This is a genomic window from Streptococcus pluranimalium, from assembly GCF_002953735.1.
Classification (GTDB): Bacteria; Bacillota; Bacilli; order Lactobacillales; family Streptococcaceae; genus Streptococcus; species Streptococcus pluranimalium.
Genome location: NZ_CP025536.1, coordinates 1,917,816 through 2,033,158 on the forward strand (window position 1 = coordinate 1,917,816; position 115,343 = coordinate 2,033,158).

General features: G+C 39.7%; 114 protein-coding genes, 1 tRNA gene, 1 other RNA gene and 1 pseudogene (2 of these 117 cut by a window edge). 48 read left to right on the top strand and 69 right to left on the bottom strand.

Annotation, left to right across the window (positions count from 1 at the left end; translation table 11 throughout):
- From C0J00_RS09685 to udp, 7 genes are all read right to left on the bottom strand, one after another.
- Positions 1-214 carry the beginning of a PTS ascorbate transporter subunit IIC gene (locus C0J00_RS09685; RefSeq protein WP_104968657.1) on the bottom strand. Its footprint begins 1,133 nt before the window's first position, so only the first 214 of its 1,347 coding nucleotides appear in the window; the start codon lies at positions 212-214; its stop codon lies beyond the left edge, outside the window.
- Between the two features lie 22 nt (positions 215-236).
- The gene (locus C0J00_RS09690; protein WP_104968658.1) at positions 237-521 is read right to left on the bottom strand and encodes a PTS sugar transporter subunit IIB; all 285 of its coding nucleotides are present in this window, start codon (positions 519-521) and stop codon (positions 237-239) included.
- A 2-nt stretch (positions 522-523) separates the two neighbouring features.
- A complete protein-coding gene (locus tag C0J00_RS09695) occupies positions 524-2,563 on the bottom strand; it encodes a BglG family transcription antiterminator (protein WP_104968659.1) in 2,040 nt (679 codons plus the stop codon).
- A gap of 204 nt (positions 2,564-2,767) precedes the next feature.
- On the bottom strand, positions 2,768-3,979 hold the full coding sequence (locus C0J00_RS09700) for a phosphopentomutase (RefSeq protein ID WP_104968660.1): 1,212 nt from the start codon (positions 3,977-3,979) through the stop codon (positions 2,768-2,770).
- Between the two features lie 67 nt (positions 3,980-4,046).
- Positions 4,047-4,718, bottom strand: a complete 672-nt coding sequence (gene deoC, locus C0J00_RS09705; RefSeq protein ID WP_104968661.1) for a deoxyribose-phosphate aldolase — start codon at positions 4,716-4,718, stop codon at positions 4,047-4,049.
- Positions 4,719-4,748: 30 nt separating this feature from the next.
- On the bottom strand, positions 4,749-5,951 hold the full coding sequence (locus tag C0J00_RS09710) for a NupC/NupG family nucleoside CNT transporter (protein WP_104968662.1): 1,203 nt from the start codon (positions 5,949-5,951) through the stop codon (positions 4,749-4,751).
- Between the two features lie 18 nt (positions 5,952-5,969).
- On the bottom strand, positions 5,970-6,749 hold the full coding sequence (udp, locus tag C0J00_RS09715; protein ID WP_104968663.1) for a uridine phosphorylase: 780 nt from the start codon (positions 6,747-6,749) through the stop codon (positions 5,970-5,972).
- A gap of 158 nt (positions 6,750-6,907) precedes the next feature.
- On the opposite strand from udp, the gene C0J00_RS09720 reads away from it, so the two are divergent.
- The gene (locus C0J00_RS09720; protein ID WP_104968664.1) at positions 6,908-7,645 is read left to right on the top strand and encodes a GntR family transcriptional regulator; all 738 of its coding nucleotides are present in this window, start codon (positions 6,908-6,910) and stop codon (positions 7,643-7,645) included.
- 178 nt (positions 7,646-7,823) lie between these two features.
- Here the strand turns inward: C0J00_RS09720 and treC are convergent, their stop codons facing one another.
- Entirely contained in the window at positions 7,824-9,449 is a 1,626-nt protein-coding gene (treC, locus tag C0J00_RS09725; RefSeq protein ID WP_104968665.1) for an alpha,alpha-phosphotrehalase, read from the bottom strand.
- A 146-nt stretch (positions 9,450-9,595) separates the two neighbouring features.
- Positions 9,596-11,581, bottom strand: coding sequence for a PTS system trehalose-specific EIIBC component (gene treP / locus C0J00_RS09730; RefSeq protein WP_104968666.1), 1,986 nt, complete (start codon positions 11,579-11,581; stop codon positions 9,596-9,598).
- 200 nt (positions 11,582-11,781) lie between these two features.
- On the opposite strand from treP, the gene treR reads away from it, so the two are divergent.
- Positions 11,782-12,498: a trehalose operon repressor gene (gene treR / locus C0J00_RS09735; RefSeq protein ID WP_104968880.1), complete on the top strand. Its 717-nt coding sequence runs from the start codon at positions 11,782-11,784 to the stop codon at positions 12,496-12,498.
- 34 nt (positions 12,499-12,532) lie between these two features.
- Here the strand turns inward: treR and C0J00_RS09740 are convergent, their stop codons facing one another.
- Positions 12,533-13,690: a glycerate kinase gene (locus C0J00_RS09740; protein ID WP_104968667.1), complete on the bottom strand. Its 1,158-nt coding sequence runs from the start codon at positions 13,688-13,690 to the stop codon at positions 12,533-12,535.
- Positions 13,691-13,869: 179 nt separating this feature from the next.
- Between C0J00_RS09740 and C0J00_RS09745 the strand changes: the two genes are divergently transcribed.
- Positions 13,870-15,510 carry a phosphoenolpyruvate carboxykinase (ATP) gene (locus C0J00_RS09745; protein WP_104968668.1) on the top strand — a complete coding sequence of 547 codons (1,641 nt, stop codon included), beginning with the start codon at positions 13,870-13,872 and terminating at the stop codon, positions 15,508-15,510.
- Between the two features lie 127 nt (positions 15,511-15,637).
- On the opposite strand, the gene C0J00_RS09750 is transcribed toward C0J00_RS09745, so the two are convergent.
- The 4 genes from C0J00_RS09750 to C0J00_RS09765 form a co-directional block, all read right to left on the bottom strand.
- The gene (locus C0J00_RS09750; RefSeq protein ID WP_104968669.1) at positions 15,638-16,282 is read right to left on the bottom strand and encodes an aspartate/glutamate racemase family protein; all 645 of its coding nucleotides are present in this window, start codon (positions 16,280-16,282) and stop codon (positions 15,638-15,640) included.
- Positions 16,283-16,286: 4 nt separating this feature from the next.
- Positions 16,287-16,532 carry a hypothetical protein gene (locus C0J00_RS09755; protein ID WP_233995843.1) on the bottom strand — a complete coding sequence of 82 codons (246 nt, stop codon included), beginning with the start codon at positions 16,530-16,532 and terminating at the stop codon, positions 16,287-16,289.
- An 89-nt stretch (positions 16,533-16,621) separates the two neighbouring features.
- Positions 16,622-17,065, bottom strand: a complete 444-nt coding sequence (gene dtd, locus C0J00_RS09760; protein WP_104968671.1) for a D-aminoacyl-tRNA deacylase — start codon at positions 17,063-17,065, stop codon at positions 16,622-16,624.
- Positions 17,066-17,395: 330 nt separating this feature from the next.
- Entirely contained in the window at positions 17,396-19,618 is a 2,223-nt protein-coding gene (locus tag C0J00_RS09765) for a RelA/SpoT family protein (RefSeq protein WP_104968672.1), read from the bottom strand.
- A 243-nt stretch (positions 19,619-19,861) separates the two neighbouring features.
- Here C0J00_RS09765 and C0J00_RS09770 point away from each other — a divergent pair, with 243 nt between their 5' ends.
- The 7 genes from C0J00_RS09770 to C0J00_RS09795 all read left to right on the top strand — a co-directional run bounded on the left by C0J00_RS09770 (position 19,862) and on the right by C0J00_RS09795 (position 25,867).
- Entirely contained in the window at positions 19,862-22,324 is a 2,463-nt protein-coding gene (locus tag C0J00_RS09770; protein WP_104968673.1) for a bifunctional 2',3'-cyclic-nucleotide 2'-phosphodiesterase/3'-nucleotidase, read from the top strand.
- A gap of 126 nt (positions 22,325-22,450) precedes the next feature.
- Positions 22,451-22,918 (top strand): class Ib ribonucleoside-diphosphate reductase assembly flavoprotein NrdI, encoded by a 468-nt coding sequence (nrdI, locus tag C0J00_RS09775; protein ID WP_104968674.1) that lies wholly within the window; start codon positions 22,451-22,453, stop codon positions 22,916-22,918.
- Positions 22,908-23,756: a hypothetical protein gene (locus tag C0J00_RS09780; protein WP_104968675.1), complete on the top strand. Its 849-nt coding sequence runs from the start codon at positions 22,908-22,910 to the stop codon at positions 23,754-23,756. The genes nrdI and C0J00_RS09780 overlap by 11 nt, the downstream gene beginning before the upstream one ends.
- Positions 23,757-23,780: 24 nt before the next feature.
- Complete coding sequence (locus C0J00_RS09785) at positions 23,781-24,818, top strand: M42 family metallopeptidase (RefSeq protein ID WP_104968676.1); 1,038 nt, start codon at positions 23,781-23,783, stop codon at positions 24,816-24,818.
- A 38-nt stretch (positions 24,819-24,856) separates the two neighbouring features.
- A complete protein-coding gene (locus C0J00_RS10595; protein WP_233995844.1) occupies positions 24,857-25,012 on the top strand; it encodes a hypothetical protein in 156 nt (51 codons plus the stop codon).
- A 9-nt stretch (positions 25,013-25,021) separates the two neighbouring features.
- Positions 25,022-25,360 (top strand): STM3941 family protein, encoded by a 339-nt coding sequence (locus C0J00_RS10600; RefSeq protein ID WP_324761716.1) that lies wholly within the window; start codon positions 25,022-25,024, stop codon positions 25,358-25,360.
- Between the two features lie 6 nt (positions 25,361-25,366).
- Entirely contained in the window at positions 25,367-25,867 is a 501-nt protein-coding gene (locus C0J00_RS09795; RefSeq protein WP_104968677.1) for a zeta toxin family protein, read from the top strand.
- 19 nt (positions 25,868-25,886) lie between these two features.
- Here C0J00_RS09795 and C0J00_RS09800 read toward each other — a convergent pair whose 3' ends face one another.
- From C0J00_RS09800 to C0J00_RS09835, 8 genes are all read right to left on the bottom strand, one after another.
- On the bottom strand, positions 25,887-26,696 hold the full coding sequence (locus C0J00_RS09800) for an endonuclease/exonuclease/phosphatase family protein (RefSeq protein WP_104968678.1): 810 nt from the start codon (positions 26,694-26,696) through the stop codon (positions 25,887-25,889).
- 228 nt (positions 26,697-26,924) lie between these two features.
- Entirely contained in the window at positions 26,925-29,114 is a 2,190-nt protein-coding gene (locus C0J00_RS09805) for a PTS transporter subunit IIBC (protein WP_104968679.1), read from the bottom strand.
- Between the two features lie 182 nt (positions 29,115-29,296).
- On the bottom strand, positions 29,297-30,304 hold the full coding sequence (locus C0J00_RS09810) for a LacI family DNA-binding transcriptional regulator (RefSeq protein ID WP_104968680.1): 1,008 nt from the start codon (positions 30,302-30,304) through the stop codon (positions 29,297-29,299).
- Positions 30,305-30,612: 308 nt separating this feature from the next.
- Positions 30,613-31,359, bottom strand: coding sequence for a 16S rRNA (uracil(1498)-N(3))-methyltransferase (locus tag C0J00_RS09815; RefSeq protein WP_104968681.1), 747 nt, complete (start codon positions 31,357-31,359; stop codon positions 30,613-30,615).
- Entirely contained in the window at positions 31,360-32,307 is a 948-nt protein-coding gene (gene prmA, locus C0J00_RS09820; protein WP_104968682.1) for a 50S ribosomal protein L11 methyltransferase, read from the bottom strand. It lies immediately after the preceding gene.
- 287 nt (positions 32,308-32,594) lie between these two features.
- Positions 32,595-32,963 (bottom strand): GNAT family N-acetyltransferase, encoded by a 369-nt coding sequence (locus C0J00_RS09825; RefSeq protein ID WP_104968683.1) that lies wholly within the window; start codon positions 32,961-32,963, stop codon positions 32,595-32,597.
- Positions 32,950-33,396 carry an NUDIX hydrolase gene (locus C0J00_RS09830; protein WP_104968684.1) on the bottom strand — a complete coding sequence of 149 codons (447 nt, stop codon included), beginning with the start codon at positions 33,394-33,396 and terminating at the stop codon, positions 32,950-32,952. Before C0J00_RS09830 ends, C0J00_RS09825 begins: the two co-directional genes overlap by 14 nt.
- A 1-nt stretch (position 33,397) precedes the next feature.
- On the bottom strand, positions 33,398-33,868 hold the full coding sequence (locus C0J00_RS09835; RefSeq protein ID WP_104968685.1) for a DUF3013 family protein: 471 nt from the start codon (positions 33,866-33,868) through the stop codon (positions 33,398-33,400).
- A gap of 98 nt (positions 33,869-33,966) precedes the next feature.
- Here C0J00_RS09835 and C0J00_RS09840 point away from each other — a divergent pair, with 98 nt between their 5' ends.
- From C0J00_RS09840 to C0J00_RS09855, 4 genes are all read left to right on the top strand, one after another.
- Positions 33,967-34,461, top strand: a complete 495-nt coding sequence (locus C0J00_RS09840) for a GNAT family N-acetyltransferase (protein WP_104968686.1) — start codon at positions 33,967-33,969, stop codon at positions 34,459-34,461.
- Positions 34,454-35,722 carry a replication-associated recombination protein A gene (locus C0J00_RS09845; RefSeq protein ID WP_104968687.1) on the top strand — a complete coding sequence of 423 codons (1,269 nt, stop codon included), beginning with the start codon at positions 34,454-34,456 and terminating at the stop codon, positions 35,720-35,722. Before C0J00_RS09840 ends, C0J00_RS09845 begins: the two co-directional genes overlap by 8 nt.
- A 79-nt stretch (positions 35,723-35,801) precedes the next feature.
- Positions 35,802-35,997, top strand: a non-coding RNA gene (ssrS, locus tag C0J00_RS09850) — 6S RNA.
- A 6-nt stretch (positions 35,998-36,003) separates the two neighbouring features.
- A tRNA-Lys gene (locus C0J00_RS09855) sits at positions 36,004-36,076 on the top strand.
- A 75-nt stretch (positions 36,077-36,151) separates the two neighbouring features.
- On the opposite strand, the gene C0J00_RS09860 is transcribed toward C0J00_RS09855, so the two are convergent.
- From C0J00_RS09860 to C0J00_RS09885, 6 genes are all read right to left on the bottom strand, one after another.
- On the bottom strand, positions 36,152-37,279 hold the full coding sequence (locus tag C0J00_RS09860) for a site-specific integrase (protein WP_104968688.1): 1,128 nt from the start codon (positions 37,277-37,279) through the stop codon (positions 36,152-36,154).
- 67 nt (positions 37,280-37,346) lie between these two features.
- Complete coding sequence (locus C0J00_RS09865) at positions 37,347-37,679, bottom strand: DUF771 domain-containing protein (protein WP_104968881.1); 333 nt, start codon at positions 37,677-37,679, stop codon at positions 37,347-37,349.
- A gap of 73 nt (positions 37,680-37,752) precedes the next feature.
- Positions 37,753-39,003, bottom strand: a complete 1,251-nt coding sequence (locus tag C0J00_RS09870) for a replication initiation factor domain-containing protein (protein ID WP_104968689.1) — start codon at positions 39,001-39,003, stop codon at positions 37,753-37,755.
- A 312-nt stretch (positions 39,004-39,315) separates the two neighbouring features.
- Positions 39,316-40,059 (bottom strand): P-loop NTPase family protein, encoded by a 744-nt coding sequence (locus tag C0J00_RS09875; protein ID WP_104968690.1) that lies wholly within the window; start codon positions 40,057-40,059, stop codon positions 39,316-39,318.
- A gap of 12 nt (positions 40,060-40,071) precedes the next feature.
- Positions 40,072-40,542, bottom strand: a complete 471-nt coding sequence (locus C0J00_RS09880) for an RNA-binding protein (protein ID WP_104968691.1) — start codon at positions 40,540-40,542, stop codon at positions 40,072-40,074.
- A gap of 44 nt (positions 40,543-40,586) precedes the next feature.
- Complete coding sequence (locus tag C0J00_RS09885; RefSeq protein ID WP_104968692.1) at positions 40,587-40,883, bottom strand: hypothetical protein; 297 nt, start codon at positions 40,881-40,883, stop codon at positions 40,587-40,589.
- A gap of 218 nt (positions 40,884-41,101) precedes the next feature.
- Here C0J00_RS09885 and C0J00_RS09890 point away from each other — a divergent pair, with 218 nt between their 5' ends.
- Positions 41,102-41,749 (top strand): epsilon-antitoxin, encoded by a 648-nt coding sequence (locus C0J00_RS09890; protein WP_233995846.1) that lies wholly within the window; start codon positions 41,102-41,104, stop codon positions 41,747-41,749.
- Positions 41,750-41,784: 35 nt separating this feature from the next.
- Here C0J00_RS09890 and C0J00_RS09895 read toward each other — a convergent pair whose 3' ends face one another.
- Positions 41,785-42,120 carry a helix-turn-helix domain-containing protein gene (locus C0J00_RS09895; protein WP_104968693.1) on the bottom strand — a complete coding sequence of 112 codons (336 nt, stop codon included), beginning with the start codon at positions 42,118-42,120 and terminating at the stop codon, positions 41,785-41,787.
- 159 nt (positions 42,121-42,279) lie between these two features.
- On the opposite strand from C0J00_RS09895, the gene C0J00_RS09900 reads away from it, so the two are divergent.
- Positions 42,280-45,099: an SEC10/PgrA surface exclusion domain-containing protein gene (locus C0J00_RS09900; RefSeq protein WP_158667332.1), complete on the top strand. Its 2,820-nt coding sequence runs from the start codon at positions 42,280-42,282 to the stop codon at positions 45,097-45,099.
- A gap of 3 nt (positions 45,100-45,102) precedes the next feature.
- Entirely contained in the window at positions 45,103-46,056 is a 954-nt protein-coding gene (locus C0J00_RS09905; protein WP_104968695.1) for a DUF6287 domain-containing protein, read from the top strand.
- A 275-nt stretch (positions 46,057-46,331) separates the two neighbouring features.
- Here the strand turns inward: C0J00_RS09905 and C0J00_RS09910 are convergent, their stop codons facing one another.
- Genes C0J00_RS09910 through C0J00_RS09935 form a run of 6 tightly spaced genes read right to left on the bottom strand, consistent with a single transcriptional unit; the run spans position 46,332 to position 49,565 of the window.
- Positions 46,332-46,613, bottom strand: a complete 282-nt coding sequence (locus C0J00_RS09910) for a hypothetical protein (RefSeq protein WP_104968696.1) — start codon at positions 46,611-46,613, stop codon at positions 46,332-46,334.
- A 25-nt stretch (positions 46,614-46,638) separates the two neighbouring features.
- Entirely contained in the window at positions 46,639-47,028 is a 390-nt protein-coding gene (locus C0J00_RS09915; RefSeq protein WP_104968697.1) for a hypothetical protein, read from the bottom strand.
- Positions 47,016-48,251, bottom strand: coding sequence for an alpha/beta hydrolase family protein (locus tag C0J00_RS09920; RefSeq protein ID WP_104968698.1), 1,236 nt, complete (start codon positions 48,249-48,251; stop codon positions 47,016-47,018). The genes C0J00_RS09915 and C0J00_RS09920 overlap by 13 nt, the downstream gene beginning before the upstream one ends.
- Positions 48,252-48,253: 2 nt before the next feature.
- The gene (locus C0J00_RS09925) at positions 48,254-48,640 is read right to left on the bottom strand and encodes a DUF1310 family protein (RefSeq protein WP_104968699.1); all 387 of its coding nucleotides are present in this window, start codon (positions 48,638-48,640) and stop codon (positions 48,254-48,256) included.
- 50 nt (positions 48,641-48,690) lie between these two features.
- Entirely contained in the window at positions 48,691-49,245 is a 555-nt protein-coding gene (locus tag C0J00_RS09930; protein ID WP_233995847.1) for a lipase family protein, read from the bottom strand.
- On the bottom strand, positions 49,245-49,565 hold the full coding sequence (locus tag C0J00_RS09935; RefSeq protein WP_407697172.1) for a DUF1310 family protein: 321 nt from the start codon (positions 49,563-49,565) through the stop codon (positions 49,245-49,247). Before C0J00_RS09935 ends, C0J00_RS09930 begins: the two co-directional genes overlap by 1 nt.
- 264 nt (positions 49,566-49,829) lie before the next feature.
- Between C0J00_RS09935 and C0J00_RS09940 the strand changes: the two genes are divergently transcribed.
- The 3 genes from C0J00_RS09940 to C0J00_RS09950 all read left to right on the top strand — a co-directional run bounded on the left by C0J00_RS09940 (position 49,830) and on the right by C0J00_RS09950 (position 53,089).
- Positions 49,830-50,510 (top strand): DUF4947 domain-containing protein, encoded by a 681-nt coding sequence (locus C0J00_RS09940; RefSeq protein WP_104968700.1) that lies wholly within the window; start codon positions 49,830-49,832, stop codon positions 50,508-50,510.
- A 177-nt stretch (positions 50,511-50,687) separates the two neighbouring features.
- Positions 50,688-52,145 carry an FAD/NAD(P)-binding protein gene (locus C0J00_RS09945; protein ID WP_199773968.1) on the top strand — a complete coding sequence of 486 codons (1,458 nt, stop codon included), beginning with the start codon at positions 50,688-50,690 and terminating at the stop codon, positions 52,143-52,145.
- 113 nt (positions 52,146-52,258) lie between these two features.
- Positions 52,259-53,089 carry a methyltransferase domain-containing protein gene (locus tag C0J00_RS09950; protein ID WP_104968701.1) on the top strand — a complete coding sequence of 277 codons (831 nt, stop codon included), beginning with the start codon at positions 52,259-52,261 and terminating at the stop codon, positions 53,087-53,089.
- A 273-nt stretch (positions 53,090-53,362) separates the two neighbouring features.
- On the opposite strand, the gene C0J00_RS09955 is transcribed toward C0J00_RS09950, so the two are convergent.
- Complete coding sequence (locus C0J00_RS09955) at positions 53,363-53,869, bottom strand: TetR/AcrR family transcriptional regulator (protein ID WP_104968702.1); 507 nt, start codon at positions 53,867-53,869, stop codon at positions 53,363-53,365.
- Positions 53,870-54,034: 165 nt separating this feature from the next.
- On the opposite strand from C0J00_RS09955, the gene C0J00_RS09960 reads away from it, so the two are divergent.
- The 14 genes and pseudogenes from C0J00_RS09960 to C0J00_RS10025 all read left to right on the top strand — a co-directional run bounded on the left by C0J00_RS09960 (position 54,035) and on the right by C0J00_RS10025 (position 66,471).
- On the top strand, positions 54,035-55,306 hold the full coding sequence (locus tag C0J00_RS09960; protein WP_104968703.1) for a YhgE/Pip domain-containing protein: 1,272 nt from the start codon (positions 54,035-54,037) through the stop codon (positions 55,304-55,306).
- Between the two features lie 144 nt (positions 55,307-55,450).
- A complete protein-coding gene (locus tag C0J00_RS09965) occupies positions 55,451-56,068 on the top strand; it encodes a phosphate-starvation-inducible PsiE family protein (RefSeq protein ID WP_104968704.1) in 618 nt (205 codons plus the stop codon).
- 169 nt (positions 56,069-56,237) lie between these two features.
- The gene (locus tag C0J00_RS09970) at positions 56,238-57,587 is read left to right on the top strand and encodes a glucose-6-phosphate isomerase (protein ID WP_104968705.1); all 1,350 of its coding nucleotides are present in this window, start codon (positions 56,238-56,240) and stop codon (positions 57,585-57,587) included.
- Between the two features lie 150 nt (positions 57,588-57,737).
- A complete protein-coding gene (locus C0J00_RS09975; RefSeq protein ID WP_104968706.1) occupies positions 57,738-58,538 on the top strand; it encodes an SDR family oxidoreductase in 801 nt (266 codons plus the stop codon).
- 24 nt (positions 58,539-58,562) lie between these two features.
- Positions 58,563-60,428, top strand: coding sequence for a BglG family transcription antiterminator (locus C0J00_RS09980; protein WP_104968707.1), 1,866 nt, complete (start codon positions 58,563-58,565; stop codon positions 60,426-60,428).
- Positions 60,425-60,904 carry a transcriptional regulator GutM gene (locus C0J00_RS09985; protein WP_104968708.1) on the top strand — a complete coding sequence of 160 codons (480 nt, stop codon included), beginning with the start codon at positions 60,425-60,427 and terminating at the stop codon, positions 60,902-60,904. Before C0J00_RS09980 ends, C0J00_RS09985 begins: the two co-directional genes overlap by 4 nt.
- Positions 60,905-60,922: 18 nt before the next feature.
- On the top strand, positions 60,923-61,474 hold the full coding sequence (srlA, locus tag C0J00_RS09990) for a PTS glucitol/sorbitol transporter subunit IIC (RefSeq protein ID WP_104968709.1): 552 nt from the start codon (positions 60,923-60,925) through the stop codon (positions 61,472-61,474).
- 27 nt (positions 61,475-61,501) lie between these two features.
- Positions 61,502-62,503 carry a PTS glucitol/sorbitol transporter subunit IIB gene (gene srlE / locus C0J00_RS09995; RefSeq protein ID WP_104968710.1) on the top strand — a complete coding sequence of 334 codons (1,002 nt, stop codon included), beginning with the start codon at positions 61,502-61,504 and terminating at the stop codon, positions 62,501-62,503.
- A 33-nt stretch (positions 62,504-62,536) separates the two neighbouring features.
- Positions 62,537-62,902 (top strand): PTS glucitol/sorbitol transporter subunit IIA, encoded by a 366-nt coding sequence (locus tag C0J00_RS10000; protein ID WP_104968711.1) that lies wholly within the window; start codon positions 62,537-62,539, stop codon positions 62,900-62,902.
- Positions 62,903-62,915: 13 nt separating this feature from the next.
- A complete protein-coding gene (locus tag C0J00_RS10005) occupies positions 62,916-63,614 on the top strand; it encodes a fructose-6-phosphate aldolase (protein WP_104968712.1) in 699 nt (232 codons plus the stop codon).
- A 14-nt stretch (positions 63,615-63,628) separates the two neighbouring features.
- A pseudogene (gene pgi / locus C0J00_RS10010) lies at positions 63,629-63,817 on the top strand (glucose-6-phosphate isomerase); the annotation flags it as partial.
- Positions 63,818-64,069: 252 nt separating this feature from the next.
- Positions 64,070-64,327: a hypothetical protein gene (locus tag C0J00_RS10015; protein ID WP_104968714.1), complete on the top strand. Its 258-nt coding sequence runs from the start codon at positions 64,070-64,072 to the stop codon at positions 64,325-64,327.
- 260 nt (positions 64,328-64,587) lie between these two features.
- Positions 64,588-65,286, top strand: coding sequence for a 2,3,4,5-tetrahydropyridine-2,6-dicarboxylate N-acetyltransferase (gene dapD / locus C0J00_RS10020; RefSeq protein WP_104968715.1), 699 nt, complete (start codon positions 64,588-64,590; stop codon positions 65,284-65,286).
- A 54-nt stretch (positions 65,287-65,340) separates the two neighbouring features.
- On the top strand, positions 65,341-66,471 hold the full coding sequence (locus C0J00_RS10025) for an N-acetyldiaminopimelate deacetylase (protein WP_104968716.1): 1,131 nt from the start codon (positions 65,341-65,343) through the stop codon (positions 66,469-66,471).
- Between the two features lie 50 nt (positions 66,472-66,521).
- Here C0J00_RS10025 and spx read toward each other — a convergent pair whose 3' ends face one another.
- From spx to C0J00_RS10040, 3 genes are all read right to left on the bottom strand, one after another.
- Complete coding sequence (gene spx / locus C0J00_RS10030) at positions 66,522-66,920, bottom strand: transcriptional regulator Spx (RefSeq protein ID WP_104968717.1); 399 nt, start codon at positions 66,918-66,920, stop codon at positions 66,522-66,524.
- A 271-nt stretch (positions 66,921-67,191) separates the two neighbouring features.
- Positions 67,192-68,334: a recombinase RecA gene (gene recA, locus C0J00_RS10035; protein WP_104968718.1), complete on the bottom strand. Its 1,143-nt coding sequence runs from the start codon at positions 68,332-68,334 to the stop codon at positions 67,192-67,194.
- Between the two features lie 143 nt (positions 68,335-68,477).
- A complete protein-coding gene (locus tag C0J00_RS10040; protein ID WP_104968719.1) occupies positions 68,478-69,734 on the bottom strand; it encodes a competence/damage-inducible protein A in 1,257 nt (418 codons plus the stop codon).
- 376 nt (positions 69,735-70,110) lie between these two features.
- Here C0J00_RS10040 and C0J00_RS10045 point away from each other — a divergent pair, with 376 nt between their 5' ends.
- The gene (locus tag C0J00_RS10045) at positions 70,111-70,689 is read left to right on the top strand and encodes a helix-turn-helix domain-containing protein (RefSeq protein ID WP_104968720.1); all 579 of its coding nucleotides are present in this window, start codon (positions 70,111-70,113) and stop codon (positions 70,687-70,689) included.
- Between the two features lie 144 nt (positions 70,690-70,833).
- On the opposite strand, the gene C0J00_RS10050 is transcribed toward C0J00_RS10045, so the two are convergent.
- The 6 genes from C0J00_RS10050 to argR form a co-directional block, all read right to left on the bottom strand.
- The gene (locus C0J00_RS10050) at positions 70,834-71,385 is read right to left on the bottom strand and encodes a DNA-3-methyladenine glycosylase I (RefSeq protein WP_104968721.1); all 552 of its coding nucleotides are present in this window, start codon (positions 71,383-71,385) and stop codon (positions 70,834-70,836) included.
- Positions 71,386-71,420: 35 nt separating this feature from the next.
- Complete coding sequence (gene ruvA / locus C0J00_RS10055) at positions 71,421-72,014, bottom strand: Holliday junction branch migration protein RuvA (RefSeq protein ID WP_104968722.1); 594 nt, start codon at positions 72,012-72,014, stop codon at positions 71,421-71,423.
- Positions 72,015-72,023: 9 nt separating this feature from the next.
- Positions 72,024-73,247 (bottom strand): MDR family MFS transporter, encoded by a 1,224-nt coding sequence (locus C0J00_RS10060; protein ID WP_104968723.1) that lies wholly within the window; start codon positions 73,245-73,247, stop codon positions 72,024-72,026.
- Between the two features lie 37 nt (positions 73,248-73,284).
- Positions 73,285-75,258 (bottom strand): DNA mismatch repair endonuclease MutL, encoded by a 1,974-nt coding sequence (mutL, locus tag C0J00_RS10065; protein WP_104968724.1) that lies wholly within the window; start codon positions 75,256-75,258, stop codon positions 73,285-73,287.
- 315 nt (positions 75,259-75,573) lie between these two features.
- Positions 75,574-78,129, bottom strand: coding sequence for a DNA mismatch repair protein MutS (gene mutS, locus C0J00_RS10070; protein ID WP_104968725.1), 2,556 nt, complete (start codon positions 78,127-78,129; stop codon positions 75,574-75,576).
- A gap of 11 nt (positions 78,130-78,140) precedes the next feature.
- Positions 78,141-78,578 carry an arginine repressor gene (gene argR, locus C0J00_RS10075; RefSeq protein WP_104968726.1) on the bottom strand — a complete coding sequence of 146 codons (438 nt, stop codon included), beginning with the start codon at positions 78,576-78,578 and terminating at the stop codon, positions 78,141-78,143.
- Between the two features lie 154 nt (positions 78,579-78,732).
- Here argR and argS point away from each other — a divergent pair, with 154 nt between their 5' ends.
- Together argS and C0J00_RS10085 are read left to right on the top strand one after the other, a co-directional pair.
- Complete coding sequence (argS, locus tag C0J00_RS10080) at positions 78,733-80,424, top strand: arginine--tRNA ligase (protein WP_104968727.1); 1,692 nt, start codon at positions 78,733-78,735, stop codon at positions 80,422-80,424.
- A 270-nt stretch (positions 80,425-80,694) separates the two neighbouring features.
- Complete coding sequence (locus C0J00_RS10085; RefSeq protein ID WP_104968728.1) at positions 80,695-81,141, top strand: organic hydroperoxide resistance protein; 447 nt, start codon at positions 80,695-80,697, stop codon at positions 81,139-81,141.
- Positions 81,142-81,191: 50 nt separating this feature from the next.
- On the opposite strand, the gene C0J00_RS10090 is transcribed toward C0J00_RS10085, so the two are convergent.
- The 4 genes from C0J00_RS10090 to hisS all read right to left on the bottom strand — a co-directional run bounded on the left by C0J00_RS10090 (position 81,192) and on the right by hisS (position 86,408).
- Positions 81,192-82,064 (bottom strand): YitT family protein, encoded by an 873-nt coding sequence (locus C0J00_RS10090; RefSeq protein WP_104968729.1) that lies wholly within the window; start codon positions 82,062-82,064, stop codon positions 81,192-81,194.
- Between the two features lie 273 nt (positions 82,065-82,337).
- Positions 82,338-83,276, bottom strand: a complete 939-nt coding sequence (locus C0J00_RS10095; protein ID WP_104968730.1) for a YitT family protein — start codon at positions 83,274-83,276, stop codon at positions 82,338-82,340.
- Positions 83,269-85,020, bottom strand: coding sequence for an aspartate--tRNA ligase (gene aspS, locus C0J00_RS10100; RefSeq protein ID WP_104968731.1), 1,752 nt, complete (start codon positions 85,018-85,020; stop codon positions 83,269-83,271). Before aspS ends, C0J00_RS10095 begins: the two co-directional genes overlap by 8 nt.
- A gap of 110 nt (positions 85,021-85,130) precedes the next feature.
- A complete protein-coding gene (gene hisS / locus C0J00_RS10105; protein WP_104968732.1) occupies positions 85,131-86,408 on the bottom strand; it encodes a histidine--tRNA ligase in 1,278 nt (425 codons plus the stop codon).
- A gap of 350 nt (positions 86,409-86,758) precedes the next feature.
- Here hisS and C0J00_RS10110 point away from each other — a divergent pair, with 350 nt between their 5' ends.
- The gene (locus C0J00_RS10110) at positions 86,759-88,609 is read left to right on the top strand and encodes an APC family permease (protein WP_104968733.1); all 1,851 of its coding nucleotides are present in this window, start codon (positions 86,759-86,761) and stop codon (positions 88,607-88,609) included.
- Between the two features lie 287 nt (positions 88,610-88,896).
- Here the strand turns inward: C0J00_RS10110 and C0J00_RS10115 are convergent, their stop codons facing one another.
- Positions 88,897-90,000 carry a vitamin B12 independent methionine synthase gene (locus C0J00_RS10115; protein WP_104968734.1) on the bottom strand — a complete coding sequence of 368 codons (1,104 nt, stop codon included), beginning with the start codon at positions 89,998-90,000 and terminating at the stop codon, positions 88,897-88,899.
- A gap of 305 nt (positions 90,001-90,305) precedes the next feature.
- Between C0J00_RS10115 and rpmF the strand changes: the two genes are divergently transcribed.
- Positions 90,306-90,488 carry a 50S ribosomal protein L32 gene (gene rpmF / locus C0J00_RS10120; protein WP_018380522.1) on the top strand — a complete coding sequence of 61 codons (183 nt, stop codon included), beginning with the start codon at positions 90,306-90,308 and terminating at the stop codon, positions 90,486-90,488.
- A gap of 15 nt (positions 90,489-90,503) precedes the next feature.
- Complete coding sequence (gene rpmG / locus C0J00_RS10125) at positions 90,504-90,653, top strand: 50S ribosomal protein L33 (protein WP_001265622.1); 150 nt, start codon at positions 90,504-90,506, stop codon at positions 90,651-90,653.
- A 58-nt stretch (positions 90,654-90,711) separates the two neighbouring features.
- Here the strand turns inward: rpmG and C0J00_RS10130 are convergent, their stop codons facing one another.
- A complete protein-coding gene (locus C0J00_RS10130; RefSeq protein WP_104968735.1) occupies positions 90,712-91,722 on the bottom strand; it encodes a hypothetical protein in 1,011 nt (336 codons plus the stop codon).
- Between the two features lie 195 nt (positions 91,723-91,917).
- Complete coding sequence (locus C0J00_RS10135) at positions 91,918-92,511, bottom strand: YczE/YyaS/YitT family protein (RefSeq protein ID WP_104968736.1); 594 nt, start codon at positions 92,509-92,511, stop codon at positions 91,918-91,920.
- Positions 92,512-92,591: 80 nt separating this feature from the next.
- Between C0J00_RS10135 and yeiL the strand changes: the two genes are divergently transcribed.
- Positions 92,592-93,218 (top strand): transcriptional regulator YeiL, encoded by a 627-nt coding sequence (gene yeiL / locus C0J00_RS10140; RefSeq protein WP_104968737.1) that lies wholly within the window; start codon positions 92,592-92,594, stop codon positions 93,216-93,218.
- Positions 93,219-93,425: 207 nt separating this feature from the next.
- On the opposite strand, the gene C0J00_RS10145 is transcribed toward yeiL, so the two are convergent.
- The 3 genes from C0J00_RS10145 to C0J00_RS10155 are packed head-to-tail and all read right to left on the bottom strand — an operon-like array spanning position 93,426 to position 96,051.
- Positions 93,426-95,342 carry a copper-translocating P-type ATPase gene (locus C0J00_RS10145; protein WP_104968738.1) on the bottom strand — a complete coding sequence of 639 codons (1,917 nt, stop codon included), beginning with the start codon at positions 95,340-95,342 and terminating at the stop codon, positions 93,426-93,428.
- Positions 95,343-95,355: 13 nt separating this feature from the next.
- Positions 95,356-95,664, bottom strand: coding sequence for a cupredoxin domain-containing protein (locus tag C0J00_RS10150; protein ID WP_104968739.1), 309 nt, complete (start codon positions 95,662-95,664; stop codon positions 95,356-95,358).
- A gap of 15 nt (positions 95,665-95,679) precedes the next feature.
- Entirely contained in the window at positions 95,680-96,051 is a 372-nt protein-coding gene (locus tag C0J00_RS10155) for a cupredoxin domain-containing protein (protein ID WP_199773969.1), read from the bottom strand.
- A gap of 143 nt (positions 96,052-96,194) precedes the next feature.
- Between C0J00_RS10155 and C0J00_RS10160 the strand changes: the two genes are divergently transcribed.
- A complete protein-coding gene (locus C0J00_RS10160; protein ID WP_104968740.1) occupies positions 96,195-96,815 on the top strand; it encodes an NUDIX hydrolase in 621 nt (206 codons plus the stop codon).
- Positions 96,816-96,973: 158 nt separating this feature from the next.
- Here C0J00_RS10160 and C0J00_RS10165 read toward each other — a convergent pair whose 3' ends face one another.
- Complete coding sequence (locus C0J00_RS10165; protein WP_104968741.1) at positions 96,974-98,191, bottom strand: ABC transporter permease; 1,218 nt, start codon at positions 98,189-98,191, stop codon at positions 96,974-96,976.
- Positions 98,188-99,081 (bottom strand): ABC transporter ATP-binding protein, encoded by an 894-nt coding sequence (locus C0J00_RS10170; RefSeq protein WP_104968742.1) that lies wholly within the window; start codon positions 99,079-99,081, stop codon positions 98,188-98,190. The genes C0J00_RS10165 and C0J00_RS10170 overlap by 4 nt, the downstream gene beginning before the upstream one ends.
- Positions 99,082-99,316: 235 nt before the next feature.
- On the opposite strand from C0J00_RS10170, the gene C0J00_RS10175 reads away from it, so the two are divergent.
- From C0J00_RS10175 to C0J00_RS10185, 3 genes are read left to right on the top strand one after another with little or no spacing between them, the layout of a single operon-like run.
- Positions 99,317-99,643 (top strand): PadR family transcriptional regulator, encoded by a 327-nt coding sequence (locus C0J00_RS10175; RefSeq protein ID WP_104968743.1) that lies wholly within the window; start codon positions 99,317-99,319, stop codon positions 99,641-99,643.
- Positions 99,630-100,214: a DUF1700 domain-containing protein gene (locus tag C0J00_RS10180; RefSeq protein WP_104968744.1), complete on the top strand. Its 585-nt coding sequence runs from the start codon at positions 99,630-99,632 to the stop codon at positions 100,212-100,214. Before C0J00_RS10175 ends, C0J00_RS10180 begins: the two co-directional genes overlap by 14 nt.
- Positions 100,211-101,254, top strand: coding sequence for a DUF4097 family beta strand repeat-containing protein (locus C0J00_RS10185; RefSeq protein WP_104968745.1), 1,044 nt, complete (start codon positions 100,211-100,213; stop codon positions 101,252-101,254). Before C0J00_RS10180 ends, C0J00_RS10185 begins: the two co-directional genes overlap by 4 nt.
- 149 nt (positions 101,255-101,403) lie before the next feature.
- On the opposite strand, the gene C0J00_RS10190 is transcribed toward C0J00_RS10185, so the two are convergent.
- Positions 101,404-101,757, bottom strand: a complete 354-nt coding sequence (locus C0J00_RS10190) for a DUF1304 domain-containing protein (RefSeq protein WP_104968746.1) — start codon at positions 101,755-101,757, stop codon at positions 101,404-101,406.
- A gap of 155 nt (positions 101,758-101,912) precedes the next feature.
- Between C0J00_RS10190 and C0J00_RS10195 the strand changes: the two genes are divergently transcribed.
- Complete coding sequence (locus C0J00_RS10195) at positions 101,913-102,113, top strand: hypothetical protein (protein WP_104968747.1); 201 nt, start codon at positions 101,913-101,915, stop codon at positions 102,111-102,113.
- Between the two features lie 136 nt (positions 102,114-102,249).
- Here C0J00_RS10195 and C0J00_RS10200 read toward each other — a convergent pair whose 3' ends face one another.
- From C0J00_RS10200 to mnmA, 11 genes are all read right to left on the bottom strand, one after another.
- Entirely contained in the window at positions 102,250-103,764 is a 1,515-nt protein-coding gene (locus tag C0J00_RS10200; protein WP_104968748.1) for a flavocytochrome c, read from the bottom strand.
- Between the two features lie 287 nt (positions 103,765-104,051).
- Complete coding sequence (rpsD, locus tag C0J00_RS10205) at positions 104,052-104,663, bottom strand: 30S ribosomal protein S4 (protein WP_104968749.1); 612 nt, start codon at positions 104,661-104,663, stop codon at positions 104,052-104,054.
- Positions 104,664-104,897: 234 nt separating this feature from the next.
- Entirely contained in the window at positions 104,898-105,272 is a 375-nt protein-coding gene (locus C0J00_RS10605; protein ID WP_233995848.1) for a helix-turn-helix domain-containing protein, read from the bottom strand.
- Between the two features lie 171 nt (positions 105,273-105,443).
- Positions 105,444-105,734: a Veg family protein gene (locus C0J00_RS10215; protein ID WP_050319918.1), complete on the bottom strand. Its 291-nt coding sequence runs from the start codon at positions 105,732-105,734 to the stop codon at positions 105,444-105,446.
- A 60-nt stretch (positions 105,735-105,794) separates the two neighbouring features.
- Positions 105,795-107,156 carry a replicative DNA helicase gene (gene dnaB / locus C0J00_RS10220; RefSeq protein WP_104968750.1) on the bottom strand — a complete coding sequence of 454 codons (1,362 nt, stop codon included), beginning with the start codon at positions 107,154-107,156 and terminating at the stop codon, positions 105,795-105,797.
- Positions 107,157-107,204: 48 nt separating this feature from the next.
- Positions 107,205-107,657, bottom strand: coding sequence for a 50S ribosomal protein L9 (gene rplI, locus C0J00_RS10225; RefSeq protein ID WP_104968751.1), 453 nt, complete (start codon positions 107,655-107,657; stop codon positions 107,205-107,207).
- A gap of 3 nt (positions 107,658-107,660) precedes the next feature.
- Positions 107,661-109,628: a DHH family phosphoesterase gene (locus tag C0J00_RS10230; RefSeq protein ID WP_104968752.1), complete on the bottom strand. Its 1,968-nt coding sequence runs from the start codon at positions 109,626-109,628 to the stop codon at positions 107,661-107,663.
- Positions 109,629-109,710: 82 nt separating this feature from the next.
- Positions 109,711-111,615 (bottom strand): tRNA uridine-5-carboxymethylaminomethyl(34) synthesis enzyme MnmG, encoded by a 1,905-nt coding sequence (gene mnmG, locus C0J00_RS10235; RefSeq protein WP_104968753.1) that lies wholly within the window; start codon positions 111,613-111,615, stop codon positions 109,711-109,713.
- A gap of 1 nt (position 111,616) precedes the next feature.
- Positions 111,617-112,075, bottom strand: a complete 459-nt coding sequence (locus C0J00_RS10240) for an NUDIX hydrolase (RefSeq protein ID WP_104968754.1) — start codon at positions 112,073-112,075, stop codon at positions 111,617-111,619.
- 202 nt (positions 112,076-112,277) lie between these two features.
- A complete protein-coding gene (locus tag C0J00_RS10245; RefSeq protein WP_104968755.1) occupies positions 112,278-112,649 on the bottom strand; it encodes an HIT family protein in 372 nt (123 codons plus the stop codon).
- An 18-nt stretch (positions 112,650-112,667) separates the two neighbouring features.
- Positions 112,668-113,789: a tRNA 2-thiouridine(34) synthase MnmA gene (gene mnmA, locus C0J00_RS10250; RefSeq protein WP_104968756.1), complete on the bottom strand. Its 1,122-nt coding sequence runs from the start codon at positions 113,787-113,789 to the stop codon at positions 112,668-112,670.
- 217 nt (positions 113,790-114,006) lie between these two features.
- Here mnmA and sdaAB point away from each other — a divergent pair, with 217 nt between their 5' ends.
- Entirely contained in the window at positions 114,007-114,681 is a 675-nt protein-coding gene (gene sdaAB / locus C0J00_RS10255; protein ID WP_104968757.1) for an L-serine ammonia-lyase, iron-sulfur-dependent subunit beta, read from the top strand.
- Between the two features lie 11 nt (positions 114,682-114,692).
- Positions 114,693-115,343: the 5' portion of an L-serine ammonia-lyase, iron-sulfur-dependent, subunit alpha gene (sdaAA, locus tag C0J00_RS10260; protein ID WP_104968758.1), read on the top strand. Its footprint extends 225 nt past the window's final position; 651 of the gene's 876 nt are visible here — the first part of the coding sequence; the start codon lies at positions 114,693-114,695; its stop codon lies off the right edge, out of view.

The window sequence follows — 115,343 nt, forward strand, 5'->3', positions numbered from 1 at the left end:
ATAGATGGAAAGCTTGTTCAAACATAGAACCAAAAGGATTCAACGAATTTTGAACAAGACCGGCACCACCTGAAACGACCAAGAAACCGACAAAGGTTTTAATCCCACCTTTGATAATGTCTGGAAGTCCCTTCTTTTGCAAAAGAAGACCAATGACTGCAATAAATGCTACCAAGATAGCTGGTGTAGACACTACATCTAATAAGAATTTCATCTCATGACCCTCCTACAGACCATCAAACAAGGCCTTTTTCCTGACAGATAGCTGTCACTAATTCGCGTAATTCATCCATGTCAATAATGCTATTTAAAATACGAACATCACCAAGGTGACCAGCTGAATCTTCTAAATCGCGACCAACAATCCAAACATCCGCTGCGTTTGGATCTGCACCACCAAGATCGTAGTGTTCAACTTCAACACCACTAACACCTAAGTCATTGAGAATACTCTCAATATTCATTTGAACCATAAAACTTGAGCCAAGACCTGACCCACATGCAGTACCAATTCGTAACATGATTACGCCTCCTGTTTTATTATTGTTTTGATATCATCATAAGTTTTTGAGCTGACTAAGCGCTCGACATTTCCTTTATCTCTTAGAATAGTTGTTAAGTGAGACAAAGCCTTTAAGTGTGTTTCATTATCCACCGCCGCAATACAAATCAACAATTTAATTTCATGACTAGGGTCGTCAAGCAAGTGAATAGGATGCTCTAACGAAAGCATAGACATACCAACTGCATTGACACCATCCTCTGGACGAGCATGGGGAATGGCAATGCCTTGACCCAAATCGATAAAAGGACCGAAGTCTTTGACTTTATCAATCATGGCTTGTGGGTAGGTTTCTTCAATTTGTCCCGATGCTAATAAGGGCTGGGCAGCTAACTTAATGGCATCTTGCCAATCCAATTTTACATCTGTAAATTGGTAGGTTTCTTCTGTGATTAATTCATGTAACAAGGGTCGATAATCCTTTCTATGTATTTCTTTTTGAAGCAGTTGTTTACGAAGTGATAATCGCAATTCTTTTTCCTGAAAAATCGTAGCGTGTTCCTTGATAATAGCCATTAAGCGTTCAACTTCCAAGTTTTCCTCGCAAATATCCGGAAAATCCTTCTCCACCAAATTAAACAACTGATCTGTTTGACTGCTGCTCATCACCATGGGAACCATGTAAAAAGGTTTTAACGTCTCTATCCTTACGGTTGAAAATACTAAGTCATAGTCTGTTTCTGGCATTTTCTTGAAATCATCAATTCGACTAATCCCACTAAATGCAATTTTCGGAAAAAGCGCCTTAAGATTTTCTTTGATAATAAGAGATGAACTTACCCCATTTGGGCAGACAATCACCGCCCGATAAGGTAGACTAACTTCTGACTTATGCAGGTAACCACCAAAATGAACAACAAAATAAGCAACTTCACTCTCTGGGATTGTTATCTCCAAAACTTTTCGTAAAGGGTCTAGGGCTTTTTTCACCAGATGAAACAGGTCTGGATAGCTGTCCTTAATACGCTCTGTATAAATGGAATCCGTTGCTAGACCGTACTTCAATCGATAGTAGGCCGGAATAATGTGTTTTTTCAATCCCTGCAAAAGATCATTACGATTGTCAAAAGTTAATAAGGAAACTTGTTCCATCTGAGAGACAATATCTCTCGTTAACTTCTCAAAAAATTCAGAATCTAAGTCTCCCTCTCCTTCAAAACACCCTGCCAAAATCAGGGTCAAATAATGTTTTTGTGATAAGGTCAATGCTAAATCTACGTGAAGATTTTGCGAGACAGTATCTACCATGAAACTCGTCAATTCCTGAAGTTGTTCAGAAACCAGTAAATCACTGACCACTACCCTATCGACAGCTCTCTGATAACGACAAAGCAGGAAAATCATAAAATATAAGCACTCTTCTAAACGATCTTTCAAAGGTGTCAGATGCCACATCTTATATTGTGCAGTGATTTCTTTAGAGAATTGTTCGTAAGAAATGTTGACCTGCCATTCCTCCATGACATAATGCAACGCCCAATAGCCAATACGCGAACGAAGCAACTTTCTAATGAAGTGAAGAGCTACTCGATGTTTATCCTCTTCTCTTCCTCTTAGAAAATACCCTTCAGCTCTTGTATAATGAAGGGCTACGCCGTCATTACTCAAACGATCACGAAGCAGTTTTACATCTGACAGACTCGTATTCTTACTCACCTTGACTAAATCTTGGTAGTGAGTATTAGAAATAAAATCTTGACGACAAAAAGTATAAAGATAGATGAGGTAAATCCGTTCTTCCTGATTAAGGTAGATTTGTTCATCCTTTAACTGACTAAAAATAAGGTCCGAATCAGCCACTAAGTGAGGGCTTAAAGAGAAATAACCGCCTCCTTTAAGGATTTTGGGAAATCGATGAGACACTAAAAAATCATCTAGTTCTTCAATAGTCTTCAGAACCTCTTTCTCAGAAAAATTGGTTTTAACCATCAACTCATAAAGTGAGAGTTGCTGGTATTTCATGAGTGTCATGAGAATGACTAGTGATTTTGTATCAATCATAGAATTTCCTTTCCTAATTCTTATTCTATCGGAAGCGCTTACTTTTGGCTATCCCCTATTAAGCCCAATTTAAATCTCACATTTTTAAAAATGATTGTGCCAAACAGCCTAAAGTATTGTTGCTTAAGAAAAAACACCTGTAGAACCGAGCATGTCCTACAAGTGCTCTTAAACTATTGTTTCAACTACTTCATCAATTAGTTTTTACTTCAATTTTTCCAAGAAACTCTCCCCAATCATGGCGGTGTCAACACCAAAGTTGTCCGCAACGGTTGCTGAGATATCAGCGAAATGTCCTTGTGGAATAACACCGCTACCTGTAAAGGATGGGCTGTAAGCCAAGAGCGGGATGTACTCACGGGTATGGTCCGTTCCAGCATAGGTTGGGTCATTGCCGTGGTCTGCTGTAATGAGAAGCAAATCCTTGTCCCCCAAGAGATCTGTGATTTCTGGCAAGCGAGCATCGAATTCTTCTAAACAATCGCGGTAGCCATGAGCATTACGACGGTGACCGTAGAGAGCATCAAAATCGACTAGATTAGTAAATGAGAAACCTTTGGTAAATGCTGGATCTTGAAGAGTTTTAAGGAGCGTGTCCACCCCATGGTTGTTATCTTTATTATGCCCTTGGTCATGGGTAATTCCTGAACCGTTGAAGATATCGTTGATTTTACCGACACCATAAGTTGGAATCCCTGCATCAGCCAATTTATTCAAAACAGTGTCTTCAAATGGTGAGACAGCCAAGTCACGACGATTTGCCGTACGTGTGAAGTTACCTGGCTCTCCAACATATGGACGAGCAATGATACGACCAAGAAGCGCTGGGCGTTCAAGGGTGATGGAACGAGCATACTCACAGATACGATAGAGTTCCTCTAAGGGAATCACATCTTCATGCGCAGCGATTTGTAGCACAGGATCAGCTGATGTATAGATGATGAGCTCTCCTGTCTCCATTTGGCGAGGACCAAAATCATCGATAACAGCAGTTCCTGAGTAAGGTTTATTAGCTTCACGGATGACTTTTCGACCGGAAAACTCTTCAATCTTGGTCAAAATGTCTTCAGGAAAACCATCCCAGAAAGTATCAAATGGCTCGGTGATATTAAGCCCCATGATTTCCCAGTGACCGGTCATAGTGTCCTTCCCAAGTGAAACTTCTTCCAACTTGGTCACGTAACCAGTAGGATTTTCCTCAGCAGGAACGGTTTTAAGTGGAGTCTCACGGGGAATGTTGCCGAGCCCCATTTTAGCCATATTAGGCACATTGAGACCGACCGTTTTGGAAATGTGACCAAGCGTGTCAGAAGCCCCGTCAGGAACTCCTGCGTTAACAAAATTATTAGCATCTGGCGCAGCACCAATCCCAACAGAATCCAGTACCACTAAGTGAATACGATCAAATGTAGACATCATTTCTCCTTTGTTTATTGAAAATAGTAGGCATAAGCCTACTACGTCATTAAATCAGGCTTGCAAATTAATAGGAACCATCCTCAACTGCTTGATTTTTTACCAGTTTGATAATCCGACTCGTTCCTAAACGTGATGCCCCTAATTGGATAAATTTTTCAGCATCCTCTAAAGAGCTAATTCCACCAGCAGCCTTAATCTTAACATGTGAACCGACGTGTTCAGCCATTAAAGCAACATCTTCAAATGTTGCACCAGCTGTTGAAAAACCTGTTGATGTCTTGATAAAATCTGCACCAGAGCGTGTGACAACACCACATAACTCAATCAACTCTTCTTTACTTAACTGACAGGTCTCAACAATAACTTTCAAAATATGGTCTTGACAAGCCTCTTTGATTTGACGAATTTCTGCCTCGATAGCATCAAAATTGCCATTTTTAACATCTGTCAAGTTGATGACCATATCAATTTCGTCGGCACCATTTTCGATAGCATCCTGGCATTCAAAAACTTTAGCAGCAGTTGTGCTATAGCCATTCGGAAAGCCAATAACAGTACAAATAGCTAGTTTCCCTGAAACATAATCTGCCGCCTGTTTAACATAAGACGCAGGAATACAAGCAGATGCTGTCTCATAGGTCATCGCATCATCTAAAATAGTTTGAATCTCTGACCAAGTAGCCGTTGTTGATAACAAGGTATGATCAACCGTTTTTAATATATCTTTAACATTCATGTTTATATCCTTCTTTCTTTTTGTTCTAGTTTAGAAAAGCGTCACAATCCCAACAATAAAGGCACTGAGCATACTTACAGCAATACCACCAATCATTGAACGAAAAACTAAGCGTGCCAAAGTACTTCTTTTTCCTGGACATAAAACAGCAATCCCCGAAACACAGATACCTAAGCTAGATAAATTAGCAAAGCCGCATAACGAAATCGTAGCTACCAAAGCTGTTCGATAATCGAGAGATTTGATAACACTCCCCAACTGTTGGAAAGACACAAATTCATTTAAAATCAACTTATTTCCCAAAAGGCTACCTTCCATGAGAATATCTTTACCATCAAATCCCATCAGAAAACCAAATGGGGCAAAAACATAAGAGAAAATCTGTTCCAAACGGATACCTAAACCACTTAGCAGCAGATTGATTAGTGATACCAATCCAACAAAAGCAATCAGGCTGGCACCGATTGAAAAGGCCATTTGAGCACCTGTACTAGCGCCTTCAGCTATAGCATCAATCACATTGGCATTATTTCCTTTGCTATCCATTTTAATATCATCGATTCTTTGGACAGGTTCGGTTTGAGGAAGCAACATTTTAGCAATCAAGATACTACCGATAGGCACCATGGTTGAGGCTATCAAGAGATACTCCATTGGAATCCCCAAAGCAATATAACCACCTAGGATGGAAACAGACATACTTCCCATTCCAGATACTAAGACAACCATAATCTCACTATCTGTCATACGACCAAGGTATTTGCTAACTAGAATTGGACTGTCGGTTTGCCCGAGAAACATATTGGCAACGGCCACAAAACTCTCAACTTCTGAGGATTTCATGATTTTACCAACACCCTTACCAATCCATTTTACAATAAATCCTAGAATTCCCATATAGTAAAGTAGGCTAACTAAAGCAGATAAGAAGACAATATTTCCAAGCGTTTGGATGGCAAAGATAAAACCAGTCTTTGCACCACCATCAGCCAAAGAGCCAAACACAAAATTCAGTCCAGCTTGACCACAGTTGATAACCTTTGTCACACCATCTGAAACGACGCTAACGATACGTTGCCCTAATGGGACACGTACAAGAATCAAGGCGATGATAAACTGCACGATAAGTGCCTTTCCTATCAATGGAAAAGAAATGCCTTTACGATTAAAGGAAATGGCATAAATAATGCCCAATATGAGTAGGATTCCAAGAATACTATAAATAAACTGCATGATGACCTCTATAAAAAATTATGATACTTTGTCGTCTTCAATCAGAGTACGTAAAGCTTCAACTGCTACTTCAATAGCTGCCTCCGTGTCGTGAGCCATCGGATTATCCATTCCCAAAGCATTACGTTCTTGGTTGCCAACAACAAGAAAGTCAGAACCGCAACGAACACCAAGGTGACTAGCCGCCACAAAGAGTGCTGCTGATTCCATTTCTGATGCTTTTGTACCAAGACGTTTCCAAGCTTCCCACTTGTTTAGTAACTCATAGCTCACTGGCATACGTTCTGGTTCATGCTGACCATAGAAAGCATCTTTACATTGTACCACACCTGCGTGATTAGTATAACCCAATTTTTTTGCAGCTTTGACGAGAGCATTGGTTACCTCTAAGTCTGCTACTGCCGGAAACTCAATAGGAGCGTATTCTTTACTTGTTCCTTCCATACGGATAGCACCAGTCGCAATGACAATATCGCCACCTTTCACATCAAGATCAATACCGCCACAAGTTCCTACACGAATAAAGGTATCAGCACCACACAATTTTAATTCTTCCATAGCAATAGAAGCTGACGGCCCACCGATACCCGTTGAGGTAACACTAACTTTTTCACCGTTCAAAGTTCCAGTATAGGTCACGTATTCACGGCTATCTGCCACAAGTACAGGATTATCAAAATGCTTCGCGATTTTTTCGCAACGTTTTGGATCACCCGGCATAATCACATAACGACCCACGTCACCTGGACGGATTTGTAAATGGTACTGAAGTCCAACTTCACCTGAATAGTTTTGCATAAAAAGACCTCCTTTTGTCTTGTGTAATTTTAAAAACACTTGTATATTATCATACATAACTTGTTTTGTAAACGTTTTTATTCAAAAAAGTAATCGCTTTCTTTTTCTTGATTTTTCTAATAATTTCATTTAAACTAGCTTGTATAGAGGAGACAGCCATGATTAAAAATGACCTTAATAAAAAGCTAAACAAACTCAAGCATGTACAAGTCTACAATAAAATTTTCAGTATGATACAAGAAGGGATTTATACCCCCGGTATGCAACTGCCTACTGAGCCAGAGCTTGCAGAACAATTAAATGTTAGCCGTTCCACCTTGCGAAAATCGCTAGCACTTTTACAAGAAGATCATCTAGTCAAAAATATACGTGGGAAAGGGAATTTTATCAGTCAACCTGAGGATAGCAATACTCCTCATCAATATGATATTAGAAAACACCCTGTCAAAACCTGTCTGACAAGCGAGATCCATGAGGTTGAATTGGAATGTCGCTTAGAAGTTCCTTCAGAAGCCATTCTAACATCCCTTAAACAAGAGACTCCCGTCGTGGTTATTGCCGACCGTTGGTATCACACTGAGGATGGACCCTTGGCTTATTCTTTGTCATTCATCCCTATTGAAGTCATTTCTGAGTATGGTATCTCACTCCAAGAAAACTCGCCACTCTTACAGTTTTTGGAAAGTCGCGTTTATCAGGAAACGATCTCTAGCCATACACAAAGTCATTTTGGTTATACCATCTCAGGTAACTTTTCTGCCACTAAGTACATCCTATCTGAAAATGAACAATTTATGCTGATTCAGGAGAACATCTACAAACAAGATCGACTACTCGTTTGTAACAAGCATTATCTCCCTATCGAACATTTTGAGCTTTTCCTGACGACGCAGTAGGTCAATCCAGATTGATATCCCTATGCAAAATACCAACTCTTCATTTTTATCTTAGATAAGAGTCTTTTACAAAAATGAAACTATTAGCAGTTTTTCAATGTGAGCCAGCATTAAGCACATCAAAAAAGGAGCTAGACCACTAAAGTCTGCTCCTTTTTTAATTCATTTTCTATCTAAGTCATCCTGCCAAAATAGCTAGTGTTTGGTATGGTTTTAGAATGACGTTTTCACCGATGGCTTCAGTAGCATAGTTGCTGATGAGGACTTGACCATTTTGATAAGCTTCTGCTAGGTCAAGGGTCACTTCTTCGGCATAGAAGTTGTTAAGAACAAGCAGTTTTTGTCCGTCTAGTTCACGCTCAAAAGCGTAAACTGACTCACTATCAGTATATGCTGCCTTGTAATCACCTTCTGCGATAAGGGGCATTTCTTTACGAAGTTTAATGAGTTTTTGGTAGAAGCTAAAGATAACACCGTCTTTTTCATTTGCGACATTAATCTCTTTGTAAGATTTTCCTGCTTTCAACCATGGTGTACCTGTCGTAAACCCTGCATTGTCACTAGCGTCCCACTGCATTGGTGTCCGTGAATTATCACGTGATTTAGTCTGGATAATCTTGAAGGCTTCTTCCGGTGTTTTCCCCTCATCCAACATAATTTGATAAGCATTGAGGCTCTCAACATCCACATAGTCCGCCATTGAGTCAAAGTCAGGATCAATCATCCCAATTTCTTCACCCATGTAGATGTAAGGTGTCCCGCGTGATAGATGGATGGAAGCACCGAGCATAGTTGCTCCTTCGTTGCGGAAGTGCTTAATATCCACAAAACGATTAAGGGCACGCGGTTGGTCATGGTTGTTGTAGAAAAGAGCGTTCCAGCCATTACCCTCACTCATACCTTCACCCCATGTATGGAAAAGGTCACGCAGAGCCTTGAAATCAAAATCCATAATGGTCCATTTTTGCCCATCTTGGTAATCCACTTTCAAATGGTGGAAATTAAAGGCCATGGATAATTCTTCACGATCTGGCGCCGTGTACATGATACAGTTTTCTACTGTCGTTGCTGACATTTCCCCAACTGTCATGAAGGAGTCATCCTGACCAAAGCTAGCTTGGTTGAGTTCATGCAGATAATCATGAGTAATTGGACGGTCAGTGTAAGCTGGTTTACCATCATTGATTGGGCAATCTTCGAGGACTTCATCCTTACCAATCAAGTTAATCACATCAAAACGAAAACCTTTAACACCCTTGTCTTGCCAGAATTTTACAACTTTAAAGAGTTCTTCACGGACGTTTGGATTACGCCAGTTCAGATCCGCTTGAGTGACATCAAAGAGATGAAGATAGTACTTACCAGTATCCCCAAATGGCGCCCAAGCATTGCCACCAAACTTAGACACCCAGTCCGTCGGCTCGTCACGCAAGATAAAGAAATCTTGATAGTATTGGTCACCTGCCAAGGCTTTTTGGAACCATTCATGCTCTGTCGAACAGTGGTTAAGCACCATATCCAGCATAAAATCGATACCCAACTCTTTTCCACGTGCAATCATCGCTTCAAAATCCGCCATAGTCCCAAAATCTGGATTGACCGCTGTATAATCAGCGACATCATAACCATTATCACGTTGGGGACTTGGATAAAAAGGATTAAGCCAGATCATATCAATTCCTAGCTCTTTAAGGTATGGCAAATTCTCAGTAACCCCATTGAGGTCACCAGTACCACTACCTGTCGTGTCTTTAAATGATTTTGGATAAATTTGGTAAACAACCTTACGTTTGTCGATTGCCATGATAAGTCCTTTCTAGCTACTGCTACTCAATGCCAATCAAACGCGAATGAATTTTTCATCTCAAGATTGAAATAATGCGTTTGATTTTTAAAGAGTATAACATAGATAAAGTGCTGAAAATAGTCTCAGCACTTATTCTTTTGTCATTATAATTTAGTTACCTTTAGAACATCTTCACCGCGTGAAATCTGGCGTGGAAGAACATCTATAGGATTGACTTGGTAGTCGTTGTGATTTGTCACGATAACAGGTGTCTCAACTGGATAACCTGCTGCTTTAATGGCTGCGATGTCAAATGAAATCAAGGAAGCCCCTGCTACAACCTTGTCACCTTGAGAAACATGGGCTGTAAAGCCTTTACCGTCAAGATTGACTGTGTCCATACCGATATGCATGAGCATTTCCACACCTTCGTCAGTCACAAGACCAACCGCGTGTTTTGATGGAAAGAGTACTGAAATAGTTCCTGAAACAGGTGCTACCAACTCACCCTCAGATGGTTCTATAAGGACACCTTGTCCCATAACACCTTGAGCAAAGACTGGGTCTACTGCTTCTGAAAGTAATTTAACTTCGCCAGTAAGTGGGCTAACAATTGATGATACTGTTCCTGCTGATGCAGTTGTTGAAGCTACTGGAGCTGCTTGTGAAACTTCTGCCTGAGCAAGGGCTGCTTGTGAGGCTAATTTCTCATCTTCAGCTTTTGTAAGGAAGTTAGCTTTACGGAAGGCAACAGTCAAGACAAAAGGAACAACAAGGGCAACCGCCATACAGATAAAGAATGGCACCATGTATTTCACATTAATAGCAAGGAAACCAGGGATACCACCGACACCGATAGCGTTGGCTTGAACGTTCATCGTCGTTGACAAGAGACCTGCAAGTCCTGAACCAATCATTCCTGCGACGAATGGGTAAACATATTTAACGTTAACACCAAAGAGGGCTGGCTCAGTAACACCAAGGTAGGCTGAGATAGCAGCTGGAAGTGAGATTTCAGCTTCGCGTTCATTCTTACGGTTCATGAAGAAGTAAGCAAATACAGCTGAACCTTGTGCCATGTTTGAGAGAGCGATCATTGGCCAGAGACCAGTTGTTTTAGAAGCTGTGTCCGCAATCAATTGCGTATCGATAGCGTTTGTCATGTGGTGAAGACCAGTGATAACAAGCGGTGCATAAAGGGCACCAAAGATAGCACCAAAGAGCCATTTAACAGGACCAGTCAAACCAGCCAATACAACGAATGAAATCCCTTTACCGATTGTCCAACCAAGTGGTCCCAAGACAGTGTGAGCCAAGATAAGGGCTGGCAATAATGATAGGAATGGTACAAAGATCATTGAGACCATTTCTGGGATACGTTTACGCCAGAAGATTTCAAGGTAAGACAAGCTAAGTCCCGCAAGAAGGGCCGGGATAACCTGTGCTTGATAACCGATACGGTTAACAGCGAAGAAGCCGAAGTCCCAAACCCAGTCTTTGGCAATGTCAGCTACTGGTGTGCTTCCTACAGCGTAAGCATTGAGCAACTGTGGTGACACCAAACAGATACCAAGAACGATACCAAGAATTTGGGTTGTTCCCATTTTACGAGCAACAGACCAAGTAATCCCTACTGGTAAGAAGTGGAAAATGGCTTCACCTGGTAACCACAAGAAATGGTTAACACCATTCCAAAATTGAGATACCTCAACAATTGTTTTACCATCCAGCGATGACCACTGAACACCCTCAAGAATATTACGGAAACCGAGAATCAAACCACCAACGATAATCGCTGGAATAATTGGCGTGAAAATCTCAGCCAACATAGTCATAACACGTTGAAGTGGGTTCTGATTACTTTTGGCTGCTGATTTAGCAACTTCTTTAGAAACACCTTCAATGCCAGAAACAGCTGTAAAGTCATTGTAGAAAATAGGCACATCATTACCAATGATAACCTGGAATTGTCCAGCATTGGTGAACGTCCCTTTGACGGCTGAAATCTTTTCGATTTCCTGGACATTAGCCTTGCTGTCGTCGTTCAAAACAAAGCGCATGCGTGTCGCACAGTGTGTGACAGCTTTAACGTTTTCTTTACCACCAATAGCAGTTAAGAGGTCTTTAGCTTGAGATTCAAATTTTCCCATTTGAGTCAAACTCCTTTTTATCATTTACTAGGATTACTCCCGATTTAGTTGCAATAAAGCGTAGATAAATTTATTTACAGAACAAGTGTAATCGATTGCAAATTTGTAGGCAAGTTGTTTGTCGAAATTTTTACTAATTTTTGGTAAAATAAGGTATCTTGTCTGCAAAAAAATAGACAACTTAGAAAATGCATGAAAAAATGAAAAAGTATGAGAAAGTTTTCCGAAATTTAGAGGCTGCTATTAACCAAGGAATCTACCAAGTTAACGACTATTTACCAACCGAAGAAGAGTTGGCTAAAGAGTATGCTGTCAGCCGAGATACCATTCGAAAAGCCTTAAAGCTCCTGGCAGAACACGGACTTATTCAAAAACGTCAAGGTAGTGGCTCACAGATCATCAAGCATGAGCGCATTAACTTTCCTGTTTCAGCTCTTACCAGCTTTCAGGAAATCGCCCAAGCGCAAGGGATGGCAACGACAACTAATGTCATCGCTATCGACAAACTCATTGTTGATGGGAAGATGTCAGAACTAACTGGTTTCCCACCAAAGAGTCATGTCTGGCGTATCACGCGCCAACGCGTGATGGAAGGGGTGGCATCTGTCCTTGATATTGACTACTTGTTGACGACTTTTGTTCCTGAAATCGATCGTTCCATTGCGGAGAAATCCATTTATGATTATTTGGAAAACCACCTGCACCTTATGATTGATCTAGCTGAAAAAGAAATCACCATCGATCAGACCAATCAGCAAGACAGTATTCTTCTGGACTTAGCAGGTGAGCATCATGTTGTGTCCATTAAGTCCAAAGTCTTTCTCACCAATGGTCAACAATTTCAATTCACCGAAAGCCGGCACAAATTGGATAAATTTAGATTTGTAGATTTTGCTAAGAGAAGACCTGCAAATTAATTCAGAGTTAGTATTAAAAGGCTGAGATAGACAACTATCTCAGCTTTTCTGATGCTATGACACTATGGTAGAAACTGATAATATTCTTACTGGTATTAGTGATGAGAGTTGGTGCATCCGTGACAGCTTCTTCCAGACTCATCGGCTGATTAATAATATCAAAAACCCCTGAAATTCCTTCATCATATAGAACTTCCAAGTGTGTCGATGCACCACCCACAATCGCTACCGTCGGAACTTGATACTTCTTAGCTAGCTGAGCAACCCCAATGGGTGTCTTACCATTTACAGATTGACTATCCATGTGTCCTTCTCCAGTAATGACCAAATCAGCACCAGCTATTTTTTCTTCAATTCCTATTAAATCTAAAATAGTTGTAATACCTCTCTGCGCCTTCGCCTTAAAAAAGGTCATTAAAGCAAATCCCGAACCACCAGCTGCACCTGCCCCTGGCGTCTCCTTCTCATGTCGTCCTGTTAGTTCTGACACAAGGTCTGCATACCGATTCAGCGCCTGATCTAAGGCTACCAACTCTTCTGATTTTCCTCCTTTTTGAGGACCATAGACAAATGAAGCACCTCGTTCACCACACAAAGGATTATCCACATCTACCAACAAGATAATATCAAGGTTGGCTGGAATCTTCATTTTTTGACGCGTATCTATTGATGACATTTTAGACAAATTAGCAGGAATTGGTTCTAAAAAGCGACCTGTCTCATCTAAAAAACGGATACCTAAGGCAGCTGCCAGACCTATGCCACCATCATTTGTAGCACTGCCGCCAAGACCGATATAAAGCTTGCTAACTCCTTTTTCAATCGCATCTTTAATCAGCTCTCCTGTTCCGTAGGTCGAAGCTTGCATGACATCCAACGCCTCCTTATCTATCAGAGTAATACCAGAAGCCTCTGCCATTTCAATAACTGCCGTTTTACCATTATCAATGAGCCCGTAAGAAGCTTCCACTTCCTGACCCAGAGGGCCTTTTACTACCCGAGAGATACGCTTTCCTTCACGACTAGTTAAAATGGCATCTACAGTCCCCTCACCACCATCAGCCACTGGCACAATAAGAACCCTATCTTCTGGATAGAGTGAATGTATTCCCTCACAAACACTGCGACCAACCTCTAAAGAACTCAGACTTCCTTTAAACGAATCACTTGCTACAATAATGTTTCTACTCATACCTGTTTCCTCTTCTAAGTCTTATTAAGGTACTGCCATTATATGAAAATGTCTTCAAATCCTCAACTCTAGCATTGAGTTAATAGATTAGAATGTTTTTCTATAAAAAATGATAGCGCTTACCTAGGTTTGTGATATAATGAACCTAAAGTATATTCTGTTACAAAGGAGATTTGTTTATGGTAACTTATCAACAATTTTCTGAAGACGTCATGCGCAAAAGCGCTCCTTATTTTTCATCGCTCAAAACGACTATTGAAACAGCTTTTTATGAAAATCATGTCAAGACTATCTCATCATTGGAGGAAGCATATAGACTTGCCAGCCAAGCACCAACTACCGTCGTCCTTGATATGGAGGTCGCTCATGCTGGTGAGTTGGGATTGCCTAAAGATGCTAAGGTGCTTTTAGCCAATGGCGGAGCAGTTGTCGGACGTACCGCAAAAGCCAGACGTATTTTTGGTCAAAAACCTGAAGAAGATGACAAACTCCTTCCAATTGTCCGCGATGCTATTTTTAACGCTCGTCATCGCACTTTTTACCGTGCCGATGTAGTTGTTGGGCTAGACGAAGCTTTCATGCTTAGAGCTCATCTTATGGTACCTGAAGATGACATCAACAACCTCTACTCTTGGTTGATTAATTTCCAAATCTTAAACGATGACTATCAAAAACGCTTAGATAATTCTGTCTTGTATGAAGACAACGATATTTACATTTTCTCTGACCCTGAATGGAGTCATCCTGACTATCCTGATGGCTTAGCATATTTTGATACCAACCATAACTGTGCTGTTATTCTTGGGATGCATTATTTTGGCGAACTCAAAAAATCAACCCTAACACTAGGTTGGGGAACTGCTGCTCGTAACCACTACGTTTCCTGTCATGGAGGATTGAAAATCTTCAAAAAAGAAGGACAAGATAGTCACGTTGCCTCATTCTTTGGCCTCTCTGGTTCAGGAAAGTCAACCCTTACCCATGCCAAGCATGATGACAAATACGATATCAAGGTTCTTCATGATGATGCCTTTATCATCTCCGAAAAAGACGGCTCTTCGATTGCTCTAGAGCCTGCTTACTTTGATAAGACACAGGATTACCCAACAGGACACCGCGAGCAGGATTACTTTGTGACTATCCAAAACTGTGGCGTTACTTTGGATAAGGACGGTCGCAAACGCTTGGTCACTGAGGATGTCCGTAACGGTAACGGTCGTACGGTCAAGTCTCGCTATTCTACACCAAATCGTGTGGATCGTATCGAAGATGGTATCCAGTCTATCTTCTGGATCATGAAGGACGATTCACTACCTCCTCTTGTTAAGGTTAATGACCCTATTCTGGCATCAACCATGGGCTGTACTCTCATGACCATGCGTTCTAGCGCTGAAAATACTTCGGATAGTTTAAATAGCCTCATCATCGAACCTTATGCCAATCCTTTCCGTGTTTATCCTTTGGTTGAAGATTATCAAAAATTCCAAAGCCTTTTCGAGTCAGGTGTTGATTGCTATATCATCAATACTGGTTCTTATATGGGGGATAAGATTCCTAAGGAAACAACGCTTGATATGATTGAACAAATCGTTGATAAGAAAGGACTCTTTAGACCATTTGGACCAACCTCAAAACTTGAATTTTTGGACTACCCAGATTTCCCAGTTAAGAACTTTGATGTCAATTATAAACAGTTAATCAAGGACCGCATGCAGGCTCGTCTCAACTTCCTACTCAATTTCAACCACGACAATCTTGACAATCCACTTCCAGCAGAAGCTCTTTTACACTTAGAAGATTTACTCAAAGAATTGGATTAAAAAGCAAAAACGAGAGACTCGGCATCTCTCGTTTTTAAACGGTTAATGATTCTAATACTCTAAGAAAATCAAAATAGGAAAAAAGCAACAGATAGAACTCAAGTTTATGAAGGTAAACTTGACAAGATCAAATTTTGGTTTTTAATGAGTCTAAAAAATAATCATCGGCACTTAGACAAGGCAAACTTGTCTCTTTTTGATAGGCTTCTAAAAAATAGGGAAAATGTGTGCAACCAAAGACAACGGCTTCTACACCTAAAGCTTCAAAGAGTTGAATAGTATCTTTCAAACCCATACTTGCTACAATTTGCTCAGCTGGGGCTTTGTTTTCAATGGCTTCAACCCAATCTAGGCTAGACATCGCGTGTACTCTACTACGTGGATTCTTCCAAGCGATGACACGTTCAATACCTGCACTGCCTTGTGCATTGGCTGCGAGAAGCCCCATGGTCTGATAGGACATGGCGAGGTCACGGTAGAAATGCAAGGGTGTCAGAATTTCCAAAGATAAAGCATCCGAAAGCTCATCAAAATCGACGGAACTGCTCAAAGAGTTGCAATAAACCAAGACTTGCGTCACGCCTTTTGCCTGAAAATCCTTTAAAACAGCCGTCAGGTGGGCTTTTTTATCTACCTCTGGCAAAACCTGAAAGACTGTCTGTTCTTCTGGATTCTGAGAAATGGCTGCGCTGATATAGTTGTCGGTCACGCGCTTAACCAGATCAACCCCAAAAGCTGTATCAACGGGCGTCCCTGCAATAATTCCAATCATACTGTCACCTCACCAAATATAAAGCAAGTAAGAAAATCACATTGATTGCCATTCTAATCACATGATGGCTGATGTGTGGTTTTTGGTGCATCTGAAAACCATTGCTTAAGGCTATCCCAGAAAGAGCAAATAGACCACCAGCAACCCCATAAATAGCGCTATCATTACGCTGCCATAAGTAACTATAAGTACAAGCCGCTATGACCAGAGTACTGAAAAGCGTTAGTAGCATATTTCTTTTGGTAATCATCCTTGCTCCTATACATCCTAGGACAGCAGAAAATAGCACAAGGACTAAATATAAACTTAAAACAAACAAAACCACTAATTGCATACGCCTTACCTATTCTTTGTATCTAAAATAATCGTTACAGGACCATCATTGACCAGAGACACCTTCATATCTGCTCCAAAAATCCCCTTTTCAACAGGGAGGTATTCAGCCAAAGCTGCGTTAAATTGATCATAGAAATCACTTGCCATATCTGGCTTTGCAGCACCCGTAAAGGCTGGACGATTCCCCTTTTTAGTGTCCCCATAAAGGGTAAATTGAGAAATCGACAAGATGCTCCCCTTGATATCTTGAACGGACAAATTCATCTTATCATCGGCATCAGAAAAGATACGCATATTGACAACCTTGCGCACTGCATAATCCAAGTCTTCTTGAGTATCCTCCGGACCTACTCCAACCAAGAGCATGAGTCCTTTGCCAATCTGACCGACTATTTTCTCATCAATGGTTACAGATGCCTCTGAAACCCTCTGAATGACAACTTTCATAAATTCAATTACTTTCTAAAAACATCAGAACACGCTAATCCTATTCCACTGCCATTGCTTACTTATCAAAGATAAATCACACTGAGGCAAGGAAATGAAGACGATAATACTAAAGGATATCGAGTCAAGCTGACAAAGTATAGAGACAAATACTCTATCCATTCAAAGTCGAAAGCTAAGGCTTTCCCTATCTGCAACCTAAAAGGTGCTATCCCCAGCACCTAGTGAGACTTAAGGATAAATCACATTGAGACGAGACAGGGTGACGAAGGCATAACTGATGTTAGGCAAGGAGCTCTAACAAAGTATCAATTGATTTAGCCTTAAGTCTCAGCCATTGGTACGCTTAACAGAATACACATCCGGAATAATCTTAATCTTATCAACAACCGAAGTCAGTTCTGAAACATTTGGAATACCAAAGGTCACGTGAATATTGGCAAATTTCATATCTCTACTTGGTTGCGCATGGAAAGAAGAAATATTTTTGGTAGCATTGGACACGATTTGAATAACGTCGTTGAGAATCCCTGAGCGATTAAGGCCATAGATATCGATTTCAGCTTGATACTCTTTCCGCGAATTAGCATCATCCCACTCTACCTCAATCAAACGTTGTTCATAGCCCTCTTGACTCTTGATATTATGACAATCTTGACGGTGAATAGCAACTCCACGCCCTTTGGTGATATAGCCTTCAATAGGATCACCTGGAACTGGGCTACAACATTTGGCGATACGCATGAGAAGTCCCGAGGCTCCTTGAATGATAACACCATTTTCATCACTCTTAACCTTCAAGACATCCTTCTTCTCAGCCTTAACCTCTCCACCCTTCATAAGCTCTTCGGCTTCTGCCTTGACTCGAGCACGCTCTTCTTCACGACGCTCTTTTTCAGTCAATTTATTAAAGACACTAACAGGGCTGATATCCCCGAAGCCTACAGCTGCATAAAGAGCTTCTTCACTTTTTACGCTAAGTCTTGGAAGAATTTCCTCAATATGTTTCTTCTCAAGATACTTGTTAGCAACATATCCTTGTTCTTGGAAATAGTCCACCAAGAGCTCACGCCCCTTGTTGACAGACATTTCCTTGTCTTGGTTCTTGAAAAACTGACGGATTTTATTGCGAGCCTTAGTTGTTTTGACCATCTTAATCCAGTCACGACTAGGACCAAAAGAATTACTATTCGTCACGATTTCAACCACATCGCCCGTTTTTAATTTGGCAGTCAGAGGAACCATACGACCATTAACCTTAGCACCCGTAGCTTTTTCACCAACTTGGGTATGGATAGCATAGGCAAAGTCAATCGGTCCTGAATCTTTCGGCAATTCTTGCACAGCACCTGTTGGTGTGAAGACATAAATCCGTTCTGAGAAGATATCTTCCTTAACAGAATCAACAAAGTCAACCGCATCACCATTGGAAGCATCCTGCAATTCAACAAGATCTTTAATCCAGTTCATGCCTAAGGCAGACTCTTTTTGATCAACCTTAGTTGTAATGCCTTTTTTATAAGCCCAGTGAGCCGCCACCCCAAACTCCGCCACTTGGTGCATATCCTTGGTACGAATTTGAATCTCAATTGGTCCCTTAGGCCCATAAACTGTCGTATGAATAGACTGATAGCCATTAGCTTTAGGATTAGCAATGTAATCTTTAAAACGACCAGGCATTGGGCGCCAGAGCTCATGAATATAACCAAGCATAGCATAGACATCGCTCTGAGTTTCCATAACGCAACGAATGGCAATCAAATCATAAATCTGATCAAAGCGTTTCTTCTTGTCACGCATTTTGCGATAGATGGAATAGATATGTTTGGGACGTCCATAGACCTCACCAAAGACCCCCTCTTCTTCTGTTGTTGACTTGATTTTATTCACAATTTCATCCACAAGTTCTTCACGTTCACGACGTTTTTCCTTCATCATGTGGGAAATTTTATAAAATTCAACTTCATTAAGATAGCGAAAAGACAGATCTTCTAGTTCCCATTTGATACGACTAATACCAAGACGGTGGGCTAGAGGGGCATAGATCTCCATAGTCTCTCGAGAGATACGCTCTTGCTTATCCTTACGTAAATGTTTCAAGGTGCGCATGTTATGCAGACGGTCAGCCAGTTTCACCAAAATGACACGAATGTCCTTGGACATAGCCATCAACATCTTACGATGATTCTCCGCTAGCTGCTCAGCATGTGATTTATACTCTACTTTACCAAGTTTAGTCACGCCATCGACAATATTACGAACATCCTTGCCAAATAGCTCTTCAATATCACCCAAGGTAAAGTTGGTGTCCTCAACAACATCATGAAGGAAGCCACAGGCAACAGTCACAGCATCCAAATGCAAGCCAGCTAAGATACCAGCAACTTGGATAGGATGAATAATGTAAGGCTCACCAGACTTGCGGTACTGTTCCTTATGCGCCTTTTCCGCACACTCCAGCCCCTTTTTCACTAATGCGAGATCCTCTTCCATCATGTATTGCGCTGCTAGTGCAACAACTTCCTGACCAGTTAAATCAACTGTTTTTGCCATTCTAACTACCTACCCAATCTTAGACTCTTATCGTGTAACTATTTTAACACGATTTTTTAGAAAAAGGAACGAGAGCTCTCTCTAATCGCTCATTTTGTAAGATTTGACAGAATATTAGATTAAAAACAAATATTAATTCATCCTTTTTGAAATAACGTTCGTTTTATTTGAAAATCTTATTGATGAAAAGGGTTGCTTTTTATATAATGTTAATGCAAGTTATTTTTGAAAAAAGGAGATCCTATGTCAAAGCATTATTGGTCAAAAAGCGCTCTATTATTATCTCTTCTAGCTGCCACAGCAAGTGCGAGCCTTGTGCAAGCAGAAGAAACAAATAGCCCAGCATCATCAGCTGATACCAATGCCGTTAACCAGCCAGCTCCTACTACTGATACAACAGTAGCTGGAAATGATAGTAGCCAACCCCTTGTGCCAGAATCATCCGTTGAAAAAACTCAACCACTTGATGAAACAGAAGGATTAGCTAATGCAACAGCTGCTCAGCCTCTTGTAGATAACACAGCTGATGCCGTCGCTCCTCAAGAAGGACAAGAGGTGGATGTTCGTATATTGTCAACGACTGACTTACATACCAATCTTGTCAACTATGACTACTATCAAGATAAAGCTTCTCAAACTATTGGTTTGGCCAAAACAGCCGTTTTGATTGACCATGCTAAGGCTGAAAATAGTAATGTCATCCTCGTTGACAATGGTGACCTTATCCAAGGAACACCCCTTGGAACTTATAAGGCTTTGGTTGATCGTGTCGAAAAAGGAGAGCAACATCCTATGTACGCTGCTCTCGATGCCTTAGGTTTCGATGCCTCAACACTTGGTAATCATGAATTTAACTACGGTCTTGATTACCTTAAAAATGTGATCTCAACCGCTGGTCTTCCTGTGGTCAATGCTAATGTTATTGATGCTACTAGCAATCAACCGCTCTTTAAACAATACGAAATCATCACTAAAACCTTTAAAGATGCTGGAGGAAAACAGGTTAACCTTAATATTGGTATTACAGGAATCGTACCCCCACAAATCCTCAACTGGGATAAGGCAAACTTAGAAGGCAAAGTGACTGTTCGTGATTCCGTTAAAGCTTTAGAAGAATTGGTCCCTAAAATTCGTCAAGCTGGAGCTGACATCGTCCTTGTCCTATCTCACTCTGGTATCGGTGATGACGAATACCACGAAGGCGAAGAGAATGTCGGTTACCAAATTGCTGGTATCGAAGGGGTTGATGCTGTTGTAACAGGGCACTCACACGCCGAATTCCCATCAGGAGATGACACTGGTTTTTATGAAAAATATCCCAATGTTGACGGCGTTAATGGCACAATCCATGGAACGCCTGTTACTATGGCTGGTAAATATGGCGACCACCTTGGAGTAATTGATCTTGGCTTGACTTATACCAACGGTAAATGGCAAGTGACTAAGAGTCGCGCTGAAATCCGCGAAATTGACAAAAAAAGTGATGTGGCTGATCCAACCGTTATAGCTATCGCTAACGAAGCCCACCAAGGAACGATTGCTTATGTCCGTAACCAAGTTGGAACAACAACTGCACCAATCACTAGTTACTTCGCCTTGGTTAAGGATGATTCTTCTGTCCAAATTGTGAATAATGCGCAAATCTGGTATGCTAAGCAAGAACTAGCTGGGACACCTGAAGCAGAGCTGCCAATTCTTTCAGCTGCTGCACCATTCAAAGCAGGTACTCGTGGTGATGCCACTGCCTATACTGATATCCCTGCGGGGCCAATCGCTATCAAAAATGTCGCAGATCTTTACCTCTACGATAATGTCACAGCTATCTTGAAAGTGACCGGCGCAGATATTAAAGAATGGTTGGAAATGTCAGCCGGGCAGTTCAATCAAATTGATCCAAACAGTACAGACCCCCAAAATTTAATCAATACGTCTTACCGTACCTATAACTTTGATGTGATTGACGGTATCACTTACGAATTTGACATCACTCAACCAAACAAATATGACAAAGATGGTAATCTGGTTAACGCAGATGCCAGTCGCGTGCGTAACCTTATGTACAATGGCCAAGCAATTAACCCTAATCAAGAATTTATCGTTGTCACCAATAACTACCGTGCTAGCGGAAACTTCCCAGGTGTTCGAAACGCCACCACTAACCGTTTGCTAAACTTGGAAAACCGTCAAGCCATCATCAACTACATCTTAGCTGAAAAGACGATCAACCCATCTGCTGATGGCAACTGGCGTTTTGCTAATACCATCAAAGGACTTGACGTTCGCTTCCAAACAGCTGATAGCGCTAAAGTATTGGTTGGTGGCAGTGAAGAACTCGTCTACCTTAATCCTTCTGCTGAGATGGAAGGCTTTGGAGATTATCGTTTTGTCTACACAGAACCAGTCGTGGCAACACCAACTCCAACAGTTGCTACAAATGGTAATCCAGCAGCTACAGTATCAAGCACAAAACTCGACCCGAGAACACAAGCAGCCATCCACAGCTTAGCTGCAAATGCTTATGCCCAAACATTAGCTGCTAAAACTAACCAGAGTTCTCAAGCAAATGTAACGCAAAAAAGATTCTCTCAACAAAACCATAAAAAGACCCTTCCAAACACTGGCGAAACAAGTGGTTTATGGATGACAATCCTAGGATTTGCCAGCCTTGGATTTGTTGCCAAAATCAAAAATCGTAAAGAAAGCTAAGGTTGCTAACTAGAAAATCCACTCAATGAAGTGGATTTTTCGTATGAAATAAGATTTGACTCTAGTTCTCCCTAAGACTATGCTATAATAAACATTGTGAAAACTACATTTTGTTATGGAGGTCTTATGAAATCACTCACCCTTGTCTATGTCAGTCTCAGTGGAAATACGCATAGCTTTGTCACGCGCTTCGCTCGCTTTCTCAAAGAAAAGCACAACATTGACTCTAGATTGATTAACATCAAAGACCTCAAGCATGAAACTTTCCCAGTCAAAGAAGACTTTTTAGCGCTCTTACCAACCTATCTTGAAGGTGGTAACGGACTTGATAACGGCGATACCGAAATTTTGACAACGCCTTTGCGTCAATTTATCGCAGCACATGACAACTACAAAAACTGTTTTGGCATCATTGGGTCTGGCAATCGTAACTTCAATAATCAATATTGCCTCTCAGCTAAGCAGTATGCTGAACAGTTTGGCTTTCCTATGCTAGCTGACTTTGAACTCAGAGGCACCTCAGCTGACATCGAGCGGATTGCGCCAATTGTTCTCAAGGCTTGGGAAGCTTTTGGAGCCGCCGATGAATCCTAACCACAAGCCCTATCAAGTCTATAATCTCAAAGAGAAAAAAGAAAATGGGAATATCCTAACTCAACATGTACCCTTCGGTATCATTGTTCTCATTAATTCAATTTCTACTGTGACAGCTTATTTTGTTCCAATTTTAATGATTAGTCTATTGATACTTCTCATTTATCTGCTGGCTACTGCACCCAAAAGAGCCAGAATAAAGGCTAAACAAACTATCATCCAAGCTTTTAACGAGCAGCTAACAGCAACTTATCAAAAGCTTATTGAAATGGAAGATGACTACCAAAATCAGCGTTTGGTTCAGATGGCAGCTACTGGTCGGCAGGGATTGGAAAATATCAGCTTGATTCGCCATTCCTTACAACTGCAACAAGCAAACCTTTCAGATGACTTCTATGAACATGTGGTCACATCTACCAATGAGTTGGAAAATGATATCAAATCATACTTCCAGCTAACAGGCTTCTCTCCCCAAAAAGTCCTAACAAAGGAAGAAGAACCTATTATCAACTTTGCCCCTGAAATTATTAACACTTATCGACAAATCATCAGTGACCATCAGCATTATGTCGCAAAGTTAACGGATTCTGAATTGCCTAATAAATCAGAACTCCTAGCCCTTCATGATACTGAAATGAAGAGGTTTGAGGATATTCTTAAAGGCTATATTGCCATGAAGCAATCTCCCAAAGATTTTTATGACGTTGATAGCCGCCTCCTTAAAGCTAAAAAATCCTTGAAAGAATTTGACTTAAAACTTGATAACGATCTTCGTCACATCAATGAAGAGCTGTTACACGACTTTGATATTAGTTTGCACTTACAAGACAATAAGTAACCCTACTCTCAGAAAGGAACTCACATGAAAACAACTGTTGATTACATCACTACCCTAACCAATATCCCATCACCAACTGGTTTCACCAAAACGATTATGAATTATATCGTGTCAGAATTGCAAAGCTTTGGTTATGAGCCTGTTCGCACACATAAAGGCGGTGTTATGGTTTCTGTGACCGGAAAAGACGACGATAAACACCGTATTGTAACAGCCCATTTAGACACTCTCGGTGCCATGGTTCGTGCTATTAAACCAGACGGTCGTCTCAAAATGGACTTGGTTGGCGGCTTTGTTTACAATGCCATCGAAGGTGAAAACTGTACGGTTCATGTTGCTAAAAATGGTAAGGAAATCTCTGGTACTATCCTCATGCACCAAACTTCTATCCATGTCTATAAAGACGCTGGTACAGCTGAACGTAACCAGGCTAATATGGAAGTTCGTTTGGATGAAAAAGTAACCACTGCCGAGGAAACACGTGCTTTAGGGATTGAAGTTGGCGATTTCATTTCCTTTGATCCTCGTGTTGTCGTGACACCAAACGGTTTCATCAAATCTCGTCACTTAGATGACAAGGTCAGCGCAGCCATTCTCCTAGAGCTCTTAAAAACCTACAAGGATGAAGGAATCGAACTCCCATATACAACCCACTTCTACTTCTCAGCATTCGAAGAAGTCGGACACGGTGCCAACTCAAGTCTCCCAAGCCAAACGGTGGAATACCTAGCAGTTGATATGGGAGCTATGGGAGATGATCAAGCAACAGACGAATACACGGTGTCTATCTGTGTCAAAGACGCTTCAGGTCCTTACCACTATGAACTCCGACAACATATGGTAGCTCTTTGTGAGACGCAAAATATCCCTTACAAACTAGATATTTACCCTTACTACGGTAGTGATGCTTCAGCTGCTGTCCGTGCCGGAGCAGAAGTCAAACACGCCCTTCTAGGTGCCGGTATCGAATCCAGCCACTCTTATGAACGCACTCATACTGATTCGGTAGAGGCAACTGAACGCTTGGTTGACGCTTACCTAAAGAGTGAAATGATTGACTAATTGTCTTAACTATTCAGATTCCAAAGATGGAGAAAGCTATGATTGAACCAATTGTCATCCCAAGTAAAAAACTCGGAAATATGGTCTATGCTCTTGGAGCACTTATATTTGTCATCTTCGGACTTCTCTTTTTATTCTCATCCGATATTGTTGCCATCTTAATAGGACTCTTTTCGATTATCTTCTTTGGATAGGGCTTTATCATTCTTTTCAAGAGAATTTTCACCAGCCATTCCCTCCTAATTGTTGATGAGCAAGGAATGACAGATCATTCTTCCGCTCTGGCTCTTGGTTTTGTTCCCTGGGAAGATATTGAAAATGTCCAACTTCGCCATATGCTCAATCAGACTTTCATTAGCGTCAGTGTTAAAGATCAAGAAGCTTACCTTGCTAAAATGAGCACCTTACAACGTAATGCTACCAAAGCGAACCTCAAAATGGGTTATCCACTGATAAACATCACTCTTAATACATCAGGAAAAAATCCGAGAACTGTCTATCAAGAAATCGAAGATCAGTTTGGTCATTTTTACAGAAAGTAAGCTACTATGCCCGCAATAATCATTATCCGAGGCAATGCGGCGTCAGGAAAAACCAGTCTAGCCTACGCTCTTCAAGAAGAAATGGGTGAAAATACCCTGTTGCTATCGCAGGATTTGTTACGACGAACCATGCTACATGCTCATGATGGCTTTGACACACCAACTATCCCAATTCTGTTAAATCTCCTTGAATATGGCTATGACAACTGTCAAACAGTGATTTTAGAAGGTATCTTGCGATCCGATTGGTACCAACCTGTCTGGCAAAAAATATTAGAACTCTATAGCATAGAACATATCTATGCCTACTACTACGATCTCCCCTTTGATGAAACCATCAAACGACATTCTGGTCGTGAGAAAGCTAAGGAATTTGGCCAAGATGCTCTTAAAAGATGGTGGGTTGACAAAGACTACCTGACAGAAATCCCTGAGACAAGGCTAACAAAAGACCTATCACTTGAAGATGCAAAAACACTCATTCTTACAGACCTCAAAAAGTCCTGATTTCCTGTCAGGACTTTTCTTATACTATCTCAATTTCCAATCCAAAATGATCGCTAACTACCGGGCTATGATCACCGTCAAAAACAATTTTTGATGAGTTGACCTTAAATGATTTATCCACAAAGGCATGGTCAACTTTGAGTGCCAAATCATTGCCTTCCCAGCCATCAATATCTGCAAGAATGGTGTGATTTCCTGAAATCTCATCAGCGATTGCATGGCTATCCACCAAATTTAAACGACTGTTGATAACTTCTTGATAACCTTGATTTCCCGTAGGATTATTAAAGTCGCCCAGCAAAACCAAAGGATTGTCCTCCGACTCCAGAGCTTGCGCCAAGCGTGGCCACTCAATTTCAAAACCTTTTTCCCACCATGACAAATGCAAACTAACCAGTGATAGAGCTTGCCCCTCCACACTTGTACGGGCTAAAAGTGCACGGCGAGTGTGGTGATCTCCTGGATCCACAGCTTGAGATGCCAAGATATCCACAACCTCAATCGGTGTTTTAGATAAGATTGCCACTCCCTCATGGAAGCGCTCATAGCCAATATGATTATATGCCCAGGCCCAGTAGTAAGTTTTCCCCTTTTCCTGCAAGGCTTCTACCAGTCTAAGCGCATAGTTGTCCTCATGAATAGGCGGATTCACCGACAAAGGCACATGATTGAACACTTGATCAGCTTCCTCACTCGTCATCAACTGATTGATTTCCTGAAGAGCAATCACATCATAATCTTCCTCTAAAACCCTTGCCACCAAATCCTCACACTTGGTCGCCATCTCCTCTTCCATCCATGAGTGCGTGTTTAGCGTTAGTAATTTCATTGAACAATCCTTTCTACCACATCTTGACTAATACACAAGTTATCCACAAAAAGTCAGTTACTACTCATAGAAAATCAAAACCTGATGAATGACTTTTCTTGCTTAAGGTCACTTATGCCTTGGTCAACCTGCTTCACCTGCTGTTGATTTTCAGTGGGTCATTAGTCGATAAACGAAAGAATCCGAGTCCTAAACTCAGATTCTCTTCTAATGACAGTATTGTAACACTTATAGTTTAACGTGTGCAACCACTTCTTTAGCAGATTGTTGCCCTGTTTTATCTAAGTGAACAGATTCAATTTCAGCAGTATTGGTAAAGACAACAACTGTCGTTACTTCGCGACCAGCTGAACGAATGGCTTCTAAATCAGCAACCAGCAAGAGGTCTCCTGTAGTCACGCATTGACCATCTGTCACCTTGGCTGAGAATGGCGCACCATTGAGCGCTACCGTGTCAAGACCAACGTGTACCAAAACTTCTAGACCATTATCTGTAAGAAGTCCAACAGCGTGTTTGGTTGGAAAGACACTCGTAACGATACCTGAAACTGGTGAATAGATATTACCATTTACAGGTTCAACAGCGAAGCCATCACCCATCATTTTCTCTGCAAAAACAGGATCTGCAACTTTTGAAATGTCTAAAACTTGACCATCAGCCACGCTAACGATAACTTCCTCAATACCTTTAAAATTGCTATGACTAGCAGCTGTAGCATCAGCTTCTTTGACAGCAACCGTTGGAATTTCGGCACCTGAATCGAGTAAGTCTTGAATGTCAGACTTCAAGATATCCGCTTTTGGTCCATAAACCGCTTGAACACCATTACCTTTAACAATCAAGCCCATAGCACCAGCTTGCTTCCAAGCATTTTCAGAACCAACTTTTTCGGTATTATTGACACTGACACGAAGACGGGTCATGCAAGCATCCACATCTGCGATATTAGCTTTACCGCCAAGAAGGTTAATGATTTGAACAATTTGTGAATTCGCATCAGCAACTGCACCATTGTCTGTAGCTTCTGGAGAGTCGTTGAGCATATCAGCATCATAGTTACCATTGCGACCAGCAGTTGCCAAATTCATTTTCTTAATCATGACATCTGCTACAAAATACATGATAACTGCAAAGAGCAGCGATACCCAAACAAAGTTGATCAGGTCCATTCCCAAACCAGCTTTAATCGCCATTGGTGTACGAGTCAAGAGCTCAATATTACCAAATGAGTGAACACGAAGGTTGACAATATCTGCCATAGCAAAGGCTGCCCCTTGAAGGAGAGCGTAAACCACGTAAAGTGGCATTGCAGCAAACATAAACATGTACTCAAGAGGTTCTGTAACACCTGTTAGGAAAACAGCTGCTGCTGCAGAGATAAACATGGCTTTGTATTTTGATTTTTTATCAGGGTCAACATTGCGATACATAGCAAGTGTCAATCCCATCAAGATACCTGTTGCCCCAATCATTTGCCCAACTTTGAAGCGGGCAGGTGTCACGGCGTTAAACAAATCATTGTAAGCAGCTGTATCACCAGCACCTTTAAGGTTTACCAAGTCAGTTACCCATGCCAACCAGAGCGGGTCTTGACCAAACACTTGACTGCCAGCGCTTGAGCCTGTCAAGATATCATAAGTACCCCCGAGTGAGGTGTAGTTCATAGGGATGGTCAACATGTGGTGAAGACCGAACGGCAAGAGTAAGCGTTCCAAAGTACCATATAAGAATGGTGCTAGGACTGGAGCTGTGTCTTGTGATGAAGCAATCCATTTACCGAATCCATTGATTCCTGATTGGATCACTGGCCAGAAGAGCGCCAAGATGATTGCTACAACAGCAGAGCGCAGGATAACCACGAAAGGCACGAAGCGTTTCCCGTTAAAGAAAGTCAAAGCATCTGGCAGTTTGCGGTAGTTATAGTACTTGTTGAAAGCTGTCGCACCAACAAAACCAGCAATAATACCAACGAATACCCCCATATTAAGAGCGGGATATTCCAAAACACTGGTAAAGTAGTCAGCAACCACCATCTTAGTGCCTAAGAAACTGGTCAACGTTGCCTTAGAATCTGCCAGCATATCGCTTGAAACACCATAAATACCACCAGTGATGCGGTTAATCAAGATGAATGATAAACCAGCCGCAAAAGCACCGCCCGCACGTTCCTTAGCCCAGCTACCACCGATAGCCAAGGCAAAGAGCAAATGAAGGTTTCCAATAACTGCCCAACCAATTTGAGCAACAACATTCCCAACGTTAGCCAACAAAGGGGAATCAGGGTTTATCAAAGGAATCGAATTCCCGATACTAACCATCAGTCCTGCAGCTGGCATAACGGCAATAACCACCATTAAACATTTTCCGAATTTTTGCCAAAACTCGAAACTAAAAAACTGTTGTAGTTTTTCTTTCATGTGACGTCTCCTCACGATTTCCAGACAAAATGTCTTTTAGTTGTTTTACGCAAACGTTTGCGCTACTTGTAAACTTATTATAACACCTTTTTAAAAATTGTAAAGCGGTTTCACAAAATTTTTAAGAAAATCTAAAATCTTTAACCCAGACAATCAAAAAAGCCAGGAATGCCGCCTGACTTCTAGTTTTTTTCCGTTGATAAGCGTTCAATGATGCGATGAGGAATGATAATGTGGCGATCAGATTCAGACAAGTTAGAGTCGACAAAGAGCAAATTAGCAGCAGCTTCTCCCAAGTCATAGGGAAAAATATCTACAGAAGTCAAAGCTGGGGACTCTAATTCTGCTAGAAGAGAATTATTAAAGCTGATAAAACCAAATGACGACGCTCGTTCCAGCTCCTTCAAAAGACGAATGAGGTAGATAGCTGTCATATCATCACAACAAACAAAAGCATCTGTATCAGCCGAATCTTCTAAAAAAGCTTCAAGCCGCCCACCATCACCATCGTCCCCTCTTAAGTTAACTTCAAATCCCGGCAAGTCCTGCTTTGCCATCACCCTTTGATAGCCTGTAAACCGGGACTCCTGAACCGTCTCACTCAAATTCGTAGAAATAAAAACTGGTTTTTGATATCCCCTTTGGAAAAGGAATTCCGTCGCATCATAGCCAGCCTTGACATTATCTGTATCAACGAAGTAAGTCTTATCGTGAGACTTCGCTTCATCATGCCCAACTATAATGCATGATGTGCCATCATTTTCCCTAACTGCTTGATAGACAGGATCAGCCTTTTTGGCATAGAGAAAAATGAACTTATCCACTCGCCCACTCTGCATTAAAACCTGAACACTAGACAGTAAGTCAGCTTCTGTTTTTCCGGTTGCTAAACTAACCATAAACCCTTTTTGACTACAAACGCCTGTAATCCCTTGAATAATCTGCATAAAGAAAGGATTGTTTCCAAGTATCTGTGGACTTTCTCTAACTGGTAAAACAATGGCAACTGTATTAGAGCGTTGCTTAACCAGATTCTGTGCTGAAAAATTTGGCGAATAGTTTAACTCAGTCATTGCCTGACGAACACGTTCTCTAGTGGCTGGGCTAATCATAGGATTATCATGAAGCGCTCTCGAGGCTGTAGAAGGCGAGACACCTGCAAGTTTGGCAACATCTTTTATGGTAACCATCAAAACCTCCTTCTTTTGAAACTCTCTGTTTTCTGAAAATCGTATTGATTTTAGGATAGCGTTTTCAAATATTCTTGTCAACCTTTGGAAATAAAAATTGCATATATTTTAAGATTTTCAACAGATGCTAAAAAATCTAAGGAGTCAAAAAATTGGCTTTGAAATGCCCTCTAAACCTAGGTTTAAAAAGTATCTGTCCTGTCTGTCAGCCGAGATATAAAGGTTTTAACACCTAGCATTATCGGGTCAAGTCATTCTGTCATAAAGCATAATAAAAGAGAGGGAGCTTCTGTTCTCCCTCTCCTATCCTATGATTGCCACAACTCTGTCGCAAAACTGACTGCTGACAGGGCATACAGCGGTGCCGTCTCAGTCCGCATGATTCGGGGACCAAGGCCACATTTAAGAGCACCTGCAGCCTCCAAAGCCTCAACTTCTTTGGGGGAGATACCACCTTCAGGGCCAAAGACAAAGAGAATCTTAGCTCCCTTTTGGATATCCTTTAACTCACGCGCCAAGACAGCCATTTCGCCTTCTTTAGCAGATTCTTCATAGGCGATGAAAATCTTATCAAAGTCAACTAAATGCTCTAGAAAGTCAGCTTTTTTCTCAAAAAGCTTAACTTCTGGCACACGATTGCGTTTGGATTGCTCGGCAGCACCCAAGGCGATTTTAGCTAACTTTTCTTCTTTTTTAGCTAATTTTTTGCCGTCCCATTTGACCACGGACCAGTCAGCTGGAAATGCCCAGATGTCACTTGCTCCCAGTTCCGTCGCTTTTTGGGTAACCAAATCAAGCTTATCTCCCTTGGGAAAACCGGAAGCTATGGTGACATGGACTGGTAATTCCACATCATCAAGCCATTCCTCGACCAGCTCAAACGAATGTTCCGAAGCATCCAAAACCTTGGCCAAACGCTTGATACCGTCATCAAAGACCAAAACAACCTCGTCATCCTCTGTCAAGCGCATGACGTTAAACATGTGCTTGATGGTATCTTTGTCAGTGATGGTAACAGGATTTTCAGGCGCTCCTTTTATAAAATACTGCTGCATTTAGCCTCCAATCACACCGGAAATATCATCGGTTTTCTTGAAAATACAAGCATTCCACTCACCTTGAATCATATGAGTCTCAAGGAAGAAGCCAGCTTCCTCAGCACTTTCGCGAACCATATCCCACTTGTCAGCGATAATACCAGACATGATGAGATAGCCCTCATCCTTAACCAATCGATAGGCATCATCCGTCAAGTGAATGAGAATATCCGCTAAGATGTTGGCAACAATGACATCTGCCTCGATGGCCACGCCCTTCAAAAGGTCTCCCGCTGCCACATGAATGTTTTCCATATTCGGGTTCATGTCGATATTTTCCTGAGCCACACGCACCGCCACATCATCCAAATCGTAGGCGAAAATCTCCTTAGCGCCAAGAAGGGAGCTCGCGATAGAGAGCACACCAGAACCTGTCCCAACGTCCAGCACCGTCTCGCCGCCACGAAGCACTTGCTCCAAGGCAAAGAGACTCATTTTAGTTGTTGGGTGCGTTCCCGTCCCAAAAGCCATACCCGGATCCAGCTTAATGACCTTCTCACCAGAGCTAGCTTCATAGTCCGTCCATGACGGCACAATGGTCAAATCATGGGTGATACGAGCAGGCTCGTAGTATTTTTTCCAGTTGTCAGCCCAGTTTTCTTCGGCTAATTCTTTTGAATCCAGCGAGTAATCGCCAAGTGTCACACCAGATTCAGCTAGTCTATCAAGACCAGCTTGAAGGTCTTTGGTCACCTCAGCCATATCCATGGTGTCAGGATAATAAGCCGTAATCGCAATCATATCCGACTGCTCCACCTCAGGATAAAGCTCGCCGAAGCGGTCCTCCTGACCAATATAGTCAGCCGAATCGCTAATCGCAACCCCCTGACTCCCCGTTTCAATAAGGAGGTTAGACACCGCCTCCTCAGCTTCACGGTGAATAGTAATCGTTAATTCATTCCACATATAAGATACCAAGCCCGTAAAACACAAAGTCAAAATAGGAAAGACTCCGACGATACTTGTATCTAGGAGAACTTTATCTTTTTGACACAGTGTTTCGGGCGGGTTCAGTTAGACACGCTAACTGAAGTTTCCTTTCATTCAATTTAGTTAAAGAAAGTTCCGAGGATTTAACCCGTGTTCAGTTTAACTATTAAACCAAACATTCCTTTATATTTCATTTGTTTAAGGCAGGGTCAGTTAGACAGACTAACTGAAATTTCCATGCTTTTTAGTGTCCCTATCTTCGTTTAAGGAAATCTATAACCTTTTCCTACATTTCGAAATCCAAGATGGTCATAAAAATCATCTGCTTCAGAAATGAGTTCTAACCTAGTTTTAGGATGTAAATTCATAATCTCCTCAACTAATAACCGACCTAAACCTTGACTACGAAACGCTTTGTCCACTAAAATTTCAGCAATAAAAGTAGTTAGAACATCATCTGTCAGATAACGTAAAAATGCTATAATCACTCCGTTTTCTTCTATCAGTATATAATGGGAAGATTCTAGTAAATGGACAATCCTTTCCTCTGTAAAACTTTCCCAACCTTGGCTTTGGTAAAGTTTAGCAAGAGATACCATATCTTCACTGTCAGCAAATCTAACCTTTCTCATCAGTTAGCTCCATCCAATCCCTCAACCGTTCTTTCAAACTCCCATAAACTTGGTCGTCATCAAGGAAATCGGTAATCGGCATCATCTTCCAGCCTTGTCCTTCGTCACCAAAGACAATCTGGTCAATCTGGTCTTGAGAAATCTCTCCTACCATAAAGACAGAATCTTTACTTGGGTCAACCATGCCTGGATAGACCTTTGCCCAACTAATACTGTCCTTGGAAATGGTAATGCCTAATTCTTCAAATACTTCCCGTTGCACACAGTCAAAAGGTGTTTCTTCACCCTCACGACCGCCACCTGGTAAATCCCAAGTATTTGGAAAAGGGATAGTCGGAATATCATCACGCAAAATAGACAAAATCTGGTCGTCTTTTAACAAAGCAATCTTTGCCCCAGAAAAATCAAATGATTGATGTAAAATCGTATCCATCCTAATACCTCGGATATCCATGCCATTCTTTTTCTTCCAAGTCTGCTCTGCCTTTTTCAAAGGCTTCTTGATCCCATTCGAGGGCGAATTCTGGGATGGTATCGTCTTGGAGGAAGTCCATGAGGTCACTGAGGCCTTCTGTTGTCACCTCATTCAAGGCTTTAGCAAAATAGGCTAGAAATTCACGCGACAGACCTTTTTTAGGCTCATAAGGAATGGCTACCAGATAGTCTTCTGGATCAAACTTGCTTTTGGCTGGATTGTAAAAGAGGACAAAGTCTTCAAAAACGATGTCTTCTTTGGACACTTCTGCCGCATCATCAATGACTTCAACCTCTGATTGGTTTTGCGCTTCTAAAACCACCACCACCTCAACAGCGTGATTTTTTTTGTCCCAGTCAATGGCAAAATCCACGTCCAAATGCTTTTCCAATTCTTCCTCTAAAACCGATAAAAATCCAAACTTAGCCATGTCTTTCCTCACTCAAGAAGGATATTAAAATCACTTCTCGTCTCATTATTTATAGTATAATAATTCTAACATAATTTAACCGAAGGAAAGGACAAAAAATGAAGATTCGCTACATGACACTGGATGATGTTGAGGATATCGTGTCTATTGAAAATAAAGTCTGGACTGCTGAAACAACCCCTGCACCTCTACCGATTTCAGATGCTAATAAAGTCATCGAAAAGTATGAGCAAAACACCAAATACTTAATCGCCGAAGACGATGATGGTCTTGTTCTAGGTGTTCTGGACTTCCATGATTTTTATCCTTTCGACTCTGGTAAACACATCGTTACCTTTGGCATCGCTGTTGACCCTGATGAACGTCGCGAAGGCGTGGGGAAGGCTTTGATTGACTACTTCTTCAAAGAAGCGCTAGCCGACAACTATCGTAGGGTCATCATCCATGTCCTCAGCACTAATCATCAAGCCGTGCAATTCTATGAGGAACTAGGATTTACCCAAGAAGCCCGCCTCAAAGAAACTTTTCTCATCAATGGTGACTATGTGGATGACTTGATGTTTACCTATGATTTGGAGGAGTTTGATGCCTGATAATTTAGCCCTACGCATGCGGCCGCGCAATATTTCAGAAGTGATTGGACAAGAGCATTTAGTTGGTGAGGGAAAAATCATCCGTCGTATGGTGGAGGCTAACATGCTGTCTTCCATGATTCTCTACGGACCTCCAGGAATCGGAAAAACCTCTATTGCGAGTGCTATCGCTGGTACAACTCAGTATGCTTTTCGGACTTTTAATGCCACGGTCGATACTAAAAAACGCCTGCAAGAAATCGCCGAGGAAGCCAAGTTTTCTGGTGGTCTCGTCCTACTTCTGGATGAGATTCATCGCCTTGATAAAACCAAGCAAGATTTCCTCCTGCCCCTTTTGGAAAATGGCAACATCATCATGATTGGTGCCACAACGGAGAACCCTTTCTTCTCAGTTACACCCGCCATTCGCTCCCGTGTTCAGATTTTTGAGCTGGAACCCTTGGACAATGATGACATCAAGTCAGCCATCCAAACAGCTATCTCTGACAAGGAGCGAGGTTTCGCTTTCGACGTGCATTTGGATAGCGCAGCCTTGGACTTTATCGCTACAGCTACTAACGGAGATCTACGCTCTGCCTACAATTCCCTAGACCTGGCTGTCATGTCGACACAGGAAGAAGCTGACGGGAGTCGTCACATCACCCTAGATACGGTTGAAAATAGTTTGCAGCGCAGCTATATTACCATGGATAAGGACGGGGATGGCCACTATGACGTGCTGTCTGCCCTGCAAAAGTCTATCCGTGGCTCCGATGTCAACGCCAGTCTCCATTATGCGGCTCGTCTGGTTGAAGCGGGGGATTTGCCGAGTTTGGCGCGCCGTTTGACGGTGATTGCTTATGAAGATATTGGTTTGGCTAATCCTGAAGCTCAAATCCACACCGTGACAGCTTTAGAAGCTGCACAGCGGATTGGTTTCCCCGAAGCGAGAATCTTGATTGCTAACGTGGTTGTTGACTTAGCTCTTTCACCCAAGTCTAATTCGGCTTATATGGCTATGGATGCTGCCCTAGCTGACCTTCGCACATCTGGGAATTTACCTATCCCAAGACATCTTCGAGACGGCCACTACGCTGGTAGTAAAGAACTGGGAAATGCCCAAGATTATAAGTATCCTCATGCCTACCCAGAGAAATGGGTTAAGCAACAATACCTACCAGACAAGCTCAAAAATGCCAATTATTTTGATGCCAACGAAACTGGAAAATACGAACGTGCCCTAGGAGCTAACAAAGAGCGTATTGACAAGCTATCTAAATAACAATAGAAAACGATTTCAAAAAAATGATGATTTTCCCTTGAAATTTAAAAATAAAGTGGTATCATAAAAGCATAGAAAAACATTGCTGTGGTATACGAATTCACATCTAAGTGTTGACCGACTAATTCTTTGTATTTTCGGGAGACGAAAGATTCTTGACAGCATGCAGGCCGTTTACACGCGGAAGCAGCTAAAGTCAAGAACGAGTCACCCACCTGCTTTATTGCGCGGGTTCAATACAAGCCGTGGATCACCGGTACCAATACAGCTTTTTCTTTTATGCCTCCTTAGCTCAGTTGGTAGAGCAGTGGACTCTTAATCCATGGGTCACAGGTTCGAGCCCTGTAGGGGGCATCTTTTATGCCCGAAAAGCCTTGTTTTATAAGGCTTTTTTTGTTTTTGTTCAAAATTTGTTCAAAGAATAGTAACTTATTTTAACAAGTCCCTGATGAGTTCGTGTCCTTTATCTTTCTTTTCTTTCAAAAGATGCCCATACGTCTCAGTTACTTGTTTTATATCTTTATGTCCCATAACATTAGCGACAACCCAAATATCTACATTATGAGCTAATAAGAAGCTGGCATAAGTATGTCGAATACCTGTAACTGATAAATTTGTTGGCTGAATGTTATTTTTTACTAAACTGTTCCTTAGATATTTGTTGACCGCATTATTGGTTGGGACACCATAGAGCTTATCATAAAAAACAAAATCATCTGATTTCTTAATGTGATATTTTTCATCTACAAGTTTTTGCTCTTGCTTGATTCTCTTCAGTACTTGCATTACTTTGTCATTAACTGGAACAGCTCGTACTGATGTTGCTGTCTTTGGTGGTCTCCACTGATAACTTGTAGAATCATAGCGCCTATAGGTATGAATAACACTGTTTTTCCAGTCGATACAGTCCCACGTTATACCAAGTAGTTCACCAAAACGCATACCTGTTTGAAATGACAAATATAAATAGTAAGGAATAACGGACTTTCGATAATCAAATTCAGATTCAAAATAAGCTAATATTTTTTTGACATCTGCAATATTATCGATGTGCTTTTCAAAGTCTGCTTTTTCTTTCTTTTTTCCTGAAATAATAGCGCCTTCGGTAAAGTCGGTTATTTCAATTTTATCACGTTGAGCAAATTGAATAACTTTTCTGACTTCTGCATTGAAACGACGTACTGTGTCTTTTGTGACCTTTTCAGCATATTCATTTAACACTCTTTGGTACTGACTAAATTTAATTTGTGTAGCTGGAGTATCACCAAAAAATTGATAAATGTAGTCACCGCGTTTTTTATGTTTATATAAGGTTGCGTCACTTTTAGCAAGCGGTTTGACATTTAATTCAAACCAATCTTCCCAAAGCGAAAACAAACTTGAATAGGAATTCATCTTCGCTCCAGATAGGGACTTTAATTCGATTCCAAGAGCTTCTAATTCCGCCTCTTTCTTGGTTCTAAAACCACTAGCAGTAGCAATTAATTTCCCTTTTTTATCAAATACCCTATAACTCCACTCTTTTTTCTTACCTCTTTGATTTAATGATATTGACATGATTACCTCTTTCTAAAAGCGATAATCAAGGTTCTTCCAAGATTATCATATCACATTTATTCAGATTTTAACTAAGAATATCCTTGAAATGTTTTTCAAAATAATCTTTAGTTTTACTAGCCAAGAAAAAGTATCGTCCCCCTTGATTGTGTGGGTATTTGACAAACCCTTCTGGGTTTTGATCAATATCAATTTCTTTGCGAATAGCTGGCTTATAGAGCACGTTTTCGAGGAGCCAAGGACGAGAAACTGATAACATTTCTAGAACGTCTGTGAGACTTAAATATCTGCCAATACTACATTGGTTGACAAGTTCATCATATTCAGATTGGTGTACAATACAACAGTCCTCTGGTAGGGTAACGGTAATATTTTTTAAATCAATTTTTATCTCTCTCATCATAAGTAGATTTTCCTTTTCCATTATGAGATAATGAGAAACAGAAGTAGGGGTAAGCTACTTCCTATTTCTTCTAATCAGCAACATCACTCTTTGAGTTCTTGGCGGGACGTTTAGGAGTGATGTTGTTTTGTTGGTAAAAAATTTGGAAGGCATCTTCAAAAAAATCTTCAAAGCTGAGTTTCTCGAGTTCCTTACTGAATTTTTTTAACCACAACCCAACATCTTGGTTGGGAGTGTAGTTGGTCTCATACTCTTGAATTAGCCTAATGATAAAGTGATTACGGGCTTGTGTTCCCCATATCTCTTCAATTTTCTTTAGAAGAGGAAAGAACCCACTACCTTTCATCAAATAAGAAATGGTTGATAAAAGGTCATTGTTTCGAGAGTTTAAAGATTCAAGCTCTGGGAAGTTACCAAACCCTTTAAGCAAGTCACTAGTGAATGGCAACGGTTGACCAGACTTTGTATTGTGGAAACAATACTTATCAATTACTTTATTGACAATGAGCTTGCTCAAATCTTGAGGGTTATCAATTTCAAGAAGTAAAGCTAGTATTTGGTTGCTGTAATCTCTTTTGTAAGAGGCTTCCATACGAACCCATGAATCGCAATACCTTGTTAAGTGCATATAGCGACCTTGATTATCAAGTTGCTCTAGGTATTTATTGTAAATACGTAACAAAGCATTGACGTTCTTCTTTTTACTACCAATATAGACGGTCTGTGCTTGACCATTCACCTCTTGAGCACTGATTTTAGATACGTTCTTACGTCCCTTGTGATTGGTAATGATATATCGTTTGCCTTTCAAACCTTGATAGAGGTCGTTGACAGACATATCATAATTGAAATAATCAATCGCTAAATCAATTCTTGATAAACGAAGCTCCCAATAATCTTCGTTTAGCAATTGAGCTATTTGATGAACGTCAATCGCTTCATTATAATACTCTTGATAAGAAGCTTTATAATGAGACAAAGCTGATGCAGAGAACTTAATGATAATGCCCATTGTAAAATTGGTCTCATGCCAAGCAATCGCAAAGTAATGAGGGAGATTCTGAAAGGTAAATCCATCTGTATAACCCATTGGTGCTGTTTTCAGTGGAATATAGTCTCCAAAGAGAAGAGACAGGGATAGTTTCTCAGAAACTGTTTCTGCAATTGATGTTGCAATTTGATGCCAATTATCAGGGTATTCCCCGACAGTTTCTTCAGTAGGTTTGATGACGAATGTAGCCTCATCAATACTGGTCATGATGACAGGTTTACGATTATTGTTTTTTTGGAGATACTCTTCAATTTCGTTTTTACAAAACATAATTTACATCCTTCTATCCGCCTAAAAAGTGATAGTTAGCTGGGCGGTGTGTTTTGTTTTAGCTAACTATTGTACTGAGTAGCAAAATTCCTATGCTTTTATTATTCCACTATTTCAGTGGATAAGCACCCTAAGTTTTACTCAGTAAGAAAGTCTTGATTTGACAGTCTTTTGGGGTAGGGAAGGGTTCTTTCCCTAAAGAGGAATGTACAAAGCAAAGAATTTAGAAGATAATGGAACGTGGGTTATTACAGTACCCACGTCAGCCAGCTAAAGCTGGCGAGGCTGTAAGCCTGATCCTTCGCTTTGGGGCTACGGGGCAACAGCCTCTTCATCAAGGAAATAGCCGTCTGAACGTTGAACAGCTTCCCGAATCAGATTTTCTAAAGGAGGCATATTGAGACTTGGCACAAGTATGTGGCGAATATTTTGCCCATCTATCTTCATGTAACCGACACCTCTAGGATTGTTTCGCACAATATCATCTTTTTCATCAGAGAAGAGCATTGAGACCGTTTCTTTAGACAATTTACCAAGTGCAATCACTGTACCAATGGAATCACGTGACAACCCCAAACTTGCTTTATGGGCATCTTGCTGGGAAATAATGACATAAATTGAAAAGGAACGTCCTAGCTGGATAAGCCGAGTATAGTCTTTAATGGCTTGTTCACGTTCTTTTTTATCGAGGCTATTTTGCCACGCATTGAACTCATCGAAGCAGACCACTACAAATTCTCTGGATTTATCGATTCCTTTTTGACGATTTTCAAGAATGGATAAAGCTAACGTAAGGAGTTCGGAGACTTCTTCAAATCGTTTAAATCCCTTACATCCATCTAAAAAGGCAAAATCAGTATCGGCTTTGTAGTCGCCAATTAGGAACGTAGCTTCTGGGTATGTATAAGCAAACCGTGCCAAAAAGACTTTAGTTGCATAGGTCTTCCCAGACCCGCTGGAACCTACCAAAAGAGCGTGAGGGACATGCTCAACTGGTATATCCCAGAAGAAGTGATTTCCGTCATCAAAGAGATTTTTATCAAGAAAACATTTCATCTGTTAATACTCCTAATTAGAACTATAGGAAAACTGAATTTCCAAATTGAGATAATACTGATTGTTATATCTTAGCAGTTTTCTAAATTGTGGTGTAACATACAGACTCTGTCCTTTATTTGACCATCTGTCATAGGTTGTAGATTCAGCTAGGTATTTGCTAAACTGTGTCAAAAAAACTTGTTGGATATAGCTTTCTTCATTGATATCAGGTTTCTTTGGTAACATGATAGGAAAACTAACAAGGTGAGAACGATTGTCATTGCTACTTTGCAAGAATCGAATGTAGCGACTATCAAAAAGAAGTTTTTGACCTGAAACAGTGGCACTTTCTTCAATTACTTGCTCAATATCTGCTGTGATTGTTGGGAAGTTTAACTGAAGTATTTGAGCCTGTTTCTGTTTTTCTTTAATCTCGCTAATTCTAAGAGCAAGATAAAGAAATCCAGCAAATAGGATAATGAACCAAGACACAATTGTCATAAAAATTCCTTTCTAAGGATAAGGGGAAATATTCCCCCTATCCATTAAACCAACTCAATAAAAGCAGACTTAGCTTTTATTGAAAGCGCAGCACGATTCCCATTGATGTAAGCGTTGATAGAAACATTTTCGATAATGATTTCTACCTTCTCATCGAACAAAGAAGCAAAGTCAGAGACATTAACCGTATCAGCTTTGATATTTGTTTGATTGAATCGACCATCTGGAGTTCGTACACCGATAGTTAATTGGGTTTGACCAGTGTCAAGCCCTGTTTTAAAATCTTTGACTTGATTGGCGCCAATTAAGCGCCCCGTCATGCTTAGTTGTTTAATTTCCATATTGGACCTCATATTCTAACCACAGAGGGTAAAAAGATTTTTGTGATTGATATCGATATCTCACAATCCTATCTTCTCATATTTGCTTATAAGAAAAAAAATAAAAATGATAGACTTCTAAAAGCTTGATTTTATAGTGTTTTTTGGCTATGTGTAAAAACTCCCTAAATTTTTGGAATTTTTGTATAATTTGTATAATAAGATAGAAAGAGGACAATATGATGAAATCAAAGGATAAAAACAGAGAAGAAATGTTATTGCTTGCAACGGTAATTTTAAATTTTGTGACAGAATTACCAGAGTATAAACAATTTTTAAAGACTGCAAAGGAAAAGGGTTTAAAATTTGATAAAGGTAAAAGAGAATCTTTTATTGCCCAAAAAGTTCATTTATCTGAATCGACGATTCAGGATGTTTTGTACGGTAGTGCTAAAATTACTACTCAAACCTTCGATTCAATTATGAGTGTTAAGGAATTTCGAGAGCTCTCAGAAAAAATTTACGAAGGTATTCAAAACAATGATAAAGAAATTATGAATAAGATTACGAATATTATTGAGCATCGAATTGAAAACAAAGAATTTCCTAAGATATTGGAGAAGATGAAGAAATCAGAGAATCGTCATTATGCTCTACCTATGTTGTTACAAAATGAGCAACTATTAACGAAGGTGCTTGACTATCTCCCTCTAACCGAAAAAATTTTTGAATCGGAAGATACTATTACTATATTTTCTCAAGTAGCTGAGCGTTTACCTTTGTTCCGAATTGTTCAGGATTGGGAGGATTGGGAGGATTGGGATAATGTAGAAAATTTCATTAGGTCAGTTCAAGAGCGAAATGGCTTTGACAACTACTTAGATTAGAGCGTACAAAAAAACCAAGTCACGTTAAACTTGGCTCAATCTATCTGCTTTATAATATCTCTGAGGGCTTTAATGGTAGGCTCTCTTTTTTCTAGTGGAATATTTTCAATATCATTGATAAGTTGATTAAACTCATTTTCTCGATTTTGAGTTTCGACATTGAAAAAGGTATTGGCATCCACTTCTAATGCCTGCATAATCTTCCCTATAGTATCTATTTTAACATTTAACTGCTTGCTCTCTAAGCGATATATATAGTTAAATCCAAGATTAGCTTTTTCTGCTAGATACTCTTGTGTTAGTCCTTTTTCTAGTCTTAAATGTCTGATTTGCTTAGCAACAAATTCTTTTAAGCTATTATTGTTAGTCATGGCAATACCTCTCTACTATCATACAAGGTTATTCCATGAGTGTTATCACCTATAAAAGACTGAATTTTTTAAAAAAATAGTATACAAAAGACTTAAAAATGTGATAAAATACCGATGGAACAGTCTTTTAAGATAGTCAATCAAAAGGAGAAACATATTATGTTTAAGAACGAAATTAAGGGTCATGGTACTATTAAGAAGTTGCGTACTGGTGCTGTTGTATCGGTGTTGGCTCTGTCTGTTGCAGGTGTTAGTGGGGTAGTTAGTGCTGATGAGGTTACTGCTACCGATGCAAGTACTGTTGTAACTGCTGAAGCTAGTGAGGGGGTTAGTGAACCTATCTTGGTTGAGACTCCTAAGGTTACAGATGCTGATGTTGCTAGTGCTAAGGTTGTCGCTACTGAGGCTAATCAGGCTGTAACTACTCAAGAGAGTGTTGTAACTAACGCTGAGAATGCAGTTGTTACGAATGATGCTACGGTTACTGATTTGAATAAACAAATCGAAGAGGTTAATACGGTTACACTTGAGGTTGTTGAGGAAGCTGAGGCTGATGCGACTAGTGCTGAGAGTAACTTGGCAACTGCTAATGAAACTGTAACAAGTGCTGAGGCTAGTTTGGCTGATGCTTCTTCTAAAGTAGAAGCTCAAGGGGGTGTAGTTTCTGATGCTCAGGCTGAGGCTAATAAGACTGCTAGTGCAGTTGCGGATGCTGAGAAAAAAGTTGAAGGGCTTTCAACTGCTACTGATACGGCTAAATTAGAGCAAGATTTTGATAATTTAACTACAAAAGTAGCAGAAGATGCGACTAATGTACAGTCGGCGAAGGATGCTCTTGATGCAGCTAAATTGGCTGAAACAAATAAAGAACAAGCTATCGAAGACCAGAAAGTTGTTGTAGCTGATGCTGAAAAAGTTGTTGATGATACTGCAAAAGATTACTCTGATGCTATAAATGCTCAAAAAGGTCCTCAAGCAACTGAGGATTCTGCTAAGTCTACTCTTGACGAAGCTAAGAAGGGGACAACTATTACTGAGACAGTCAAGGTTGGTGAGACTACAACTGTAACATCTAGTGGGGCTAGTTTGAAAGCAGGAACTGCTGTTTCTAGTGATGGAAATAACGGACTATTTATTAATCAAGAGTATATTGACGCTATTAAGGCTCTTGCGAATGGTACTGGTTCTGTTCAGGCTGTCAAGGACGCTATTAAGAAAGGTGATGAGTTCGGTAACTCTTTAGATCTCTTATCTTCTCCAGGTAATTCAGGTTACGAAGCTTGGATGGAAATGATGGGGTACACTTTTTCTAATACGGATTCAGTTACTAAGTTGTCTCCGAGTGCTCTGACAGATGCTCAGTTGACGGATTTGGCGTTGTTCTATACTGCTTTGGTGAATGATGTTCGTTCTAAGGTTGGGACAAACTTGTTAACCGTTACTGATGAAAGTGTTGCCGAGGCTAAGAAGGTTATTTCTAGTATCTTTAGTGGGGTATTCCCTGCTTATAGTGGTATGGGGGATAGTCAGCGTTCTGCTAGTGGTTTTTGGTCAACTACGCAGGAGGATTTTGATGGCACTGGTATGGAGGATGTATCTAATGTCGTTAAAGGCTTAGATTCTTCATCTAATACTATTATTGGTCAGTTACCTGCTCATTATGGAAATTATGCTAATTTTGATGGTCGTATGCAGACAATGGCTGAGCTTAAGGGTAAAGTCTTGGCTATTGTAGGTGAACAGCTATATACTATTAAAGGTCGAGGAAGTGTTGGAGAAGCCTATGGTGGTGTCGATGGTGTTAGGTCTGAGAACTTTGAGTTAGCTTTGGAGGTCTTGGGTCTTAGGGGTAGTGCTAGTACGGTAGGTCTTGGTTTTGAGTTTACTGATTTATCCAATGGAATGGTTCAGAAAGCTCCTTCATCTTATGTTGTATTAGGAAATGCTGATGGTAGTGCTATCGATAATCCTTATTTAGATTTGGTTGATGCTGAGACTACTGTAACTCCTATCTACGAAACTAAAACACGTACAGTTATTGACCAAGCTAAAGTTGATGAAGCACAAAAAGCCTATGATGAAGCTGTAAAAGCTAATCAAGTAGCTAAGGATACAGTAGCAGAAAAAGAAACTGCTTATAATGATGCTCAAACTAAATTCGAGACAGCTCAGAAACAACTTGCAGATCTACAGAATGGTACAGTAGATATTCCATCTCTTGAGCAGGCTGTAAAAGATGCTGAAACTCAACTTGTGAAAGACCAAGCATCTCTTCAGACTGTTAAAGAAACACTTGCTTTGGCTAAGGCTAGTGCAGCAGACCGTGCTAAGGCTTTGGAAATTGCTAAGTCTGAACTCGCTGATGCAAAAACTGCCAATAAGGTAGCTCAAGGGGTATTATCTAAAGAAAAAGAAACTTTAGAGGTACTTACTAAGGCTAAGGAAGTTGCTACTATGGCTCTTGCTGATGCTAAGTCTAAACAGGCGACTGCTCAGACAGTGTTTGATACTGCTAGTGCTAAGGCTAGCGACCTTGCAAATAAATTGGCGAATAAAGAAACTGTATTGGCTGATTTGAATACTAAGCTCGCTGATGCTACTGCTAAGTCTAGTGTTCTTCGTGCAGAGCTTGAAACTGCTAAGGAACTCCTTGAAACCTTGAAGGCTGATGCGAATGCTAAGAATGCTGAGTATATCCGTATCTTGGGCTTGAAAGCTGAGCAGGACAAAGCTGAGGCTGAGGTCGGAACTAGTCAGGTCGTTAATAATAAAAACGTTTCTTCTCAAACTAACCAATCCGTATACAACAAAGCTATTACAGCGAAAATAACCCAAAATATTGTTAGTCGCCATCAGGCAGGTAAAACAAGCTATCAAGCTAATCTACCAAAGACAGGAGATGAGAGTTCACTGTTTGGAATTATGGGAGTTAGTTTATTATTAGGCCTTGGTTTTGTTGGTAAGCGAAGAAAGGTATAATTTATGAAAAAGGGTTCTCTTTGGGTGCTAAGTGTACTAGCTGGAACAATCGTCCTCTTTAGTGTGATGATTATTGGTTATTATATTCTAAAAAGTAGTAATGAACCAGTTGCGACCACAGTAACAAATCAATTAGCTACAAAAGCAAGTGAAACAAGTTCTACAACAACTACCTCGACTACTAAGGAAACTACAACAACTACTTCATCTACAGAGAATATAACAGAACTCGTTTCAGAACAAGGAATGAATATTTCTGAAATGAAACGTGGGAATTTTTCCAGCATTCAAGGAACTTGGTTTGCTAGTGATGGCGCTAAATTCATAATAGCTTCAGATGGAAGTGTTAATGAGGTACAATACATTACTGATATCCGAGAAACAGTTCCAGATGGTAGTATAGCCACAGCATACCTAGTTAATAAATCAAATGTTGGTAAATCGTATTTGTTATCCTTTAGATTAGCTAGTTCTGGTAGCAAAGAGCCTGAATGCATAGTATTGTTCGACGATGACGATAATAATGGCTCGTCAGGTCAGACCTATTATAGAGATTTATCAGCTAGTTCTGAGCAAGACATTCCAACAGCTACTGAAAAAGATTATATGATGGCTTATGCTATTGATACTATTGAAAAGTATCGAAAGGATGTCAATAAATCACTGGTAGAGAGAAAAGATTATATTGCTGATAGTTTTACTTCTAAGGATAATAGTTATTATCTCGAAACAGTAGATTATATTCTTAATCAATCAGCAGTGGACGGAATAAAATCATATGATTCCACAACTGACAGTATAACAGACCTTCAGTACACAAAAGATACCATAACATTTACATTGAATTATACAACGACAACAAATTATACTGATGGTAGACCAAGTACTACTGACTCATTTACAAGATACTATACGTTAAAATATGTTGATGGAGTTTTTCTAATTGAGAAGTTCTAGGATCTGAGTATAACGATTTCTTACAAGCCACATAAAAAATCTTCTTACTTAATTGTAGGAAGATTTTTTTCATTCTCAATATTTGTTCAAAATTTGTTCAAAAACAATTATTTTCATACACCCGACTATATGGAAAAACCTTGATTTAACGCCATTTATGTTTTATATTTTTACTTATTTTAACGCAAAATCGGCTGTAGGGGGCATCTAACTCAACAGAAAAAAGCCCTAGAAATAGGGCTTTTCGTGTGTCTTGAAATGGGTTTGTTGCGATTTTAAATATCGTCATACTTTTTACTATTGTTATCAAGGACTGTCTCTATCTTTGTTCTAAATTGTCCCTTTATAGCTGTATCTAACTGTCCTGATATTGCTGTGATACTGGCTTTTGCAGTACTAGCTTTTGTATCAATTTCCTCATTGTATTTTGAAACAATGCTTCTTCGTCTACTTTTTTTACGAGGTGCATGGACATTGGTCACTAACATTTTATCAAGTTCTTTTTTAACATCTTTTAAATCTTTTTTTCCTATAACAAAATCTCCTACTACTCCCACTCTTAAACTCCTTCTAGTTATAATATTAAAGTTGACGTTTTTCTTTCTGTATCTCTTCTAAAGTTTGTTCTATAGCATATCTCTCTTTGACATAAGTCTGTTTTCTTTCTTCTTCGAGATCCAAAAGATTTCGACGTTCATTGTCATACTCTGTATCCAATTCTATTTGAAATGATTCTATAATTTGATTCATTAGATGAAAAGATTCTTCATTAATGACATCGTCCTGTCTTAAACTATAATTGGTTGCTTCATAGGTTTCCTGCAATAATGCCTCTAATTCAGATCGTCTAGAATCCAGTTCACAAAATTGTTCACTAATACTATTAGAATGGTTATAATAATCATCTTCTAATTGCTCTAACTCTAATTGTTTTTTCCTCAGAGCTCGCTGTAAATCATCTAACTTTTCCATTTCTTAAAATCTCCGGCTAATTCACTATCCTTAGCAAGCATTGTCTCAATTCCAGATTGAATATCACTTCTTAAAGTGGTATAGGTCGTTACCAGATTGTCTGCTTTTGTCACTTTTTTATTAAAATGGGTCTCTGTCTTTGTCACAATACTATCATAGGTAACGCCGCCTGCTTCATAAGCCTCTGCTAACTCTGCTTCTGTGAGTTCGCTAACTCCAAATGGCATGATTTTAGTTGTATTCCAAAGTTCTTCAGCTTCTTTAACAGCCGCATTTGCAGTAGATTCAATCTCCTCTAAAGCAGTTTCAGCAGTAGTGGCTAGTCCATTAGAGATAACAGTAGCCTGCTCAGCATCTAGAAAGATTTTTTCATGTGAGCTTAGCCCTTTTCCTGATTTTTGAAAGTTTTTCTTAACTTGTTTATAAGCATACATACCATTTGCTGTAATATCCAATGCTTCAGAGTACTCCAACTCCATTTTGGAAGTGGTGTCTAATAACTTTAACGATCCATCAGCATTATACTGATAACCACCCCATAAATGTTGATTACCGATAACAGCTCCAAGATTAATGTTAAAATCGACGTTCTTACTATCAACGTGGTGAACTATCCCAACTGCTTGGTCGCTTCCAGAAGGCAGATACCCAATTGGTATAACATCTTTTGCATCAATATAATTTTGAATACGATATTTTAAAGTATCAACTTTTTCTTGTTCTGCTTTTGTTAGAGTACCATAGATATTAGGGCCTTGATAAAGGTATGCCCCTTTTATACGTGATGGGTCTTTAACTTTAGCTAGTGCATATTGTGCATCCATGGATCCCAGTGAGTGGCCATAAACGACTATACCTGCATCTTTATACGCATCGTTATCTAAAACAGCATTGAGTGTATTGGCAGAAGAGGTTAATTGTGGAGTAACCCCCTTTATTCCACTAATAATTTTCTCCACCATTGGAATATCATTTTCCAACCAATCCACGTCGGCGCCTTCTTCTCCTGGACCTTCTGACCCTCTATAAATGACGGAAACTTCTTTTTTATCAGGACTTTGAACAACATAAGCTTTTTGACCATTCTCATCAGTAACTACTTCTCGAACGGTACCAATTTCTTTTGCTCTTTTTTGTTCCCCAACAATTATCTTTTCACCCTCGTAGTATTCTTTATATTCTACACCAGCTATTAATCGCCTTTCATAATCACTATAGACCATTATTACTTCTCCTCAAATAGTGTATTTAAATCCTTTGAAATTCCACGCTCGCCTATATGAATTTTTTTATCTGGCAAATCGTTCACCAAAGTGTAAGACACCCTATAAGCTAAATTATTATTAACATAAATGTCAAACATAAGCCCACCCATTGGATTCTTTTTAATTGATTTTTTGTCAATATAATATTCCTTGATTATACCCTTATTGGACAGAGCATTTTTATCGAAATATTTTAAATCATCTTCAATAAGATTTTTTACTTCCCGACTTTCAACAATCTCTACCATCTGATTATATTCATATTTTACTTTCAATTTATTTCCTCCTAGTACAATACCTACTACTAAAACCAACCCAATAATATATACGCTTTTCTTTGTACTCATTATTGTCTCCCTCTATTGTATGAAAAATACTTTTGATTATTTATAGTATACTAAATAAGATATATATCTGGACTATTATAAATATGTACAGAGTTAATCCGTTTCAGGTCTTTCTTATCTGTAATATCTACAACAGCATATTGAGCATCCATACCTCCTAACGAATGACCTGCAAGATTTATGTCTGCATTTGGGTATTTTTTCATAATTTCTTTTAAATGTTTTGATGAAGCTGTCAGCTGTGGCGATACAGCACTGAAATTATGGGGATTTCCAAAATCTTTCATTGCCCAAATATTACTTGCCATGGGGATGTCATTTTCTAACCAATCCAAAGCTACATCTGCAGGATCACTGAAAATCTCCTGAGGAGATCTTGACCCTCGAAAAAGCACTGTCACCTCTTTAACATCCTCTGCAGAAATATCTATATCATCAACCACAACATAAATCTGTTCGCCAGAATGAGAATTATTATCATAAATGTCAGAAACCTTGCCAACGTAGGTATTATTTTTTGTCCAAATCTCATCGCCAACTGAATTAATATTATTATATTCAGCCATTGCAATCTGAAGATTATCATCCTCTATATAGTTCTTCATTATTTAGATTCTCCAAGTTTATTCGAAAGTTCAGAAGAAACAACAAGATTCGCATAATGTAGTTTCTCATCTTCATCTTTTATCAAGTTATAACTAATATAGAGATTAGGAGCATCATTTATAATAACTTTTACAACTATCCCTCCCATCGGATTGTCGTGTATGCTACTATTTTCAATTTGGTATCTTCTTATAATTCCATTATCAGTTAATGCCCTCTCATCTCTTTGCTTCATAAACGATTCATAAATTTTCTTTGCTTCTTCACTATGAGCAATTGCAATCATTTTCTTTTTTTCTGTATGTTGTTTAAAAACCATATAGCCACTTCCTCCTAAAACTGTTAATAGTAATATTAATAATACCCAATACTATTGCTTCATCATTAACTCCTTTATAATATACAGTAAACAAATTCCTGACCAATTTACTTACAGTATACTACAAATTCTTATTCTTAGATCTTATGACCCTTCTGAAATATATCATAAGCAAAAAAATATGATTAATAGCAGTATATTCTTAAAAATTCTGTTATTTTCTCACTTCTTTGCTATAATGGTGATAAGAAAGGTTGTGAAACAATGAAAAAATTAGGAATTTTTGGTATCTTACTTTGCACTAGCTTGCTATTAGCTGCCTGTCAGTCGTCAAATGGTAAACCTGAGTTTGAACCTGCCGATGACAAGGTTGAACAATCAGAGAAGAAAGAAAAGAAAGAGAAATCATCCGAGTCCTCTTCTGAAGAATCTTCGTCAAGTACCGAAGTATCGTCATCATCGTCAGAAACCTCTCAAGAGACTGATGAAAGTCCTGAGAAAACTGTCGAAGGTTTGCCAAAAGATGCTAATGAAGCACCAACTGACAAAATCTATGCTACTGGAAATGCTAAGGTTTATTATGTGTCTTATGGTTCAGGTAAGGGCTTTGAAGCTCAAATTCCTGATTTTACTGGTTACACACCTGATAAAGTCAAGGAAGTTCTTGGACAACCGCAAGAAGTTCTTGAAAATGATAGCGCCACATCACAAACGTTATTAGACCAAACAGAACTTGATAACATTAAACGTGCCCTGCAATCTGGTTCGATCACTGAAGAACAAGCCAAAGCTTTCTACATGTATACTGTTGATTTAAATCAAGCTGTGAAAATGGGAGTACAGCATACTATCTTCACCTATAACAATCGTCAACAAATCCTTGTCTTCGATGAAGGGCAACTCTATTATATGACACCCGATACTCAATATTTATCCTTTAAATAATCAAAAGGCACTAGGGTTCCTTAAGTACTACTCTAGTGTCTTTTTAATCATCTAGCATTCTATGAAGCATTCAGAGGACGTTTGGTAATTACTTTTTCATATTTTAAGGACTAACATACCATTTTTTGAGCAGTTTTGCTATGATTAATCATAAGAAAAATAAGGAGACATACTATTTTGAAACAAACAGTTGCTATTTTAGGGATGGGCGTTAGTGGGCTAGCTGTTCTCCTAGCTCTGGCTAAGCACAAAAGGCAGGACCTACAGATTTTTTGTTTTGATGATCCCAATCATTTTGCCAAAGGAATTCCCTTTCAAGATGATGTTGACTCTGCCTTGATTAATTCACCTATTGATGATATCTCTTTTGATTATCAGCACATGTCTGACTTTGTTGAATGGATGGATGAGAACAACCATAATACTGAGATGACTTATGTTCCTAGGTATCTCTTTGGACAATACCTTTCCGAACGCGCCGATAGCCTCTTTAAACAGCTCAATGTAACCCTTATTAAGAAAAGAGTTGACAAGATAACCTATCTACCACAAAGTCAAGAATGGCAATGCTATCTTCAAGGGGAGTTATTTCCTATCGTCTTTAATCATGTTCATCTTGCTTGTGGCCAATTACCGGTCATCGATCCTTACCAATTAGACGACTGTCCTAACTATATAGCTGATCCTTATCCTATCAACAAACTAGCCAAACAAGAGTGGCAATCCAAAAAGGTCGGACTTATTGGTACTGGATTAGCAGCTGTCGATCTTATCAAATGGCTCATTGCTAATACCGAAGTAACGATTACCTGCTTTTCTCGTTCCTCTCTATTACCAACCGTTAGAATCCTTGAAAAGACCCCCATCTCTTGGCAGTTTCTGACTGATGACAATCTTCAAAAGCTCTCATCGTCCCCAAAACGACAAGTGGCGTTTGAGCACTTTGAAGCCTTACTGTTATCAGAACTAAAAGTACTAGGTTTTAAGGATTGGCAAAGTGCTTGTGACCAATTTTTGGCAGCAGGTATCAAAGGTATCACCCTATCTTTTCAATATCCTGATCAACTCTACTTGCTACAGCAATTGGCTTCACGAGTAGCAGACTGGTTTACTGATCTTTGGCCTCTGATGTCACTATCAGACCGCGAAAGATATCAAGAACTGTATGAAAAAGCCATTATCAACCTACGCAATCCCATGCCTGACGAATCCGCAAAAGTTATTTTAAAGGCCTATGAAGATGGCAGACTCAATTTCATTGATGATGTGACAGATATTGTCCCTCAACATTCAGGATTTTCTCTCATTGATCAAGCAAAAAAGACCTCTAAACTTGATATTGTCATCAATGCCACTGGCTATCAATTGACACCTTCCAATCTCAAATCTGCTACCCCACTCTTACAAAACATTATCGATCAAAGATTGGCTCAGATCGATCAAGCAGGTGGCTTAAGCATCCTTCCGGAAACAACCCAAGTCATCTCTCCTAAATACGGCATAATACCCACTTTATATGCTCACGGTACCCTCGTCAATGGTGTTATTTACCAGAATAACTCAACTATTAAGATTCAAAAGATGGCTGAGCGTTCAATTCAGCCATTACCCATTAATACAACACCTTCTCTTTGAAGTATTATCCACGGTAAGAATCTAGCCTTAGCTTCCTAACCTTAGGACATTTTTTCCTTGATACTCACTGCATTAAGATACTACTGAGATCTCATTACTTAGAAAGGATTTCCATGTCACGCGCCCTTCAGTCATCTGCTCATCTCTTTACCTGCCCTGTCTGCCAAGATACCCTTGAAGCCGTCGATAAACGCTTTGTTTGTCCTCAAAATCATTCCTTTGATATGGCAAAACAAGGTTATATCAATCTTTTGCTCAATGGCAAAAAAGACAAGCACTACGATAAGGCTTCCTTTGAGCGTCGTCACCAGATTTTAGAGGCTGGTTTTTATGACCATATTTTAAAGGCGATTGAAGAACTGGTTCTTGATGATGGGGCTGAAAAAGTTATCCTCGATGTGGCTTGCGGAGAGGGATACTACGCTCGTCAGCTTGCCCAAAAGGGCAAGAACCGTGTGTTAGCTTTTGATTTATCTAAGGATTCCATTACCCTAGCTGCTAAAAAGGATATTTCTAAAAACGCGGCATGGTTTGTGGGAGATTTGGCCAAATTACCTCTAGCTGACCAATCTGTCGATGTCATCCTAGACATCTACTCACCTGCCAATTATCAAGAATTCAAACGAGTACTGAAACCCGGAGGAAAACTCATCAAGGTCGTTACCGCTAGCGAACACGTGGCTGAATTACGCCAGGCAGCTAAAGAACAACTCAGCAAAGAAAGTTACTCCAATCAAAAAATACTTGACCATTTTGGCCAAGCATTTCCAGTATTTGACATCAGTCACACTAGCCAAACCTCACCAGCAACACAGGAACAGCTACTCGATTTCGCTCAGATGACGCCACTCTTTTTCCATGTTGATTTGAACCAAATCGACTGGCAAAGTCTAACAGAGATCACCATTGCAGCAGATATCTTAGTTGCAAAACTAGAAGATTAAGATGTCGTTTTCCATAAACTTATCAACCAGAGATATGAAAGCCTATACTCAAGACAAAAGCGAGTCAGCCTACTGGACTGACTCGCTCTCCTATTTCTCGGCTCGTAAAAAAACGTCCACTGGACTGACTCGCTCTCCTATTTCTTGGCTCGTAAAAAAACGTCCACTGGACTGACTCGCTTTCCTATTTCTTGGCTCGTGAATCAACGTCCACTGGACTAACTCGCCCTCCTATTTCTCGGCTCGTGAAAAAACGTCCACTGGACGTTTTTTTTAATCTGCAAATATCCTCTTAAAAAGGGCATACAGGGTATCTTTTTGGTCTTTGTTCAAGGTGTATTGATTATTTTTTAAAATGGTGTAGGCGCCACCAACTGCAAAGGATAGCCTCAACCGAGCCTCTTCTGAAACGTTTTCTGAGATGGTTTCTTGATAGAGTTGAAAGGTTTTTTCTAAGGTCTCATCCTGATTGCTAAAGAGAGCCTTATTATGACCATAGACCTGACTAATCGTTACCTCAATATCATCAACAAAGGTCTCCATATCCTCTTCTTTGACAGGATTTTCCAAAAGAAACTGACGAATAGGCTCTAAAGCCTCCTCTTGTAATTGTTCAACAAGATCATAAATATCGGTGTAATAACGGTAAAAGGTAGACTTGTTAATCAGCGCCTCGCGACACAAGTTTTCCACATAAATTTTTTCAATCGGCTTATCTTGTCGTAGCCTAACAAAGGCATCTTTGATAGCCTTTTTTGTTTTGATAACTCGCTTATCCATAAATGCCTCCTCAATACTATCTATTTTAGCTTTTTTCTTGAAATATACAACGATTTTGCAGGGGGCGTTTGATAAGCAACGCTTTTAGAGAAATTGCTGATTGAATGAGCAGAGAAATCGTCCTATAATACTCCTTATCGTTTTTAAATTGAAAAAGGAGACACCATGACTTTTAAAAAAATTATTTTAAACAAACTGACACTCATCGCAATGGTCGTTGCTGTGATTTATCAAATTGCCATGATTGGCATTTACATCGGGGGCTATAAATACACTGCTGACCGTCCCGAAAAAAACAAGATTATCTACGTCAATCAAGACGGTGATCAAGGCAAAGCTATTGTCAAATCAATGAAAGATTCCCTAAATTTTGCAAGCCAAGACGAAAGTAACCTAAAGAATGCTAAAGCAATCCTTCGCAACCATGATGCAGCTTTGGTCATCAATATCCCTGAAAATTACACCGAAGACATGGCTCAAGGTAAGGCTGTCAAACTCAATTACTTCTATAACAGTGCCGGTGATACCATCAGTAAACAAACGGGAACAACTGTCGCAAACAAATTAACAAGTAAACTTAACTTAGCCGTTTCTAGTAAAAAAATGCAGGCCGTCCTTGTTAAATCAATGATGGAAGTGACTAAACCTCAAATCGAAGCTGACATCAAAAAAGCCGTCGGTACAGACCCAACCAAACTCGAAACTATCCAAAAAACCGTGACAGCTAAGTACCAAGAACAATTCACACAAGCTGCTAAAAATGCCGTTGACCTCAATAGCGTTACTGAAAACAGCAAGGACGTCAATCCCAAACCAACCTCTAAAATGAACCTCATCATGACGCCAATGATTGCCCCTGTCTCAAGTTACATCGGTGCCATGATTTCATCCATCATCCTCTATAGTTTTGTCTTTAAACAGACCATCCGTTCTAAGGTATCTCGCAAATGGCTTGGTTGGCTTGCCCTTGAAGTTGATTACCTACTGATTTCATTTGCCGTCGGCGGTGCTGGAGCCGCAATGCTCTCTTGGATTAATCATTTTAATCAAGAAACCACAATCAAGCTCTTTGGTATTTTAACGCTCAACACCTTTGTCAGCTTCCAGTTGATTCTAGCCATTTATATGGTCCTTGGAGCAGTTGCCTTCCTTGTGACCTTACCATTAACATTGGCGCAAGTGGTGACGGCAGGAACTATGATTCCAGAATACCTCATGGCACCAGCTCTCAAAGCTATCCGCCCATATCTCCCAGTATCATCATCTTGGCAATTGATTCAAGATACCATTTTTAAAACAAGCACAAACAGTAATCCTCTCATGCAGTTGCTGATGCTTGCCGGTGTATCAATGCTGATAACCCTAATCATTTTACCTATCCGTTACCGTAAAAATGCAGCACCAGGACCTGATATCGATATCTTATCTTTATTATAGATAACGTAACTAGCTACTTTCATACCTGTAGCTAGTTTTCTTTTAGAATTCAAGAAAAGGTTTTCACACCGAAACAAGTGTTTTATGTTACTATAGAATGTATGAAAAGCTATTGCTTTTAAAACTACCGTATCAGGAGCTCTTATGCGAAAATTTCTACAAACCATTCTCTACGAAGTATCGTTTTACGTTGAAATTATTATCTCTATTATTTTGGTCGTTGTTCTAATGACCTTGACAACCCGTCTTGTCATTGATGTCACTGGGATTTTCTCTTCTAGTAACACGATTGAACACTATCTGCAAAATTTTCTAAACCAAGCCATGAGTATTGCTATTGGTGTCGAGTTAATTAAAATGTTAACCAAGCATTCCTCTAGTACCATCATTGAAGTACTGCTCTTTGCCATGGCACGCCAACTCGTTGTTGCACATGGTAACCCTTTAGATACTTTATTAAGTGTCATTAGTCTAACCATCTTACTAGCAGCTCGCAAATATCTTCTCAGCAACTTCGATGATCATCATAGTATTATTGTTAGAGGCAGTCAAAAGGTGAAGTTGGCTAATGTCCTCGCACGTGTCAACCTTCCTAGTAAAAAACAAGAACTAATGCGCGATTTTATGGTTAGATACCTTCAAGAGGAGGAAAAGACTGTTGCAATCGGAGCATCCATTTACTTTAAGGATGTGGCACTTCGCGTTGACAGCATGAAAGGTGGCGTTATTACCCGCGTGGAAATCATTAAGTCACACCATTGATTTTCTGAAATATCATTTGTTTTCCAAGAAAATTTCAGTAAATACCGCCCTTGGTTTTCATGGGTTTACAACGCTTACATTTTTTTGCGAAATTAATCTGAAATGATTGAAAAAAGACTCACAAAAGAGTATTATAGTATCTGAACTCAAAATTAACAGGAGTATTAACATGACACATATTCAATTTGATTATTCAAAAGTCCTTGATCAGTTTGTTGCAGCACATGAGCTTGACTATATGCAAGCACAAGTGACAGCTGCTGACAACATGCTTCGTCAAGGTACTGGACCTGGTTCAGACTTCCTAGGTTGGTTGGACCTTCCAGAAAACTACGACAAAGAAGAATTTGCTCGTATCCAAGAAGCTGCTAAAAAAATCCAATCTGACAGCGACGTTCTTGTCGTTATCGGTATCGGTGGATCTTACCTCGGCGCTAAGGCTGCTATCGATTTCTTGAACAACCACTTTGCTAACTTACAAACAGCTGAAGAGCGCAAAGCCCCTCAAATTCTTTACGCTGGAAACTCTATCTCATCAACTTACCTTGCTGATTTAGTAGAATACGTTCAAGACAAAGAATTCTCAGTAAACGTGATTTCAAAATCAGGAACAACAACTGAACCAGCTATTGCTTTCCGTGTCTTCAAAGAACTTTTGGTCAAAAAATACGGTCAAGAAGAAGCTAACAAACGCATCTATGCGACAACTGACAAAGTTAAAGGTGCCGTTAAAGTTGAAGCTGACGCTAACAACTGGGAAACTTACGTTGTACCAGATAACGTTGGAGGACGTTTCTCAGTCCTTACAGCTGTAGGCCTTCTTCCAATCGCGGCGGCTGGTGCTGACATCGCAGCCCTTATGGAAGGTGCTAACGCTGCTCGCCAAGAATTGTCATCAGATAAAATCTCTGAAAACATTGCCTACCAATACGCAGCTGTTCGTAACGTGCTTTACCGCAAAGGTTACGTGACTGAAATCTTGGCTAACTATGAGCCATCACTTCAATACTTCGGTGAATGGTGGAAACAATTAGCTGGTGAATCAGAAGGTAAAGACCAAAAAGGTATCTACCCAACATCTGCTAACTTCTCAACAGACCTTCACTCACTTGGACAATTCATCCAAGAAGGTTACCGCAACATCTTTGAAACTGTCATTCGTGTAGACAAACCACGTAAAAACGTTCTTATCCCTGAAATGGCTGAAGACCTTGATGGTCTTGGTTACCTCCAAGGTAAAGACGTTGATTTCGTTAACAAAAAAGCAACTGACGGTGTGCTTCTTGCCCACACAGATGGTGGCGTTCCAAACATGTTCGTCACACTTCCAGAGCAAAATGAATTCACACTTGGCTACGCTATCTACTTCTTCGAATTGGCAATCGGTCTTTCAGGTTACCTCAACAGCGTTAACCCATTTGACCAACCAGGTGTTGAGGCCTACAAGAAAAACATGTTTGCCCTCCTTGGCAAACCAGGATTCGAAGACCTCGGCGCAGAACTTAACGCACGTCTGTAATCCCACACAAAAGACTTCCAAAAGGAGGTCTTTTTTCTTGCTTTCCAAAAATTAATACACCAAATTATCAAGGTACACTGAAAAAGTGTGTCTTAATTTTATTTTGTAAGCGTTTTATAATAATGCTATCAAAAGAAAAGGAGTTTAATCATGACAGATTGGTTAAATATTGCAGGAAAAACGGTTGTTGTTACAGGAGCTTCGTCAGGTATTGGGGCTGCTATTGTTGAAGAATTGCTTGAGCTTGATGTAAATGTGGCTAACTTTGACATTGCTGAGGGCGACTTAAAACATGACAATCTTCTCTTTGTGAAGGTTGATGTAACCTCACGTGAACAGGTTGAAGCTGGCGTTCAAGCTGTGGTTGACCGTTTTGGTACTGTTGACGCCGTTGTTAATAATGCTGGTATCAATGTGCCTCGCCTTTTGATTGATCCTAAAGACCCTCATGGTCAATACGAATTAGATGACGCAACATTTGAAAAAATTACCATGATTAACCAAAAAGGCCTTTACTTGGTCAGCCAAGCTGTCGGTCGTATCCTTGTTGAAAAGAAAAATGGTGTTATCATCAATATGGCTTCTGAAGCTGGACTTGAGGGGTCAGAGGGACAAAGCGCTTACGCTGCTACTAAAGCCGCTGTATACAGCTATACTCGTTCTTGGGCTAAAGAACTTGGTAAGCACAATGTTCGTGTTGTCGGAATTGCCCCAGGCATCATGGAAGCAACTGGTTTGAGAACGCTTGCCTATGAAGAAGCACTGGGCTATACTAGAGGGAAGTCCGTTGATGAGATTCGTGCAGGCTACGCTTCAACAAGCACTACACCTTTAGGACGTAGTGGTAAATTGAACGAAGTTGCAGATCTCGTAGCCTACTACATCTCTGATCGCTCTAGTTATATTACAGGGGTTACAACAAATGTTGCTGGTGGAAAAACACGCGGTTAATTCAATAACGAGGATGGTGACAAATTGGCCATAGTAAATCGATGGTACCAAATTTTAAATATTTTAGTGGGACAACCTACTATTTCGTTTCGGGAAGTCCAAAAAGAATTAGGGGTCAGTCAAAAAACATTACTAAACAGTATTGATCAGCTTAATGAGATTTTGGATGATGATCTTCATATTAAAAAACAAGGTAATCAACTTTCCTTACAAGTATTTAATTATAGTCGCCTAGAAGAGATATTAGCAGGAAGTCTACGTAAAGAGAGTGACTTCAACTCCTCAAGTAAGAGGATTTCATATATTATCAAACGATTACTACATGCCACCGATCCTATACTTATCGATGACTTAGCTGATGAGGTAGGCGTTAGTCGTACAACTATTAACAAAGACCTAAAACAAGTCAAGCAATTAGCTGATGATTATCAAATAGTGATTATCGGAAAGACTAACCACGGATTATCTGTTCAAGGTGACGAGCTGCAGCTGCGCTTATTCTACTGTCACAACGTTTATGCCTATTTTGATGAAACAACACTTTCTCCAGAAACAGAGCAATTTTTAAAAGAATGTTATCAAACTTACCAATTACCTAAAAACGTTCAAGATTTGCTTTCTAAAGTCATTGCTATCATGATTTTTCGATTACAGCATCATCATCTACTTGAAAATACTATTCCTTATTTTAGCAATGGCTTAAGAGATAGTGAGATTATGGAGCAGCTTATTTTTCACATCGAAATGACCTATCACATCTCACTCAGTCAATATGAACAAGACTTTCTGGCATTTCCATTAAACATGCAATACATTGATAATTTGCCTTATCAAGAGGTATCAAATCATATTATTTTGAATGTTTTCCAGGAAATGATGACTCGAGCCAAAGAAACTTTTGATTTTCAAATCAACACTGAAAAGTTGTTTGTGGATATGCATATGCATCTCAAATTTCTCTTAAATCGTTTAATTTTTCACACTCAGGCAAACGATTTATTCCACGGAGAAATAAAGGAAAAATATCCACTTGCCTATCAACTGGCAAGCGATGCCTCTACTGTTTTAAGAGATATGTTCAAATATCCTATCGACAGTTCAGAAATCAGTTATCTAGCTCTCTACTTCGAGATGGGACTTCGCAAGACAAAAACAGAAGAAACCTTTGACTCTCGAAAAATAGCTGTTGTTTGTACAACAGGTCGGGGAACTGCTACTATGATTAATCGCCAAATCAGACGTGTCATCGGAAATGAAATTGTGATTGATCAATATTCTGAAGAGAACTTTAATCCCCTTCAGGCAGAAAAATATTCTGCCATCTTCACAACTATCCCTCTTAAATTTCAAAATATCTCTCCTCCAGTTATTCAATTGACAAATCTATTTGATGATCAATGGTTGAGAACAAGATGGGAAGAGATTAGTAATTGGGAATGCAAACGTTTTGAACATGTTCAGTTCAAATTTATCCGATTAAAATCTCAAAAAGATTACATGCAATATCTCTTGAAAATGGCCAACTACTTAGAGACAGAAAACGATGTTGATAGAGATTTTCATCGCAATATCTTAGCCCGAGAGAAGAAACAATCCACTATTTTTGGACAGGGAATTGCCTTTCCTCATACAATGCATCACAAAGAACAAGTAACCTTACTTCTAGGTGTCCTTGACGAAACCTATCAAACGTCTACCGAGTTTGTTGATCTCATTTTCATGTTAGCTATTCCTAAACAGTCTACTCCAACGATAGAAGAAGAACTTTTATCACTGTACGATGATATTTTTAGAATTGCCAACAATGATGATATCAAACAAGAATTAAAAACACTCACATCTACAGATGCATTTCAATCACTTATAAAATGTAAAGGAGTATTAAAATGAGCCCTATTGTCTTTCTTGCTATGATTATAGTCATGGCCTACACCCTACAAATCTTTTTGGGTTTCAAACAAATTAAACATTTTAACAGTGTCTATACCGAACTTCGTAGAAAAGGCCGTGTTGCTATTGGACGCCGTTCTGGTAAGTTTAAATCAGGGACGATTGTCATGTTTGCTATTGATTCTAAGGGAAAAATTAGCGCCGCTAAAAAGATTCAAGGTGTTACTATTGGCGCTCGCTTTAAAGACATGCCACAGTATATCAATCACGATTTACACTATTTAGATCATTATAATCCTCTTGTTCGTCAAGAAAATAAACTGACTCAAATTGCTATAGAGGATGCTAGGGATGTTTTCCTCACTATTGAGGCAGGAACTTATCAAGAAGTTCCTAAAAGTATCCCAATGATTGATTGGAGCTTACAAATAAAATCACTCCTCTCTCGATTCAAATTAACTAACAAATCACTATAACCATTAGGAGGTTTTTTTATGGATTACATTACTAAATTTGCAGAAGGCTTTATGGGTCTCTTTCAAGCTGGTGCAGATACTTTTATCAGCTGGATGACAGGAATTGTACCCGTTGTCTTAATGCTATTAGTAGCAATGAATGCACTCATTGCACTCATTGGTGAAGAAAAAATGAATAAAGTTGGTGAGTTTTCTGCCAAAAATCCACTAACACGATACATGTTATTACCTTTTCTTTCCGCCTTTATGCTGGGGAATCCAATGTCCATGAGTATGGGAAGATTCCTACCAGAATACTATAAACCAAGCTTTATTGCTGCACAAATGCAATTTTGCCACACATCTAACGGTGTATTCCCCCACATCAATCCAGGAGAACTCTTTGTTTACTTAGGAATTGCTACAGGTATCGAAACCTTGGGCTTAAGTCAAATGGATTTAGCAGTACGCTACCTACTTGTCGGTCTCGTCATGAATGCTCTTGGTGGCTGGGTCACTGACTTTACAACAGCCTTTGTATGTAAACAACAAGGTATCCAATTAAGTAAAACGGTACAAATAGACAAATAAGTAAAGTAACAATCTAGGAGGATAATCATGACATATAATAGTATCAAAGTTGTTAAAGGTAATGGCGGTTTTGGTGGACCACTTGTGATCAGCCCTACTGAAGAAAAACATAAATTCATCTATATCACAGGTGGTGGTGAAAAACCAGACATTGTTGATAAAATCGCTGATCTAACTGGCATGGAAGCGGTCAATGGATTCAAAACATCAATTCCTGATGAAGACATTGCGCTAGCTATTGTAGACTGCGGTGGCACACTACGTTGTGGCATCTATCCCAAAAAGGGCATCCCAACCATCAACATCGTTGCAACTGGAAAATCCGGTCCTCTAGCACAATATATTACAGAAGATATTTACGTGTCAGCTGTCGGTGTCAACCAAATAAGTGCTACCGAAGACAGTCTTACGAATGTTCAAAAACAAACTGTTGCTGAACCCTCTACTGAAAAAACAAATTCTTATGATACAAGTAAGAAAATCACCGAACAACGTGCTGAAAAAAGCTTTGTCGCGCGTATTGGTATGGGAGCTGGTAAGGTCGTTGCAACCTTTAACCAAGCCGCTCGTGATGCCATCCAAACAATGCTAAATACAATTCTTCCTTTTATGGCTTTCGTATCACTCTTGATTGGTATTATCAATGGTTCTGGTGTTGGTACTTGGATTGCCAATCTATTAGCACCCCTAGCAGGTAATATTTGGGGACTGGTTATTATTGGTTTTGTTTGTTCACTACCATTTCTATCTCCTCTCCTAGGTCCTGGTGCAGTTATCTCACAAATTGTTGGGACTCTTATCGGAGTACAAATTGGCAAAGGGAATATTCCACCTCAAATGGCTCTTCCTGCTCTATTTGCTATTAACACCCAAAATGGTTGTGACTTCATCCCTGTAGCATTAGGACTTACAGAAGCTGAAGCAGAGACTGTAGAAGTTGGGGTACCTTCTGTGCTTTATTCTCGATTCTTAAATGGTGTCCCTCGTGTACTTGTCGCATGGCTAGCAAGCATTGGACTCTACCAATAATCATAATATTAACTTTTTAGAAAGAAGATTACTATGTCAACTATTTTTAACACTACCGTAACAGCAATCGGTCCTGAAGCAGAAGGGATGATTGAAGGCGCTAACATGCTCATCCTTTTTGGAGAAGGGGCTCCAGCTGATTTAGCAGAATTTTGTTTTACCATTAACAATAAAGACCTTTCTGGGGCAATACAGATTGGCGGAACTGTTTTTATTGATGAATTAGCCTTCCCTATAACTTTTGTCGGAGAAGTAGTTGAGAAAAATCTTAAAAATTTAGGACATATTACAATTAGTTTTGATGGCTCAACAGAAGGCTCCTTGCCTGGGACATTACATGTTTCAGCTAATCATTTACCTAAGCTAACTCTTGGCACCAGTGTGAAAATTACTTCTTAAGGAGAATATAGGTATGGAAATACTACTTGATACAGCTAATATCGAGAGAATTGAATCTCTTCAAAATGTATTGCCCCTAAAAGGTATTACAACCAATCCATCAATTCTAAAGAAGGAAGGTGAGATTGATTTCTTTAAACATCTCCGAAAAATCAGGAATATCATTGGACTTGAGCAAACTCTCCATGTTCAAGTCACAGCCACTACTGCTGAAAAAATGATTAAAGAAGCTCAAGCTATCCGAGAAGGTATTGACCCATCGGTATACATTAAAATTCCTGTGACATATGAGGGACTAAAAGCCATTAAAGCTCTTAAAAAACAAGGTGTCAATATCACTGCGACAGCTATTTATACAAAACTACAAGGCTTTCTAGCTATTGCTGCTAATGCCGATTACTTAGCGCCGTATTATAATCGCATGGAAAATTTAGGAATAAATGCAGAATCAGTTATGTCATCTCTTCAAAGAGAAATCGAGCGAACGAATAGTCAAAGCAAACTACTAGGAGCGAGTTATAAAACGATTGAACAAATAAATGGTACATTTGATGCGGGAGCACAGGCTATTACAGTCTCTCCCGAACTCATTGAACAACTTCTATTATCAAACACAATCGTCCAAGCAGTTGAAGACTTTCAAGAAGATTGGAAAGTTATTCACGGAGAACAAAGTATTGATGACCTCTTTCATAAACGGCATAATATCTAGATTGACATAAAATAGAACAAAATGAATTCGCACTTGGCTACACTATCTACTTCTTCGAATTGGCAATTGGTCTTTCAGGTTACCTCAACAGCGTTAACCCATTTGACCAACCAGGTGTTGAGGCCTACAAGAAAAACATGTTTGCCCTCCTAGGCAAACCAGGATTCGAAGACCTCGGCGCAGAACTGAACGCACGTCTTTAATATAAATAATATATAGAAATCAAGAGGCTCTTTTGAGGCTCTTTTTTGATTAAAAAAATCCTCATAAATCTTTTCATATCAGTATTGACAAGGTATATATATAATTAGATTTGGAAAAAATTTGATACTTCTAAAGGAGTTTATGATGAAAAAAGTTGGTAAAGAAGAATTAGTAAAATTTTTAAAAGACTATCGTGACGAGTTAAAAACTGACACTGATAATATAGCTAACGGGATTTAGATGAGGTTTTTATGAGTAACTTTGGAAAAGGATGCTTGTACATTATTATCTGCCTTGGTTTATTTTTAGGTATTCTAAAATTCATTCTTGGCGAATATTTGGAGATGTTATTATTTCCAATCACTATGTTCTCCCCTATAATCATTTTAGTTTGTTTAGGGATCTTTGGCTCAGTTCTATCTGAACACATCAAAACTGGAAAATGGTTAGGACTTGGAGCTATCTTTGGAAATATTGCTAATAATAAGATAAAGCAGATGCTAGCATGAAATCAAATAAAAGTTATAAGAAGAAAAAATTCAAACGAAAAACCCAATCATTGATAAGACAGTAGAGTTTATTTCCCCATAAAGTGATGACATCGGAGACGATTTAATGAGTGCTGAAGAATATCAAGCATTTCAGGAATTCCTTAAATGGAAAAAAATGAATAGTTCAAATAAAGAAGTTGAATAAGCTTCTTTTTATATTCTTTCAAATTTTCTGACTATTTGTTATAATAAAACTATTAACTGCCAAGGAGATTATGATGACTGCTCAAAAAATGACTGCTCAAGAAATTATTGCCTACATTAGCAATGCCGAAAAGAAAACAAATGTTAAAGTAACCTACGCTGGACAAGTAACAGCTGAGATTCCTGCCTCAGTTATTCAACTTAGTAATGTTCTTTTTGGAGATTGGAAAGATATCGAACCACTCCTTGAAGGCATGACTGAAAACGTGGATTATGTTGTTGAACAAGATGGTCGTAACTCTGCGGTTCCCCTCTTAGATAAACGTCACCTCAACGCTCGTATCGAACCAGGTGCTATCATTCGTGACCAAGTTACCATCGAAGATAATGCCGTTATTATGATGGGGGCTATCATCAACATTGGTGCTGAGATTGGTGCTGGTACTATGATTGATATGGGTGCCATTCTCGGTGGTCGTGCAACCGTCGGTAAAAATAGCCACATCGGTGCTGGAGCCGTTCTTGCTGGGGTTATCGAACCTGCTTCCGCTGAGCCTGTCCGTGTTGGTGACAATGTTCTAGTCGGTGCCAATGCTGTTGTTATTGAAGGTGTGCAAATTGGTAACGGTTCTGTTGTTGCAGCAGGTGCCATTGTTACCGAAGATGTTCCAGAAAGCGTTGTTGTTGCTGGGGTTCCAGCTCGTATCATCAAAGAAATCGATGCTCAAACGCAACAAAAAACGGCATTAGAAGATGCCCTTCGTAACCTCTAAGAACTAAGAAAGCTGAGCTATGCTCAGCTTTTATCACAAGTAGGAAATATTATTATGGCTTTAGATTTAATCCAAATTAGACGTGACCTCCACCAAATCCCTGAAATTGGCTTAGAAGAATTCAAAACCCAAGCCTATCTCCTCAAAATAATTGAAGAATTGACCCAGGACAAACCCTTCGTCAAACAAAAAACTTGGCGTACTGGAATCCTTGTTTTTGTAGAAGGCTATAACGCTCAGAAAACCATCGGTTGGCGAACAGATATTGATGGTCTGCCAATCATCGAAGAAACAGGACTGGATTTTGCCAGTCAACACGATGGTCGTATGCACGCCTGTGGCCACGATATGCACATGACACTAGCCTTAGGCCTTCTTGAGGAGCTGACACAAACCCAACCTAAAGAAAACCTTCTCTTCTTATTCCAGCCAGCTGAGGAAAATTTTGCGGGTGGGATGCTTATGTATGAGGATGGTGCCTTTGGCGACTGGAAACCGGATGAATTTTACGGACTCCATGTGAGACCAGACATGAAAGTCGGTGATATTGCAACCAATACGGGAACACTTTTTGCAGGAACTTGCGAAGTCAAAATCACCTTCAAAGGTAAAGGTGGTCATGCTGCCTTTCCACATCAATCAAATGATGCCTTAGTTGCGGCTGCTTACTTTATCACTCAAGTGCAGACCGTTGTTAGCCGCAACGTCGACCCTATCGAGGGTGGTGTTGTGACCTTTGGTGCTATGCAAGCAGGGACAACAAACAATGTTATTTCCGAAACTGCCTTCATGCACGGAACTATTCGTGCCCTAACACAAGACATGAGCCTTCATATCCAAAATCGTGTCAAAACGATTGCTGAAGGGGTTGCTGCTAGCTTTGGTATGGAAGTCGATATTATTCTCAACCCAAGTGGCTATCTGCCTGTTGAAAATAACCCGTTATTGGCTCAGGAGTTAATGATGTTCTTCCAAAATCAGCCTGAAGTCAACCTTATCAACTGCCCACCAGCCATGACTGGTGAAGATTTTGGTTATCTCTTGCATAAAATCCCCGGTGTCATGTTCTGGCTTGGTATTGATACCCCCTACCCCCTACATCATGCAAAAATGAGTCCAAATGAAAAATCTCTTGCATTCGGTGTTAAGCACATATCAACATTTTTGAAACAAAAAAGTTATTAACAAAAAAATACTTCGTTGACATCAACGAAGTATTCTTTTCCTGTTATATCTTATAAAGCTGCGCGCAAACGAGCTTGTTCATTCTCGACGTTACGAATATTGCGTGGCAAGAAAGCACGAATATCATCTTCCTTATAGCCCACTTGAAGACGTTTATCATCAATTAAAATAGGGCTTTTCAGAATACGTGGATTTTCCTGAATCAAATCAATCACTTGGCTGAGACTGAGTTCATCAATATCACAGTTCAAAGCTTTTGCGTAACGATTTTTGGATGAGACAATACTCTCAATCCCATTTTCAGTTTTAGCCAAAATAGCCAATATTTCTTCTTTTGTTAGTGCTTCTTTTCCTAAATTCTGTTCTTTATAAGGGAGCTTGTGCGCATTGAGCCAAGTTTTTGCCTTTTTACAGCTCGTGCAACTTGAGATGGTATAAATTTTAATCATGTACATTCTCACTTTCTATCCCATGATGGTATCATTATAGCATGCACGTCTTTTCAAATACATAGGTCTTGCGACCTATTTTTTACTTTGTCAAGAATTTACTGTAAAAACTGCGAAAAAACTTAAACATTTCTTAACTGAAAAAGAAGCCAAGTTGCCTTGGATCCTTTCTCAGCTATTTATGGCGAAAGAAATTCTCAATAAATCTTACTTGTTTGATGAGCTCTCTCATTTCTAGGCTCATAAAAAAACAGTCCACTGGACTGTTTTTTTACTCCTCAATTTCAATACCACCATCAAGATCTAAGACGAGTTCGTCCGTCTCTACTGATTTAGCATCTTCTGCTGGTAGTTCATCACCTTCTGGCGCCTCAATCATTCCAAAATGCACGCGCACTTTTTGATCGATTTCGTCAAAGATGGCTGGATTTTCTGCCAAGAATTTCTTAGCATTTTCAGACCCCTGACCAATCTTTTCACCATTGTAAGAGAACCAAGCACCAGCTTTTTGAATAATATCTAAATCGCTTGCAATCTTAACCAATTCTCCAGTACGTGAAATCCCTTCACCATACATAATTTCCACAAATGCTTCTTTGAATGGTGGTGCAACCTTGTTTTTAACAACCTTGATTTTAGTTTCCTTACCAACGTTTTGGTCTTTCTTATCACCAGTTCCCTTGATTTGCGTGTTACCACGAACATCCAAACGAACAGATGAGTAGAATTTAAGGGCACGTCCACCAGGTGTTGTTTCAGGATTACCAAACATGACCCCAACTTTTTCACGCAATTGGTTGATAAAAATTGCAATCGTTTTGGTTTTGTTAATAGAAGCTGATAGTTTACGCATGGCTTGGCTCATCATACGCGCTTGCAAACCAACATGGCTATCACCGATATCACCGTCAATTTCAGCGCGAGGAACAAGAGCCGCAACAGAGTCGACAACAACCAAGTCAACGGCACCTGAATCAATCAATTTACCAGCGATTTCAAGACCTTGCTCTCCAGAATCTGGTTGAGACAAGAGCAATTCATCAATATTAACCCCAAGCGCTTGAGCATACATAGGATCCAATGCGTGCTCAGCATCGATAAAGGCAGCAATCCCACCTTCTTTTTGGGCTTGAGCAACAGCATGAAGCGCAACGGTTGTTTTACCAGAGCTCTCAGGACCGTAGATTTCAATGATACGGCCTTTAGGGTAACCACCTGCACCAAGGGCAATATCAAGTGCCAATGAGCCTGAACTCATGACTTGAACTTTCTGCTCAGCACGTTCGCCAAGTTTCATGATGGCTCCCTTACCGAAATCCTTTTCGATATTTTTAAGGGCATCATCGAGCGCCTTTTGACGCTCCTCACCAAATTTTTTAGAAATATCATCTAATTTTTTTTGTTTTTTAGCCAAAATAGTCTCCTATATTCTTAAATAAACTAACTGCCAACTATCACTGTTGGCTACAAAATAGTGTTACCTAATTATTTCCACACTTATCCACAGAAACAACCAAAGTATCAGCCTTTCTATTATACCAAATTAAGCGGATATAATCATGCTAGCAATGCTTGTCGAACCATATTTAAAGCATGCAAGACAGCAATATAGCGAATGTCTGAACGACTACGACCTCCGATATGAACTTTTTTGACCATGACACCCGCTTCACTGGCTAAGCCTATAAAGACTGTACCAACTGGCTGACCCTCAAGCTCATCAGGACCTGCCACACCCGTTAGAGAAATCGCTAAATCTGCTCCAACCTTTTCACGTGTAGTCTCAGCCATCGCTCTAGCCGTGAACTCACTCACCACACCATGCACCTTTAAGTCAGCCTCAGCAATACCCAAGATAGAAGCTTTTTGTGCCAAGCTGTAAGTCACAAAGCCACCTTCAAAAATCTCAGACGCCCCTTGGAAATCAGCAATTGTCGACTGAAAGAGCCCTGCTGTCAGACTTTCTGCTGCTGTAACCGACTTACCAGAAGCCTTCAACAAGTCAACCGTCACCTGCGCTAAAGAATTTCCCTCACCATAGCCATACAAATGGTCTTTTAGGGGCGTGTTATCCAAACCAGGTGTCGCTAAGATTTGCGCTTCTAGTGCATCCAACTTCAGATCAGCTGCTTGTTGATTTTTCGCCTTGGTTGACAGCCTCAAGGTCACTTCACCAACCTTGGCATAGGGAGCAAGCGTTGGGTCTGTCTGCTCTTCAATCATATCTGCTAAGACCGTCACCAACTGGCTTTCACCGATACCAAAGAAGCGAAGAACGCGGGAATAAAGCTGTTCACCACTTGTGGATAGGAGGGGTAGCAAACCTTCTTGTACCATAGGCTTCAATTCGCTCGGTGGACCAGGTAAAACGACATAAGTCACACCATCAACCGTCAAGATACCGCCAACAGCAAGTCCTGTGATGTTTTGAATAGGTGTTGAGTCTTCCACCATCTGAGCCTGACGTTCATTATTGGGCGTGCGGCTGTATTTCGGACGCGACGCAAAGAATTGATCCAATTTCTGATTGGCTTTCTCATCAAAAACTAAGTTACGTCCCAAATATTTAGCCAAGGTTTGCTTAGTCAAATCGTCTTCTGTAGGTCCCAGGCCACCACAAAGAATAACCAAATCGCTACGTTTACTAGCCATGTCAATGACTGATAGAAGTCTTTCTTCATTGTCTCCAACAGCTGTTTGGTAATAAACATCAATACCGATTTCTGCCATTTTTTCTGACAAATACTGGGCGTTGGTATTAACGATTTGTCCAGTTAGGATTTCTGTTCCGACTGCAATTAACTCTGCTTTCATTTACCCACCTACTTTACTATTCGAAAACTTGTTTACATTTTAGCATAAATTGCTAAAAATTATTCTTTTGGGTTCAATCACTGGATTGTCAATCATTGTGATAAACTACTAGACCACTTCCCAAAAATTTGAGAATATCACCAACTTTTAGCATTTCCAAGTAAACACATACCCTAATGTAGCAAAAAACTCCCAGTCCTTAACGATCCTAACCTAATCTCTAAAAATCCTAAATTTTGATGGATTTACAGAATTGTCAACATATTGTAAAGATGAACATGTCACTAACCTTTTGAATTACGACATGTTAAAAAGATTTGCTAGCTTTAACCTAGCAAAATAACTATAATAAAGTCATAGTAAAGGAGGGCAAATCATGAAAATTGGTCAACATATCTATCAGTTAAGAACTACCCAGAATCTCACTCAAGAAGAACTAGCAAGCAAGGTTTATGTTACCAGACAAACCGTTTCCAACTGGGAACGCGGTTACTCTTATCCTGATCTGCAAAGCATCACAAAACTAGCTCACCTATTTGACTTAACAGTCGAACAACTCTTAAAAGATGACTTATCTCAAATAGAGAGGACCTTAAAAATGAGAACACAAGATTACTTCAATACCTTAGCTAGTGAATTGACACTGGCTATTCTATGGTTTATAGCGACAACGATTGCATTATTTTACTTTTTCCAAGTGGATGGTCTCATCGCTGCGCTGATTGTGTGCAGTCCTTGGCTAATTTTAAAAGCAAGTCAAGTCGAAAAAATCAAGCTGCATTACAATCTAGAAACCTATCAAGAGATTTCGGATTTCATGGCTGGAAAAATAAAACCAAGTGCCCTTTCAAAAGATATTAAACGGCACAAAATGATTTTTAAATCACTACATTTTTTACTTGCTGGTATCTTAGGATTTTTGATCACCTATTTCCTAATAAAACTAATCACCTAAAACCAGTCCAGCAAGCTTGCTGGACTGGTTTTTCTTATCTTTAAATGGATCAATTGCCTTTAGAGACATCAAGGGATTTCGTTCTTGACCGATTAGCTGCAATCAAATGGGGTTGACTTACATATGACTCTCTAAAGCTAAATATTATTTCCAATCACAATCATTCTCATGGTCATTGACTAATCCGGCTGCTTGAAGAAAAGATTGAACAGCGACAGGTCCTACAAACTTGAAGCCTGCTTTTTTGAGAGCCTTAGACACTTTTTCTGATAACTCTGTTTTAGCTGGCGCTTGACGATAATCTGGCACGTCATGATTTTCAGTAACACCATCGACAAAGGACCAGATATAATGATCAAACGAGCCGTGAGCTTTTTGAATATTTAAAAAAGCTTGCGCGTTTGATCTGGTTGCATACAATTTCAGACGGTGACGAATGATGGCTGGATTCTCCAATAGTTTATCCAGTTCGTCATCTGTCATTTGAGCTACCTTCTCCATATCATAATCATAAAAGGCGTCGTGGAAAGCTTGACGCTTATTGAGAACAGTTTCCCATGATAAACCTGCCTGATAGGTTTCCATGCAGAGCAACTCAAACAAAGCCTGCTCCTCATGAAGTGGCTTACCCCACTCTTGATCATGGTAGGCGATATACAGAGGGTTTGATGCTTTAACCCAAGAACAACGTTTCATGTGAAACCTCCATCGTTTTACAGCTCTACTTCTTATTATTTCATCAGCATTTTAAGAGCTGATTTAATGTATTGTTCTGCTGTCTCATTAGTTCCCTCAAAGAAGGCTTTGATTTTCTTGAGTTCACTTGCTTTGTAACCAAGTGCCAAGAGGGCTTCCATAGCTTCATCCAACTGTTCATTGGTCGCAACAGTCTTAGTTTTAGGCGCCTTACCATTTTCCATTGGGGCATCAACAAATTTGCCAGCTAAATCAAGAATCATTTGCTGGGCTGTCTTTTTCCCAATTTTAGGGAATTTCATAAGGTACTTGATGTCGCTGTTATCAATAGCATTAACAAGACCTTCATTATCATCCACAGCTACAATAGCAAGAGCCGTCATTGGCCCAATACCTGACACCGAAATCAGCTTGAGAAAGACGTCTTTTTCCTCATCAGAGTGGAAACCAAACAAAAGGTGAGCGTCTTCTCTAACCACATGGTGTAAGTAAATTTGAACGTCTTGATTGACACTCTCTGAAAAAGAGTAGGGATTGGCTACATAGATAATATAACCCAAACCACCTGCTTCGACCACAATAAACTTAGCGGTGATTTTCGTCAATTTTCCTTTAATATAATCGTACATGAATTCTCCTTAAGAAAGATGATGCAACTTAGCAGAATGCACCATAAGATAAAGTCCTAGCGAGGCAATAATGATAAAGGTCAACTGAACCCCTAATACCCCCGTAAAATCGCTGAGCGAGACCATAGCACCAGCAATAATCATCCCCAAAGGCTGAGAAATGGCTAGAAAACCTGAGTAAGAGCCAATCTTGTTCTCGTCCATCATCTTGACACGGAGGACCTGACTTGCTGGAATGTAAATCATCTCACCTATTGTATAAACCACCGCTGCAAGCATGATTGGTAGCAAGGTCTTGAAAGTAAGTGCCGCAAAAATCCCTGTCGCAAAAGTGCTAGCTCCTAATATCAACTGAGGCAACAGTTTCATTTTCTCTGTCAAACGGTTAAATGTCGTCATCAAAAGGACAATCAGGACGGTGTTGATAAGTACTGCCAAACTAAGCAACTTAGGTCCACTGATAATAATGCCAAAGAGATCAGTTTCCTGATACAAGGTTTTATAGTGAATCGGCAGGTAGTTATCAATCTGTCCCCAAACTGCCGCAAAGAGGATGGTTCCCATAGTGTAAACCATGAAAGTCTTATCTTTGATAACTTCGCTATAATTTTTAAAAGTAGCCAATACTCCTCGACCATGAGCAAAAACAAAATCTTCTGGACGCGTTTCTTCAAATTTCCAGAGCATAATCAGGTATGAAAAGGCTGCAATAGCTGTCATGACGAGAAGCAATTCGAAGAAATGATGGTCATAGAAAACACCTGCAATGCCTGCTCCCATCATAACAGCTACATTAATCAGCCAGTAGTTGATTGTATAGACAAAGCGACGATTTTCCTCGGTCGTCAAGTCAATCAACATAGCTTCATAAGCAGGATGGGCAAAATTGGACGCCACTTCTACAATAAAAATCCCCACAAACGTCAAAACAGGCTCAACATGTCCTGGGAGATTAGCAAAAGTTGTTAATACGTAACCCAGTAAGACCCCTAAATTGCCGAGATCCGTTACTTTTTTACGACCTAGTGAATCCGATAAATGTCCACCGTACAAGATGCCAATAAAACTAACAACCTGCGTCACAATAACGAGTAAACCCGTGATAAAAGCTCCAAAATACTGAACATAATACATGGACATAAACGGAAAAATAGCACTTCCTAAAATGATAGAAATAAAGCGCAATTCTTCCCGCCACTGCAATTGCTTGGGCAGGGTAAAAAATTCTTTCATAATCTCCCTTTACAACTAAGTTGACAATATTGTAAACCTAATATTTTCCTAAATCCCTTAAACTGGTATGATTTTCCTGAATCCTTCTAAACATTTTTTCCATATCCGACGATGAAAAGTTAATCAAAACAGGACGTCCATGTGGACAATTATAAGGATTTTGACACTTAGACAATTGGTAAATTAAATTTCGTGCAGAATAATCATCAATAATGTGATTAGCCTTGATTGATCGTTTACAAGACATCATGATAGCAAGTTCAGCTCGATACTTTTTGATTGAAACCTCATTAGTCAACAATAGCATATCACACATCTCATAAACCCCAGACTCAATCTCCTCTTCCTTCATCCAGATAGGATGCTCACGCAAGATAAAGGTGTTATCCCCATAGGCTTCAAGATAGATACCAACCTGATTCAGAAGGGGCATTTTCTCTTGTAAATTCAAAAAGTCAGCCGCGGAAAATTCAAACAAGTAAGGTACTAAAAGTTGTTGTAACGAACTGTCAACATCACCGATTTTATCACGATAGTACTCATACTTAACCCGTTCTTGAGCAGCATGCTGGTCGATGATATAAAGACCGCCCTTACCTTGGGCAAAGAGGTAGGTTCCATGCATCTGACCAAAATAATCTAATTCTGGAAAAGTTGACGTTTCTTCATTTTCTAAGTTTTCAATTAAGCGATTGATTTTGGTTTTATTTTGAAAATCAAGACTACCATGTTCTTCATTTTCAAGAAAATTTTGGTTACGCTCTGCAAATTTGATATTGGGACTTTGGTTGACAGTAACTTTGTCAGGGTTGTCAATTTGATTGACGTGGTTGTCAACGTCGTCAACTTCGACTCGGTCAAATTGAACAGGCTCTTCTAAAACACTTGGTCTTTCAACAAAATCCTGTTTCTCAGCATCGTAATAGATATTAGATTGTTTCAATGACAAGCTAGTTTGAATAGGTTTGTCGGCTTTACGAGTAGCTGATTTAGCTAAATTCTCCAAAGCATCTGGAATTAAATCCTGTTCTTTAAGCGATTCCTTAATGGCTGTACTAATCAAGGCCATCAATTCACGCTCTTTTGAAATGCGAACTTCTTGCTTTGTAGGATGGACATTAACATCAGCAAGGTAAGGGTCAATCTGAATATCAACGACAGCAATCGGAAAACGTCCCACCATCAACTTGGAGCCATAGCCATCCAAGATGGCACGGTTTAACAAGAAATTCTTGATGTATCGCCCATTGATTAAAAGCGTAATATAATTACGATTGGCACGTGTTAACTCAGGCAAACTAACATAGCCCGAAACTTCAAAGTCTAAATCAGCTGTCGAAATCTCAACCATTTTCTTGGCTGTGTTAAGACCGTAAATGCCCGCAATAGCTTGTCTTAAATCCCCTGTCCCAGCGGTCTGAGTAACCTGGCGGCCATCACTAGTTAAGGTGAAAGCAATATCAGGATGAGCCAAACTCAATCGGTTGATAATATCTACAATATGCGCCAATTCAGACTGCAAACTTTTTAGGTATTTTAGACGAGCAGGTGTATTGTAAAAGAGATTCTCAACCGAAATCTTAGTCCCTCTGGGACGTGAAATTGTCTCAATAGACTCGATATGACCACCTTTTGCAAATAAGGCTGTTCCGCTAGCCTCATCTTCGCTTGCAGTTTCCATGGTCAAATAGGAAATAGAGGCTATGGAAGGTAAGGCCTCACCGCGAAACCCTAGCGTTCTAATACGAAATAAGTCAGCCTGATTTTTGATTTTACTGGTGGCATGACGACGTAAACTCAACTCTAGGTCATCACGACTCATTCCGATGCCATTATCGGTAATAACAATTTTTTGCAGTCCAGATTCTTCAATATCAATGCTGATTTGGTTGGCTTCTGCATCAATGGCGTTTTCCACCAACTCTTTGACAACACTAGCAGGTCGTTCAATGACCTCACCAGCAGCAATCTGATTGGCTAAAATTTCTGGTAATTCAATAATTCTACTCATACTGACCTCGCTTTACATTGCTAACTATTATATCACAAATAGGCAGTCATCTTGGACATTAAAAAGGGAAGCATAAAGACCCCCTTTAACTAAAAAAGATTCGTTTTCCCACCCTGCATAGCTCAGAAGATCTCCTAGATCTTTTGAGGTTTCAGATAGAAAAAGCATAGCTTTTATCTACGGTTCTAGGTCTAGCTCCGAGCGTAACGCGCGAACGAAACAGCCATTCAACCACTGCGTTAGGATGTTAAAACGAACTCTATTTTGAAAGGTTGGACTTTTTGCCCAGACTCTTTTGAGGTTTTTTAGAAACCATCATAGTAGTTTTTTTAATTCGAATAAGGTATTCATAGCTTCCATTGGTGTCAGATTGAGAACATCAACTTCTTCAAGTCGAGCCGCTAATTCTGAGTAAGCCTCATCTGAAAAAAGAGAGAGTTGCCCTACTGGTTCTTCCACAAGATGATTTGCCATAGACTCAGATTGAGACTCTGTTTTTAACGTCGCCGAATGGCTCTCTAAATCTTGCAAGATATGATCAGCCCTTGTTAGGACAGAAGACGGTAAACCAGCAATCTTAGCCACATGAACACCGTAAGACTTGTCAGCTGGGCCTTCCGAGATTTTATGGAGGAAGGTCACCTCTCCTTTCTCTTCTAAGGTTGCAACATGGACGTTGACAAGTCTTGTCAATGTTGTTGACAAGTCTGTCAACTCATGATAATGCGTAGCAAACATAGTTTTTGCCTTAATCTTGTTATGGATATGCTCAATAATAGACTGTGCCAAAGCCATTCCATCATAAGTTGCTGTCCCACGCCCCAATTCATCAAAGAGAATTAGAGAGTCTACAGTTGCACGTTTAATGGCCTGATTAGCTTCCATCATTTCCACCATAAAGGTTGATTGCCCTGAAATCAGGTCATCTGCAGCACCAATACGAGTAAAAATAGCATCGAAAATAGGTAAATTGATGGTCTCAGCTGCGACATAACCACCCATCTGAGCCATGACTACTGACAAGGCTAACTGCCTCATATAGGTTGATTTACCACTCATATTGGGGCCCGTAATCAGTTGAATACAGGTCTCTTGGTCAAAGTGGATGCTGTTTGGAATGTAAACTTGAGTTCCCATAACTTTTTCAACAACCGCATGTCGTCCTTCAACGATTTCAATAAGATGTTGGTCATTAAAGATAGGTCGTACATAATGATTGGTTTCAGCCACGACCGCTAAACTTTGCAAGACATCAACCTTTGCTAAAACTTTTGCCAAGGTTTGCAAACGATCGATATAGGTTTCCACACGCGCTCTGATACGCATAAAAATCTCATATTCTAAATTGGCAGATTGCTCACGTGCCTCAAGCATATCCCCCTCAATCTTAGCTAATTCAGCTGTTCCGAAGCGCTCAGAGTTTTTCAAGGTTGCTTTTCTAAAGAAATAATCAGGTACAAGTGATAGATTAGAATTGGTCACATGGAAATAGTAACCATCCTTTTTATTATAATCGATTTTAAGGGTAGAGATACCAGAAGCTTGACGTTCCTTGGCTTCAATATCCGCAATCCAAGCTCGTCCTTCTTTCATGACCTTACGATAGTGGTCCAAGGTTTCATCAAAGCCAGTTCGAATAATACCACCCTCTGAAATGGTCGCAGGGGCATCTGGGTCAATAGCTAAGCAAATCAAAGATTCTAAATCAGGAATGCTGTCAATCTCACCGTCAACCTTGTCAATAATATCGACTTCAAAAGCTGATAAAACAGCTTTTATAACTGGAACCTTTGCCAAGGTATTTCCTAATTGTAAAAGATCCTTAGGAGAAGCCTTTCCAAAGGACACACGGCTGGCCAAACGCTCAATATCATAAACCCCTTTTAGACTTTCCGTTAAATCACTACGATTGATAAAATCATCTAAAAAGGCTTGAATAATATCCTGGCGTTCTTCAATGTCTTCAAAACGGATAAGCGGACGGTCAATCCATTGGCGCAAGAGACGCATTCCCATGGCTGTCTTGGTCTCATCAAGGAGCCAAAAAAGACTTCCATGTTTTTTCCCAGTGCGAGCATTCTCCAGTAAATCCAAACTAGACTTAGTAGCATAGGTCATTTGTAGGTAATCCTTAACCTCATAATGCACCAAGGTCTGAATATGCTTGAGTTCTCTCATTTGAGTCCGATGCACATAAGAAAGTAGCTTTGAAGCACTGGCCTGTTCCAGAGTATTCAAATCATCTGAAATCAAATCGCTGTCTTCAAAAACTTGACTTTCATAAGATAAAATCAAATTCATCTGCTTAACAAAGACTTCCTTGTCCTCATCTGTCAGTTCAAAACCAATAACCAGTTCTTTCGCCCTAAGATTCTGGATTTCACTTTTGACTGTTAGAAAGTCAGTCAGAAGCGTAACCATAAACTCACCAGTTGCCAAGTCCATATAGGAAAGTCCGTACTGATTACCGTCAAAGTCTAATGACACCAAAAAGTTATTGGCACTATCTGGCTTGCTCGAATCCACTGCCGTCCCCGGAGTAATCACCTGAACAACATCACGTTTAACAACACCAACAGCTTGCTTGGGATCCTCCATCTGCTCAGCAATTGCGACCTTATAACCCATTTCTACCAAAACATCGATGTAGGCTTGAGCAGAATGATAGGGAACACCTGCCATCGGAATCGGATTCTCAGCATTTTTATTACGACTAGTCAAGCTAATCTCTAAAATCTGAGCCGCCTTGACCGCATCCTCATAGAATAATTCATAGAAATCCCCCATGCGAAAAAGTAAAAAAGCATCTGGATAGTCAGCTTTAATATCCAGATACTGTTGCATGCCAGGAGAAATTTTTTCTTTTACCATGGTTAATCCTTCTACAGTTGTGCTGAGATATCTTGGTAAATTGCTTCTGCAGTCTCCTCATTCTGACAAATGACCAAGAGGGTATCTGCTCCCGCAACGGTACCTAAAATATCTTTTCGATTTTCTTGATCAATCGCATTGGCCAACACGTCTACTTCCCACAAATTGGTACTTAGCACTAACATAAATTGTACTTTAGCTATTTTATTTATCAAAGGAGCTATTTGACTCCCAAAATGACCTGTGACATGATCTGTCAAACTATAATAAAGTTTGCCGTCTTCGCTACGCAACTTTATCAAACCAATTTCACGTAAATCGCGTGACAAGGTTGCTTGAGTCACAAAGATAGCTTTTTCTTCAAGGTAAGCCCTGATTTCTTCTTGTGTCCCTATTTGATGGTTTTCGATAAGACGTTTTATTTCTTCTTGTCGCTGTACTTTACTCATGTTACATCCTCTATATCAAACTCGTACTAAAATTATATCAAAAAAAAATGCTATTTTCAGCATTTATCAAATTTCCTATAAATTCCCCTAGACTACCAAGTTTTAGCTAAAAATATGTTAAAATAGTTGTGAGAAAAAAATAACAGGAGATATCATGACAGATAAACAATTAATTGCTTCAGAACTCTCCAAGGTCTTAACAGACTTGGATCAAGAAGCTATTGAAAATTTACTTGAAAAACCTAAAAATGCTAGCATGGGAGACCTTGCCTTTCCAGCTTTTTCATTAGCGAAAGTCTTGCGTAAAGCACCAAATATGATTGCAGCTGAAATCGCTGAACAAATCAATGCTTCTGCTTTTGAAAAAGTCCAAGCTGTTGGTCCGTACATCAACTTCTTCCTGGACAAAGCAAAAATTTCAGGACAAGTCCTTTCTGATGTCATTGAACATGGTAGCCACTACGCTGACCAAAACCTTGGGAAAGGTCGTAATATCGCTTTTGACATGTCTAGCCCTAATATCGCTAAACCATTCTCAATTGGTCACTTACGTTCAACCGTTATCGCTGATAGTTTGGCTAATATCGTTGAAAAATTGGGCTACAAACCTGTTCGTATTAACCACCTCGGCGACTGGGGTAAACAATTTGGGATGCTCATTGTTGCCTACAAAAAATGGGGAGACCAAGCTACCGTCGAAGCCAACCCAATTGCAGAACTTCTAAAACTTTATGTTCGTATCAATGCTGAAGCTGAAGACAATCCATCGCTTGATGAAGAAGCTCGTGAATGGTTCCGCAAATTGGAAGCTGGGGATGAAGAAGCCGTTGCTCTCTGGCAATGGTTCCGTGACGAAAGTCTAGTAGAATTTAACCGCCTTTACAAAGAACTTGATGTTGACTTTGATTCTTACAATGGCGAAGCCTTCTACAACGATAAGATGGACGAAGTCGTTGATCTTCTAGAAGAAAAAGGGCTCCTTCAAGAATCGCAAGGTGCCCGAGTGGTTAATCTTGAAGAATATGGTATTGAACATCCAGCTCTTATCAAAAAATCAGACGGTGCAACACTCTATATCACACGTGACTTGGCTGCAGCTCTTTACCGTAAACGTACTTATGATTTTGCACAATCCATCTACGTTGTTGGAAATGAACAGTCTGCCCACTTCAAACAACTCAAAGCTGTTTTGAAAGAAATGGATTACGACTGGTCAGATGATATGCACCACGTAGCATTTGGACTTGTTACCAAAGAAGGTAAGAAATTATCAACTCGTAAAGGTAATGTCATCCTTCTTGAGCCAACTATCGCTGAAGCGGTTAGTCGTGCGCAATCTCAAATAGATGCTAAAAATCCTAACCTTCCTAACAAAGAAGCTGTTGCACATGCTGTTGGTGTTGGAGCTATCAAATTCTACGATCTCAAAACAGACCGTATGAATGGTTATGACTTTGACCTTGATACCATGGTTTCTTTTGAGGGTGAAACAGGACCTTACGTTCAATACGCTCATGCTCGTATCCAGTCAATCTTGCGTAAAGCAGACTTCAAACCAACAACAGAAGCCAGCTATAGCCTCTCTGACAACGAAAGCTGGGAAATTATCAAGTTAATTCAAGACTTCCCACGCGTTATCAGACGTGCCTCAGATAACTATGAGCCATCAATCATTGCGAAATTCGCTATCAACTTGGCCCAAAGCTTTAACAAATATTACGCGCACACACGCATTCTGGATGACAATCCAGAACGTGACAGTCGTCTTGCTCTCTCATACGCAACCGCAACTGTCCTCAAAGAAGCCCTTCGTCTCCTTGGCGTTGAAGCACCTAATGAAATGTAATAAGCTAAAAATCACGTCTTGTAGACTGCACCCCAAATGTTAGACATCACATCTAACCATTGGGGTGTTTTTTATAAAACTAATCGTATGGAGATAAATTAGTAATATATCATTAAAAAATGCGAGATCAAAAGAAAGACATTGACAAGGATGTCAACCTACTCTATCCTTTAGTATAAGCTTTTGTAGATTTACTCAAACCTCTAATCACATCATCTGCCTTTTGATGATGAAAATGTTATAATGAGGTTAGAAATAGGAGGTACTGATATGTCAAATTATCAAAAAATCTATGAAACTTCTGCTGTTAACACTGGCGGTCGTAGCGGTATTAGCTATATTGAAAACAGTAGTTTTCAAGTCACAATCTCAAGCCCTAAAGAAATGGGTGGCGATGGCAATGGTACAAATCCTGAACAATTGTTTGCACTTGGTTATTCAGCTTGTTTCAATAGTGCTTTGGAAGTTGTCCTTGGACTAGAAGGTATCAAAGCTAAATCAATGATTACCCAACGCACACAACTTCTCAAAGCAGACGGTCCTGATTTCAAACTCGGCGTTGAAATCGAAGTCTCTGTTGATGGTAAATCAGCAGATGAAGCTAAAGAGCTCGGTGAAAAAGCTCATAAAGTATGTCCTTACTCTAAAGCGACACGTGGCAATATCGATGTTACCATCATCGGTGTTGACTATGATGCAAGTAAGGAAGCTAGATAAGCTTATATCATTTAAAAGAAGGTTGACAACTCTGTCAACCTTCTTTTTTACTATTTATCATAATTTTTTCGTCTAATTTTGAAATCCGAAGACACTACTTCGTCGATATTTAGAACTGAAATAAAGGCATCTGGATCTAGTTCTGCCAAAATATCTTTGACGTCACGAACTTCATTAGGATTCAAAACGACATAAAGAACATCAAAACCACGTCCAGTATAGGCACCCTTACCTTGCAAATAAGTTACCCCTCGATTAATTTCTTGTAAAATAGCTGAAGCAGCCTTGTCTGATTCCTTGGTGATAATCAGCATACCACGAACCATGTAACCACCATTTTGCACAACTGTCAAAACTTGACTAAATACAAAACTAGCTATCAAGGTATAAAGCATGTGTTTGAAATCGATATAAACTAAGGAGGATGATAAAACCAAAACATCAATCAAAAGTAAGGTTTGTCCCAGTTTCATCCCCATCTTTTCTTCCAAAACGCGACCAACAATGTCTGTTCCGCCAGTCGTAGCACCATATCGAAAGACAATCCCACTACCTGTCCCTGCAAAAATACCAGCTATAATCGCGACCAACATCATGTCGTCCTGCAATCCCAACTCAATTGGAACACGTTGCCAAATCCATATAAATATTGACATGGTCACCGTTCCATAAATGGTTAATAGCAGTGATTTTTTGCCAAAAACATGAGCTCCTAAGACAAACAAGGGCAGGTTAATGAGCAATGATGATAAAGCAGGATCTACACCAAAAAGGGCATGGAGAATCAAGGTAATCCCTGCGACCCCACCTTCAGCAAGATGATTTGCCATGTTGAAATTCACAAAACCAAATGTATATAACGCTACACCCAACGTAATCCAAATCAGATGAATGCTATCTGACAAATGCCACCTAAACTTCATATTGATACCTCTTTTTGATAATCATATTTTATCCTTATAAAAAGAGCAAAAAGCTCCTTTTACTATTCTATTTAAGAATCTTCAAATAGAGAAAACTCACCTAAATATTTATCAGACAAACCACTGAATGCTGTCCCATTTTAGCCTAATTTAAAAACTTTTAAAGTATCTTTGTTTTTACCATTACCGAGTCTGATTTAAAACAGATAACTCCTAACAGCATCGCTCTTTCAATTCTGGAATCAGGTTGGAACAGTCTATCCCCAGACTGTTCTAATCATCATTAAATCTTCCGATAATCTGGACGTTTTCTGATATGGAGACAAAAGCTCGCGGATCAGCTTTTGCCATAAGTTGTTTAAAGTCAGTATATTCTTCCCGAGTTATAATAGCTAAAAGAACTGCCTTATCCTCCTTTTTATAGGTCCCCTGAGCATCATTAATAGAGGTTACTCCACGGTGCAATTTCTTATGAATCATAGCCACTACACGATCAGGTCTTGATGTCACAATCATGGCCTGCATTTTCTTTTGCTTAGTATATACAGCATCTGTAACACGACTAGAAACAAAAATAGTAACCATAGAATAAAGAGCATATTGCCAACCGAAAAGAATTCCAGCAAAAATCATAATGACCCCATTGACGATGAGGGAAATACTCCCAACATTGCGCCCTGTCTTTTGACGAATCGTCAAAGAAACAATATCGGTACCACCACTGGAAATTCTAGAACGAAGTCCAACTCCTACACCCAATCCCATGAATAAGCCACCAAAAATAGCATTAATCAAGGGATCTGTCGTCAAGGTCACTTGTGGCATAAGATAAATAAAGAAGGAACTCATGGAAACAGAGATGAAAGTAAAAACAGTAAACTTATGTCCAATAGTGTACCAAGCCAAAATCAAAAGCGGAAGATTGACCGCATAAAAGGTCAAAGAAATTGGAGCTGCATGCCCAAAACTTCTCTCTGTCAAAGCGGAAATGACCTGCGCCAAACCCGTTGCACCACTAGAATAGACATGCCCAGGCTGGAAAAAGAAATTCACAGCGATACTAGACAACATACCATAAAGCAGAGAAGCTGAAATCTTCTCTGCATATTTTTCTTTAGAAATACTTCGTAAAGTACGCCACAAACCAAATCGCTTGGCAACAACGTTTATCTTGTACCTTATTTTTTTAAGAAAAGTCGTTTTTTTAGTCATTTAACTGTAATTGTAAGGCTAATTCTTCAAGTTGCTTATCAGCAACTACGCTCGGTGCCTGGGTCATCGGGTCAGTTGCTTTATTATTTTTAGGGAAGGCAATCACTTCACGGATATTATCCTTACCAGCCAAAAGCATGACAAAGCGGTCAAGACCAATAGCCAAGCCACCATGTGGAGGGAAACCATAATCCATAGCTTCTAACAAGAAACCAAATTGCTCATAGGCATCTTCTTCTGTAAATCCGAGTGCTTTAAGCATACGTTCTTGCATGTCTTTTTGGTTGATACGGAGGCTACCGCCACCGAGTTCATAACCATTCAAAACAATGTCATATGCGACAGCACGAACGTTGGACAATTCGCCCTCAAGTTCATGAGCTGACGCTTGCGTTGGCAAAGTGAATGGGTGGTGGGCTGACATGTAGCGCCCTTCTTCTTCAGACCATTCAAACATTGGCCAGTCAACCACCCAAAGGAAGTTGAATTTAGAGTTGTCAATCATGTCAAGTTCTTTGGCGATTCGGCCACGTAAAGCACCAAGTGTATCGTTGGCTACTTCAAGTTTATCAGCAACAAAGAGCACCAAGTCATTTTCTTCAAGTTGTAAAGCATCTGTTAACTTATCTTCAATGCTTGTTAAGAATTTAGCAACTGGACCAGCAATCGCACCATCTGTCACTTTGATCCATGCAAGACCCTTAGCACCAAATTGTTTAGCAAATTCAGTCATCTTATCGATATCTTTACGAGAATACTTATCCGCATTTTCCTTAACCACAATGGCTTTGACCGCAGGAGCTTCTGAGAAAACCTTGAAATCAACATCTTTGACAACTTCTGTCAAGTCTTGCAACAACATGTCAAAACGGGTATCTGGTTTATCAGAACCATAACAGTTCATGGCATCATCATAAGCCATACGTGGGAAAGGAAGGGTAACGTCAATTCCTTTAGTATCTTTCATGACTTTAGCAATCATACCTTCAACGATATCTTGAATTTCTTGCTCATTGAGGAAGGACGTTTCTAAATCGACCTGTGTAAACTCAGGTTGACGATCACCACGTAAGTCTTCATCACGGAAGCATTTAACAATTTGGTAATAGCGGTCAAAGCCAGCATTCATGAGCAACTGTTTAGTAATTTGCGGACTTTGTGGAAGGGCATAAAAATGACCTTGGCTGACACGAGATGGCACAAGATAATCTCGTGCTCCCTCTGGAGTTGACTTGGTCAACATTGGTGTTTCAACGTCGATAAATTCAAGCTCATCCAAGTAGTTACGAATAGAGTGCGTTACTTTAGCACGTAGCTTGAAGTTTTCCAACATTTCTGGACGACGAAGATCCAAGTAACGGTATTTCAGACGATTATCATCAGAAACATCTACACCATCTTTGATTTCAAAAGGTGTTGTTTTAGCAGTATTTAGTACCGTCAAAGCACTTACTTTCAACTCAACTGCACCAGTCGCCAGATTGTCATTGGCTTGTTGGCGAGCTTCAACAGTTCCTGTAACCTCGATAACGCACTCGTTACGAAGGCTTTCAGCAGTTGCCATCACGTCACTTGAAACTTCTCCAGGATTAATCACCAACTGCATGATCCCCTCACGGTCACGTAAATCGATAAAAATCAAGCCACCTAGGTCACGACGGCGACCCACCCACCCTTTGAGGGTAATTTCCCATCCAATGTGTTCACTACGAACACGACCAGCATACATACTACGTTCAGTCATTTTTTTCTCCATGTATCAGTATTTCATACGCGAGGCGTATCGTTCCATATCATTGTACCAAAATATAAGAAAAAGTCCCACCATATCAGAGGGACTTTCTTGGAATATCTTTAGAGTAATTGTTCGAGGACAGCCGCAAAGTTACGACTAATCTCTTCAAAGCTAACGGTAACTTCCTGACGAGTGCTATTATTTTTGAGGGTGACTTGCCCAGCTTCAACTTCGCTACCACCTAAAGTCATGATTGTTTTAGCTTTAAAGACATCTGCTGACTTAAATTGTGCCTTGATTTTACGTCCTAAAACATCACGTTCTGCTGTAAAGCCTTGTGCTCGAACAGTCTGAACAAGCTCTAAAGCTTTGCTATTAGCTTCAGACCCTAAAACGGCGATGTAAAGATCCATTTCTGATGAAATGGGAAGCTCAATCCCCTGCTTGTCAATAATCATGAGCAAACGCTCCAAACCGAGACCAAAACCAAAACCAGGTGTCTCCGGGCCACCGAAATACTCAACCAAACCATCGTAGCGACCACCGGCACAAATAGTCAATTCAGATTTGTCAATCCTTGTGATGAATTCAAAAATGGTGTGGTTATAGTAATCTAGTCCACGAACCATATTGGTATCAATCACGTAAGGAATGTTAAGAGCTTCTAGCATAGCACGAACCTCATCGAAATGCGCTTGACTCTCCTCATCCAAGAAATCCAAGATAGACGGCGCATTTTCCACCGCAATCTTATCTTCTTTCTCTTTAGAATCCAAGACACGAAGAGGATTCTCCTCCAAACGACGCTGGCTATCCTTAGACAAACTATCACGCATAGGTGTCAAGTAATCGATCAAAGCTTGACGATAGGCCTGGCGGCTCTCTGTATTGCCAAGACTATTGAGATGGAGAACGACATCCTTAATGCCAAGTTCTGTAAAGAGCTGATAAGCCATGGCGATGGTCTCTACATCTGTCGCGGGGTTGCTTGATCCAAAGGCTTCAACACCAATTTGGTGGAATTCACGCAGGCGACCTGCCTGTGGACGCTCGTAACGGAACATAGACCCTATATAGTACATCTTGACAGGCTTTTGAATTTCTGGTGCAAAGAGCTTGTTTTCTACGTAAGAACGCACAACAGGAGCTGTTCCTTCAGGACGAAGGGTAATGTGACGATCACCCTTATCATGGAAATCGTACATCTCCTTAGTAACAATATCCGTTGTATCACCAACTGAGCGTGAAATGACCTCATAATGTTCAAACATTGGCGTGCGAATTTCACCGTAATTGTATTTTTTAAAGGTCTCACGCGCAAAATTTTCAACGTATTGCCATTTGGCGCTATCTGCAGGAAGAATATCCTGCGTTCCTTTAGGTTTTTGAAGTTTCATAATCTAAGATACAAAGGTCGTCAAATCCGACTGAAAAATCGGTAATCGCTGAAAATCCTGATTTTCAAAGCGATTGATCTTTTTTTCCGAGGGGTTTAGACCGCGTTCAATTCAAAACACAATCTGACCTATCCTTTCTCTGCTATTAATCTCTATTATTCTAACATGATTCTATCAAATTTTCGACTGTATTCTTAATTAATCGACTCCATTTATAAGCTCAAACTAAGCCATAACATCACTATTCTATAGCTTAAAACTAATTGAAAAGATATTTTTAAAAAGCTATTGCTTTTCAGAAAAAATAGGACTATAATGCCTTATCAATAACTTTCCAGGAGGAAACTAGGGTGTTCGAATTGTTCAAAAACGTCCTATTGGGGAAACCCCTCAAATCTGACGATGGGAACGGTGACAGTCATTTACTTAACAAGTTACAAGGCCTCGCCATGTTGTCCAGTGATGCTCTTTCATCCATTGCTTACGGTCCCGAACAGGTTATCTTGGTCCTGACTGCTCTCTCGGCTGGTGCTATCTGGTGGTCCCTTCCTATCGGAATCGGTGTCCTCATTCTCCTTATCAGTCTGACCATCTCCTACAGCCAGGTTATCCACGCTTATCCCAACGGTGGTGGTGCCTATATGGTTTCTACCGAAAATCTCTCACCAAAACTAGGCCTCCTAGCTGGTGGTAGCCTCCTTATCGACTACATGCTAACCGTAGCCGTATCGGTAGCCTCAGGCGCTGATGCCATCACCTCCGCCTTTCCTGGACTTAAAGACGTCAACCTAGAAATTTCCATCGTCTTAGTTCTCGTCCTCATGCTCATGAACCTGCGTGGCCTACACGAATCCGCCACTGCGCTTTTTATCCCCGTCTATCTTTTCATTGGGGCAATCCTTCTACTGCTTGTCTTTGGTGTGATTAATATCATGACAGGGAACCTTGCCTTCCATGCAACAGCAAAAATTGGTAGCCCAACAAGCGGGATTAGTCTATTCTTGATATTACGTGCCTTTACCAGTGGTTCGGCATCTCTAACTGGTGTTGAAGCCATTTCAAATGCCGTCCCATTTTTCAAGAAACCTAAAACTAAAAATGCCGTTGAAACACTGGTTATCATGTCCAGCATTTTGGGAGTTATGTTCATTGGAATTACCTTCCTCAACTATTGGTTAGGCATCATCCCTTCAAAAAATGTGACAATACTAGCCCAAATCGCACAAGTTGTCTTTGGTCATAATGCTCTAGGTCAAGCTTTCTTCTATGTTTTCCAATTAGCAACAGCTATGATTCTGGCAGTGGCTGCTAATACTGGCTTTTCAGCCTTTCCTGTCCTAGCCTATAATATGGCCAAAAACAAATACATGCCACACCTGTATTTGGAAAAAGGAGCACGTTTAGGTTATTCCAACGGTATTATCACACTTGCAGTCGGTGCCATTCTCTTACTTTTCTTGTTTAACGGTTCCACAGAAGCTCTCATCCCACTCTATACGATTGGTGTCTTTATTCCTTTTGCCCTTGCGCAAACAGGAATGATCGTCTATTGGAAAAAACAATCTGGCAAACATTACCTTAAAAAAGCCATTGCAAACATCCTTGGAGCTATCATTTGCTATGGTATTATTGCGATTCTACTGGCCTTTCGTATGAGAGATATCTGGCCTTTTTTCCCGATTATTACCCTCCTAATGTTTCTGTTTATAGCTATCCATAAACATTACGTGCAAGTCGCTAAGCAATTGCGCCTACAAGAAGAAGAGCAAGAAGCAGCTACCTTTACTGGAAATCAGGTTTTAGTACTTCTGGGAAATATGACACAAGCTACTGCCCAAGCGCTCAGTTATGCCAATGCGATTGGAACACAGGTCACGGCACTCCATATTTCAACCAAAGAAACGCAAGATAAAGATGCTGAAATCATCCGTGAGTTCCAAGCAAAATACCCAAGCACCGAGCTGGTGATAATTGATTCTGACTATCGTGACATCATCAAGCCAACCGTTGATTATGTTCGCAAATGTAGCCAAGTAGCCAAAGACAAGCATCAAACCTTAACTGTGCTCATTCCTCAATTTGTTCCTAAAAGATCTTGGCAAAAACTCCTTCATAATCAAATGAGCCTGCGCCTCAAATATTATTTACGATGGCATGAAGGTATCGTTATTTCATCCTATTCCTACCATTTAAAAGATTAAATTGAAGCATATTCAAAAACACAAGGATAATTCGATCCTTGTGTTTTCTTACTGTTCGTCCCTGTTAGATTACAGAGATAGACTATTAGAGCTCTTTTCTGCGGCTCTATTTTTACTTCCTTTTTCAAACAACAAGGTAGCTTTTACTTAGCCAAAAAGTTCGTTTTCTTTTTATGGACCCTAGAGCTTCTCATTTCTAGGCTCGCGGGCTAAAACAGCTCACTGGGGTCCGAACCTCTCGCTTCTTATTTCTAGGCTCGCGGGCTAAAACAGCCCACTGGGCTGTTTTACTCCCATACTTTGTCACGGATGGTTTTGATAAGGTTAAGTTTTTGCCACTGGTCCTCTTCGGTCAATACATTGCCTTCTTCAGTTGAGGCAAAACCACATTGGGTTGAAATGCCAAGATTTTTGTATGGTACATAGACAGATGCCTCTTGAAGACGAGCAATAATCTTGTCCACATCTTCCAAGGTAGGGTCTTTTGATGTAATAACACCTAGAACCAGTTCGACATGGTCACGGTGATTCCAGATATCCACAAGGGGTGTGAAGTCACCTGAGCGGTTATCATCGTATTCTAAGAAGAAAATATCGTAATTGAGTTGTCCCAGGTACTTGGCAACCACATCGTAGCCACCTTCGTATAGGTAGGTAGACTTGAAGTTCCCTCGACAGATATGCGTAGCAAGGGTCAAGTCCTCTGGTAAGCCCGTCAGGGCTTTGTTTATAGTGTCCACGATTTCTTGAGCTTGCGCACGATAACTATCATGTTCATCGCCACTGGTTTCGTTTAATTTGGCAATCAAAAATGCCCAAGTCGTATCGTCCAACTGCACATAACGTGCTCCCAAATCATAAAAACGTTGGATAGTGTCATGGTAAGCTTGCGCCAAGTCATTTAGGTAGTCCTCACGACTGTCATAAAAATCCAAGGCTAAGTCGCTACGACCATCACGGAAAACCATAGATGGACTTGGAATGGTGATTTTAGGCGTCACACCTTCTGGCGTAATTGATTTCAAATACTCAAAATCACGGTAGAAGGGATGGTCAGGATTTTCCGCAATTTTACCAGCCACACGAACGTTAGTCGTCCGTGTGTTGGCACCGTGAAACTTGTAAGAGTCCTCCTGTAAGTAAGCTTCATAACCTGTCAGTTCCCACAGGAAATCCAAGTGCCACCAAGAACGACCGAATTCACCGTCAGTAACAACTTTCAAACCATTGTCAACTTCATGGTGAACCAAGTCTTTAACCAATTCATCCTGGATGTCAAGCAATTCCTCGCGAGAAATCTCGCCACTAGCAAACTGATCGCGAGCTTCTTTGAGCTTGGCTGGACGCAAATAAGAACCGACATGATCAAAATGATGCTGTACTTTAGACATAGACTTACCTCTTTTTCTTTTCTAGAATTAGCAGGGCGAATACTATCGCATATAAGTCTAGGATAACAAAGCCAGCTATAAGTGACAAATATAACTTTATTATATTAAGTCATAGGTGGAAACTATACTTAACATCTCAAAAAAAGTGTCAAGTAACTTTACTTTACAAAAAAGATATGTTATCATGCTATAGTTGATGAAAATTCATCTCTATATTAACTGGGCAGATTGAATACCAAGAATGGTAACATTAAGGTAAATCTATAAGTCCCTGAATATTTACTTATCGAAAGGAAGAAACCAAAATGGCAGTACCTGCACGTCGCACCTCAAAAGCGAAGAAAAACAAACGTCGTACGCACTACAAATTAACAGCTCCAACTGTAAAATTTGACGAAACTACTGGAGATTACTCACGTTCTCACCGTGTATCACTTAAAGGATACTACAAAGGACGTAAAATCGCTAAAGCTAACGAAGCTAAATAATAGAAGGGAGATACCATGCGCGTAAACATTACACTTGAACACAAAGAATCTGGTGAACGCTTGTACCTTACTTCAAAAAACAAACGTAACACTCCAGACCGTCTTCAATTGAAAAAATACTCACCAAAATTGCGTAAGCACGTTGTGTTTACTGAGGTTAAATAATTGAATTTAAAAAGCCTATGAAACCAATGTTTCTAGGCTTTTTCTTTTTTCTCTGTTTTTAATCTACGCGATAGAAATACTCGTTCGTATTGCCACTATTGTCATACTGGCCAACCAAAAGGCGTTCTTTACTCTTATCTGACTGATCTTTATTTGAGGCAGTATCACCTACTGGTAGGTAGCGAATGCCATACCCTCCTGAACGGCTACCAATAGGCTGTACACCTGTTCCCCAATGATTGTTAGTATTTGAAAGATCACCTGCCTGTCCTTGGGAACCATTCATCGTTACCATTTTATCAGCTGAAATAGTAATTTCATCACCCTTGGCATTTTTCCAAGTACCAACTAAGTGTTCAAAAGTATAGCTCGTCGAAGTAGAATCAGGGATTGTTGTTTCGGAGGTGGCTACATTTTCTTTGCTCAATACCTGCCAGTTTAAGCCTGATAGGTCTATAGGATTTTCAGCCATACTTGCTTGCTGCTCTTCTGAACCCATGATAATCGCTTTTTCCTCGACTGTGGTAAAACCACTATTATCAGGATTTAGGCGTATCTTTTGCAAACTCCCTTTTCCCTGATGAGATGTCCATTCGAGACGAGTAACCGTTCCATCTGCATTAACTTCAAAACTAGAACGATAACCACCACCTGAAGCAACTTCTGAATGTGCTAAATAGGTAGAAACGTTATTTTTGAGGTAATACAGAGCTATCGGATGAATACCGTTGCCAACATCTGTCCCTGTAAACAACTCCTTGCTGCCATTCTTGTCAATATCATAAAAGGCATAATGGCTGACATTATTAATATCTGAAGCAATTTTAGAGAGTGTATCTGCATATAGAGCCTCATAATCTTTTAAATCATTTTCCTCTGACTGTGACCTTGATGGCTCTGTAGCACCAGATTGATCAGATGTCGATTTTGTCACCGTTTTTTTGGATGACTGAGTCGTTTTCTTAGATCGTTTGAAAGTCTTACTAGCATTCGATTCAGGTTTAGTATGACAAGCACTTAATAGCAAGACACATGATAAGCTAATTCCTAATTTTAATAATACCTTCATATTCAGATCCTCTCGACTTTTTTCTCTATTATACACTAAAAATAGAAATAGATTTTCATTTTTTTTGGATATTTTGAGGTTTTTATCATTTTAATGACTAATAGATAAGATTTAGTTTAGAAAATCGTTTTACAGAATAATATGCTAGAGACTACTATTCTAATCATACTTAATACTGACATCTCCACAACAATCTTATTTACTTCTCCCAATAATATAAGATAATAAAACTAAGCTAATTATAGTTCCCTCTCTGACCACTATCGGTTGATGAAACACAATAGAAATTAGCACGGATAATGTGACACAAATAATATCAATGCCATACCTATAGCTTGAAAATTCCTTTACTGTCAATGAAGACATCAGTTGACAGAATTTTTCTATTGGAAAAATTAATATTCCAAAATGGATTATTCTTCCCGTTCCAAAGCCAGCAATGCAGGTACCCGTAATGAAAACAACAATTTTCATAATATAGTTAGAGAATAACAAATCAATAAAGATATCATAAACAAAAAAATTAATAGCGTAACCTAAGAATAGCACTGAGAATACCATCAAAATATAATCCCTAAAACTTTTTCTCTTATCAAGAAAATAACTGGTGATCAAAAATAAACCATTAATGATTCCCGTCACTGTTCCAATTTTTATGTCAAATAGTTCTGCTACAGCAACATTGAAGGAATTGAAGCTACTAACACCAATATCCGCCTTGATTGTTAAACTAATCCCAAGTGCCGAAATCATATAAAATAAAAATGATAATATCGTCTTTTTTATCATAAGTCCCTCCTTTTCAGTTTCTATTTTAGCCTTATTAGCGTAAAATAAATATGAGAAATCTCATATAAAAAGGAATCATTATGACATCTCCTATTCAAGAATTGCTACCCGTCTCAATATTGGACCAAAGTAAAGTATTAACCTTTAATAACAACGAAACAATCATTCAAGAAAATCAAAATCTTGACTATCTCTTTTATATTCTGAAGGGTCGAGCAAAGATATATCACAACACTGAAAACGGAAAAACAATCCTACTTCATTTTTTAAACCAAAATGATTGGATTGGGGAATTGACCTTTTTAGAAATTGAAGAAAAAACAAAATACGTTGCTGCTATTGGTACAGTAGAAGTTCTAGCAATTCCAAAAAAGGTGGTAACCTCCAAGCTTTTAAACGATCCTTATTTTTTGAAAGAACTAAGTCAATTTATCGGAAAGAAGCTTTTAGAAAGAACGAATCATTTAATCAAGAATCAAGGGTATCAACTCAAATATCGTTTGGCAACACTCATTATTGACTTATCGCATCATCAGATTTATTGTGAAAAACATACAACAATCGTTGATTATTTAGGGGTAAGTTATCGTCATCTTCTACAAATTTTTAAGGAATTTCAAGAAGAAGGGTATTTAGAAAAGATAGGGCATCAAACATATATCATTGATTATCATAAACTAAAAAAACTTTATATTTTTAATAACTAAAAAAGCTGGAACAAGAGTCCCAGCCTTTTATTATCTGTAATGTTTTAATGCCGTAGCTCGTTTCACATAAGCCTAGAAAGCTCATAGCAGGTGAAATCATTCGTACCGAAAATCAATTTCTCTAGTTTATCATTTCATAACTATTCCCATCATTTATGAAATCAGGTAGACAGCTATAACCATTATAACTTCCTGTAGCAAATCATTTTATATTTTCGGTAATTTAGATTTGTTCAATAGAAGTGAACTGATCAACACTGATAAGGAACTCATCGCCATTGCCAATCCAGCTAATTCAGGGTTAAGGGTTAAGCCAAAGGCTACAAAGAGTCCAGCGGCGATTGGAATACCAATTAGATTATAGATCGAAGCCCAGAAAAGATTGAGGAGAATCCGTTTAAAGGTTTTCTTACTCATATCATAAGCTCTCACAACACCTAGCAAGTCATTTTGAATCAAGACAACGCCACCCGATTCGATGGCAATATCCGTTCCTGCCCCCATAGCGATACCAACATCAGCTAGGCTAAGCGCTGGAGCGTCGTTGATTCCATCACCGACAAAGGCTACTTTACCTTCTTTTTGAAGCGCTTTAATCTGGTCTGCCTTATCTTGTGGCAAGACATCTGAAATAACTTGGTTGATACCGACTTCCTCAGCAATAGCGTGCGCCACACGCTCATTATCACCTGTCAGCATAACTGTCTTAAGACCCCTAGCTTCCAAGGCTCTAATAGCTTTTTGTGAGGTTTCTTTAGGCACATCCTGGATGGCAATAAGTCCAATGACTTCTGATTCTTTGGCCAAGATAACCACGGTTTTAGCTTGGTTTTGCAGTTCTTTCATTTGCTCTTCTAGAGAGTCTGGGAAGGTTCTACCTTCTTGCAAACGACGATTTCCCAAGAAGACTGATTGACCTTGATAACGTCCGGTGACGCCTTGTCCTTCTACAGCTTGGAAATCCTCTAACTCACCAGTTTTAATCCCTTTATCGTCAGCATAAGCCATAATGGCTGTTGCGAGAGGGTGTTCTGACGATGCTTCCAGAGCTGTCGCAATGCTCAATACCTCTTCTTGATCACCAACCACATCCGTCACACGAGGCTTACCGAGGGTAATGGTTCCTGTTTTATCCAAAACCACGGTATCGATATTTTGCAATTCTTGTAAGACAGTACCGTTTTTAATTAAGACACCCATCTTAGCACTTCGTCCAGTACCAACCATGAGAGCCGTTGGCGTCGCCAATCCTAGCGCACATGGGCAGGCAATAATCAAGACAGACACCGCATATATCATGGCCTTCGTACTACCAGCACCTAAGAAACTATACCAAACCATAAAGGTTAAAATGGCTAAAATAAGGACAACAGGAACAAAAATCCCTGAAATCTTATCTGTCACATCTTGAATAGGGGCGTGACTAGATTGAGCTTTTTTAACAAAATCCACAATCTGAGCCAGCATAGTATCTTTACCAACCTTAGTGGCCTTAAAAGTGATGGTTCCGTTAGTGTTGAGGGTTGAGCCAATCACGGTATCTCCGACAGTCTTGCTGACGGGCATACTTTCACCAGTCACCATGGACTCATCAATGCTGGTTTTACCATCTGTAATAACTCCGTCAACAGCAATCTTCTCACCAGGTTTAACTTTAATCAGGTCATCGATGAGGATGTCTTCCAGAGCAATCTCTACAAAGTCACCATTTCTGAGGACACTAGCTGACTTGGCCTGTAAATCAAGCAATTTCTCCACTGCCTGAGAAGCATTTTTCCGCATCCGCTCCTCAAAAACTTGCCCCAAAAGAACGAACATGATGATAAATCCGGCACTCTCAAAATAAACTGGTAAGCCCTTGAAAATAGCGTAGACGCTGTAAAGATAGGCTACCGAAGTCCCCAGTGCTACCAAGGTATCCATGTTGGCATTGTGATTTTTAAAAGAAGCCCAGGCACTTTTCAGAAATGGCAAACCTGAGAAGACCATGATAATCGTTGTAAAGAAGAAAGTTCCCCACTCGATAATCTTATGGTCGATGATATGAGTAAACATGGCAATCATGAGAAAAACCATGGGGATTGAGCAAATAAATGCTATCCAAAAGCGACTTCTAATCGTCATCAAAAACTCCTTTCTATTTTACAATGAGTTTTCCGTGATACATGTCCATACCGCAGGCAAAGCCAAATTCACCTTTTTCATTTGGCGTCACTTCAATAACGAAATCTTCTTTGACAGGAAGGTCAGCCTTGATATCAAAATCAGGGAAAACCACTTGGTCGAAACAAGCAGAGTCTGTTTGACGGTCAAAAATGATATGAGCAAGTACACCTTTTTTTAAAACAATATTTTCTGGTTTATAACCACCATCCACAAGCACGCGCACTTCTTGAAAACCACCTTTTTGAGTAGCTTTGACTTCATTTTTCTTTTTAAAAAACATCCTAAACCCTCGATTCTATTTGACAATTAATTTGCCGTGAATCATGTTCATGCCACAAGCAAATCCGAATTCTCCTACCTCAGCTGGGGTAATCGTAATCGGAAAATCCTTCTTCATCGGTAGGTCCTCATGGATGCCAAAATCTGAAAAGACCACTTGGTCCAAACAGGATGATGGGTCCTTACGATGAAAGACCAAAGTCGCTGGAATCCCCTTTTTCAAAACAATTGTCTGTGGGATATAACCACCATCAACTGACACTTGAATTTCTTGATGATTACCACGAACCACTGCCTCTTGTTGGGAGACTTCATGTTTTCCAAAGAACCACCAGATAATAAAGGTTATCATGGCTAAACCAAGTATTGTGATGAGAAAATGTATCATGGCAATGCCCTTTCTTTTTAGTTTACATTTGTAGATGTATTTTAACAAAGTTTCGCAGAAAGGTCAATTTCTTTTATGTTACTAATTAGTATTATTTGCTTTCCCATTAAGACTAGGTTAAAATAGAAGTAAGGAGGAAAGTAATGCTATCATCAATCGAAAAAACGCTAAAATCATATCACCCAAAACCACTCGGGCAAGATAGAGCCTATGCTGTACTCCTCCCTTTAATGCGCATTGATGATGAGTGGCATGTGCTTTACGAAGTCCGCAGTGAAAAGATTTCGCAACCTGGGGAAGTAGCCTTTCCTGGCGGACGTATCGAAGAGGGTGAATGCCCAGAAGCGGCTGCTATTCGAGAAACACAGGAAGAATTAAATCTTCCCAAGAAAGCTATCACAATCCTCGGAGAGATTGATTATCTTGTTCAACATCACCGAACCATCCATTGCTTTGTCGGAGAAATTAACATCAACTGTCTCTCAGCCATTTGCCCTAATAAGGATGAAGTCGCAAAAGTTTTCACTATTCCTCTCAGCTCACTCATGGAGACACCTCCGACTTACTACAAATTACGAGCCAAAATGAAGCCTGGGGAAGATTTTCCTGTTGATCGTCTACATAAAAATGGTAAAGATTATCGTTTCACATCACGCTCTGATAAAATCCCCTTTTACGAGCAAGGTCCCGAAACACTTTGGGGATTAACAGCCATGTTCACCCATCGCTTTACAGAAATCATAAAAGAATGCGACATTGATTAAAAAATGAAAAACGCATATCAAGACAAAAGGTTTAACATCTGGTTGCATAACCCTTGATGTTAAACCTTTTTTCATGTCTTTAAATCCTTAATATCATCAACATACTCTTTATACTGATGATATTAAAAAGTGAACCGGTTTCCCAGCTCACTCTCGTTTTATTTATGATTCAAGCCACGCTTAAGACTCTTGAAAAGACCGACATCATCTGTCTGCAAAATCAAACCTGAATAGGATTTACCGATATATAAGATACAGATAATTGTTGTTACTGCTAAAATACTCAAAGAAATCAGAGTTTCTGTCGCAGTAGCATAACCATTGATCAATCGAATCGGCATAAAGAAGGAAGAAATAAAGGGCACGTAGGAACCAATTTCTAAAATTAGATTATCCTGACCTTGCTGACCAAGGGTAATAGCACCAACAAAACCAACAATGACAAGATACATAACCGGTTGAACTGCTTTGTTGACATCTTCCACACGTACCACTAAGGAACCACAAAGCGCTGCCAGGACAACGTAAAGCAAAATCCCAAAGATGGCAAAAAAGAGCATGGTCCAATCTAAATTATCAATGACGGTGTCAACCATAGGCTTAATACTGTCTACCATATCTTTACTAAAAGCAAATTGAGGCATAAGCTTATAAGCCAAGAATCCCCCCAGAGCATAAATACCTAAATGTGTGGTAATAACCCCAAAAATCCCTAGAATACGACCATAGAAATAGAGATTTGCTGGAACACTTGAAAAAATGACTTCCATAATTTTTGTTCCCTTTTCACTAGCAATCTCCTGAGCTGTTGAACCTGCATAAGTCAAGATAATGAAATACATAATAAAGGTCAGACCAAAGAAGGTAATGTATTTACCTGCTTTTTGCAAGTCTCCCTTTTCTTTAATATCCTCTTTAAAACTAGGCTCCTGTGCTAAGGTTTCCACTTGTTGTGGGCTTAACTGAGCTTCTACCATGTTAAGTTGACTTTGTAAGCTCCCTAATACTTGGAGAAACTCCCTTTTAGTCTGTTCAGCCAAACTAGCATCGCTATAGTAGGTCGCTTCTAGCTGTTGATCTGCGGATTCAACAAGGAGATAGCCCGATATATCCTCAGCTTTGAGCGCTTTTTTAGCAGTTTTTTCTGTCTTATACTTGAAAGTCGTTCCATCAATCTCTGTGAAAGCTTTCTTCATCGAATTATCTTCCAAAACGACAGCTACTTTAGCCGAACTAGCCGCTGCAGACCCCGTCAAATACCCAATACCCATTGAAAAAGCAAGAAAGATAAAAGGGGACAGGATCATGAGGAGGAAGGCCCAAGACTTGACCTGTCTAAGATAGGTTTCTTTGGCAACTAATAACAGTTGTTTCATAATTCTACCCCCGATTTCATTTTAAAGATCTCATCAATAGTTGGCGCTTGTTGGTCAAATGTCGATACATAGTGTCCTCCACTAATAGCCTTGAACAACATAGGACCAGCAGCCGCATCATCTAAGACCAAACGCCAGTTGCCTTGTTTCGTCTGACTAATAGAAATAACATGCTCAAGATTCTCCAGACGTTCTCTTGGCACATCATTTGAAACAAAGAGACGGGTACGACCAAATGACTCACGTATCTCTTGAATACTACCGTTAAGCACTATATTGCCATCGCTAATCATCACCAAGGAATCACACAACTCCTCAACGTTAGTCATGACATGGTCTGAAAAGATGATCGTTGCTCCGCGGTCTTTCTCAGCTAAAATAATCTCTTTTAAAAGAGCTGTATTAACAGGGTCAAGACCTGAGAAAGGCTCATCTAAAATAATCAAATCAGGCTCATGAATCAAAGTGATAATCAGCTGAATTTTTTGTTGGTTACCTTTAGAGAGACTCTTGATTTTATCTGTTACTTTTCCCTTAACTTCTAACTTCTCCATCCAAAGAGGAAGTTTTTGACTGACTTCTCTACGAGACATGCCTTTAAGACTAGCCAAATAGCGAACCTGATCAAACACAGTCAGCTTGGGCATGAGACTTCGTTCCTCAGGAAGATAGCCAATACGTGCATTCGTCTTTGTAGTTAAAGGCTTTCCATCTAACTCTATCTCACCATCATAGGTCACAAAATTTAAAATGGAGTGAAAAAGTGTTGTCTTACCCGCACCATTTTTTCCGACGAGACCACAAATACTGCCAGACGGTACTTCAAATGACATGCTCTTTATCACCTCATGCTTATCATAGCTCTTGGAGAGTTTTGAAATCCTAATCATACCTACCTCTTTCTAATCTTAACTAATCTATTTTATCCATTGAAACCAACAAAACGCTTTCAATAACTCTAGTTTAACATAATTGACAAGTGAAAGAAACAAGCTTTGTGAAAATGCTTTATAACAATATATTATTTTTTTATATATAAAATATTGACATATAAAAAAGACAGGTTTATAATCAATGTATAAAATAATTATATATAAAAATTTTACAAACAAAGGAGCTGATGACATGTACTTTCCAGTATCATCAACCCTGATTGAATTTTTGATTTTAGCCATTCTTGAAAAGGAAGATTCCTACGGCTACGAAATTAGCCAGACGATTAAATTAGCAGCAACGATCAAGGAGTCAACTCTTTATCCTATTTTAAAGAAATTAGGACAAGCAGGCTACGTCTCTCATTATAGTCAGGAACACCAAGGTCGCAAACGCAAGTATTACGCCTTAACAGAAGATGGAAGAAATCACCTAAACGATTTAAAAACGCAATGGCAAAGTTATAAGGATACCCTAGATGGGATTGTGGAAGGGAGTTTAAGACATGACAAGGACTGAATACTTAAAGCAGCTGGATAAATATCTGCACCGTTTACCAGAGGAAGATTACCAAGAAGCTATGGACTACTTCACCGAATACTTTGATGAAGCTGGTCCTGAAAACGAAGGCCATGTTATGGAAGAATTGGGAACACCTAAGGAAGCTGCCCAAGATATTCTAAATGCTCTTTGGGATAAAAAAGAAAATCAGGAAGACGATAGCCAAAAATCACGCGCTAAAACGCTCTGGATTGCTCTCCTAGCACTTTTTGCTGCACCTTTGGCACTTCCTATTATCTTGCTGGTTGTCGGGCTTATCATTGCTGCTGTTGCCATTATATTTGCTTTTGTCGTCACAGCTCTCGCCCTCTTAGTAGCAGGTATCGCTGTTCTAGCCGTTCTCATTTGGGAAAGTTTCACGCTCGTTCCACACTCGTTAGCCGCTGCAGCGCTAGGAGTAGGAACAGGATTACTAATCTTAGGGATTGGCATATTACTTTGGCTTTTCTTTATGGCATTAGCAAAAGCTATGACCCGTATCCTACTAGCTATTATCAGTCGTCTCACTAAGAAAGGACAGGCATCATGAAAAAATCAACTAAATTTCTTTTCATTCTTTCCCTCTTTTGTATTGGCTTTGGAATAGTTGCGATTCTCTGGGGAGATAAAAACGGTGGGTTAAAAGATATCAAAGAAGCGACAGCTGCCCAAAAAATTCAAAAAGAGTTAAGCTCATTTAAACAGTTGGATCTCAATTTAAACACCCGTGATCTCGTTATTGAACCGTCTAAAGATGACAAATGGCACTTAAGCTACTACTCTGATGACAAGGTCTTAGGAGAATTATCCACCCAACAAGATGGTGATAAACTCTCTCTAAAGGATCTTGAAAAAGATAATATAGTGACCGGACCACTATCAGCCTTAGGTTATTACCTCAATAATCAAGACAAAGACAGCCACGACGTGGTACTGTCAGTTCCTAAGGATGCTAAATTCGATAGTATCAAAGGCTACGTTTCAGGCTCAGCCCATCTCTATAATTTCTCAGTTAAAGAGGTCAATCTTACTTCTGAATCTATCTTCACTGACGACACAAGCATTTCAAAAGCCGACTTCTCTGCTTCATCTCTTTATTTGGATAACAGTAATATCAGTCAGTTAAAACTAAAAGCTTCGGACTATCTTTCATTGACCAATTCAACCATTAAAGATAGTGAACTTGAGGGAGACGCTACCATCCTAGACATCGATAAAAGTCGGCTTCAAAACACGTCAGTTGCTATTGAAAATGGCTCTTTCACTTTGACAGATACGGAACTTGATAACGTCTCTCTAACCGGCGACAGCAATGCCATTACTGCTAAGCAACTAATTCTCAAAAATCTAGTTGAAATCACTAGTCATTATAGCGATATCACTCTTCAATTAGATGATAAAACACGTACAAGTACTAACTTTAACATCAAGGTAACAAATGACGATCTCGAGGTATCTGATATGATTGCTGGACCAGATAAGGTAACTTCGGATGACAATCAAGAAAATCTCACTTTCAATAAACAGGTCAAAGATAATAAGGCGACCTTAACCATTGATAACCAAGAAGGACCTGTTTCGATTGACTAGTGTCATATCAAATAATCTGACCCAAAAATCATAAAACATAAAATGGCTTAGCATTAACGTTTTCGTGACAACGTCAGTCTAAGCCATTTTATATTGTTTCATTTTCAACTATAAAGCCAACATTTGAATGTTGTCTAAACTATTATTAGTTAAAATAGTAGAGTTATCAGAGCTAAGATAGCCAAACCACCCTGTGTTAGAATGATTTTCTTATCAGCAGTCAAGGCTCCATAAGCTGCGGCAAGAACTACATTAAGCAAGAAAACGACTACTAGCGTCTGATTCCCCGTCAAAATCCCAAATAGAAGAAAAATAGCAATCAAACCATTGTAAATCCCTTGGTTCTTGAATAATTTACTAACAGAGTCACGTGAGCGCTCCTCGAGAGACATGTTAAAGACGCGGCCTGTCGTCTCCGACTGAGTCGCAAAAGTCTCTAAATACATGATGTAAAAGTGTTCCAAAGCCACTAAAGTAGCTAAAATAAGTGTCATAATTGACATTGTTTCCTCTTTCTAAGTTAGCATCTTATTTAGACTAACTTCAACCTCATTATCATATCAAAAGTAACAATAAATCGCACTTACTTTTACCGCAAATTATGTTAACTTATTCACAATTTTGTGGTACAATAAAATAAAAACGAAAGAAGACACTTATGAAGAAAGATGCTGTTATTAAACGCCTACGTGAAGAATTAAAAATGCCTAAATTCAATGCTTTCTTTGAAGAAAAGGACTACAGTGAAGAGGATTATCAGCAGTTAAAAACTGATCTCCTCAACTACTACCGTGATTATGTCGATAATGTGGAAGCTGACTTCCAAGGCGGCCTCAAAACAAACGATGGACGAAAATAAGAAAACTCATATAATACTAGGTTACCATTCATGATGAGACAAAATCTATTGATGAGTAGCCTAGTTTTATTTTTTATTCTAGAACGAAAAAAGCCTTGATCTAGGAAATACCTACTCAAAGCTTTTTAATAGGGGCTTATTTAGCAAATTCAGCAGCTTTTGTACCTGCTTGACGACCAAAGACAACGATATCAGCAACGGCGTTACCACCGATACGGTTGCTTCCGTGTACGCCACCAGTTACTTCACCTGCAGCAAAGAGACCTGGAATAGCTGATCCATCTTTTTTCAATACTTCTGTGTTTGTATTGATTTTAAGACCACCCATTGTGTGGTGGATACCTGGTGCAATCTTAATCGCATAGAAAGGTCCTTTTGAAATGTCACGATCCATACCTGTTGTGCGACCAAATTCTGAATCATTCTTAGCGGCAACTGATTTATTCCAAGCATCAATTGTTGCTGTCATGTTTTCTGCTGAAACATCCATTTTCTTAGCCAAATCTTCAATAGAATCGGCTTTAATCACCATACCTTTTTCTTCGTAAGTATCAATTGATTTTGAATGTTCGCGAAGTTGTTGATCAAAGACAACGTATGCCGAACGTTCTGGAAGCCTATTGATTGCTGCAGAAACATTATCACGTGTTTCCATTTCATTGTAGAAACGTTTACCTTCTGCATTGATAAGAACAGCGCCCTCACCACGGATAGCTTCTGATACTAAGAAAGGATCTTTACCTTTCTCTTGATAGACAGTTGGGTGAATTTGGATTTGATCCATTTGAACAGTGTCTGCACCGAGCTTCTCAGCAAGGGCAATACCATCACCAGATGCACCTTTATGGTTGGTTGTAACATAATTTTTCAATTCTGGTTTGTATTCAGTAATCATTTCCATATTAGAACCGAAACCACCAGCAGTGTCAATAACGGCTTTCGCTGAAATTGTTTTTGTTTTCTTAGCCATTTTAACCTTAACACCAGTGACAGCACCATCTTTGTCGGTAATTTCTGTAACATCTGCGTTCACAAAGATAGGAACTTTTTTCTCTTTCAAGTTATTGTAAAGACCATCTACCAAGTAACCACCTACAGCTGAACCATCTGCTGGACGGTGAATACGCTCTTTAGAGAATCCACCAGAGAATGTAACATCACTCAAAGTAATTCCCATGCCATCTAGCCAGTCAATTGCTTCTGCAGAATTATCTACCATGTAACGAAGTAATTCTGGGTTGTTAGTCCCTTTACCACCTTTTAGAGTTTCCTCGTAGAACAAATCATTAGTGTCATCAATCCCTTGTTCTTTTTGGAATTTTGTTTCGGAAGCGTTCATACCTCCAGATGATTTATTGGTATTACCACCAATGACAGGCATTTTTTCAAAAATAGCAACATCTGCTCCGGCTTCTTGAGCTGAGAGAGCAGCTGCCATACCGGCACCTCCAGAACCAACAACGACAACATCATAGCTATCTTTTACTTCTGAAGGATCTGTATAGGTTTTTTGTGAAGCCCCTGAAACAGCTTCTTCTTTTGAAGACGATGAGGATTTTGTCTCTTTTGAATCATTTGAAGACTTACCACAAGCTACCAAGACAAAGATTGCTACAAAGCAAGCTATAATCTTTAACCAATTCTTTTTCATATCCAACTCCTTGAAATTTATTTCACAAGCATTTTAACTCAAAAAGGAAACGCTGTCAAGGTTTTGTGAAATTTTTTTCAGAAAAAACAATACTGAATCCCTATTAAATGTTTATTTTCTGGTAAATTTGAGTTGTTGAAAGTCAATGAGCAAAAGCTGTCCTATTTTTGAAACAGCTCTAAAATCACTCTGAAAGTTAGTAAAATGATAAACAAATTCAAAAACTTGCATTTCAAACAAAACAAAAAGCCCGTCGTAACAGGCTTTCTTTGCAATAAATATAAAAATTAAAGCATTTTGTTGTAGAATTCAACGATAAGTGCTTCGTTGATTTCTGGGTGGATTTCATCACGTTCTGGGAGACGAGTAAGAGATCCTTCGAGTTTTTCAGCATCGAATGATACGAATGCTGGACGTCCAACTGTAGCTTCAACTGCTTCAAGGATAGCTGGAACTTTAGCTGATTTTTCGCGAACTGAGATCACTTGACCAACTTCAACACGGTATGATGGGATATCAACGCGTTTTCCGTCAACAAGAATATGACCGTGGTTTACGAATTGACGAGCTTGACGGCGAGTCGTTGCAAGACCTAAACGGTAAACAACGTTGTCAAGACGACGCTCAAGAAGAAGCATGAAGTTGTAACCAAGGATTCCGCCTTTGATTTTTGTAGCTTGTACGAACAAGTTACGGAATTGTTTTTCACCCATTCCGTAAGTGAAACGCAATTTTTGTTTTTCAGCTAATTGCAAACCGTACTCAGAAAGTTTTGAACGGTTGTTTGGTCCGTGTTGTCCTGGAACGTAGTTACGGCGAGCAAGCTCTTTACCTGTTCCTGTAAGTGACAAGCCAAGACGACGGGCTTGTTTCCATGATGGTCCTGTATAACGTGACATTAAAATGTCCTCCTCTTTTGTTTTTGAAAATAGCGGAGCTACCTTCATATTTGAGGAAATAAGTATGTTCAATCCTGATTCGTGCAGATGCCCTTCGCCTAAACAGCCAAGGTTACTTGTATTTCAAGGTATCTGTTGACGAGCTTCATATTGAACTGCCATTATTTCACACAAAGAGTATTGTAGCATTTCTATACTTGAAAGTAAAGTAATAATTTTAAATGGTAAGTAATCCTATTGTTTCTTTGCTCCAATAATAAATAACACGATAACACTCGAGAAAAATACATAATTCTGGGTCTTTATAGCCATTATGATGAAAGGAACCATAACTATTAAGTATATGTAATCAATCGTATAATTTCCTACACGTAATCCTCTACTTTCTTTTTGTGAACTTTCAATCAGTAAGGACTCGATGCTGACTCCTAGTTGGTCACTAAGCCTCATCATATTCCGTTTACTAGGATAGGTTTCCCCATTTTCCCATTTTGAAATCGTCTTATCAGAAACATCTAACTGCTCTGCTAATTCTGCTTGTGTCAATCCATTGTCTTGACGGTATTTTTTTAGGGTTATGGCTAAAATCGTTTCTTTATCCAATATCATCCCTCCTTTACATCAATCTTACTAAAATCCTCATCTCTTTTACAGGAATATGATAAAAAGAGAGGGAACGAGAGTCATTATTTCATTAGAAACAGTCAACCTATTCTCAACTTTCTTTACTCAGGTGTCAATTTTCGTGTAAATAAAAAACCTCTGAGTGAGGTTCTAATGCTATTCAGCTGTTTCTTCTTCGTCAAAATAACGAATCAAGGTTTTCTCTGTCAAAATATCAGAGTAAGTATAAGATTCAACATAAGAATTGTTGATAGCTCCTGGTTCATCTGATTGTTCGTTGTATTCAACGATAAACAATGATTGATATACTTCAATCAAGCGGCCTGTTTTGGTTTTTTCACGCTTACGACCATTCTCTAAAGTTAATTCAACCAACTGTCCTTCATGATTTTTGACATCATCTTTAATTTTCTTCATTTTGGCTACATCAGCAAATGCATCACTCATATGGATTCTCCTATCTCTTAGACAAACCACTTTACAAGTTTGTCAACCTACCTATCACGTTTAAAACTCTTCAAATTGAGCTATACTTGAAAACTTATTATATTCTTTCTGGAACATCAACTTAACAGTTCCACGCGCGCCAGCACGGTTTTTCTCAAGGATGACTTCGACTGTATTATCCTCGATGGCTTCTTCTGATTCCTCACCTTCTTTTCGGTAATAATCATCACGATAAAGAAAGGCAACGATATCTGCATCCTGCTCGATAGACCCTGATTCACGAATATCCGAAAGAACCGGTCGCTTATCCTGACGTTGCTCAACGCCACGAGAGAGCTGACTAAGAGCAATCACGGGAACTCGTAATTCTTTTGCCAGAATCTTCAACTGACGTGAAATCTCTGAGACCTCTTGTTGACGATTTTCAGGACGAGTCCCTGAAATCAACTGCAAGTAGTCAATAACAATCAACCCTAGACCACCATCAACTTCTTGCGCGAGTTTACGAGAACGGGCTCGAATCTCGGTAATCTTAATCCCTGGTGTATCATCAATGTAAATGGGTGCTTCAGCAAGTGCGCCCTGAGCAATCATTACATTTGTCCAGTCTTGCTCGGTCAGTTGCCCCGTACGCAGAGAATGGGAATCAATCATCCCTTCTGCAGCTAGCATACGGTCAACCAAACTTTCTGCCCCCATCTCAAGAGAGAAAATGGCAACAGCCTTATTTTGCTTTGTTCCAACATTTTGAGCGATGTTAAGAACAAAAGCAGTCTTACCGACCGCAGGACGAGCAGCTAAAATAATCAGTTGGTCTGGGTGTAAACCAGTTGTAATACGGTCCAAATCTCTAAATCCTGTTGGAAGTCCTGTGACATCAGATGTCTGCTGGGCACGAATTTCAAGATTTTCAAAGTTTTGATCGAGTACACTAGCAATCGTTCTAAATCCACTTCGATTACTGTGTTCATTAATATCAATCAAGGCTTTTTCAGCACCAGCAATGATTTCTTCTGAATCAAGAGATCCTTCATAAGCTTCATTGACAGTATCTGTTAAGCGCTTGATAATATTACGCAACATGGCTTTTTCAGCCACAATTTTAGCGTAGTAATCTGCGTTAGCACTAGTTGGAACACTATTAACTAATTCTACAATGTAAGAGAGCCCTCCGATATTTTGAAGGTCTCCTTGACTATCAAGAATATTTCTAACTGTTGTCGCATCGATAGCATCGTGACGATCACTTAGGGTGATCATTGCCCTGAAAATAACCTTATGGGCATACTTATAAAAGTCATCTGCTTCGATAAACTCACGAACCGTTATCAGCTTGTCTGGTGAGATAAAGATGGATCCCAAAACAGACTGCTCGGCTACCAAATCTTGTGGCTGTACACGTAATTCTGGTGTGTCCGCCATCTTCTCACCTCCTTGTCAATCTTATGTGAATAAAGCCTTATCGACGATTTATACTTCTTTTATAGCCAACTTAATATCAGCAGTTACTTCTTTATGTAATTTAACAGGTACTTCAATCAAACCAATCGCACGAATCGGATGATCTAACTCAATATGACGTTTATCAACTTTGATGCCAAATTGTTTCTGCAACTCTTCAGCAATTTTCTTAGCCGTAACAGAACCGAAAGTACGACCATCAGGACCAACTTTTTCGGTAAACTGCACACGTGTTTCTTCTTTTTCAAGTTCAACTTTTGTGGCTTTAGCCTCTGCTAGAATCTCAGCTTGGTGTTTTTCTTCAGATTTTTGTTTACCTTTAAGCTCACCAATAGCTTGACTAGTAGCTTCTTTAGCCAAATTTTTCTTCAATAAGAAGTTTTGAGCATACCCAGTTGGTACTTCTTTAACTTCTCCTTTTTTACCCTTTCCTTTAACATCTTGTAAGAAAATAACTCTCATCCTCTACTCCTCCTCTACTTCTTTATCAATAATATCGAATAATTTCGCTTCTAAGTCAATCACAGCAATATTATCACATTGACAAGCAGCGAGGTTAAAATGACCTCCACCGCCCAATTGCTCCATAATACGCTGAACGTTTATATGATTTCGACTACGTGCTGAGATCGTTGTTTGACCTTTTTGATTTTTAGAAATAACAAAACTAGCTTCAACATTAGCCATTCTAAGAAGACTGTCAGCTGCCTTACTTGCAATGACATTATTATAAGAAACATCTTCCGGACCACTAGCAACCATGATATGGTCTTTATATAATTTAGCCTTCAAAATTAATTCATTGACTTGGCGATATTCTTCAAAATCAGTTGCAGCGATCGATTGAATTTCAGCACTGTCACTCCCCAAACTTCTCAGATAGCTAGCTACATCAAATGTACGACTGGTTACGCGTGTTGAAAAATTCTTAGTATCAAGCATAATACCCGCCATCAAGAGACTAGCCTGAAGTTTATTTAGTTTGTTATCCTTAGCATTTTGGAATGTAATCAATTCAGTGACCAATTCAGCCGCTGAGCTGGCACCACTCTCAATAAAGGTCAAGACAGCATTATCAGGGAAATCATCATCTCGACGATGATGGTCAACTACAATGGTTTCACGAAACTCATCAAACAACTCTTTCGATAGTGTCAGACTAGTTTTAGAGTGGTCAACCATGATTAACAATGATCTATGATCAACCATCTGTAAAGCTTCTGAAATTGTCACAAGATCAGTGGAGTCATCTTCTTTCAGACGTTCAATGGCTCTTTCTATATCCATTCCCATATCACTAGGATCGTAGACAACATAAGATTCTGATACTAATTGATTAGCGAAGAATTGCATCCCAACAGCTGAACCTAAAGCGTCCATATCTAAACGGCGATGTCCTACAACAAATACCTTATCAACTGACTTAATCTTATCTGATATAGCCGACATCATCGCACGCGTTCGCGTTCTAGAACGTTTAACTGTAGAAACTGTTCCCCCTCCAAAGTAGAGCAAATCAGCATGTTCTTCATTTTCTTTAAGAACGGCTTGATCTCCACCACGAACCAAAGCGATGTTCAGATTTTCTTGAGCAATCACACCAATCTGATTATGGTGCCCCCTTCCATAGGAAATCCCCATACTCAAGGTCAGTGATAAGTCATATTCTTGAGCCTCTTGACGGAAACGATCTAGAATATCGAATTTATCGTCAATTAATTTTTCGAGGGTACCATAATCCGTAAAGAAGTAAAAACGGTCCATAGCAACGCGACGATAGAAAATAGCATGCTCTTCTGCAAAATTAGCAATAAAATTAGCTACAAAACTATTAATGCTTGAAACATCAGCATCTGCCATGTTATCTGTAAAATCATCATAATTGTCGACAGACATAATCCCAATAACAGGACGTTTTTTAAGAGCCTTTTGACTACTTTCAATTTCTTGACTCGCATCGAAGAAGTAAAAAACACCTGCCTCTAAATCCATATAAGAATTATAACGTGCATCTCCAATAGTAATACTACGCGTTGGAGCCCCCTCTTTGTGGGCATTAATGAGATTTTGGACAATCTGAGTATCAAATTTCCCAGACTCAGGGTCACTAAAAATCAGCTGAGAATACGGATTATACCAGTCAATATCACTTTCTTCGGGATCAAACTTAATCACTCCAACTGGCATTTTATCTAGCAAGGTTTTTAAGCTTGACTCAGTTTGATCATTTAATAGTTCAATTTGTTCATCTTCCGATAGTTGATAACTTTCTTTCTGAAAATAAAGCAATGCCGTCAAAAATAAACACGCCAAAAAAATAGCAATCAATAGACCAGTTTCTGACTGTGTTAGACGCACACTGATGGCCAAGAGACCAAATACAATCATGCCAATCATCACAAGATGAATGGTTTCAAAACGAAATCTTTTCATTTAATAACCTCTTAAGGTCATATTATACCACAAAAAGCCCTGAATATCAGGACTCTTTTTACCTTTATAGATTACAGTTTGATTACTTATCAAGGTTACGACGGGCCTTATTATTGCCTTCTAGATAAACCATCAAAATCGAAATATCAGCTGGATTCACGCCCGAGATACGGCTAGCTTGTCCAATGGTTTCTGGATTAATTTTCTTGAACTTTTGACGGGCTTCAGTAGCAATAGAATCAATCGCATCCCAGTCGATGTTAGCTGGAATTCGTTTTTCTTCCATACGTTTCATCTTGTCAACCTGATCAAGAGCTTTATTAATATAGCCTTCATACTTGATTTCCGTTTCCAAAAGTTCAATTACTTTACTATCCAAGTCCTCAGCTGCAGGTCCTACAAAGTCTGTCGCCACCTTATAATCAATCTCCGGACGGCGCATGAAAGCCTTAGCTGTCATAGCATCTGTCAATGATTTAAAGCCAAGAGATTGGATGCGCTCATTAGTTTCCTTGACAGGTTTTAGCTTAACCGTGTCAAGTCGTGTCAACTCATTGTCAAACTGATTTTTCTTGATTTCAAAGGCATTCCAGCGCTCATCATCAACCAAACCAACTTGACGTCCGAGTGGTGTCAACCGCATATCCGCATTGTCATGGCGAAGAATGAGACGGTATTCTGCACGAGACGTTAAGAGACGGTATGGCTCTAAGGTTCCTTTAGTGACAAGGTCGTCAATCATAACACCGATATAAGCATCAGAACGTTTTAAGATAAATTCTGGCTTACCTTGGACTTTAAGAGCTGCATTGATACCAGCAATAATACCTTGTCCAGCAGCTTCTTCATAACCAGATGTTCCATTGGTTTGACCAGCGGTAAAGAGACCTGAAATCACCTTAGTTTCCAAGGTTGCACGCAGTTGGTGTGGCAAGACAATGTCATACTCTATGGCATAACCCGTACGCATCATTTCGGCATTTTCCAACCCCTTAACCGAATGAATCAGCTCGCGTTGTACATCCTCTGGTAAAGAGGTTGACAATCCTTGTACGTAAACTTCATCAGTATGACGTCCTTCTGGTTCAAGGAAAAGCTGATGGCGTTCCTTATCCGCAAAACGGACAATCTTGTCTTCAATCGATGGACAATAACGCGGACCAACCCCCTTGACAACACCTGAGAACATCGGAGCGCGGTGAAGATTTTTCTTGATCAAATCATGACTATCTGCATTAGTGTATGTCAACCAGCAGTCAACTTGATCAGTAATATAGTCTTCATCCTTAGACATAAATGAAAAATGATTCGGTTTCGTGTCACCAGGTTGCACTTCTGTCACGGAATAGTCAATGGTTGACCCTTTGACACGTGGTGGTGTCCCTGTTTTAAAGCGACCAATTTCAAGACCATGCTTGACAAGGTTGTCAGCCAGTGTCACTGAAGCCAAGCTGTTATTTGGTCCAGATGAATACTTGAGTTCACCTAAGATAATTTCCCCACGCAAGGCTGTTCCTGTTGTGATCACAACTGCACGAGCCCCATATTTTTGACCAGTAGCTGTCAAGACACCGACAACTTGTCCATCTTCAACCAAAATGTCATCAATCATAGATTGACGTAAGGTCAAATTTTCTTCTTGCTCAACAGTCTTTTTCATCTCTTCCGCATAAAGATGCTTATCTGCTTGGGCACGAAGGGCACGCACCGCAGGACCTTTCCCAGTATTGAGCATCTTCATCTGAATATAGGTTTTATCAATATTTTTACCCATTTCACCACCAAGGGCGTCGATTTCACGGACGACAATCCCCTTAGCAGAGCCGCCAATGGATGGGTTACACGGCATGAAAGCTAGCATATCTAAGTTAATGGTCGCTAATAAGGTTTTAGACCCCATCCGGCTAGCCGCTAAAGCAGCTTCGACACCCGCATGTCCAGCACCAACAACAATGACGTCAAATGTTTCACTAAAAGTATGTTCCACTTTAATCTTCTCCATCTTTATTTACAATATGTTTTAACTGGCCATCCCAGTTTATTAAAGCCTTTTTGAGGAAGGCGGGATTTAAATTTATATTATCAAGTTCATTTAGAGAGACCCACTCACATCGTCTTATTTGCCCTCCCTCCTCAATCTTTGAATTGGGAGATGATAACGGAGTAACAACATAATGAAATTCTATTTGATGGTATTCCGTATTTTCTAAAGAAAAATGATTTTCAACAACAAAAGCTAATTGACCAACTTCAATCTGAATCCCAACCTCTTCATAAATTTCACGTTTAATAGCAGTTTCTGTCAACTCATTGACAAGAATAGCACCACCTAGCAAATAATACTCGTCTTTTGGTGATTTAGCTAAATAAAGCTTATCCTCTTTCAGCATCAAAGCTGATACCCGAACTCCAAAACTATGGTGATTAACCTTAGTACGAAAATCCATCCCTTTTCCTCCAATATTATTTTTACTCAAGAAAAGTCAAAAAGAGACTAGTCAACGACGTATCCTTTTGATTTTTTAAGAGAGTAAAAACACAAAAATAGCCAAAACCCTCAATCATTGCAGACCAAAAAGACCTGCAAGACCATGAGCTTTGACTTTCATGATATTACTAAAGATAGTTTATCAAATAAAAGCTAAGGATTCAAGATTTATAATTTTGCTTTTCTGGAATGACTCCTCTAACACCACCAGTAGGATCGGCGACATCACCAATATAACGTGGTATTAGGTGAACATGACAGTGAAAGATCGTCTGACCAGCATCTTTCCCGCAATTAACACCAATATTATATCCTGCAGGCGTGTATCGATCATCTAAATCGACTTTGCATTTCAATAACAAATCATCAATCGCATTTTTTTCGTCAGTTGTTAGAGCAAAATAGTCTTCTACATGGCGCTTAGGAACAATCAAAACATGTCCTTCCGATACCGGATTATTATCATAAAAAGCCTTTGCAAGATCATTCTCAGTTAAAACTGTTTCAAGTTCACAAAAAACACAACAATCCATCTTTACACCTCAGTCAACTTAAATATACTGACAAGCAACGCCATCTTTATAAGCTTGGTCAATAATCCCACCACCAAGACATTCATCACCATCGTAGAAAACAACGGCTTGCCCTGGTGTGATGGCACGTTGTGGCTCAGCAAAGATAACTTCTGCCTTGTCAACTGTCACCTTGACAGTTACTTTACTGTCTGGTTGACGGTAACGGAATTTTGCCGTGCATTCTAAGGTAAATTCTTCAGGCATTTCACGTGTAAAGTGAATGGTTGAAGCGTCAAGTGAGGTTGACATGAGAGACTCATGGTAGAAACCTTGCCCAACATAAAGGATATTTTTTGACAAGTCTTTACCCACAACAAACCAAGGCTCATTATCGCCACCTTGTTGACCACCGATACCAAGACCACCACGTTGACCAATGGTATAGTACATAAGTCCAGCATGTTCGCCCATATCACGACCGTCAACTGTCATCATACGCCCCTTTTGAGCAGGAAGGTATTGACTAAGGAACTCTTTAAAGTTCTTCTCACCAATAAAGCAGATTCCAGTAGAATCTTTTTTCTTAGCTGTTGCAAGCCCAGCACGCTCTGCTATTTCACGTACCTCTGATTTTTGCAGGTGACCAAGTGGAAACATGGTCTTTTGCAATTGTTCTTGTGATAATTGACTTAAGAAATAAGTTTGATCCTTACCATTATCAGCGCCACGAAGCATGTGAACAGTCCCATCTTCATCACGCGCAACCTGCGCATAATGCCCAGTCGCCACATAATCAGCGCCTAGACTCATGGCATAGTCCAAGAAAGCCTTAAATTTAATTTCTTTATTACACATGACGTCTGGATTGGGAGTGCGTCCCGCACGATATTCCGCTAAGAAATACTCAAAAACACGGTCCCAATACTCTTTTTCAAAGTTAACCGAGTAATAAGGAATCCCAATCTGATCCGCTACAGCTGCGACATCTTTGTAGTCTTCTGTCGCCGTACAGACGCCGAATTCGTCGGTGTCATCCCAGTTTTTCATGAAGACACCAACAACATCATAACCCTGCTCCTTGAGCAAGAGGGCTGTTACTGAGGAATCAACTCCTCCACTCATGCCGACAACGACACGAGTCTTTGAATTATCATTCATCTGATAAGTCTCCCATCTTTTCGTTTGTTAACGTACGATTTGAAGGTCGTCGTTTATCAAAAGTCGATTTGAAGGTCGATTTTGAATGCCCGAAGGCAGACTACATTATAACACTATTTTGATAGATTTCCAAAAGGCAACAACTTATTAACAATACTCTATTTTTAAAGCGCTTTATTTGTTATAATAAAGACAACTTTAATCTTAGGAGCTTGTTATGAAACCTCTAAAATTTCAATCTGTTTTCGATATTATTGGACCTGTCATGATTGGTCCGTCATCGAGCCATACCGCAGGTGCTGTGAGAATAGGACGACTGATTCACTCTATTTTAGGCATGGAACCAAAGGAAGTCACTTTTTACCTTTACAACTCTTTTGCTAAAACCTACCGCGGTCATGGAACAGATCGTGCCCTCGTTGCTGGGATTATGGGTATGGATACGGACAATCCTAACATTAAGCATTCACTAGAAATTGCTCATGAAAAGGGAATTCGTATCTACTGGGAAATTTTAAAGGAAGGTGACGCTCCCCACCCTAACACTGTCAAAATCGAAGTCAAAGATTCCAATGGCAACAGCATGAGCCTTACTGGTATTTCTATCGGTGGTGGTAATATCCAAGTGACAGAACTAAATGGTTTTGCCGTAACCCTGCAGATGAACACCCCTACCATTATCGTTGTTCATCAAGATGTACCTGGTATGATTGCAAAAGTCACCGATATTTTATCTGATTATGATATCAATATTGCTCAGATGAACGTTACTCGTGAAAAAGCCGGACAAAAGGCCATTATGATCATTGAAGTTGATTCACGGGACTGTCAAGATGCTGTCAATGCAATCGAAACTATTCCACATCTCTACAATGTCAATTACTTTGGATAAGGAGGCAGATCATGTTTTACTCAATTAAAGAATTAGTGCAGCAAGCAGAAGAAAATTATAATGGTTCCGTTGCTGATTTAATGATTGCCACTGAAATAGAGTTGACCGGTCGTCAAGAAGACGAAATCCGCTATATTATGTCTCGTAATTTAGAAGTCATGCTAGCCTCTGTTAAAGATGGTTTGAATAAGGAAAAATCTGTTAGTGGTCTGACAGGTGGCGATGCTTTTAAGTTGAATCAATACATCCAAAAAGGGAATACCCTATCTGAACCCACCATTCTAACAGCTGCACGTAACGCCATGGCTGTCAATGAGCAAAACGCTAAAATGGGATTGGTCTGTGCCACTCCAACTGCTGGAAGCGCTGGTTGTATTCCCGCTATCATTTCAACAGCTATTGAAAAATTAAATCTGACTGCAGAAGAACAGCTTGATTTTCTCTTTACAGCAGGAGCATTTGGATTGGTCATTGCTAACAATGCTTCTATTTCTGGAGCAGAAGGTGGCTGTCAAGCTGAAGTTGGTTCAGCAGCAGCTATGGGAGCAGCAGCTATGGCAATGGCTGCTGGAGGAACTGCCTACCAAGCTAGTCAAGCTGTCGCCTTCGTCATCAAAAATCTACTCGGTCTTGTCTGCGATCCAGTAGCTGGTTTAGTCGAA

Excerpts from the sequence above, each read along its gene's own strand:
- C0J00_RS09825 (WP_104968683.1), bottom strand. The coding sequence starts at position 32,963 with ATGAGAAAGGTTAGATTTGCTGACAGTGAAGATATGGTATCTCTTGCT.
- C0J00_RS10605 (WP_233995848.1), bottom strand. The coding sequence starts at position 105,272 with ATGATATTGGATAAAGAAACGATTTTAGCCATAACCCTAAAAAAATAC.
- C0J00_RS09780 (WP_104968675.1), top strand. The coding sequence starts at position 22,908 with ATGAATCCTAACCACAAGCCCTATCAAGTCTATAATCTCAAAGAGAAA.
- nrdI (WP_104968674.1), top strand. The coding sequence starts at position 22,451 with ATGAAATCACTCACCCTTGTCTATGTCAGTCTCAGTGGAAATACGCAT.
- C0J00_RS10090 (WP_104968729.1), bottom strand. The coding sequence starts at position 82,064 with ATGAAGTTTAGGTGGCATTTGTCAGATAGCATTCATCTGATTTGGATT.
- C0J00_RS09810 (WP_104968680.1), bottom strand. The coding sequence starts at position 30,304 with ATGGTTACCATAAAAGATGTTGCCAAACTTGCAGGTGTCTCGCCTTCT.
- C0J00_RS09955 (WP_104968702.1), bottom strand. The coding sequence starts at position 53,869 with ATGGATAAGCGAGTTATCAAAACAAAAAAGGCTATCAAAGATGCCTTT.
- C0J00_RS09940 (WP_104968700.1), top strand. The coding sequence starts at position 49,830 with ATGAAAAAATTAGGAATTTTTGGTATCTTACTTTGCACTAGCTTGCTA.
- C0J00_RS09965 (WP_104968704.1), top strand. The coding sequence starts at position 55,451 with ATGCGAAAATTTCTACAAACCATTCTCTACGAAGTATCGTTTTACGTT.
- C0J00_RS09805 (WP_104968679.1), bottom strand. The coding sequence starts at position 29,114 with ATGAAAGAAAAACTACAACAGTTTTTTAGTTTCGAGTTTTGGCAAAAA.
- C0J00_RS10230 (WP_104968752.1), bottom strand. The coding sequence starts at position 109,628 with ATGAAAAGATTTCGTTTTGAAACCATTCATCTTGTGATGATTGGCATG.
- rpsD (WP_104968749.1), bottom strand. The coding sequence starts at position 104,663 with ATGTCACGTTATACAGGACCATCATGGAAACAAGCCCGTCGTCTTGGC.
- C0J00_RS10025 (WP_104968716.1), top strand. The coding sequence starts at position 65,341 with ATGGCTTTAGATTTAATCCAAATTAGACGTGACCTCCACCAAATCCCT.
- dnaB (WP_104968750.1), bottom strand. The coding sequence starts at position 107,156 with ATGGCGGACACACCAGAATTACGTGTACAGCCACAAGATTTGGTAGCC.
- dtd (WP_104968671.1), bottom strand. The coding sequence starts at position 17,065 with ATGAAAGTTGTCATTCAGAGGGTTTCAGAGGCATCTGTAACCATTGAT.
- C0J00_RS10185 (WP_104968745.1), top strand. The coding sequence starts at position 100,211 with ATGAAAAAATCAACTAAATTTCTTTTCATTCTTTCCCTCTTTTGTATT.
- hisS (WP_104968732.1), bottom strand. The coding sequence starts at position 86,408 with ATGAAACTTCAAAAACCTAAAGGAACGCAGGATATTCTTCCTGCAGAT.
- srlE (WP_104968710.1), top strand. The coding sequence starts at position 61,502 with ATGACATATAATAGTATCAAAGTTGTTAAAGGTAATGGCGGTTTTGGT.
- C0J00_RS10085 (WP_104968728.1), top strand. The coding sequence starts at position 80,695 with ATGTCAAATTATCAAAAAATCTATGAAACTTCTGCTGTTAACACTGGC.
- C0J00_RS09720 (WP_104968664.1), top strand. The coding sequence starts at position 6,908 with ATGATTAAAAATGACCTTAATAAAAAGCTAAACAAACTCAAGCATGTA.
- C0J00_RS09785 (WP_104968676.1), top strand. The coding sequence starts at position 23,781 with ATGAAAACAACTGTTGATTACATCACTACCCTAACCAATATCCCATCA.
- C0J00_RS09915 (WP_104968697.1), bottom strand. The coding sequence starts at position 47,028 with ATGGAAAAGTTAGATGATTTACAGCGAGCTCTGAGGAAAAAACAATTA.
- C0J00_RS09960 (WP_104968703.1), top strand. The coding sequence starts at position 54,035 with ATGACTTTTAAAAAAATTATTTTAAACAAACTGACACTCATCGCAATG.
- C0J00_RS09765 (WP_104968672.1), bottom strand. The coding sequence starts at position 19,618 with ATGGCAAAAACAGTTGATTTAACTGGTCAGGAAGTTGTTGCACTAGCA.
- C0J00_RS10170 (WP_104968742.1), bottom strand. The coding sequence starts at position 99,081 with ATGATTAGGATTTCAAAACTCTCCAAGAGCTATGATAAGCATGAGGTG.
- C0J00_RS09900 (WP_158667332.1), top strand. The coding sequence starts at position 42,280 with ATGTTTAAGAACGAAATTAAGGGTCATGGTACTATTAAGAAGTTGCGT.
- C0J00_RS09885 (WP_104968692.1), bottom strand. The coding sequence starts at position 40,883 with ATGGAAATTAAACAACTAAGCATGACGGGGCGCTTAATTGGCGCCAAT.
- C0J00_RS09860 (WP_104968688.1), bottom strand. The coding sequence starts at position 37,279 with ATGTCAATATCATTAAATCAAAGAGGTAAGAAAAAAGAGTGGAGTTAT.
- C0J00_RS10015 (WP_104968714.1), top strand. The coding sequence starts at position 64,070 with ATGAGTAACTTTGGAAAAGGATGCTTGTACATTATTATCTGCCTTGGT.
- C0J00_RS10240 (WP_104968754.1), bottom strand. The coding sequence starts at position 112,075 with ATGGATTTTCGTACTAAGGTTAATCACCATAGTTTTGGAGTTCGGGTA.
- C0J00_RS10150 (WP_104968739.1), bottom strand. The coding sequence starts at position 95,664 with ATGTTTTTTAAAAAGAAAAATGAAGTCAAAGCTACTCAAAAAGGTGGT.
- C0J00_RS10165 (WP_104968741.1), bottom strand. The coding sequence starts at position 98,191 with ATGAAACAACTGTTATTAGTTGCCAAAGAAACCTATCTTAGACAGGTC.
- C0J00_RS09700 (WP_104968660.1), bottom strand. The coding sequence starts at position 3,979 with ATGTCTACATTTGATCGTATTCACTTAGTGGTACTGGATTCTGTTGGG.
- srlA (WP_104968709.1), top strand. The coding sequence starts at position 60,923 with ATGGATTACATTACTAAATTTGCAGAAGGCTTTATGGGTCTCTTTCAA.
- C0J00_RS10195 (WP_104968747.1), top strand. The coding sequence starts at position 101,913 with ATGAAGAAAGATGCTGTTATTAAACGCCTACGTGAAGAATTAAAAATG.
- yeiL (WP_104968737.1), top strand. The coding sequence starts at position 92,592 with ATGACATCTCCTATTCAAGAATTGCTACCCGTCTCAATATTGGACCAA.
- C0J00_RS09925 (WP_104968699.1), bottom strand. The coding sequence starts at position 48,640 with ATGAGTACAAAGAAAAGCGTATATATTATTGGGTTGGTTTTAGTAGTA.
- C0J00_RS10200 (WP_104968748.1), bottom strand. The coding sequence starts at position 103,764 with ATGAAAAAGAATTGGTTAAAGATTATAGCTTGCTTTGTAGCAATCTTT.
- C0J00_RS09840 (WP_104968686.1), top strand. The coding sequence starts at position 33,967 with ATGAAGATTCGCTACATGACACTGGATGATGTTGAGGATATCGTGTCT.
- C0J00_RS09835 (WP_104968685.1), bottom strand. The coding sequence starts at position 33,868 with ATGGCTAAGTTTGGATTTTTATCGGTTTTAGAGGAAGAATTGGAAAAG.
- rplI (WP_104968751.1), bottom strand. The coding sequence starts at position 107,657 with ATGAGAGTTATTTTCTTACAAGATGTTAAAGGAAAGGGTAAAAAAGGA.
- C0J00_RS10175 (WP_104968743.1), top strand. The coding sequence starts at position 99,317 with ATGTACTTTCCAGTATCATCAACCCTGATTGAATTTTTGATTTTAGCC.
- C0J00_RS09795 (WP_104968677.1), top strand. The coding sequence starts at position 25,367 with ATGCCCGCAATAATCATTATCCGAGGCAATGCGGCGTCAGGAAAAACC.
- C0J00_RS09875 (WP_104968690.1), bottom strand. The coding sequence starts at position 40,059 with ATGAAATGTTTTCTTGATAAAAATCTCTTTGATGACGGAAATCACTTC.
- C0J00_RS09690 (WP_104968658.1), bottom strand. The coding sequence starts at position 521 with ATGTTACGAATTGGTACTGCATGTGGGTCAGGTCTTGGCTCAAGTTTT.
- C0J00_RS09750 (WP_104968669.1), bottom strand. The coding sequence starts at position 16,282 with ATGATTGGAATTATTGCAGGGACGCCCGTTGATACAGCTTTTGGGGTT.
- C0J00_RS10145 (WP_104968738.1), bottom strand. The coding sequence starts at position 95,342 with ATGACGATTAGAAGTCGCTTTTGGATAGCATTTATTTGCTCAATCCCC.
- spx (WP_104968717.1), bottom strand. The coding sequence starts at position 66,920 with ATGATTAAAATTTATACCATCTCAAGTTGCACGAGCTGTAAAAAGGCA.
- mnmA (WP_104968756.1), bottom strand. The coding sequence starts at position 113,789 with ATGAATGATAATTCAAAGACTCGTGTCGTTGTCGGCATGAGTGGAGGA.
- C0J00_RS09935 (WP_407697172.1), bottom strand. The coding sequence starts at position 49,565 with ATGGTTTTTAAACAACATACAGAAAAAAAGAAAATGATTGCAATTGCT.
- ruvA (WP_104968722.1), bottom strand. The coding sequence starts at position 72,014 with ATGTACGATTATATTAAAGGAAAATTGACGAAAATCACCGCTAAGTTT.
- C0J00_RS09870 (WP_104968689.1), bottom strand. The coding sequence starts at position 39,003 with ATGTTTTGTAAAAACGAAATTGAAGAGTATCTCCAAAAAAACAATAAT.
- C0J00_RS09970 (WP_104968705.1), top strand. The coding sequence starts at position 56,238 with ATGACACATATTCAATTTGATTATTCAAAAGTCCTTGATCAGTTTGTT.
- treP (WP_104968666.1), bottom strand. The coding sequence starts at position 11,581 with ATGGGAAAATTTGAATCTCAAGCTAAAGACCTCTTAACTGCTATTGGT.
- C0J00_RS10160 (WP_104968740.1), top strand. The coding sequence starts at position 96,195 with ATGCTATCATCAATCGAAAAAACGCTAAAATCATATCACCCAAAACCA.
- C0J00_RS09880 (WP_104968691.1), bottom strand. The coding sequence starts at position 40,542 with ATGACAATTGTGTCTTGGTTCATTATCCTATTTGCTGGATTTCTTTAT.
- C0J00_RS10595 (WP_233995844.1), top strand. The coding sequence starts at position 24,857 with ATGATTGAACCAATTGTCATCCCAAGTAAAAAACTCGGAAATATGGTC.
- treR (WP_104968880.1), top strand. The coding sequence starts at position 11,782 with ATGAAAAAGTATGAGAAAGTTTTCCGAAATTTAGAGGCTGCTATTAAC.
- C0J00_RS10000 (WP_104968711.1), top strand. The coding sequence starts at position 62,537 with ATGTCAACTATTTTTAACACTACCGTAACAGCAATCGGTCCTGAAGCA.
- deoC (WP_104968661.1), bottom strand. The coding sequence starts at position 4,718 with ATGAATGTTAAAGATATATTAAAAACGGTTGATCATACCTTGTTATCA.
- C0J00_RS09755 (WP_233995843.1), bottom strand. The coding sequence starts at position 16,532 with ATGATTACCAAAAGAAATATGCTACTAACGCTTTTCAGTACTCTGGTC.
- C0J00_RS09975 (WP_104968706.1), top strand. The coding sequence starts at position 57,738 with ATGACAGATTGGTTAAATATTGCAGGAAAAACGGTTGTTGTTACAGGA.
- C0J00_RS10050 (WP_104968721.1), bottom strand. The coding sequence starts at position 71,385 with ATGAAACGTTGTTCTTGGGTTAAAGCATCAAACCCTCTGTATATCGCC.
- mutS (WP_104968725.1), bottom strand. The coding sequence starts at position 78,129 with ATGGTAAAAGAAAAAATTTCTCCTGGCATGCAACAGTATCTGGATATT.
- udp (WP_104968663.1), bottom strand. The coding sequence starts at position 6,749 with ATGCAAAACTATTCAGGTGAAGTTGGACTTCAGTACCATTTACAAATC.
- C0J00_RS09740 (WP_104968667.1), bottom strand. The coding sequence starts at position 13,690 with ATGAGTAGAAACATTATTGTAGCAAGTGATTCGTTTAAAGGAAGTCTG.
- C0J00_RS10215 (WP_050319918.1), bottom strand. The coding sequence starts at position 105,734 with ATGAGTGATGCATTTGCTGATGTAGCCAAAATGAAGAAAATTAAAGAT.
- prmA (WP_104968682.1), bottom strand. The coding sequence starts at position 32,307 with ATGTGGAATGAATTAACGATTACTATTCACCGTGAAGCTGAGGAGGCG.
- C0J00_RS09770 (WP_104968673.1), top strand. The coding sequence starts at position 19,862 with ATGTCAAAGCATTATTGGTCAAAAAGCGCTCTATTATTATCTCTTCTA.
- C0J00_RS09905 (WP_104968695.1), top strand. The coding sequence starts at position 45,103 with ATGAAAAAGGGTTCTCTTTGGGTGCTAAGTGTACTAGCTGGAACAATC.
- argR (WP_104968726.1), bottom strand. The coding sequence starts at position 78,578 with ATGAGTAAAGTACAGCGACAAGAAGAAATAAAACGTCTTATCGAAAAC.
- C0J00_RS09890 (WP_233995846.1), top strand. The coding sequence starts at position 41,102 with ATGATGAAATCAAAGGATAAAAACAGAGAAGAAATGTTATTGCTTGCA.
- C0J00_RS10135 (WP_104968736.1), bottom strand. The coding sequence starts at position 92,511 with ATGATAAAAAAGACGATATTATCATTTTTATTTTATATGATTTCGGCA.
- C0J00_RS10060 (WP_104968723.1), bottom strand. The coding sequence starts at position 73,247 with ATGAAAGAATTTTTTACCCTGCCCAAGCAATTGCAGTGGCGGGAAGAA.
- C0J00_RS09920 (WP_104968698.1), bottom strand. The coding sequence starts at position 48,251 with ATGGTCTATAGTGATTATGAAAGGCGATTAATAGCTGGTGTAGAATAT.
- C0J00_RS10190 (WP_104968746.1), bottom strand. The coding sequence starts at position 101,757 with ATGTCAATTATGACACTTATTTTAGCTACTTTAGTGGCTTTGGAACAC.
- C0J00_RS09985 (WP_104968708.1), top strand. The coding sequence starts at position 60,425 with ATGAGCCCTATTGTCTTTCTTGCTATGATTATAGTCATGGCCTACACC.
- C0J00_RS10045 (WP_104968720.1), top strand. The coding sequence starts at position 70,111 with ATGAAAATTGGTCAACATATCTATCAGTTAAGAACTACCCAGAATCTC.
- C0J00_RS10095 (WP_104968730.1), bottom strand. The coding sequence starts at position 83,276 with ATGACTAAAAAAACGACTTTTCTTAAAAAAATAAGGTACAAGATAAAC.
- aspS (WP_104968731.1), bottom strand. The coding sequence starts at position 85,020 with ATGACTGAACGTAGTATGTATGCTGGTCGTGTTCGTAGTGAACACATT.
- C0J00_RS09815 (WP_104968681.1), bottom strand. The coding sequence starts at position 31,359 with ATGCAGCAGTATTTTATAAAAGGAGCGCCTGAAAATCCTGTTACCATC.
- C0J00_RS09865 (WP_104968881.1), bottom strand. The coding sequence starts at position 37,679 with ATGAGAGAGATAAAAATTGATTTAAAAAATATTACCGTTACCCTACCA.
- C0J00_RS09845 (WP_104968687.1), top strand. The coding sequence starts at position 34,454 with ATGCCTGATAATTTAGCCCTACGCATGCGGCCGCGCAATATTTCAGAA.
- treC (WP_104968665.1), bottom strand. The coding sequence starts at position 9,449 with ATGGCAATCGACAAACGTAAGGTTGTTTACCAAATTTATCCAAAATCA.
- C0J00_RS09800 (WP_104968678.1), bottom strand. The coding sequence starts at position 26,696 with ATGAAATTACTAACGCTAAACACGCACTCATGGATGGAAGAGGAGATG.
- C0J00_RS10005 (WP_104968712.1), top strand. The coding sequence starts at position 62,916 with ATGGAAATACTACTTGATACAGCTAATATCGAGAGAATTGAATCTCTT.
- rpmF (WP_018380522.1), top strand. The coding sequence starts at position 90,306 with ATGGCAGTACCTGCACGTCGCACCTCAAAAGCGAAGAAAAACAAACGT.
- C0J00_RS09830 (WP_104968684.1), bottom strand. The coding sequence starts at position 33,396 with ATGGATACGATTTTACATCAATCATTTGATTTTTCTGGGGCAAAGATT.
- C0J00_RS10040 (WP_104968719.1), bottom strand. The coding sequence starts at position 69,734 with ATGAAAGCAGAGTTAATTGCAGTCGGAACAGAAATCCTAACTGGACAA.
- C0J00_RS09710 (WP_104968662.1), bottom strand. The coding sequence starts at position 5,951 with ATGCAGTTTATTTATAGTATTCTTGGAATCCTACTCATATTGGGCATT.
- rpmG (WP_001265622.1), top strand. The coding sequence starts at position 90,504 with ATGCGCGTAAACATTACACTTGAACACAAAGAATCTGGTGAACGCTTG.
- C0J00_RS10155 (WP_199773969.1), bottom strand. The coding sequence starts at position 96,051 with ATGATACATTTTCTCATCACAATACTTGGTTTAGCCATGATAACCTTT.
- mutL (WP_104968724.1), bottom strand. The coding sequence starts at position 75,258 with ATGAGTAGAATTATTGAATTACCAGAAATTTTAGCCAATCAGATTGCT.
- C0J00_RS09950 (WP_104968701.1), top strand. The coding sequence starts at position 52,259 with ATGTCACGCGCCCTTCAGTCATCTGCTCATCTCTTTACCTGCCCTGTC.
- C0J00_RS10245 (WP_104968755.1), bottom strand. The coding sequence starts at position 112,649 with ATGGATTGTTGTGTTTTTTGTGAACTTGAAACAGTTTTAACTGAGAAT.
- C0J00_RS09695 (WP_104968659.1), bottom strand. The coding sequence starts at position 2,563 with ATGATTGATACAAAATCACTAGTCATTCTCATGACACTCATGAAATAC.
- C0J00_RS10130 (WP_104968735.1), bottom strand. The coding sequence starts at position 91,722 with ATGAAGGTATTATTAAAATTAGGAATTAGCTTATCATGTGTCTTGCTA.
- C0J00_RS09930 (WP_233995847.1), bottom strand. The coding sequence starts at position 49,245 with ATGAAGAACTATATAGAGGATGATAATCTTCAGATTGCAATGGCTGAA.
- C0J00_RS09745 (WP_104968668.1), top strand. The coding sequence starts at position 13,870 with ATGGTAACTTATCAACAATTTTCTGAAGACGTCATGCGCAAAAGCGCT.
- C0J00_RS10115 (WP_104968734.1), bottom strand. The coding sequence starts at position 90,000 with ATGTCTAAAGTACAGCATCATTTTGATCATGTCGGTTCTTATTTGCGT.
- dapD (WP_104968715.1), top strand. The coding sequence starts at position 64,588 with ATGACTGCTCAAAAAATGACTGCTCAAGAAATTATTGCCTACATTAGC.
- sdaAB (WP_104968757.1), top strand. The coding sequence starts at position 114,007 with ATGAAACCTCTAAAATTTCAATCTGTTTTCGATATTATTGGACCTGTC.
- argS (WP_104968727.1), top strand. The coding sequence starts at position 78,733 with ATGACAGATAAACAATTAATTGCTTCAGAACTCTCCAAGGTCTTAACA.
- C0J00_RS09895 (WP_104968693.1), bottom strand. The coding sequence starts at position 42,120 with ATGACTAACAATAATAGCTTAAAAGAATTTGTTGCTAAGCAAATCAGA.
- C0J00_RS10180 (WP_104968744.1), top strand. The coding sequence starts at position 99,630 with ATGACAAGGACTGAATACTTAAAGCAGCTGGATAAATATCTGCACCGT.